This is a genomic window from Methylomonas defluvii (assembly GCF_033949435.1).
Taxonomy (GTDB): domain Bacteria; phylum Pseudomonadota; class Gammaproteobacteria; order Methylococcales; family Methylomonadaceae; genus Methylomonas; species Methylomonas defluvii.
In genome coordinates this window covers 1-82,895 of record NZ_JAXARY010000024.1, presented here as the reverse complement: position 1 = coordinate 82,895, position 82,895 = coordinate 1, and the positions used below count along the sequence as shown (strand labels likewise).

The window sequence follows — 82,895 nt, the reverse complement described above, 5'->3', positions numbered from 1 at the left end:
TATCGCGGGTTCGTAGCCAGTCACTTTTTCATCTTCCACGGTTCAAGTCGTTGTATTCTCCATTACAAATCCAGTTAGGGACAGTATCAATACAGGGAAGTTATTTTTGGCGAAATCCTTACCTCGGAGACCATCCGGAGGCATCAATCTAAAGGTTTACATAATGGGAAGGTCAAGCAAAATTAAGGCTTAACTATGATCGCTAGATGAATAATCTGCTCGGATCGTCGCCAGATCAACTACTGAACACCAGATTCAAAGCCTGGCGGGGGATTTAATCAGCGCTGCCCTAGGGAACAAGGCCGTAACGGCGCCAAGCAAAAGTATGGCAACAAGATTGACGTGTGTCATGTTCATTTGTTTGTTGCGCCACGTAGAGCAAAGCGAAGCTTTTTGCCCGTCCGTTTGACTGCCATGTTAGGCATCGTCTTTTCTCATCATGCGCTTTAGAATTGGTAGTCGGTAAGCCGACGTCCTCGATTTCGCTGACGCTGCATTGAGGCTGCAAGACTCTCGGTGCTATGTCTCCGATTTCCAAAAAGACAATGCGCTCCGCGAGCTCCCATTAAGCCAACGCCAATTCGACCAAGTTCACACAATTTCAGCTAGCCCTGCGATAATGGCCGGCCTGTCAATAACCCCTTTGTTTTCGTGTCCCCCAAACTCAACCCCCAACAACTCGCTGCCGTTAAAACCATCGATCATCCCTTGTTGGTGCTGGCCGGTGCCGGTAGCGGCAAGACGCGGGTGATTACCGAGAAGATCGCTTATCTGGTTCAACAGGGCACGCCGGCGCGGTATATCGCGGCGGTGACTTTTACCAACAAGGCGGCGCGGGAAATGAAGAGCCGGGTCGGCAGGCTGATTGATGACAAAGCCAGTCGCGGCTTGCGGGTATCGACTTTTCATTCCCTGGGCTTGGATATTCTGCGCAAGGAACACAAAGCCCTGGGCTACAAAGCGGCGATTACCTTGTTCGATGAACAAGACCGGCTGACCTTGCTGCGGAACTTGATCAGCCACGGGGTCGGCGGCTGCGACATTGATAATGTGGAGCAGTACAACTGGCAAATCGGCCAGTGGAAAAACGCCTTTGTCACGCCTATCCAGGCATTGAGCCAAGCCGATGCCAACAGCTTGCCGGCGGCGCTGCTTTACGAGGCCTTCACCCGCAGCTTAAAGGCCTATAACGCCACCGATTTTGACGATTTAATATTATTGCCGGTACTGCTGTTTCAACAACATCCCGACGTTTTGGAGAAATGGCAGAACAAGATTCGCTACCTGCTGGTGGACGAATACCAGGACACCAACATTACCCAATACCAATTGGTCAAGCTATTGGCGGGTAATCTGGGCCGCTTTACCGTGGTGGGTGACGACGACCAATCCATCTATGCCTGGCGCGGCGCGCAACCGGAAAATCTCAGCCAGTTGCAAAAAGATTACAGCCGCTTGCAAGTTATCAAGCTGGAACAAAATTACCGTTCCGCCGGGCGGATTTTGAAAGTAGCCAATCAGTTGATCGCCAATAATCCGCATGCGTTCGAGAAAAAACTCTGGAGCGAGTTGGGCTACGGCGACCCGCTCCGGGTGCTGAGCCATAAAAACGACGTGGCCGAAGCCAAGCAAGTCACGGCCGAAATTGTGCATCATCGCTTCAAGACCGGTGGCAGCTACGGCGATTACGCCATTCTGTATCGCGGCAATCACCAGTCACGCTTGTTCGAGAAGGAATTACGGGAGAACAACGTGCCCTATTTCATCAGCGGCAGTGCCTCGTTTTTTTCGTATGCCGAAATCAAGGATGTGTTGGCGTACCTGCGTTTGCTGGTTAATCGCGATGATGATGCGGCGTTTTTGCGGGTGATCAACACCCCGCGCCGGGAGATTGGACCGACCACGCTGGAAAAGCTGGGAGCTTACGCCAACGAGCGGCATATCAGTCTTTTTGCAGCCTGCAACGAGTTAGGCCTGCAACAACGGCTGCCGGAAAAGTCGGTACAACGCTTGAGCAAGTTTTGCGATTGGTTGAAAGAGACGGCGATCAAGGTCGAGCGTGAGGATACCTTTGTCGTGATCAACCGGATGATAGACGAGATCAACTATTCGGCTTGGTTACAGGAAAACAGCAAAACCCCCGCTTCGGCCGAGCGGAAACTGAAAAATGTGTATGAGTTAATCGAATGGCTGCAGCGTATCGCCACCAAGGAGCAAGGCAGTGAACAGTCGCTGGCCGATGTGATTGCCAAGGTGATGTTGCTGGATATTCTGGACCGCAATCAAGAAGACGAAGCCGGCGACCAGGTCAGCTTGATGACCTTGCATGCCGCCAAGGGGCTGGAGTTTCCGCATGTGTTTTTGATCGGCATGGAGGAAAACCTGCTGCCGCATCAGAACAGCATCGAAACTGACAATATCGAAGAAGAGCGGCGTTTGGCGTATGTGGGCATCACCCGCGCCCAGCAGACCTTGACTTTTAGCTATTGCACGCACCGCAAGCGTTTTGGTGACTTGACCGAGTGCGAACCCAGCCGGTTTTTAAACGAGTTGCCGGAAGAAGATTTGGAGTGGGCCAACAAAAAACAGTTGCCGCCGGAAGAAATTAAACAGCGCGGCAAGGCCAGCCTGGCCGCGCTGAAAACGATGCTGAATTGAGTTTATTGCAATACCACGAAAAAGCCTTCGCCGCCGCGTTGCAGATTGACTAACAGCGGTGCATTGGGATTGACCACCTGCTTGATCTCATCCAGATTTCTGACCCGGTAGCGGTTGGCGGTGACGATGATGTCACCGGGCCGCAAGCCGGTTTTCCAGGCTTTGGAGTTTTGTTCGACTTTTTCTATCATCACCCCTTCCACTTGATCCTTGGGGGTCACGCCCAGCACCGCGCCGCTTAAAGTCGGATGCAGTTTACTGCCGTCCAGCTCCGGCCGTTTCGGCTTGCCGATGGTGGCTTGCAGCGACTTGCGTTCCTCGCCGCGCATGATCTCCAGGTTTGCAGTGTCGCCGATTTGCAACAGACCCACCGCATTGCGAATTTGCGCGCTGCCGCCTTTTACGTCCTGGCCGTTGATAGCCAGAATAATATCCCCAGGCTCCAGGCCGGCCTTTTCGGCGGGCGATCCGGCCTCCACGCGGCTGACGACCGCGCCATGCTGGCTTTTCAGGGCAAAGGCTTTAACCAGTTCCGGCGTCAAGTCTTGCGTGGTCACACCCAGCAAACCGCGGCGCACTTCGCCGTGTTGCACCAAGGATTCCATCAAGCGAACCGCCATATTCGACGGAATCGCAAAACCGATGCCGACATTGCCACCGGTAGGCGCGAGGATTGCGGTGTTCATGCCGACAAATTCGCCGCGTAAATTCACCAAGGCACCGCCCGAGTTACCGGGGTTGATCGAGGCATCGGTCTGAATAAAATCTTCGTAACCTTCAATGCCCAAGCCGGAGCGGCCCAGCGCGCTGACGATGCCGGAGGTGACGGTCTGGCCCAAGCCGAACGGGTTGCCGATGGCAACCACGAAATCGCCGACTTTCAGTTGGTTGGAGTCGGCAATTTTCAAGGCACTCAGGTTGTCGGCGGGGATTTGGATCACCGCCACGTCGGCTTCCGGATCGGTGCCCAATAGTTTGGCGTTGAGCTGCCGGCCGTCGCTAAGGGTAACGGTGATTTTGTCCGCTTTGTCGATGACATGATTATTGGTCAACACATAGCCTTGATCTTTATCGATAATCACGCCGGAGCCCAAGCTGTTTTTTTGCTGTTGCCGCTGGTTTTTGGGGATGTTGAAAAAACGCCGAAACATCGGATCGTTCATTAACGGATTTTCCTGTACCCGCACATTGGTGGAGGTGGAGATATTCACTACGGCCGGCATACTTTGCTCCAGCATCGGCGCCAGGGACGGCAAAGGTGCGCCGTCGACTTGTCCGGGCAATTCTGCGCTGGCTCGCCAGCTGCTCAGGCCAAACAAGATAATCAGGAATAGTTTGTTCATGTTCGTCATGGTTTTTGCATTCCAGGCAGTTAAGTTGCCAGCATGGACTCGCTGGGCGGGAAAATGTTTCACTGAGAGTTTACTTAATAATCGACTATCATAGATTAAGTTTTCTTGTTGGTTTCCCTTCACTTTTTATTCGCGACGAATACGTGGCTGTCGACATCCATTCCGCTGAAGGCCGTGTGATTCGGCAATTAATTCCGCTATCCACCTTGCCCTTCAGTAAATTTGAGGCGCTGTGCGCACAAATCAAGGTCGAGGATGCGGAAGAAGGCCAATTTTTGTTCAAATGCGGGGATGAACCTAACGATCTGGTGTATTTGATCGATGGCAGCGTGACCTTACAGACCGATCTGTTAAAGATCGAAACGATCAAGTCCGATAGCCCCTCGGCGCGCTTTGCGCTGGCGCATCAAATCCCCAGGAAAGTGCATGCCGTTGCCAATAGCCGAATTCGTTTTTTGCGTTTGAATGCTGATATGATGAAATCGGTTCAAGATGTCCCGTATGAAGAAGCAGAGAGTTTTATGGTAGCTGAAGAGGTGGAGGATAATGACGACTGGATGACGACATTGTTGAAGTCGCCGGTATTTCGAGCGTTGCCTCCGGCTAATTTGCAAAAAATTTTGATGGGCATGGAGGAAGTGCGCGTGAATGCAGGCACTGTCATTGTCAATCAAGGTGAGCAGGGCGACTTTTACTACATCATCAAACGAGGGCAATGCTTGGTGAGCAGGAAACCTGCGCCCAACGCCAAGGAGATTAAGCTGGCGCAACTCAGCGATCAGGATACTTTTGGTGAGGATGCATTGATTTCAGGCGAGCCTCGCAACGTTACGGTCAGTGCGTTGACGGATGTTTGCCTGTTGCGATTGGGTAAGGAGCAGTTTCTGAACTTGATCAAACAGCCGACGCTTAAATATATCAGCTATAAAGACGCTCAAGACTTGGTGACCAAGGGTGCGGATTTGATCGATGTGCGCGAGCCCGATGAATACAAGCCAAAGCATTTGCCGTTCAGCATCAATCTGCCGTTTTTTTCCTTGCGCATGCAGCTAAAAACCTTGAATAGGCAGCATCCCATCGTCGTGGTTTGCCAGAACGGCAAGATTAGCGAAACGGCGGCTTTTATCCTGATGCGGCACAAATTCAATGCGCTGATTTTAAGCGGCGGTATCGACAGCATTAACCCGGACGAACTGAAAGCACCTTCATCGTTTCCGATCGACGACGGCATTGAGACCAGTAATTTTAGAGGGAGCAGCGGCGAGAGCGAGACGAGTCACTCGTTCACCGAGCAATCCTCAATACAAGATGATATGGAGCGTTTGCGGCGTTTTCTGCAGCAACTTAAAACCAAATATAATATTTTGGAAGCCGAGAAGAAAGCTTTGGAGATGAAATATTTGGCACTTGCCAAATTTACGGAATCGCTGAAAGCCGAGCTGGAAGCGATGAAGAAAGCCGGTGGCGGTGGCTAGTCGGAAAAAACCCTGCTACTAGCCCGCCAACGCCTGAAAGCGGATCAATAAAACGCTGTTTATTTGATCTTGGCTTCTTTGTACATCACATGCTTACGAACCACGGGATCAAATTTTTTGATCTCCATTTTTTCAGGCATGGTTTTTTTGTTTTTGGTGGTGGTGTAGAAATGGCCGGTGCCTTCGCTAGATACCAATTTGATTTTGTCGCGCATTGTCAGTCTCCTTAATATTGTTCGCCGCGTTTACGCATATCGGCCAGAACAGCATCGATGCCGTTTTTGTCGATGATACGCATACCTTTGGAAGATACTCTCAAACGAACCCAACGGTTTTCGCTTTCAACCCAAAATCTGTGGTGATGCAGATTAGGCGTAAAACGTCTTTTGGTTCTGTTCATCGCGTGTGAAACGTTGTGCCCTGTTACTGGGCGTTTACCTGTTACTTGGCATACTCTGGACATGACTACCTCAATGCGAGCTTTTAATTCAAAATAGCCGCGCTTTATAACAAAAAAACTTTTGTTGGTAAACAACAGCCTGCAAAATAAATTTGATAAAATCGGTTTTATTTCCCCTCGCTTCGGAATTTACAGGACTTTAATGGCTATTAAACTCGGCATGGTCATGGACCCCATCGGCCAGATCAATATTAAAAAGGACACCAGTTTCGCGATGTTGCTGGAAGCCCAGGCACGCGGCTGGGAATTACATTACATGGAACTGTCCGACCTTTACATGCGCAACGGCGACGCTTATGCCCGTTCCCGCGTGCTGGAAGTCGAACGCGATGACAAGCAGTGGCATAGGTTTCTCGGTGAGCAGCAAATAGCCTTGTCCGAATTGGACGCGATCATCATGCGTAAGGATCCGCCCTTTAATCAGGAATATATCTACGCCACGTATATGCTGGAACAGGCGGAGCGCCAGGGTGTTTACGTGGTCAACAAGCCGCAATCGCTACGCGATGCCAACGAAAAAATGTTCACCGCCTGGTTTCCGCAATGCTGCACCGATACCTTGGTCGCCAGGGATCCACAAAAAATTCGCGGCTTTCTGCAAGAGCACAAGGAAATCATCCTGAAGCCCTTGGACGGCATGGGCGGCGCTTCGATCTTTTACGTCAAAGAACACGACCCCAATCTCAGCGTGATCCTGGAAACCATGACCCAACACGGCAGCAGTTACATCATGGCGCAAAAATATCTGCCTGCCGTGAAAGACGGCGACAAACGGATCTTGGTGGTCAATGGCGAACCGGTGCCTTATTGTCTGGCACGGATTCCGGCCAGCGGCGAAAGCCGGGGCAATCTGGCAGCCGGCGGACGCGGCGAAGGCCGGCCATTGAGTGACCGTGATCGCTGGATTGCCGAACAGGTCGGGCCAACCCTGCGCGAAAAAGGCCTGATATTTGTCGGCCTGGATGTCATCGGCGACTATCTGACCGAAGTCAACGTCACCAGCCCAACCTGCGTGCAGGAGCTGGATAAACAGTTCGGCATTAATATCAGCGCTCAGTTAATGGACCACATCGCCGCTCAATGCCAGGCCTGATATGTACGCGCCGGACTTAACTCCCACGCCGTTGTCGCAAAGTGATTCGCTGCTAACGGCGTTGTTTGTAGCGGCGGTACTGCATGTGATCGTGTTGTTGGGCGTTAATTTCACCGCACCGCAGCCACCTAAGATCAACCGCTCGATTGAAATCACCGTGGCCCATGCTCCGGTGAAAAAGGCGCCCAAGGATGCGAAACATCTGGCAACGGAGCATCAAATAGGTGCCGGCGAGGAAACCCGCAAACCGGAGCCGCCGCAGCAAAAAATAGCCACTCAGGAACAATCGATCAGTCCGCCGGCAAAGAAAGTCTTGCCGCATCCGGTGGTTACACAAGTTAAACCGGTCGCCGAGAGACTGCTTACCCAAGCCAAAGCGCCGGTTAAGGTGGTGACGGAACCCGATCAACCGCTAGAATTACCGGAAGCTGTTGAAGTTCCGGAGTCCGCCCCCAAATTATCCCCGGAAGCGCTTCAGCAACAAATCGCCCAACTCGGCGAGCGCATCAGAAATACCCAACAAAGCGCGCAAGATACTAAGATTAAATTCGTCAACGCGGTTAGCACGCACAAGTATCTCGCGGCGCAATATGTCAAGGATTGGGAGGACAAGGTTGAGCGCACCGGCAATCTGAATTATCCTGAGGCGGCGCGCAAAAAAGGCGTTTCGCAATCCTTGACCATGGACGTGGGGATTAACGCCGACGGCAGCATTTACAGCATGCGGATTGTCCGGTCATCCGGCAATTCCGCACTGGACGACGCCGCGAAACGGATTGTGAAGATGAGTGCGCCCTTTGCCGCTTTACCCGATGATTTGTTGAGAGAAGTGAACGTTTTGGTGATTACCAGGGTCTGGAAATTCTCAGACGAAACCGGCATGACTGCCCGCTAGCCCATACAGCACTCCAATGACAGACGTTACTTATTTAAATAACCAGTTTTTGATTGCGATGCCCGGCTTAGCCGACCCGCATTTTTTTCACACGGTGACATACCTGTGCCAGCACAACGAAGAAGGTGCGCTCGGCATTGTCATCAACCGACCGACCGGCATGAAATTACGCGACATTTTCGAGCAAATGGGGATTAAAACCAAGCTGGAAAATGTATTGGAAACCCCGGTGTTTGCCGGCGGCCCGGTACAGCAGGAACGCGGCTTTGTCATTCACGATGCCTGTGAACAACGCTGGGATTCCAGTATCAGTACCGCCGAGAATATTACGCTGACCAGCTCTCGCGACATTCTCGAGGCCATTGCCGAAGGTAAAGGCCCCAACCACTATTTGATCGCCTTAGGTTACGCCGGCTGGGGTAGCGGCCAACTAGAAAAAGAAATGGTCGAAAACGCCTGGCTGAACACGCCATGCGGTGAAGAGATACTCTACGAAACGCCGATTAGCCAGCGCTGGAATGCGGCGGCGGGACAATTAGGTATCGACATTAATCGCCTGACCACGCCGGCAGGTCATGGTTAAGCTCGATCCGCTGGCGGCAAAATTCAGCAGCGATGCGTATTTAGGGTTTGATTTCGGCAACAAAAAAATTGGGGTCGCGGTGGGACATGCCGATACCGGCATTGCCAGTCCGCTGCAAACCATCCAATCGCTTAATCAAGTGCCGGACTGGCATAAAATCGGTCAGCTGATCGCCGAATGGCGGCCCATAGGTTTGGTGGTCGGCATTTCTCGACAGAACGATGGTTCGGATAATGTGATTACCCCGCGCATGCAAAAATTCTGTCGGCAGCTGAATGGTCGTTACAATCTACCGGTGCACCAAATCGACGAAACACTGACCACGTTCGCCGCTAAACAAATGCTGTACGACGACTTGAAGGTTAGCGCTACTAAATTATGGGCCGTGCAAGATCAACTGGCCGCACAGATCATTCTGCAAAGCTGGTTTGATCAGTAAAAAGACGAAAACGGTTTTACGCCCATGCAGCCTTATTATCCCGTCGCTTTCAGCTTTTTCCCGAATTTCATAACAATAACAAGATTCCCCCTGTAACCGTCATGCCCATCACCACGCTGAATATCGATAACCTGCTCGACACTCTGGAAGCCGCGATTCGCCGGCAGATTAGCGAGCGTAACTTGCATAATCCTTTGCTAATCGGCATACACAGCGGTGGCGCCTGGATCGCACGGCATATGCATCAGCGTTTGGGTTTGAGCGAACCCTTGGGCATGCTGGACATCACCTTTTATCGCGACGATTTTTCGCAAATCGGCATGCATCCCAAGGTCAAAACCAGCCAATTGCCGCCGCATCTGGAAGGCCGCGACATCATTCTGATCGATGATGTGTTTTACACCGGCCGCACCATCCGTGCCGCGTTGAACGAGATTTTCGATTACGGCCGCCCCAATCAAGTAGTACTGGCGGTATTGATAGAGCGCAACGGCCGGCAGATTCCCTTGCAACCGGACTGTTACGGTATCCGCATCGATCTGGCCGGCGATCAACGTATCAAACTGACCGGTCCTGATCCACTGGGCATCGAGATCCAATCCCCGCAAGTGGTGGCGGCATGACCCGACACATCCAGCTTACCGAACAAGGCAAGCTCAAGCATTTTCTGACGATCGAAGGCCTGGATAAGGAGCTGCTGACTGAAATTCTGGATACCGCCGAATCATTTGCCGGCATGTCGGAACATCAAGTCAAAAAAGTGCCGTTGCTGCGCGGCAAAACCATCGTCAACCTGTTTTTCGAAAACAGCACCCGCACCCGCACCACTTTCGAGCTGGCGGCCACCCGGCTGTCGGCGGACGTGCTGAGCATGAACATCGCCACGTCCGCCACTTCCAAGGGTGAGAGTCTGCTGGATACCATTCACAACCTGGAAGCGATGCACGTGGACATGTTCGTGGTTCGCCATGCCCTGAGCGGGGCGGCGCATTTTATCGCTCAACACACCGCCCCGCATATCAGCGTGATCAACGCCGGTGACGGCCAGCACGCCCATCCTACCCAGGCGATGCTGGATATGTTCACCATCCGCCAACATAAAAAACAATTCGAAGGCCTGAAAGTCGCCATCGTTGGCGACATCTTGCATTCGCGGGTGGCGCGTTCGCAAATCTTGGCTTTGAACACATTGGGCGTTGCCGAAGTGCGGGTAATAGCTCCCAAAACGCTGTTACCGGCGCAAGTCAAAACTATGGGCGTGATACCCATGCATGACATGGACGAGGGCCTGGATGATGTGGATGTGGTCATCATGCTGCGTTTGCAAAAAGAACGCATGAATTCGGCGTTTTTGCCTAGCGAAAGCGAGTTTTTCCGCTGTTTTGGTTTGACCGAAGCCAAGCTTAAACGCGCCAAAGCCGATGCCATTGTGATGCATCCCGGACCGATCAATCGGGGTGTGGAAATTGCCTCCAGCGTCGCCGACGGCCCGCAATCGGTGATCTTGCAGCAAGTCAGCAATGGCGTGGCTGTGCGGATGGCGATTATGTCGATGGCGATGCACAGTCAGGGAGGTGCGGCATGACAAAAATACAGGACAGGATTTTTGCACCGCCTACGGCGGCCCGTAAGGGTGACGCACAGGGAGGTGCGTCATGACCAAGATTTTGATTAATAACGGCCGCGTCATCGATCCGGCCAATAACGTCGATACCATCGGTCCAGTTTGTATTGCTGACGGCAAAATTGTCTCGGTGTTGGAGCAATCCGCCGATTTCATGCCCGAGCAAATAATCGACGCCAGCGGTCAGATCGTTTGCCCCGGCTTCGTCGACCTGAGCGTGCGCTTGCGCGAACCCGGTTATACCCAAAAAGGCAATATCCTCAGCGAAACCCGTGCGGCTCTGAGCGCCGGCGTAACCTCTCTTTGCCTGCCGCCAGATACCAAGCCCTGCATCGATAGCCCAGCGGTGGTCGAGTTCATCAAGGACAAAGCGGAAAAGGCCGACTACCCGCAAATCTATAGCATCGGTGCATTGACGCAGCGCTTGGCGGGCAGCGAACTCAGTGCGATGTTCGCGTTGAAACAGGCCGGCTGCATTGCCGTCAGCAACGCCAGCGAGCCGCTCGGCAATTTATTGATATTACGGCGGGCGATGGAATATGCCGCCACCCACGATTTATTATTGATGTATCGCGCCAATGAACCCGCCCTGTCCGGCAAGGGCTGCGCGCACGAGGGTGCGGTGGCCAGCTGCTACGGTTTACCTGGCATCCCGGAGGCGGCCGAATCGATTGCGTTGGCCCAATGCCTGGAGTTGGCGGAGTTGACCGGCTGTCGGGTGCATATTAGTCAAATCAGCTGCAAACAATCGGTGATCAAATTGCAGCAGGCCAAGAAATACGGCCTAAACGTCACGGCCGACGTGGCGATTCACCAACTGCATCTGACCGAAGACAATATCACCCCATTCGACAGCAACTACCATGTATTGCCGCCGCTACGTAGCGCCATCGACCGCCAATATCTGCGCGAGGGCCTGGTTAACGGCACCATAGACGCGATATGCTCGGATCACCAACCCCACGACCTGGATGCCAAACTCGGCGCCTTTCCGGAAACCGAAGCGGGCGTGGCTGCACTGGAAACCCTGTTGCCATTGACGCTGGCACTGACCCAACAACATCGCATCGGTTTGTCGCAAGCCATCGCCAATCTAACCTGCAAACCTGCACACATTTTAGGCCTGGCTAGCGGCACATTAACGCCGGGTTCTGCGGCCGATGTGTGTATTTTCGATCCGCAAGCCAATTGGCCGGTTAATCGCGACAACTGGCTTAGCGCCGGTTGCAATACGCCGTATTGGCAGCAGACCTTGACCGGGCGCGTGACCCATACTTTGCTGGCCGGTAAGCTGGCGTATCGCTTGGTTGAGCTGCCGTGAACAGGTTATTTCGTCCCATTGCCATTAGCACAGCGTGCTCATTTAAGGAATAAATCATGAGTTGCATCAAAAATCGCCGCACTGACGGCTCGACCTCGTCCAGCATCATCGACGACCTGAAAGGCGATCAATCCTGGCGGATTTTTCGCATCATCAGCGAGTTTACCGAGGGCTTCGACGAACTGTCCGGTTTGTGCGACGCGATTTCGATTTTCGGTTCCGCCCGCTTGCCGCCCGAGCATTTTTATTATCAAAAAACTGTGGAACTGGCGGAAATGCTCAGCAAGGAAGGCTTTGCCGTGATCAGCGGCGGTGGGCCCGGCGTGATGGAGGCCGCCAACAAAGGTGCGATTTTGCATGATCAACCGTCTATCGGCTTGAACATCGAATTGCCGATGGAGCAAACCCCCAACCCGTACCAGAATATTTCGCTGAATTTTCGTTATTTTTTCGTGCGCAAAGTGATGTTCGTGCGCTACTCGATCGGTTACGTGTGTATGCCGGGCGGTTTCGGCACGCTGGATGAGTTTTTCGAAGCCTTGACCTTGATGCAAACCCACAAGATTTATCCGATTCCATTGGTACTGTTCGGCAGCGATTTCTGGAGCGGCCTGATGGATTGGATGAAAGCCAAGATGATGGAATACGGCACCATTTCCGCGGAAGATTTAAAGCTGATTACCGTCACCGACGATCCGCAAGAAGTGGTCGACATTATGGTCGCGCATCGCGAGTGGAAAGATTTGCAGCGTAAAAATTAGACATAGCGCAACTTTCAGGACTCAACTCGGTCACAACCTCGTTAAACATAAGGATTTTTTATACACATGACTGCGACAAGTCTTAGCCCCAGCCAAGCCGCCTTACAAAATCTCAAAACTCACATCAATACGCAGATCATCGGCCAGGAAGTGCTGGTTGAAAGGATGTTGATTGCCCTGCTGGCCGATGGTCATTTGCTGGTGGAAGGCGCACCGGGTCTAGCGAAAACCCGCGCCATCAACGTACTCAGCCAAGGCATAGAAGCCGATTTCCATCGGGTGCAATTTACCCCGGACTTGTTACCGGCTGATTTGACCGGCACCGAGATTTACCGGCCGCAGCAAGGTAGTTTCGAATTCCAAAAAGGCCCGCTGTTTCATAACTTGATCCTGGCTGACGAAATCAACCGCGCACCGGCTAAAGTCCAGGCCGCCTTGCTGGAAGCCATGGCCGAGCGCCAGATCACGGTCGGCAAGGCCACTTATCCGCTGCCGCCCTTGTTCATGGTCATGGCCACGCAAAACCCGATCGAGCAGGAAGGCACCTACCCCTTGCCGGAAGCGCAACTCGACCGGTTTCTGCTACATGTCAAAATCGACTATCCCAATGCCGAACACGAGCAAGCCATACTGCATCTGGCTCGTGCCGAGGCCAAGGGCGCACTGCAAAACCAGGACAGCGCATCGCCTAAAGTGAGCCAGCAAGCCTTATTCGCCGCGCGCGGCGAAGTGTTGGATTTGTATCTCGCCGACAGCTTGGAGCAATATCTGCTGCAAATCGTGCTGGCGACCCGTAATCCCGGCGCTTATGGTCAGGATTTGGCCGGCTGGATTCAATACGGCGCCAGCCCGCGCGCCAGCATTGCCCTGGACCGCTGCGCGCGCGCCAAGGCCTGGCTGCAACAACGCGATTTTGTTGATCCCGGCGACATTCAAGATATGGCTTACGATGTGCTGCGCCACCGCCTGATTCTGTCCTACGAGGCTGAAGCCGAGGGCATTAGCAGCGATTATGTGATCAAAGAATTGATAGCCAGAATTGCCGTACCCTAATGATTAAATCGCCAGCGACCGACAATCCCCGGGTTACGGTCACTCTCAAAGCTTTGGTGGACCTGGCCAAGCCGGCCGGCATGCTTAGTCTGGGGCACGCCAATATCCGCGCCGCGCAAAGCGGTAATTATCTGTCGCATCTGAAGGGCCGCGGTATGGCCTTCGACGAAACCCGGCTCTACCAACCCGGCGATGACGTGCGGCGCATCGACTGGCGCGTGACGGCCCGCACCGATAAGCCCCACAGCAAGATTTACAAGGAAGAACGGGAAAGGCCCATGTTCATTGCTGTGGATTACCGCGCCACCATGGCTTTTGCCACGCGCGGCGTGTTCAAATCCGTGCAGGCTGCCCGCTTGGCCGGTTTGCTGGCTTGGGCTGCACTGAAGCAAGGCGACCGCATCGGCGGGCAGATTTTCAGTGATGACGGTTGCCAGGAAGTAAAACCGCAAACCGGCAAACCGGCGCTGTTACGCTTCTTAAACGCCCTGGTCAATCCGGATTACAACGGTGCGGCTGTCGTCAACCTGGCGCAGCCTCTGGCCAGATTGCTGCATCATGCCCGGCCCGGCAGCCGGGTGTATATTCTCAGCGATTTTCGCGGGATGAATAGCGCGGCCGAAAATCATCTGGCCAATCTGGCCCGGCATTGCGAGGTGGTGTTGGTACACATCGCCGATCCGCTGGAAAGCAGTTTACCGACCCAAGGCCGCTACCGCTTTACCGACGGCTGGCGCGAAGTGCTGTTCGATAGTGGTGACAAACAGCGCCTGCAAGCTTATCGGCAGCGCTTCCAGGACCGGCAGGCGTATCTGCAAAAGCTGGCCAATAAGCTGCGTCTCACCTTGATACCCTGCACGACTCAGCAAATGCCTTTGGACGCATTGAACGGCACCCGCGCGCGTCCGGCGGCCTAAGACCTTCTCAATCTGGCCATGCGCATCCCCAATTTGTCTCATTCAATAGATTTTCCGGTGCCGGATAACGAGACACAAAGTATCGCGCTCGTCAGCCCGTTGGTTTTACTGATACAAATCGGCGTACTGAGTTTGCTGATGTTTGCCGGCGGCTGGCTGGGCGGCAAAATGATCATTCCGCCCGGCTATGCCAGTCCGCTATGGCCGCCAGCCGGCATCGCACTGGCTGCGCTATTTATGGGTGGCCGCAGGCTTTGGCCCGGAATCTGGCTGGGTGCGGCGTTCAGCAATTTTCTGGTGACTATTGATTTTTCCGGTCAATTGACCGCGCAAACTGCGATGTCCTCCTTTGCCATTGGCGGCGGCAGCGCCTTGCAGGCGTTGGCGGCTCTGGCTTTATCCAAAGCCTACGTAGAACCGGGTTTGCCCAAATTGGATAGTCCGGCCGCCATCCTTAAGTTTTTTGTCCTGGCCGGGCCGGTAGCCTGTCTGATCGCGCCCAGCGTAGGCGCAGCCGTACTTTATTCATTGGACTTGATGAGCCAGGCGCAACTCTGGTCGTCCTGGCGAAACTGGTGGGTTGGCGACAGTTTGGGCGTGATGATAGTGACGCCGCTATTGTTTTGTTATTTCGGACGCCCCCGTGCGCTTTGGCAGGCGCGGCGCTTGAGTGTCGCGCTACCCTTACTGGGCACGCTGCTGGGTTTGGTGCTGGTATTTTTGCAAGCCTTTCAAGCGGAACGCGCACGCATTCAACAAGCTTTCGATAGTCGGGCTGCCGAGTTAGACCGGCTGCTGGCGGAATATGCAATCGATGTAATCGATAGTACGCTGGCGCTAAGAGATGTATTTCTGGCATCCGGGCAGGTAAGCAGAGCCGAATTTAGCGTGTTTTCCCAGGGCATCCTGCAACGCCATCCGGAAATCCAAGCCCTGGAATGGCTACCTCTGATCACTCAAGCCGATTTACCGGCCTTCGAACAAGCGGTACGCGCCGAAGGATTTCCTGATTTTCGCGTCATCGAACGGGATAGTGCCGGTCAATTGGTGCATGCAAGTGACCGGCAGGAGTATTTTCCGATCATGTTTGTGGAGCCGATGGCCGGCAACGAAAAAGCCTTTGGCTTCGATTCCATGACAAATCCTCTTAGCCGGCAAGCAAAAATCCTGGCCCGCGCCAGCGGTAAACCCACCGCCTCGCAAAAACTGACGCTAATGCAGCGTGACGATACCGATCCCGGTATTTTGGTGTCCATTCCGGTTCGCCGGCATAGCACCGGCGGCGACGTCTTGGATATTACCGGCTATGTCTCGGCAATCTTACTGCCGGCCAAAATGGTGGAAACAGTCACCAGGGGGCTCAACACCGATACGCTGGGTATCAGCATTGATGACCTCAGCGCGCCCGCCGGACAAACGGCTTTGTATGTAAAACCGGTACGCAAACCGGTGTCGCTAAACTACGACTTAAAAAAATGGCAGCATAATTTCGCGTTTGTGGATCGTAATTGGCAAATTACCGTCACGCCGGATAGCGATTTCGTCAACGAACAAGGTTCATCGCTACCTTTGATTACTTTGATCGGCGGGCTCTGTTTTACCAGCTTGCTGAGTATTTTATTGCTGATCATCAGCGGCAGAACCGCCTCCGTGCAAGCTTTGGTGGAAGAGCGCACCCAGGCATTGGCCGACGCGGTTGCGGAATTGGAAGCCGCCGCCAATATCGCCAAGGAATCGGAGTTAAAGCTGCGCACTATCGTCGATTCCGAACCGGAGTGCGTGAAACTGCTCGCGCGGGACGGCAGCCTATTGCAAATGAACCGCGCCGGTCTGGACATGATAGAGGCCGAGACGCTGGAGCAAGCCCAACAAGGACGCATGGAGGATCTGGTATTGCCCAGGTACCGGGCAGCCTTTAAAAAATTGACTCGGCGGGTGTTTGCCGGCGCATCAGGCACACTGGAATTTGAAATCGTCGGCCTGAAAGGCCGGCAACGCTGGTTCGATACCCACGCTGTGCCAATGCGCGATGCGGAAGGCAATATCGTAGCCTTGCTGGGTTTGACCCGCGACATAACCGAACGCAAGCAGGCCGAGGAACATCTGAAACTGGCTGCGCGAGTATTCAGCGAGGCGCACGAAGGTATTTTAATTACCGATCCTGGCGGGATCATCGTCGATGTGAATCCGACTTTTTCCGAGATTACCGGCTATAGCCGCGCTGAAGTGATAGGCCGAAACCCGAGCCTCTTGCAATCCGGTAAATACGGTGCGGATTTTTACCGGGATATGTGGCAAGCCTTGCATGAAGCGCAGCATTGGCAAGGCGAATTGTGGAACCGTAAAAAAAACGGCGAGTTGTATGCTGAGTGGCTAACGGTTTCTGCTTTGTGTGATGCCGACGGCAAGGTCACTCACTATATCGGGCTATTTTCCGATGTCACCCAGGCCAAGCAGCAGCAACAGATGCTGGAATTGTTTGCCCATTACGATCCGCTCACCCGCCTGCCGAACCGGATTTTATTCGCTGATCGCTTGAATCAAGCCATCGCCCATAGCAAGCGGGAGAACACTTTGCTGGCGATTTGCTTCCTGGACCTGGACGGCTTCAAGCCGGTCAACGACCAGTTCGGCCACGACATCGGCGACCGGGTGTTGGTGGAAGTGGCGGAAAGAATCAAAAGCGCGATTCGCGAGGAAGACAGCGTGTCGCGGCATGGCGGCGACGAATTCGCGCTACTACTGGGCGATATAGACTCGATTGAACAATGCGAGCAAACCATCATGCGCATTCACCGGGCGATTGCCCAGCCGTATGTCATCGACGATCAGCCGATTTCGGTCGGCGCCAGCAGCGGTTTTACCGTATATCCGCTGGATGATGCCGACGCCGACGCCTTATTGCGGCATGCCGACTACGCCATGTACCAGGCTAAATTGGCCGGCAAAAACCGTTGCCAGTTGTTCGATGCCAGCCACGACCAACAAATCATGCATCGCCACCAACAACTGCGCGACATCGAAGCGGCGTTTTTAAACAACGAGTTGTGCATGTATTACCAGCCCAAGGTGGATATTAAATCCGGCCAGGTTAAAGGCGTGGAGGCCTTGATCCGCTGGCTGCATCCGCAGCGCGGCATGGTACCGCCGTTGGAGTTTCTACCGGTGATTGCCTCCACCGATCTGGAAATCCGCATCGGCAATTGGGTCATTGCGCAAGCTTGCGAGCAGCTGGCGGGCTGGCATGCGCGCGGCTTGCCGTTGGAGGTCAGCGTCAACATCTCCTCCTATCATTTACTGTGGTCCGGGATTGGCGCTTATATCGAAGACACTTTACGCCTTCATCCGGAACTGGATGCCCGCTACCTGCAATTGGAAATTCTGGAAAGTACCGCATTGGATGATTTGTCGGCAGTAAACCGAATTATCACCAGCTGCCGCGAGCAACTGGGCATCAGCGTGGCCCTAGACGATTTCGGTACCGGCTACTCCTCGTTGACTCATTTGCGGCATCTGTCGGTAGATACCGTGAAAATCGATCAGACCTTTGTCCGTGACATGCTCGACGATCCCGACGACTACGCCATCATCGACAGCGTGATCGATCTCAGTCAGGCTTTTAGCCGGGAAGTCGTGGCGGAAGGCGTGGAAAGTCAGGAACAAGGTATCGTGCTGTTGCTGCTGGGCTGCCATCTGCTGCAAGGTTATGCGATTGCCCGGCCGATGCCGGCAGCGGCGATTGCCGACTGGGTGATTGCTTACCGGCCTTTCGACGACTGGCAAATTTATGCGGATGCCGAGCTGTCGGCGGAACAGGTTGACATAGCGATTCGCCGCTTCGACACCCGGCAGTGGTTGCAGCGGGTCCAGGCCTGCCTGTTCGCAGAGCCGCAAGCTGCCGTGAAAAGCTGGCCCATCATGGACCAGCGTCGTACCCATCTGGGCCGCTGGCTGAAGCAAGTACAACACGACCGACAGTATGCCCAGGATTGGCTGGAACATATCGAACAATTACAGCGGCAATTGCATGTCCTGGCCGAAAGTTTGCTGAAACGCTGCGAGGCCGGCCAGCGCGATGCCGCGCAGGCGGGTTTTAACGATCTGCGGGCTATTCAGCAGCAAATCGACGACATGTTGATTTTGTATACCCCACTCCCCAATTTGGACGCGATGTAGATATTCAATATGGAACCATTGCCCTTAAAAGATATTCATTTGCCCGATTCCGTGGCTTTTTGGCCGCCGGCGCCGGGCTGGTGGTTGTTAGCGGTATTGCTGCCGTTGTTGATTTTTTTGTGCCGGTATTTTTGCAAACGCATCCGCCGGCAGACAGCGGTGAAAACCGCCGGCAAATTGTTATTAGCGCTTCGCCGGGACGGCGGTGCCGACGCCAGACAGACCTTGGTGGCTTTATCGGCTCTGTTGCGGCGCGTAGCCATCAGTACTGCGCCGCGCAGCGATGCGGCCAGCTTACGCGGCGAGGCCTGGCTTAGCTATTTGGATCAGTCATTGCCGGATGCACCGTTTAGCCAAGGCCCCGGCCGTTGCCTGGCCGACGGCCATTACCGGCAAACGCCGCCCGCCGATACCGAACTGGAGGCCTTGTTTGAATTGTGCGAACGCTGGTTGAAACAACAGGCGAAAAAACGATGATCGAATTGTACTGGCCCTGGTTGCTATCTCTATTGCCACTACCGCTGCTATTGCGTTGGCTGTTGCCGGCGCGTGCCGTGGCCCAGCAGGCAGCATTGAAAGTACCGTTTCTGGACGATCTTGGCCCCAGCGAAACGCGGGTGGTCAGCAGCGAACGGCGTTGGCCTTTATGGCTGGCAGCTTTTGCCTGGGCCTGTTTACTGTTGGCCACCGCGCGTCCGCAATGGCTGGGCGAACCCATCGAGCAAGCGGTCAGCGGCCGTGATTTGATGCTGGCGGTGGATGTGTCCGGCAGTATGCAGGAGGAAGATTTCATCATCGGCAAACAGCGCGTGGACCGCTTAACCGCGATTAAACAAGTGGCCGGCGAGTTTATTCAGCGCCGGGTCGGCGACCGCCTGGGCTTAATCCTGTTCGGCACGCAAGCTTACTTGCACGTGCCGTTAACCTTTGATCGCAAGACCGTGCAAACCTTGTTGCACGAGGCGTTTATCGGCATCACCGAGGATGATCCGAAAACCTCCATCGGCGACGCCATCGGCTTGGCGATCAAGCGCCTGCAACAACAGCAAGATGCCAGCCGCGTGTTGATTTTATTGACCGACGGCGCCAATACCGCCGGCGAATTAACGCCGCTAAAAGCCGCCGAACTGGCGGCGGAGCATCACCTAAAAATTTACACAATAGGCATAGGTGCCGACGAAGTGTTGGTGCGCAGCCTGTTCGGCACCCGCCGCGTCAATCCGTCCGCCGATCTGGACGAAAAAACCCTGACTGCGATTGCCGATACGACCGGCGGCCATTATTTCCGGGCGCGTAATACCGAAGAACTGGAAAAAATCTACCGGATGCTGGATCAGCTGGAGCCGGTTGAAAAAGACAAACAATATTTTCGGCCGCGCAGCGAGTTGTTTTATTGGCCGCTGGGTCTGGCTTTGCTATTGACGGGATGCTTAACCTTGGCCCGCTTGAGGTGGTCATGAATTTTGCCGATTTTCATTTCCTGCGGCCCTGGTGGTTGCTGGCATTATTGCCGGCCGCGCTGTTTTTGATTTTGCTGGTGCGGCATCGACAAGGACGCGGCAACTGGAGCGAGGTGTGCGATGCCGAGTTGCTGCCCTTTATTTTGCAAGACAAACCGTTGCAAGCATCGCGTGGCCCTTTGTTCGGTGCCGGCTTTGCCGCGTTGCTAACCATAATCGCCCTGGCCGGCCCCACTTGGCAGCGCTTGCCCGGCCCGGCCTTTAGAAACGATGCCGCGCTGGTGATTGCGCTGGATTTGTCCAAGTCCATGGATGCCGCCGACATCAAACCCAGCCGTATCGCCAAGGCCCGTTACAAAATTGCCGATTTATTAAAACAGCGCAAAGACGGCCAAACTGCATTACTGGTCTACGGCGGCGATGCGTTTACCGTCACACCATTGACCAACGATACCGCGACCATTGATAGCCAGCTAAGCGCCCTGACCACCGACATCATGCCCAGTCCGGGCAGCAACACCAGTGCGGCATTGAATGCGGCGGTGGCATTGCTGCGCCAGGCCGGCTTGGTCAAGGGGCATATCCTGCTGGTCACCGACGGCGTTGATAGCGATGTCGCCGAGCAGGCCGAACACTGGTTGGGCGATTACCGGCTCTCGGTACTGGCGATGGGCACGCCGGAAGGTGCGCCTATCCAGCTACAAGGCGCAGGATTTTTAAAAGATAGCAATGGTGCCATCGTGGTCGCCAAGTTGGACGAAGCGGCCCTGAGCACGTTGGCGCAACACGGTCGCGGCATTTACCAGCCGGTGACGGCAAACGATGCGGATGTCGAGAATTTGGGGCGTTTATTCAATAGCGCCGAAACCGGTAAAGAAAACTTGGATAGCAATCTGTTGCTGCAACAATGGGATGAAAAGGGGCCCTGGCTGTTATTGCTTGTGTTACCGTGGGCGGCTTTGCAATTTAGAAAAGGTTTGTTATTGGCCTTGCTGTGCCTGTTGCCGTTGCCGAAAAACAGCTACGCGCTGGACTGGCAGAGCTTGTGGCAAACGCCGGATCAACGCGCCAAGCAGGCTTTCGAGCAACAGCAATATCAACAAGCCGCCGAGCAGTTCGACAATCCGGATTGGCGCGCCGCCGCCCAATACAAGGCCGGTAAATTCCAAGAAGCCGCCGAGACCTTGAAAAACACCCAAAGCGCGGAAGGCCATTACAACCGCGGCAATGCCTTGGCTCAGGCCGGCCAGTTGCAAGAAGCCGTGCAAGCCTATCAGCAGGCGCTGCAACTTGATCCTAAGCATCAGGATGCGAAATACAATAAGGAGCTGGTCGAGAAGAAGCTGAAAGAACAGGAACAGCAGCAGGAGAATCAACAGCAAGACCAGCAAAAGCAGGACAAACAGGATTCGTCCGAGCAACAGCAAGAACAGCAACAACAGGATGGCAAGTCCGATCAAGCCGACAAAGATGCGCAGCAGGAGCAAAAACCGCAAGACCAGCAAAAAGCCGACGCCAAGCAGGACGCGGAACAAAATAAGGCGAAAGAAGACCAACAATCCGAAGCCGAGGCCAAACAGCAAGCTGAGCCGCAGCCGCCCAAGCAAGAGCCGACAGACCATGAACAAGCCGCGCAAGCCACGGAAAAAAACGAAACCGAGCGCGCCAACGAGCAATTGTTGAAGCGCATACCCGACGAGCCGACGGGCTTACTAAAGCGTAAATTCAAATATCAATACGGTCAGCGCAATCGAGCTAACCCGACCGGTCCGGCCTGGTAAATTGACGGATCGGGAATCCGGAATGAATTAGCCTAAGACCGACACATTTTAATTTTGGACGCGATGAAACGATGGATATTGGCCTGATACTGATTTTAATCCTGATCAACGGTGTGTTTGCAATGTCGGAAATGTCGCTGGTCTCTTCCGGACTGGCGCGCTTGCAGAAATTGGCCGGCGAAAAACGCGGGGGGGCGCGCACCGCGCTGAAATTGCACCAGGATCCGTCGCGGTTTTTGTCTACCGTGCAGGTTGGCATTACCTCGGTCGGCATTCTCAGCGGCGCGCTGGGCGAGGATGCCTTGACCGAGCCGCTGTATCGGCAACTGCTGAACATTCCCCTGCTGGCGCCCTATGCCCAGAGCATTGCATTAATCGCCACGGTATTTCTGATTACTTATTGTTCGGTAGTCATAGGTGAACTGGTGCCTAAGCGACTGGCCTTGCTACATCCGGAGCGGATTGCGGTGTTTATCGCCCGGCCCATGCACACCCTGTCACTGGTTGCCAGCCCTATCGTCTGGCTGCTGTCTTCATCCAGTACGCTGATACTGCGGCTATTTGGCGCGCATCGGCCGCCGCAGACCAGTGTCACCAACGAAGAAATCAAACTGCTGATGGAAATCGGTGCGGAGTCCGGGGTATTTCATGCCAGCGAAAGCCATTTGGTCGGTAACGTCTTGCAACTGGATGAACAAATGCTGGGTGCGGCCATGACGCCCCGGCAACAAATATACGCTATTGATTTAAGCGATCCGGAAGCGACAGTGCGCGCCGAAATCGCCGACTGTCCTTACGCCCGGGCAGTAATTTGCCGGGACGGTCTGGAAAATGTGGTCGGAATCTTGCAAAGAAGCGATCTGCTGAAACTGGCGATGGCCGGCGAGACCTTGGATATAGCGCCGATCCTGCATACGCCGCTATACGTGCCGGAAGCCATGACGCTAAGGCAATTACTGGAGTTTTTCCAGGAAAAGCGAGCCGATCTGGCGCTGGTCGTCGACGAATATGGCGATATTGAAGGCTTGGTCACGCTGAGTGATGTCCTAAAAGCCATCGTCGGCCATCTGCCCAGCCGCACCAATCTGGACGTCGATGTGGTGCAACGTAGCGACGGCTCATGGTTGGTGGATGGCGGCTTATCGATTCAGCGTTTGAAGAGGGTGATCGGTATAGACGGCAATTTGCCCGGCGAAGCCGACAACGCCTATCACACCGTCGGCGGCTTTATTTTGTTTTACCTGGAAAAAATTCCCCAAGTAACGGACAACTTCGAATATCGGCAGTGGCGTTTCGAGATCGTCGACATCGACGGTACTCGTATTGACAAGGTGTTGGTCAGCGCCAAGCCGCCCGAGGCCGCAATTTAACGCTTTGCCAAATTGGGTTTGTCGGCCTAAAGCGCAATAGGCGACACCTGAGTTATACGCCAACATTGCTTGCATCGGCATTCGCTTTACATCGTTAGATTACCTGACGACCTAGAAAATCACCTGGCAACGTAGAAATAGCCCGTGATTTGTTAGTTGTTTGAAAAGATTTTTTGCTTAAAGGAAATACCATGAAAGCCAAGCTCCATACGCCATTCCGCTCTTCGCCGCTTATGGCAGCGCTGTTTTTGCTGAGTTTTGCCCTGCCCGCCCTTGGCGCGGATCATAAACCGTTACTGGAAGCCTCGCCCGCCTTGCTAAAGCTGCTGAGCATCGCCGAGGTTAAACCCGGCGAAGTCGCCGAGTCGCTGAATCTTTCGGCCAGGGTGGAATTGGATCAACACAGAGTCGCGCGCATCGGCGCCTCGGTTACCGGGCGGATTACCGAAATCGATGCCATGCTCGGTCAAGCCGTAAAAAAGGGCGAACGTCTGGCGCTACTGAACAGTACCGAACTGGGTAAAGCACAGTCCGACTATTTAAAAGCCGCGTCGCAAGTCAATTTACGGCGGATTACCGTCAAGCGCGCCGAGCGCCTGCTGGAAAGCGGCGTGATCTCGGAAGCCGAGTTTCAGGAGCGGCAGAGCGTGTTGACTGAAGCGGATGTGGATTTACGCGCCGCCGCCGACCAGTTGCGGGTCATGGGCATGAGGGATGCCGATTTGCAGCGTATAGACAAACAGCGCAGCATTCACTCCTTTTCGCCGGTTACCGCCAGCATAGACGGCGTCGTCATCGAACGAAACGTCGCCATCGGCCAGGTGGTGCAGCCGGCAGACGCCTTGTATACCGTTGCGGACTTGTCGCAGCTGTGGCTGGTGGCGGAAATTCCCGAGCAACAAGCGCATTGGGCGCGGCAAGGCGATCAAGCGTTCGCCGAAGTGCCTGCACTGCCGGGGCAGGAAGTTAGCGGCAAACTGATTTACGTCGCCGATATGGTCGATTCGGACACCCGCACGGTGACGGTGCGCATGGCCCTGGCCAATCCGCAGCGTCTGTTTAAGCCGCAGATGCTGGCAACACTGAAAATCAGCAAGCCCGGTTCGCAATCTTTGATCGTGCCCAGCCAGGCCGTGGTCAGGGAAAATGATAAGGATTTTGTGTTTGTGGAAACCGCTGCCGCACGTTTTGAGTTGCGCCCGGTACGTTTGGGCCGCGAAGAAGCGCAGAAACGGCCCTTACTGGAAGGTTTGAAAGCGGGTGAAAAAATTGTCGTGGGCGGCGCGTTTCATTTAAATAACGAACGCCTGCGCAGCACTTTGGAGTAGAGCATGATTAATAGCCTAATAGCAGCCGCTCTGCATCAACGTGTTCTGGTGGCGGTGCTGGCAGTGGCGGTCACGCTGTTCGGCGTGCGCGCCGTGCAGCAGTTGTCGGTGGATGCATTTCCGGATGTCACCAATATCCAGGTTCAAATTGCCACCGAAGCGACCGGCAAATCGCCGGACGAAGTGGAACGCCTGGTCACCGTGCCCTTGGAAATAGCGATGGCCGGCCTGCCGGGTCTGGAAGAAATGCGTTCGATGAATAAGAACGGCTTGTCTTTGATCACGTTAATTTTTACCGATAAGACCGAGGTTTACTTTGCCCGGCAGTTGGTGATGGAGCGGCTGATAGAGGTGAAGCAGCAGATGCCGCAAGGCATCAATCCGGTGCTGGGGCCGGTGTCCACCGGCTTGGGCGAGGTGTATCAATACACCTTGGAACGCGACGACGACGGTCAGCGGGCCTTGACCCAGGAGGAATTGCAACAGCGCCGCGAAGCCCAGGACTGGGTGGTACGGCCGTTGCTGCGCGGGATTCCCGGCGTGGCGGAAATCAACTCCCAGGGCGGCTATGTCAAGCAATACCAGGTGTTGGTTGACCCCAACCGCTTGCATCATTACCGGATTTCATTGACTGAAGTATTCGAGGCGCTGGCCAGAAATAACGCCAACAGCGGCGGCGGCGTACTGCCGCATTATGCCGAGCAATATCTGATTCGCGGCGTCGGCTTGATCAACGACGTCAAGGACATCGGCAATATCGTCTTGAAGGAAGAAGACTCCGTACCGGTGCATATGCATGATGTCGCCGAAGTCAAAATCGGCCACGAAGTCCGGGCGGGTGCAGTGCTCAAGGACGGCTACACCGAATCCGTGGGCGGCATTGTCATGATGCTGCGCGGCGGCAACGCCAAGGAAGTGGTCAGTCGTATTAAGGCGCGAGTGGCGGAAATCAACGCGAAAGGCATGCTGCCGCATGACCTGAAAATTGTTTCCTATTACGACCGTAGCGATTTGGTGGATGCGGCTTTGCATACCGTGACCAAAGTTCTGCTGGAAGGCATTGTGTTGGTGGTGATCGTGTTGTTCCTGTTTCTGGGCGATGTCCGCTCCAGTCTGATCGTGGTCAGCACCTTGATCGTCACGCCCTTGGTGACGTTTATCGCGATGAATCAGCTGGGTCTGTCCGCCAATTTGATGTCGCTGGGCGGCTTGGCGATTGCCATTGGTTTAATGGTCGACGGTTCGGTGGTCGTGGTGGAAAACGCTTTTCGTTTGCTCGGCGAACGCAAGGGCCGCGCTACCAGCCGGGTGCGCGTGGTGCAGACCGCGGCACAGGAAGTGGCCACGCCGGTATTGTTCGGTGTCGGCATCATCGTGCTGGTATTTTTGCCGCTGATGACGCTGCAAGGCATGGAAGGCAAGATGTTCGCGCCGCTGGCTTATACCATTGCGATTGCCTTGCTGATTTCGTTGATCGTGTCGTTGACCTTATCGCCGGTACTCTGTGCCTTTTTACTGGAAGGTCACGACGGCGAACATGACACCCGGCTGATCGCTTTCATCAAGCGGATTTATTTACGGATGCTGGATTGGGCGATGGCCAATCGGCTGAAGGTGGTGGGCGGTGCGGTCGGTGTGTTTGCCGCGACTTTAGCCTTACTGCCCTTGCTGGGCACATCGTTCATTCCGGAAATGAAGGAAGGCTCCATCGTGCCGGGCATTAACCGGATGCCGAACATTTCGCTTGAGGAAAGCATCAATGTGGAGATGCAGGCGATGAAAATGGTGATGGCAATCCCCGGCGTAAAAACTGTGGTTAGCGGTGTGGGGCGCGGCGAAAGTCCCGCCGATCCGCAAGCGCAAAACGAGTCCACGCCTATCGTTACATTAAAACCGCGGGAAGAATGGCCGAAAGGCTGGACTCAGGACGACATTGCCGATGCGATGAGCACGAAACTCACCGAAAACTTGCCCGGCATGCAGGTGGTGATGGCCCAGCCGATTTCCGACCGGGTGGATGAAATGGTCACCGGCGTGCGTTCCGACGTGGCGGTGAAAGTCTTCGGTGACGATCTGGCTGAACTGAAACGCCTGGCAGACGCCATTGCCGGGGTGGCGAACGACGTGAACGGTGCCCGCGATATTCGGGTCGAGCGTTTGACCGGCCAGCAATATTTGAATATTACCGTCGATAGGCAGGCCATTGCGCGCCACGGTTTGAATGCCTCGGACATTCACGATGTCATAGAAACCGCGATAGCCGGCAAGGTGGCTACCGAGATTTATCAAGGCGAACGGCGCTTTTCGGCGGCGGTGCGTTTGCCGGAGCGATTTCGTAACAATATCGGTGCCATCGATGCGTTGATGCTGACGTCTGCGAACGGTGCCCGCGTGCCGCTGGGCGATGTCAGCAATATCACCTTAAACGATGGTCCGGCCTTGATCAGCCGGGAAATGGGTAAGCGCCGGATTGTCGTGGGGATTAACGTGCGCGACCGGGATTTGGGCGGCTTCGTCGCCGAGCTGCAAAAAGCCGTGGCGGACAAAGTGCAATTGCCGGAAGGCTATTATCTGCAATGGGGCGGCCAATTTCAGAATATGGAACGGGCTTTGGGGCATTTGCAGATGATTATTCCGGTCACTATCGCGGCGATTTTCTTTTTGCTGTTTATGTTGTTTAAATCGCTGCGCTTTGCCGCGTTGATTATTCTAGTGCTGCCGTTTGCGTCGATTGGCGGCATCATCACGCTGTTTCTCAGCGGCGAATACCTTTCGGTACCGGCGTCGGTGGGATTCATCGCCTTATGGGGCATCGCGGTGCTGAACGGCGTGGTGTTGGTCTCGTATATTCGCTCCCAGCGCGAAAGCGGCCTGAGTCTGGAGTATGCGATACGCCGCGGTTGCGAACAACGTTTTCGGCCGGTGATGATGACCGCCACGGTGGCCTTGCTGGGTCTGGTGCCGTTTTTATTCGCCATCGGCCCAGGTTCGGAAGTGCAAAAACCCCTGGCTATCGTGGTGATCGGCGGCTTGATTAGTTCGACGCTGCTGACCTTGGTGGTATTGCCGGTGTTATACGGCTGGTTTGATGACCGTCCTGATGTTCATAAACCTTTTTCAATGAAGTAAATGATCCATTGTATGCATAGACATAGTTACTCGTGGCTGCTGTATGGCCTGTTAATGCTGCTCAGCGCCGCGATACAGGCGGCGGAGATTCAAGTAGCGGTTGACCGCAACCCGGTTGGCATTAACGAATCGTTTCAAATTACCTTTACCGCCAGCGAAGAGCCGGACGGCAATCCGGAGTTTGCGCCCTTGCAGGAGAATTTTGAAATTCTCAGTCAGCAGCGCAGCACCAGCTCCTCTTGGGTCAACGGCAAAAGTAGCCGGACTGAACAATGGATAGTCCGGGCGATGGCCAAACAAGCCGGCGAGTTGTTTATCCCGCCGATTGCCTTCGGTGCCGATAGCAGCAAGCCGTTAAAACTGGTCGTCAACGAAAATACCGCCGCTCCGCAAGGCAACGACGACATATTTCTGGACGTGACCGCCACGCCCGAGCAACCTTACGTGCAGTCGCAGGTGCTGTACACGCTGAAGTTGTTCCGCAAAGTACAGATTACCCAGGCCAGCCTTAGCGAGCCGGAAATTAAGGATGCGCTGGTCGAAAAGCTGGGCGAGGACAGCACCTACGCCACCCAAGTCAAGGGCGTGGATTACTGGGTGACCGAGCGCAAATATGCCATTTTTCCGCAACAGAGCGGGGTATTTACCATTGCGCCGCTGATTCTGAATGCCGAATACCTGAGCAATCAACGCCAACCGCGTTTCAACGGCTTCTTCAATCGGCCGGATACCGAAACTCGGCGGGTGGCTTCAAAAGCCATCACTTTAAACGTGCAAGCGGTGCCGGCCAGCTTTAAAGGCCCGAACTGGTTGAGCGCCGAGTCATTAACACTCAGCGAAGCTTGGTCCGACGCCGGCTTGCAAACCAAAGTGGGCGAACCCTTGACCCGCACGCTGACGCTGAGCGCGAAAGGCACCACGGTCGGCCAGTTGCCGGAGCTGCTCGATAAAACCGCTATCGACGGCATCAAAACCTATCCCGACCAACCGCTGCTGAAGGAAGATAAGGAAAGCGACGGCTTAACCGCGCTGCGCGAGGAAAAAATCGCCTTCATCCCTTCCAAACCCGGCGAATATACCTTGCCGGCGCTGGACATCGTTTGGTTCAACACCAAAACTCAGAAAACGGAAACCGCGCACCTGCCTAGCGTCAAGCTCACGGCCTTAGCCGGCAGCACGGATGCCCAAAATTCCGCACCGCCCGCTACATCAAGCACGCCGCAAGAGCCGGTAACTAATCCAATGATCACGTCGCCGATTACCGTGACCAACAGCAGCGACACCCGCTTTTGGCAAGCGGTATCGGCGACCTTGGCGCTGGGCTGGCTGCTGACTATTGTTGTGTTTTATCGCCGCCCTTCCGGCAAAGTATCAACGAACAAGCCTGTTGAACGGGTGCCGGAAACCGCTATGGAAAAGACCCTGAAACGTGCTTGTTGGGAAAATAACCCGCAGGCCGCCAAACAGGCCTTGCTGCAATGGGGGAAGGCCGAGTTCGGCGCGGAGAGTCTGGGTGCAATTGCGGCGCATTGTCCCGAGGCACTTCGTGAAGAGATTTTGGCGTTGAATCGCTTGCTATATTCTGGGCGGAATCAAGATTGGCAAGGCCGGAATCTTTGGCAGGCGTTTTCCGCTAAACCCGCAGCGGTCAACAGTAAAGGGAAAAACGACGACGGTTTGGAGCCCTTATTCAAGATTTGAAGTTCGAAGTCGTAGAGGCGCAGAATCTTGCGTCTCTGCGACGATGATTTATAGCTTAGCCGCGCCCGTTCAGATGCGCCAACGCCATATACAAGGCAGCAATCGAGCGGGCTTCACTGCATTCGCCGCTGGCTAGCAAGGTATCGATACTATTCAAGGGCCAAGGTACCACTTGCAGTTCTTCAGGTTCGTCGCCGACCAATTTTTCCGGATACAGGTCTTCAGCAAGAATAATATCTATCGTGTGTTCCAGATAGGCCGGCGCCAGCGATACCCGGTGCAAATGGTGTAATTTGGCCGCGCCGTAACCGATTTCTTCTTTTAACTCACGGTTGGCGGCGTCCAGCATATCCTCGCCGGCATCCAGCTTGCCTTTCGGTAAACCCAGCTCGTAACGATGGATGCCGGCGGCGTATTCCCGAACCAGCAGCACAGTATCTGCATCCAGCATCGGCACCACCAGTACCGCGCCGTGCGAGGCGCTGCGGGCCAGGCGCTCGTATTGGCGGCGCTCGCCGTTACTAAACTCCAGGTCCAGCGCTTCGATGCAGAATTGCCGGGTTTGGGCGATGACGGTTTGTTTGAGGATTTTCGGTCTGTTGGGCATCGGCTCAGCTTCTAAAGCTTGGTTGTTGGTTGGTTTGCTGACGTGGGTTTGCTTTCAATGCCAAGATCGGCGTGAAAGCACTTTCAACTGTTCGCTAACTTAAAAAAACCCACCACGCTTTGCAGTTGTTCGGCTTGGCCGTTCAATTCCTCGGCGGTTGCGGCCATTTCTTCCGAGGCGGCTGCGTTTTGTTGCGTCACTCTGTCCAACTGCCGCATGGCCTCGCTGATTTGTTTGATACCGCTGGCTTGTTCTGCTGACGCGGCATTGATCTCTTGGACCAGGTCCGCTGTTTTCACGATGTCCGGCAGCACATGGCCGATGAGCACCCCGGCTTTTTCCGCAATCGAGACGCTGTTGGACGCCAACTCGTTGATTTCTGCCGCCGTCGTGCGGCTGCTTTCCGCCAATTTACGGACTTCCGCCGCCACCACCGCAAAACCTTTACCGTGTTCGCCGGCCGAGGCGGCCTCGATTGCCGCGTTTAAGGACAATAAATTGGTTTTGTAGGCAATGTCTTCGATCAGCCCGATTTTTTTGGCGATATGTTTCATGGCATTGACGGTTTCGATTACCGCTTCGCCGCCTTGCTTGGCCTCGCTGGCGGATTTGCCGGCCATCTGTTCGGTGACATGAGCATTTTCGGTATTTTGTTGCACCGAGGCGCTGAGTTGTTCGATGGAACTGGTGGTTTCTTCGACACTGGCCGCCTGCTCGGTGGTGGCTTGGCTGATCGATTGCGCGGTTGCGCTGACTTCCTTGGAGGCCGAACTTAACACGTCGGCATTACCCAGAACTTGCTGGACGACGTTACTAAGCTGGTCGCGCATGCCTTTTAAATCGTACAACAAACTGTTGGTGTCGCCTTCCCGCAGCTCTATAGCCACGGAAAGGTCGCCGGCGGCCATGGTATTGACCGCTTCAGCGGCATAGCCGGGTTCTCCGCCAAGTTGCGTCATTAAGCTTTTGGTGATCAGATAGCCGGCAACGCCACCAATCAGCACTGAAATTAGCGCCAGCGTGGTAATCAAATTCACGCTTTGATTGACCGTTTCCTTGGCTTCTAATCCGGATTGTTTCATTAGCTTGGTTTGGAAATCAATTAGCGCGTCCACCGAATCTATATACTCGGTTTGCAACTTCCTGACTTGGGACAGCAGAAAATCCGCCGCTTCCGCTTGCTTGCCATCGCCGGCCAATTTGATGAACTGATCCTGGGCATTTACGTAAGGTGTCCGGGCATCCAACACTTTTTTGAGTGCGGCTTTGCCTTCCGCGCTGCTAATACTCTCGTCGAGTTTATCCAGGTTTTCCTTGATAGCTCGCCGTGCGTCTTGAATACGGGCCAGTTCCTTATCGATGGTGGCTCGGTCTTTGATAATCAGGGTATTGCGCATCGAGCGGGCAATCACATTGATGTTGCCGATGACGTCATTGGCCCAGACTGTTTTCGGAAATTTATCGTTGACCATGTTGTCGATGTTGGACAATAGGTCATTCATGCTGTTGATGCTGATGCCGGCAATCATGGCCAGCAGCAGCAAGACTCCGCTAAAACCCAAGCCTAAACGGGTTCTCACTTTCATGGTACTCATGAATTTAACTCCTTTCGACGGTTGATGCCGTGACAGAACAGATATAAAAGCTTTTAATCCTTTTTCTAGTAGACATCAAGCCTAGCTGAACTTAGGGATTTTCCGGTTAGAATAAAAAACTAATTTAGGCCGTGTTTGGGAATGACAAGCGCTATTGAATGATAGGGATAAACTAAAATGCTCGACTGGAAACAAATCGATACCGTACTGCTGGACATGGACGGCACTTTGCTGGATTTGAATTTCGATAATCATTTTTGGCAGGAATTTGTGCCCTTGCGCTTTGCCGAACTGCACAGCCTGACGCTTGAGGACGCCAAACAGCAGTTGGCGCCGCGTTTCAAGGCCATGGAGGGCAAGCTGGAATGGTATTGTCTGGATTATTGGACCCAGGAATTGGCTTTGAATATCGCCGGATTGAAGCAGGAGTTGGCCGGTTTGATTGCGGTGCATCCACATGTCACCGAGTTTTTGGATGCGGTGCGAGCCAGCGGCAAGCGGCTATTGCTGGTAACGAATGCGCATCGCGATAGCTTGAATCTGAAAATGGAAAAAACCTGTCTGCATGGGTTTTTCGACGAAATCGTCTCGTCGCACGATTTTGGTTTTGCCAAGGAGCAGCAAGGTTTTTGGCAGATCCTGCAAGACCAGCATTTGTTCACAAAGGATAGAACGCTGCTGGTAGACGATAGCGTTGCGGTGCTGACGTCCGCCCGGACGTTCGGCATTGCTCATCTGCTATCGATCAGCAAGCCGGATAGCCGACGGCCGGTTAAGCAGGTTGCTGAGTTTGTGGCGGTGGAGGATTTTCGGGCGTTGATGCCTGGTTTGTAGTGGGAGCGGGGCGGGGCGGCCGGTGCTCTCTGGGCTTGTGCTCCGAGCGCGGCGGGCGTTTGTCGCGCGGCATGACCCGTTCGCGCGGCTCGCGGCGTTGGGGCTTGATCACTTCTTCCACCATCAATTCCGGCGTGATGCTTTGCACCGGCACCTTCTCACCGATGTAATCCTCGATGTCCGGCATTGAGTAAGCGTATTCCTCGCAAATAAAACTGATCGCCTCGCCGCTGGCGCCGAAACGGGCAGTACGGCCAATCCGATGTACGTAATCCTCGACGTCTTGCGGCAAGTCGTAGTTGAACACGTGCGAGACGTCCGGAATGTGCAGGCCGCGGGCCGCCACGTCGGTCGCGATCAGCAGCGTGACCCGGTTTTCCTGGAAATCGTTAAGCAGGCGCTGACGCTTTTCCTGGGGCACGTCGCCGCTGAGCATGGCCACTTTATGGCCGTTGGCAGCCAGGTAATCGTCCAGTTGCTCGGCACAGCGTTTGGTGTTGACGAAGACGATGCTGCGCTGCGGTTGGTGATGTTTCAGCAAACCCAGTAATAGCGGGATTTTTTGCTCGTTGGCCGGGCAATACGCCACCTGATTGATGGCTTTGGAAGTCACTTCCTCGGATTCGATGCGTATCAGCACCGGATTGTTCATGTGCTCGTAAGCCAGTTCGGTGACTTTATAAGACAGTGTGGCCGAAAACAGCATGTTCAAACGTTTTTCCGCCGGCGGCATGCGGCGCAGCAGGAAGCGGATGTCTTTAATAAAGCCCAAATCGAACATGCGGTCGGCTTCGTCCATCACGGTGACCTGGATGTTATCCAAAGTGAAGGCGCCTTGCCGGTAAAAATCGATAATGCGGCCCGGTGTGCCGATAATAATGTCGACATTGCCTTTGATTTTATCCAACTGCTTTTGATAGTCGGTACCGCCGTAGATCAATGCAAATTTCAGATTCAGATACTTGCTGAGAGCCACCGCGTCTTTGTGAATCTGGATCGCCAGCTCGCGGGTTGGAGCGAGAATCAGCGCGCGCGGGTTCTTGATTTTTTCGCTTTCGTCGTTGATCAGGTGCTGAAAGGTCGCCAGCAAAAATGTGGCAGTTTTGCCGGTGCCGGTTTGGGCTTGGCCGGCAATGTCCTTGCCGCGTAAAGACAAGGGCAAGGATTTATCCTGAATGGGTGTGCAGTTGATGAATCCTGCTTCTTTCAGACCTTTAATGATGGAGTCGGACAGCTCCAAATTGCTAAAACGTGTTTCCGTCAAATGTGTTTTCTTCATAGCCCGATAGAATAAACTAAAAAGCCGCGCGGTTGAAATCGATTGACAATTAAAGCGCCGCGAAACTATAGTCTTGACTTTGTAAACTAATGGAGAATGGCGTGAGCGACCTAGTCCTTCATGTATCAGACGCTGATTTTAATGAAACTGTGTTGAAAGCCGGTGCGCCGGTGTTGGTCGATTATTGGGCAGAATGGTGTGGTCCATGCAAAATGATTGCCCCGGTTTTGGATGAAATTGCATCCGAATATCAAGGCAAACTCACCGTTGCCAAGCTGAATATCGACGAAAACCCCAAAACCCCGCAGCACTACGGTGTGCGCGGCATCCCGACCTTGATGCTTTTTAAAGGCGGTGAAGTGGAAGCGACTAAAGTTGGCGCCTTAACCAAATCCCAATTGGCTGCGTTTATCGATAGCAACATATAAATCAAGCCGAATCACCGGATTTATTAAAAATGTTTTTGATAAGTCCGGTTATTGCGCTAGAATTTTCCCCGCTTGCTTCTTCGCATTCTGAACGTCCTTAACAAATCCAACAACTACCTGCCGCTGTAAACAGCACTCTGCTGTTTTGCATTTCTTTCATTTCCCTTAATCAACATGAATCTTACCGAGTTAAAACTTAAACAAGCCACTGAAATTATTGCAATCGCTGAATCCTTGGGTCTCGAAAACATCGACAGAGCCCGAAAGCAGGAATTGATTTTTGCGATTTTGAAGAAACAGGCGAAGAGTGGGGAAGATATTTTTGGCGATGGGGTTTTGGAGATATTGGCGGACGGATTCGGTTTTTTAAGAACACCGGGTTGCTCCTATTTGGCGGGCCCCGACGACATTTATGTATCGCCCAGCCAGATCAGACGTTTCGGTTTACGCACCGGTGACACCGTTAGCGGCAAAATCCGCCCGCCGAAGGAAGGCGAACGCTACTTCGCGATGTTGAAGGTCGAAAGCATCAACTTCGAATCGCCAGAACAATCCAAAAACAAAATCTCCTTTTCCAACCTGACACCGCTGTTTGCCAATAAACGTTTCCGTTTGGAGCAAGGCAACGGCACCAGTGAAGATTTAACCGCCCGTATCATCGACTTGATTGCCCCTATCGGTAAAGGTCAGCGCGGCCTGATCGTCTCGCCGCCGAAAGCCGGTAAAACCATGATTATGCAAAGCATCGCCCATGCGATTGCCGAGAACAATCCCGAGTGTTATCTGATCGTACTACTGATCGACGAGCGCCCGGAAGAGGTGACTGAGATGGAGCGTTGCGTGCGCGGCGAAGTAGTGTCCAGTACCTTCGACGAACCCGCTACCCGCCACGTACAAGTGGCTGATATGGTCATCGAGAAAGCCCGGCGCATGGTTGAACACAAGCACGACGTGGTTATCCTGTTAGACTCGATTACCCGTCTGGCCCGTGCTTACAACATGGTAGTGCCGTCTTCCGGCAAATTGTTGTCCGGTGGTGTCGACGCCAATGCGCTGGAAAAACCCAAACGTTTTTTCGGTGCGGCGCGGAATATCGAAGAAGGCGGCAGCTTGACCATCATCGCAACCGCGCTGGTGGAAACCGGCTCGCGGATGGACGAGGTGATCTTTGAGGAATTCAAAGGCACCGGTAACATGGAGTTGCACCTTGAGCGGAAAATCGCTGAAAAACGTATCTATCCAGCGATTAACATCAACCGCTCCGGCACGCGCCGCGAAGAATATCTGGTCGATCCGGACGAACTGCAAAAAACCTGGATTTTGCGCAAAATCCTGCAGCCAATGGACGAATTGGCGGCATCCGAGTTTTTGCTGGGCAAACTCAAGGACTTTAAAACCAACGCCGCATTTTTCGATTCGATGAAGCGCTGAGCGCAAAACCTCTGTACCGACGAGCGCTACAGCGCTCGTCACAAACTCGTCAAACATCCCCACCGCTGTTTTTCTCTTTTTTGTCATAAAACACAGAAGCCTAGACTCATTCTGATGCGCAGCCAGCAGCGCGCCAGCACATTTGATGGTTGTCGATGCGATTAATTTTGTTATATTGCGCGACGACCTTAAACGAGGAGTATGGCCTTGCGAACAACCAGCAAATTTTTTATGCAATTCGTCCGATTAGCCGGCCCCTTCTGGTGCTCGGAAAATAAGACAACCATTCGGACCTTATCGGCGTTTTTGGTCGCGTTAACAGTGGCGCAAATTGCGGTGTCGGTCATTATTACCGAATGGAGCGCGGATTTATTCGATGCCTTGGAGCAGCGCTCTATGTCGAGGCTGTTTACCCAAGTTGGGTTGATCGTCTTGATTTTTATCGCGAATATGGCAATCACGGCGACCCATTTGGTCGTCAAACGTCGCTTGCAACTGAGCTGGCGGGGTTGGTTAACCGATAAATTGATCGGGCAATGGATGCGCGACGGCCGGCATTATCTGGTTACCCACTTACCGGGTCAGCACGATAATCCTGACGGACGCATCGCCGAAGATGTACGCATTTCCACTGAATACGCCATCGATCTGTTACACACTTTCTTTTACTGCGTGCTGTTGTTGACCAGTTTTACCGAGATCCTGTGGACCTTGTCTGGGACCGTTACGCTAAATCTAGGTTTGGTCGAAATCCCGGTTCAAGGCCATTTGGTCTGGTTGGCGCTGATTTACGCCGCTAGCGCATCCACGCTGGGTTGGTGGATAGGTAAGCCGCTCACCATGGCTACAGACAATAGACAGACCGTGGAAGCCAATTTCCGCTTCGCGCTGGTCAAAGCCCGGGAGAATGCGCAAGCCATTGCCTTGATCCACGGTGAGCGCCATGAGAATCCGCATTTTCATCATTTATTCGGAAACATTGTCGATGCCTGGAATCAACAAACCCATGCCTGGCAGCGGATCACCATGTTCAGCTCCGGTTATTCGATATTGTCCATGGCATTTCCTATCTTGGTTTCGGCGCCGCGCTTTATTCTGGGTACGATCAGCCTGGGAGCGTTGATGCAATCCGCACAGGCTTTCCAACAAATGGTCGCGGCTTTGTCCTGGCCGGTTGACAATATGGGTAAGGTTGCGGAATGGCGGGCCTCTGTCGAGCGAGTTTTGGGATTGAGCAAGGCCCTGGAGCAATTGGAACGCGAAATAGCCAAGCCCGACCCCTATCGGATTCGCTTGGTGAAAAGCGACAAATCCGTATTGGCGTTTCGCGATTTATGCATTTCGCGGTTGGACAGAATCGTCTGCGTGTCCACTCTCAATGAAGAAATCAAGGCCGGAGAGCGGGTGTTGATTGCCGGTAACGCCTTTTCCGGTAACAAGCTGTTCAAAGCCATAGCAGGTCTGTGGCCATGGGGCGAAGGCATAATTGAATTGCCGGATGATGAAACCATGTTTTTTATGCCGCCGCGTCCTTATCTGCCTACCGGCACCTTGCGCGCATCAATTTGCTACCCATCCAACCCCTCCACTTTCGATCAGCAGATACTTGAAAATGCCCTTCAACTGGCCGGAGTGAAAGAGTTGGAGGAACAGCTCGACCAGGTTGCGGATTGGGAAAAGAATCTTGAGCGCGAACAACAACAACGCTTGGGCTTGGTGCGGCTGTTGTTGCACAAACCCAAATGGATATTGATGCAGGAAGCCTTTGATTCGCTCGACCCTGAAAGCGAAGTGGACATGGTCAATTTAATCCATAAAAGGCTCACGGATTCCGCTGTCCTGACCATCACCAAGGTGCCCAATATACAGGCCTTGTACAAGCGGCGGATTACGCTCTGCTAACGGGAAGCGTGCTCTAAGGCGCTTTGTACCGGGGCTATCCGGATGTCTGCCAATAAACTGCGCGGGGTCAATCTGGGCGGATGGTTGGTTTTAGAAAAATGGATGACGCCCAGTTTGTTTGCCGGGTTGAATGCCAAGGACGAGACCAGTTGGTGCGTCGAATTGGGCCGCAAAGCCGAAACCCGTTTGCAGCAACATTGGCAAACCTTCATCACCCGCGCCGACTTTGCCTGGTTGGCGCAAGTCGGGATCAATGCGATACGCATCCCGGTTGGCTATTGGCTGTTCGCAGCCGATTATCCCTATCATCATAGTTTCGGCGCCGTGCGATTTCCTTTTGTCGGCGGCGGCATGGAGGTGCTTGACCGGGCTTTCGATTGGGCTGAAGAATTTGGCTTAAAGGTTGTTGTCGATCTCCATGCCGCGCCCGGCTGTCAGAACGGTTTCGATAATGGCGGCATCCAGGACGTTTGCGAGTGGCATACTCAAAACAGCTATATCGACTATTCCCTGGAGACCCTGGAGCGATTGGCCCAGCGTTACGGCAAACGCGCGGCATTGCACGGAATTGAGATCTTAAACGAGCCGCGCTGGGATGTGGATACTGAACTGTTGAAACGTTACACCGAAGCCGCTTATTGGCGCATTCGCCGCCATTGTCCGGCCGAACAGGTGGCGGTGATATTTCATGATGGTTTCCGGTCGTTTCGCGAATACGCCGGTTTTTTACAGCCGCCCAATTATGGCAATGTGATCTTCGGTATACATCGTTATCAATGTTTTGTGCAAGACGATATCGACAGGGATATTTATCGGCATCTGCAAAAAGTTGTTTGCGACTGGAAAACCGAAGCCGACGAGATCATCGGCGGCCTGAGTTTGCCGACCTACGTCGGCGAATGGAGTTTGGGGTTGGATGCAAAACTGGCGGCGCTTTGGGCCGAGGGGCTTTTCGATCATGTCCATACGGAAATGGACGACATGCAGTTCGATATCGCTTGTCGCGGCTACGCGGCCGCCCAACTGGCCGTGTTCGAAAAGTATCTGGGCTGGTTTTTCTGGAGTTATAAAACCGAGAATATGCCGCAATGGAATTTTCGGGAATGCGTCGAGCGTGGCTGGTTACCGGGTAAGTATGCTTGACGCTTGGGGCTATTGCTAAAATATTTGGTATTTTAAGTGGGGGATTTGCGTTCTGGAACGTCTTACTATTAACAGCATCATAGCAATCATGCCGCATGGGTATGCTTTAGCCGATAATGATGATTAGGTGTAATATGAAAACAAGACGATCTCGAACCAAATTGGACAAAATGTCGCCGGAAGCCTTGGATGCCTGCTTCCCGTCTGCGCGCTATTTTCAAGTTCACTTCGAATATCTGCATGAAACCATCAATGAACTGAAACAGCAGCTTACTCAATCCAACCAGCAAATTGCCGAACTGCAACAGCAGCTGCAAGCCCAGTCATTGGGCGAAATGCCAACGGTAAATTATGCTGCCGATACAAAGTCTACGGGTAATTTGCGCCAGTCTTGACAGCATCACGGTTGCTTTAGATAGCCGTTACTGTTCTTTTCGACCCAGCGTGTTTGTCCGGATTCCAAGGTTTCCCGTTTCCAGAACGGTGCCTGGCTTTTCAAGTTTTCCATAATGAAGCGGCTGGCGTCAAAAGCGTCGCCGCGATGCGCGGACCACACAGCCACCAGCACCAGCGTATCGTTGGGTGATACGTGGCCGATGCGGTGGATCAGCAACACATCCAACAATTGCCACTGACTTTGGGCTTGTTCGACAATACGCTGTAATTGTTTTTCGGTCATCCCTGGATAATGCTCCAGGTACATACCGCGTACCTCGTCGCCTTGATTAAAGTCACGCATGGTGCCGACGAAAACGCCGGTGGCGCCGTATTTGCCGGCCATGTCGACCGCCTGAGCTTGAAAATCGGCCAGTTCTTGCCAGGGGTCGAAAATCTCGGCGCTAAGTTTGATGGTACTCATTTCAACCTCCGGTCACCGGTGGAAAAAACGCCACGTCGTCGCCGTCGCTAACTTCGGCATCCAGACCGACATACTCCATATTGATCGACGCCAATACCGTGCCCGGCATGTCCATGTGCGGATTAGCGCGATGCCAGACCTCTAGCACTGTCAACGGCGCATCGATTGTCAGCTCGTCGTAGCTGCGGCCGACGCGATCCTTCAAGCTTGCAAAGTAAAGCACTTTAATCGACATCTTTATTCACCCGGTAATACAATGCTTGGCTGATTCCACTTGCCTAGTATGCCATGTCCCATTCGCCGCTCACTCATTTTAATGCCGCCGGAGAAGCCCATATGGTGGATGTCGGGGATAAGGCCATCACCCAACGTCAGGCGGTTTGCGAGGGGTACATAGAGATGCAGCCGGAAACCTTGGCGTTGATTGTGTCCGGCACCCACAAGAAGGGCGACGTACTGGGCATCGCCCGCATTGCCGGCATCATGGCCAGTAAAAAAACCGCCGACCTGATCCCCTTATGCCACCCATTGCCGATCAGCCATGTCGAGCTTAGCCTGCAAGCGCAAACCGACCTGCATCGCGTGTATTGTCAAACCACCGTGAAGACTACCGGCCAAACCGGCGTGGAAATGGAAGCCCTCACCGCGACGCAAATTGCTTTGCTGACTATTTACGATATGTGCAAAGCCGTGGACCGCGGCATGACGATTCAAGGAGTGCGCTTGCTGGAAAAAAGCGGCGGCAAATCCGGGCACTGGCGACGGGACGACGCTTAAATCAAGCCTTGCCGCTTACTCGTCGGCCTTCTTGTCAGGCGGGCGGTTGATGATTTTTTCGTTTATGGCTTTGTGTAGCAAACGAATCAGTTCCGCCGAGCCATCTTCGCCAAACTCCAAATCTTGCGGTTTTGTCAGGCTGACGTTGACGGTTAAGCCTCGCCGCTCTTCTTTCAACTTGATGGTGTATTCGGCTTCGTCGTAATCATTATTCAATAAAGCGCGCAACAAGCCGACATCTTTGCCGCTGGTGTCGGGGTCATAACGCACCTGAAAGCGTTGATCTTCCTGGCTTTTATCCAGCACTTCGATATTGCTGATTTTCAGCGCCGTGGCGACCATTTCCCAAGCCCGGTCGGGGCGGGTTTTCAAGGTAAGCACTGGCTTGCCCCCTTCGTCGGTAAACGCCATCAAATCGGCCAGAGCTGACTTGGGCTTTAAATCGTCGGCAGCCACAGCCGGTTGCGGATTGGTATGTTCTATCGGTAAAACCGGCGGCAGTTCCAGGTGGTGGGTGTCGCGGTATTTGTCCGGCGCATCCGCGCAAGCCGTCAGCAACAGGCAAGGCAGGCTGTAAGTCAGCGTTCTTAACAACATAAGGCTCACTCGCAAAAAAAGCGTCTATGTTCCAGCACCGGGAAAGACAGGCGGGTTTTTTCCAGGCGGCTTTTATCGACTTCGGCGCTGACAAAGCCCGGGCCGGTTTTGTAACAATCCAGTACCACGCCCCAAGGATCGATCACCATGCTGTGGCCGTAGGTTTGCCGGCCATTCATATGAAAGCCGCCTTGGTTTGGCGCGATGACGTAGCAGAGGTTTTCGATGGCGCGGGCCCGCAACAATACTTCCCAGTGCGCGGCGCCGGTTTTGGCGGTAAACGCGGAAGGGATCACCAATATATCCAGGCCTTGCCGGGTCATCGGCCGGAAAAATTCCGGAAAGCGTAAGTCGTAGCAAACCGCCACACCCAGCCGGCCGAACGGCGTATCGATCACGCAGGAGGCGTCGCCGGCTTCGACGGAGTCGGATTCGCGGTATTCCTCGGCGGTATCCGGTACGCTGACGTCGAATAAATGCACTTTGTCGTAACGGGCGACTCGCTCGCCCTGCTCGTTGTAGATCAAACAAGCCGCGCGGACTTTATTGGGAGCAGTGGCTTGCATGGGCATCGTGCCGCCTATCACCCATATGCCGTATTTTTTGGCGGTGGCGGCCAGAAAATCCTGAATCGGGCCGTTTCCATCCTGCTCGCTGACTTTAACCTTGTCGTATTCGTTCATACCCATGATGGCAAAGTTTTCCGGCAAGGCTACCAGTTTCGCGCCGGCTTTCACGGCTTCGGCGATCTGTTTCTCGGCTTCAAGCAAATTGGCGCTGACTTGCGGTCCGGAGGCCATCTGGATGGCGGCACATATGGTCATGAGGTGTCCCTGATTTTAATTGTTTTCGATAGTTTTAACTGTTGGGGAGCCGTTTATTCGGCAGAGCCGTTCATTTGCTCAGCGACTCCAGCCAGCCGCCGGTTAAGCCGCGCCAGGCTTTTTGCACCAAGCCGTCTTGATCGTGTAACGGCGTGACCTCGACATTGCCCCAGGGCCCGGCGAGTTTGTATTGCGAGCCGAAAAAATAACCTTCTTTGTAATCGTCAGTCACCACTTGGGTAATGACGGCAGCGATACCGCCCACGATTGTACCAGCAATCGGCACGGCCCCGGAACTCTTGGGCACGACGGCAACGCGGTGGTCCATGGTCTTTTTCACCAGGTCGGCGGTGCCGGCTATGCTGAGTTTCGCCGATACCGCGTCGATTAATAAATTGTCGGTATAGGCCAAGCCGTTGCTGATTTTGAAGTCGCCGGTAATTTGATCAAAGGCCAAGCCTTGCCGGTAGACGTCGGTAAAATCCAGGCTCAAGCGCTTGGCCCATTGTTCCATCGCGATCAAGCCCAGCAAGCGGCCAAAGCCGGGCTCTATGCTGGAAATACGGCCGTCGCTGAACTTCAACTGCATTTGCCCGGTCAGGTTGGCCGCTGAAAATTGCTGCGGGGCGCCGCGCCAGCCGCCGTTAAAATTGATTTCGGCGTGCGTGCCTCTTAAGTCGTCGGTAAAACCTAGCTGCGACAGGAATAAGCCGAAACCGTTCATGTTCAGCTTGCCGGTCAATTGCGTCGAACTGCCGCCGACCAGTTTGATCCAGTCCGCACTGAAATCTATCGTACCGGCCACGCTGGCCAGTTGCACGTGTTTGAAATGAATGCCGTTGATCAGCCGCTCGGTATTCAGCTTCAAGCTACCCAAATCCACGCCGCGCCATAGCAGTTGCTTGCTGTCGATGTCGATCAAGGGCAAGTCGGTAACGACTTCTTCCGCCGCGTCGAAATTCAGGCTATCCATCGCCGACAAATTCAGATAATCCATTTGCAGCTTGATGATGTTGGTGCCGCCGCGCTGGTCGGGGATCGTCAATTTGCCGCGTGCCATCGCGCTGTCCAACGTGGCTTGCCAAGCTTGATTGATATGCTGCAACCGGCATTTTAGTGCGCCGATGTTCTGGCCTTGCCAGATCAGTTGCTCGGTATCCAGAATAACTTCTTTTAACGCCGGCAAACGTTGCTGGGTTTCGTTGTCGGAGAATGCGGCAAGCGCGTCGGACAATTTGAATTGCGGCTGCTTGATTTCCAGCTTCAACCCCGCCGGTTCGTAAAAGTCCGCCGAGTTCCGGCCGAACACTATATGCCCGGAATGGAGTTGATTTTGTTTGCCGTCGATCAACAGCGCAGCGTTCAACTCCTTACCGTAAGTAATTTTTAGTGGCAAGTATGGGCTGTTGTTAAAAATAAAGCTTAGATTCAATGCTTGCTCTTGATCGGCCGATTTGGCCAGAGCATCCTGGGTGTTGATCGTTACGCCCTGTAAGTTGCTGTTAATGCTCAGGGTGGACGGCTTAGCCGCATCGTAAGGCAGCGTCAATACGGTTTGATAATTCAAGCTGCCGTCGGCAACCTGGTTTTTCAGGAAACTGAATTGCTTTTCCAGGCGCTGGATGTCGGTGGTACCGTCTATCAGGATTTGCGTGGCGCTGGCGTCGCTTTGCAGGATGGCATGTATCGGATAGCCCAGGGTATTGCCTTCCAGCCGGGTGCTGCTGACCCTGTCTTCAGTAAAGCGCAGCACGCCGCTGATGTCGTTGACGGCCAGATCGACGGGTTTGACCTGCAAGCGGGCCTTATCCAGATGCGCATCCACTTTAACGGTGGTCGGCAGCGTTTCGTAGTAAGCGATTTTCAGATCCAGGTCGACTTGGGTATTGCCATCCGGGGCCAACACTTTGGCCAGCGGATCGATTTTGGCGCGTAACGGGGTTTTTTGCAGATACTGCAAGCTTTGCGGCAGCTTGCTCTGCACCTGGCCCAACACGTAAACATAATCGCTATTGGCCAGATCAGGAATCGAGACCACGGCTTGATTGATGTCGACATTTTCGCTATGGCCGCCGTTAATCGCCACTTTCAGATCCGCGCCGAGGAATTGCACATCGGCATGCACCGCGCGCAAATGCGGCCACAGGGCGTTGAACTGAATTTCGCCGTCGTCTATCTCAAACACTACTTCAAATAGGCCGGGACCGTTAGTGAACGGGAAGTCCGCTAACCTTCCGTTCAAGCGCATTTCGCCCTTGTCGATATGCCCGCTGATAAAAGCATCGTCCAGCCAGGCGACCGCATCCTTACCCATGATTTTGGCCGGCAGGTATTGCGGTACATTACTGATGTCTTTGAAATTGTCGAAACGGGTGCGCATGTCAATGACAGCGCTGTCGTTATTCTTGGGGATGCTGAGTTGTAGGTAGGTTTGCGTGTGGAAGGCCGCGCTGTCCAGTTGCAGATTTTCGCTGGCGATTTGCCAGTCGCTGTCGGTTTGCCGCCAGTTGATTCGGCCTTGTAAACGTGGGACGTCCAGGCTACTCCTAAACATTTGCGGCGCATTGAATTTGGCGTTTGTACTGTCGAATATCAGTTGCCCGCCCTGGTCGCCGGCAATGATCGAGCCGCTTAGCTCTTGTAATTGCGGCACGTCGCCTTGCGCATCGTTGCCCAGTTGGCTGAAATGGCCGTTGAGCGCATAGCGTTGCTGATTGCTCTCAGCGTAAAACGACAGATCGCGCAAAGTGCCGCGTGGATTGAGTGACAGCCATTTAGCCCAATCGGTTTGCTCTGCCGGTAGAAACGGCGGTATCAGATGCATCAAGGCTTGCAAATTCAACTGTTTGATCACGCCGCTGAGGTTGCCTTGCGCATCTTGCTGTAGATAGAGCTCGGCATCCCGCCAGCGCTGATGATTGGCGAAAACGTTGACATCGTAGGCGCTCCAGCGTTGCCGGCCGTTTTGCTCGGTCCAGGCCAGATTGCCTTCGAAGGTGTCGAGTTGCAGCGGTTTGCCTTGCTGTCTGCCGAGTTTAATCTGTTGGCCTTGCAGATAACCGCTGACTTGGTAGGGCATCGAATCGCGCCATTGGCTCCAGATCCGCATATCGCCGGAGCCGGATTCCAAATGCAAACCCAGCGGTAAATCCTCGATCAGCCAAGCCGGCCCTTGCAGATTGCTGCCTTCCACATAAATTTGGCCGTTGATGCCATTGGCCTGAAAGATATTCCCGTCAAGTCGGGCGGAAATGCGCAAGCTGTCGCCGTATTGCTCCGGCAAACTGCTGACTAGATGGATCTCGTGGCTTTGATCCATATAGTGGTTTTTGATCAGCAAATCGAAGTGTTCGACCGTCACCGGCGGCCGATGCCGCTTCAGATCCTGCCAGGTCACCTGGCTTTGCAGAATCTCGTATTTGCCGCCCTGTAACAGCCACAGCGGTTGTTCGTCGCTGCTTTGCAGGCCTTTGATGCTGAGGCTGCCGTCCTCATTACGCAGAATATCCAGTTTGGCGCCCACCAGCGTCACCCAACTGGCGGCCATAGGGTCCTGGGTCAATAGCCATTCCAGTAAATCGATACCAATCCGAACTTCTTGCAAACGGATAGCCGGTTTCGCCCCGGCTTCGGCGCCTTCGATAGCGATTTCCCGCAACAATAATTCCGGGCTGAAGCCGCGCATATTCGCGCCCAGTTTGCCGATATGCAGCGGAATGCCGGTGGTCTCGCGGACTTTTTGTTCCAGCGTGATGCGGTAATCGGCAATGTCGATCAAAAAAACCCGTACCGCGCTCAAGAGGAGGGCAATCGTGATCAGCGACCAGAACAACAGGTGTCGGGTCGCCCGGGTAACGTGGTGAATAACCAAAATAGCCGCCTATAACAACACCACGTCGTAGTGCTCCTGGTTATATTCGGCCTCGGCGCGGATTTTAATGCCGACTTTCAAGAACATTTCCAGCTCTGCCAGCATATCGGCTTCTTCGTCGAGCAGCATTTCCACGACCTGTTCGGAAGCCAGTACCAGGATTTGCTGGACATTGTATTGCCTGACCACGCGAATGATTTCCCGAAAAATTTCCAGGCAGATCGATTCGGCGGTTTTCAAGACGCCGCGACCGCCGCAGGTCGAGCAAGGCTCGCAGAGGATATGTTCCAAACTCTCGCGGGTACGTTTGCGGGTCATTTCCACTAGACCCAACGCGGAGACTTCGGTGATCTTGGTCTTGGCGTGGTCCTTGTCCAGGTTGCGCTGCAAGGCCTGCAATACCTGCTTTTTATGGTCTTCGCTCTGCATATCGATGAAATCGATAATGATGATACCGCCCAAATTCCGCAGCCGTAATTGCCGGGAAATGGTTTGAGCCGCTTCCAGATTGGTCTTAAAGATGGTTTCTTCCAGATTGCGGCCGCCGACATAGCCGCCGGTATTGACGTCGACAGTAGTCATCGACTCGGTCTGGTCGAATACCAGATGGCCGCCGGATTTGAGTTTAACCTTGCGGTCCAGGGCCTTGCTGATTTCGTCTTCCACGTTGTAAATATCGAACACCGGCCGCTCGCCCGAATAATGCTCGATCACAGAAACGATTTCCGGCACGAAGGTTTCGGCGAATTCGACCAAGCGCAGAAAGGTTTCCTTGGAATCCACGCGGATTTTTTCGATACCGTCTTTGTACAAATCCCGCAAGGTGCGGATGCTGAGCGGCAGGTCTTCGTGGATCAGGGTTTTGACTTTGGCCTTGCTGCTTTTTTCCAGGATGGATTCCCAGAGTTTGTGCAAAAAAGTCATGTCGGAATACAAAATTACATCTTCCACGCATTCGGCGGCGGTGCGAGCAATAAAGCCGCCCGGTACCTGGTGCTTTAGCTGATAGGCTTCGATGCAAGCCCGCAAACGAGTGCGTTCGGATTCGCATTCTATGCGTTGCGACACGCCGGAGTTACCGGCATAGGGCATGTAAACTTGGTAGCGGGACGGGATGGAAATATCGGTGGTCAGTCGCGCGCCCTTGTTGCCGAGCGGATCTTTGGTGACTTGCACCACCAATTTTTGGCCTTCCTTTAAATAGTGTTCGATATTTTCCGAGGCTTTTTCGGCCAGTTCCTTGCTGCTGAAATCGGAGAGATGCAAAAACGCCGCCTTTTCCAAACCAATGTCCACAAAAGCCGCCTGCATGCCCGGCAGCACGCGGCACACCTCGCCTTTGTAGATGTTGCCAACCAAACCTTTTTGCCGGACCCGTTCGATAATCAGTTCTTGCAGCACACCGTTTTCGATCACTGCGACTCGGGTTTCCGGCGGCGTGACGTTGATTAATATTTCTTCGCTCATTGAATAATGTCTATGCCTGCTAGGCTTAATAATTGCGCGGTTTCGAACAGCGGTAAGCCCATCACGCCGGAAAAACTGCCGGTGATCGATTCGATAAATACGCTGGCCAAGCCTTGAATCGCATAGGCGCCAGCCTTGTCGTGCGGTTCCCCGGTTTGCCAGTAAGCGACGATTTCCTGGTGGCTCAAGGGCCTAAAGCGCACTTCGCTAACGCTAAGCGCCTGCCAGTGTTGCTCACCGCGTAAGGATACCGCGCTATACACTTGATGCTTGCGTCCCGACAAATGACTGAGCATTTCAATGGCGTGCTGCAAATCCTCGGGTTTACCGAGGATGCGGCCGTCGCAAATCACGCTGGTATCCGCAGCCAGTACCGGTAAATCGGTAGCGGCCGTTGCCAGACAGAGTGCGGATTTTTCCGCGGCTACCCGCTCGACGTAAGCAGCGGGCGCTTCGCCCGGCCACGGCGTTTCGTCGATGTCGACCGCCATGATACTGTGACGGATGCCGATTTGCTTGAGCAATTCGCTGCGGCGCGGCGAGGCGGACGCCAGGATCAGTTGTGGGTGCATGCGCTTAACGATGGTAAGGGTGGTTATTCAACAGACTCCAGGCCCGGTAGATTTGTTCAGCGACAATCACTCGAACCAAGGGATGCGGGAAGGTCAGCGGCGAAAGACTCCAGGATTCCTGAGCCAGATCGCGCACTTGCTGAGACAAGCCTTCCGGTCCGCCTATCATCAGCGCGACCGGCTGGCCGTTACCCAGCCAGCGTTGCAAGGCTTGCGCCAGATTCGGCGTGGTCCAGGGTTTGCCCGGTATGTCCAGCGTCACCACGTGCGCCCGGCTGGGCAATGCCGCTATCATGCGTTCTCCTTCGTCCTTGGTAATGCGGGCAATGTCGCCGCTGCGGCGTTTGTCCGGGGCAATTTCCTTTAGCAGCAACTCGCATTCGCGCGGCAGCCGCTTGGCATATTCATTATAACCTTGCTGTACCCAGTCCGGCATTTTGTTGCCGACGGCTATCATGTGGATTTGCATAGTTGTTACAGGCTATCAATTCGCGGGAAAACGGGGTAAAGAACGGGTGGCATTCATGCGCACAGCGTTTACAAACGTCGCCGAGCTATTGGCGCTAATCGCTAGCGTGACCATGTTTGGCATGCGCAGGATCCCCAAATCCCGATATTTTTTGCTGCGCTTAGGTTACACGAAGCGCCGGGCTTTGCGAAATCGGCTCTACCGTCCGATAGTGCAAGCCCTAAACGGCCATCTGGTTTATTTAAACCAATTCTTGGTCGGATTGGCTTTTTTCAACCAAATGTCGTTAGAATGTTTGCTGTATTGGACTTAGACGATAACAATGGTGATGCTAAGCGCGCTGTTATGGACCCCGGCGCTGGGGGCAATATTGCTGGTACTGGTCTCCGGCCGGAATAGCCGATTGATCAGAATTGTAGCTAATGTATTCAGCTTGGCGGCTTTGTTGCTGGCTGGTTTGCTATTGCTCCAGTTTGACGCCGACGACACCGCGCTGCAATTTAGCGAGTTCTATCCGCTTAACCCCAAACTGGGCAGTGCTTATGCTTTGGGTGTGGACGGCCTGTCCATGCCGATGCTGGTGCTGGCTGCGCTGTTGACTTGCATTGCCCTGCTGGCTTCCTTTTCTTTGGCCGATAGCATCAAGGGCTATCATATTTCCGTGCTGTTGTTGGAATTCGGCATGCTCGGCGTGTTTATGGCGCAAGACTGGGCGCTGTTTTACATCTTCTGGGAAGTGACCTTGATCCCACTGTTTTTCCTGATCGACCGCTGGGGCGGCAAACGCCGGCATGCCGCCAGTTTGAATTTCGTGCTGTATACCATGGGTGGCTCGGTGTTCATGTTGCTGAGTTTGCTGGCGATCAGTCAATACGATCTGGAAAACCAGGGCTCTTTGATGGCATCGATGGGCCAAGCCGCGCAAAACATGCCGGAGATCGAACAGGTGCTAGTTCTGTTGGGCTTCCTGATCGGCTTTGGCGTGAAAATGCCGATTTTTCCGCTGCATGGCTGGCTACCGTTGGCGCACGTCGAAGCGCCTAGTCCAATCAGCATTTTACTCTCGGGCATTCTCTTAAAAATGGGCGCCTACGGCTTGCTGCGCTGCGTGGTGATGCTGCCGGTCGCCGCCAAATTGATTCAACCGCTGCTGGTGTTTCTGGCCTTGTTCGGCATGCTTTACGGCGGTTTGCTGGCCTGGCGGCAGCGTGATCTGAAAGCCATGGTGGCTTACTCCTCTTTGAGTCATATGGGCGTGGTCCTGTTGGGCATTGCCGCGCTGAATCAAACAGGCTTCACCGGTGCAATTCTACAAATGACCGCGCACGGCCTGATCGCCGGCGCGTTGTTTTTATTGGTTGGTCTGCTTTACGAACGCACGCATACCCGTAACATTCAAGATTACAGTTCGCTGGTGCAGGTCATGCCGCGCTTCGCCACCTTAACCACCTTGACCTTGCTGGCGGCCATGGGCTTGCCCGGCTCCGTGGGTTTTATCGCGGAACTGCATACCCTAATCGGCGGCTTTCAAGAATGGGGAGGTTTGATGGTGTTTTTTAGCCTCAGTATTCTGATCAGCGCCGCCTATGCGATGCGCACCATCGGCTTGCTGTTTACCGGTCCGGTGAAACCGCAGATGCGGGACATCGCGGATTTGAAGTCGGTGGAGCTGATGGCATCGGGGGTGCTGGTTGGAGGGATTGTGTTGTTTGGCTTGTTGCCAGCGCCTTTGATTGATTTGTCTACCGCGACGGTGGGGAAGATGTTGTTGGTGATGGGGGAGAGGTTGCCTTAGGGTTTTATGCTTATGTCTGGGTTACTGAAACTTTGTGTCGCTAATGCGACGGCTTATTTGATGTCGGTGCTCGGACCGACAGCCGAGCTACTTTCTTTTGCTCCGCCAAAAGAAAGTAGCCAAAGAAAAGGCGGCCCGGATACCGCTCGTTTCCTGCGCTCCTCGCTTTTGGCAGCGGTTGCCGAAAGGGGCTTCCTGCCCCTTCGGCAACGCGATGCATCCCTGCATCGCCCCTTCGGGCTAATCCCGCCAAAAGCTCCGGTGCTCGGCGCGGTATACGGGGTAACCCCCCCGCCCAATTTCAAGATTTTTGCAGACACTAAAGCAGTAAGCTTTTTGCTCTGCGCGTCAATGAATATGGCGGCGATTTGATCATGCACGATTACGCAAATGGCAACGCCTCTGCCCAACAAATTATCCTCGACGCAATCCAGCACCTGGATCACGTATTACCGGGACAGGCGCCGATTCACGATTTCGTGCATCACAATACCTTGCATGGCTTTCAGCATTTGCCGTTCGAGCAAGCGCTGGAGGAATTTACCGAACTAACGGGTATCAGTTGTTATCTGCCCGCCGCTCAGTTCCGGGAGTTTTATGCACAGGGCCGGATAGCCGATCAAGATATTGATGGCGCATTGGCGCAGCAATTTGGAGAAGCGCTGGACACTGAGATTTGCAAGGTCAATGGCAAACCCATTACTCAGCAGATGCTTTACCGGCTGGCCTTGCTGCACGAGTTGCAGGCGCTGACACCCGGGCAATTCGATTGGCAGGTGCGCGAGCTCGGAGTGCTGGATAAGCCGGCCGCCGCTGGCGAAACGGCTCGTGAATTGTGGGATGCCTTGCTCGCCAAGCTTGAGCTGCAAACACCGAATTTGCATCCGGAAGATTTGCTGGATTTGTCCGCCGAGCAAATCCGGCAATGGCTGCCGGATGCGGCGAATGCCGGTGCGGAACAGCAGATGCGCCAATCTTGCATGGAGAGCATGGAAAGCCTTTTTGCACGGGTCGGCGACAGTTTGACCTTGCGCGGCTTGCTGTTGGCGTTGACCGGCGAGGATATTCTGGACTCGGTGCGTCCGCAATTGATTCGTTTATGCGCATCGTTATTGGACGAAGGCCTGGCGGCATGGCGATTGCCCAAGCGCCAAGAACTGGGTTTGTACGAAGCCTGGCGTGAGAGTTTGATCTACGATGCCCAGCCGGTTTTTCAGGAACTACATAATTGGCAAACGGTTACGGGAGCATTACCTGCCGAACCCATAGATGCGATTGCGCAAGAGCTGATAGCACTGAAAATCCCAGAATCCCGCTGGGTTGGCTATCTGCAAAGGCTAGCCCTCGAACTACCGGGTTGGTCGGGTTTGATCAACTGGCGGCAAACTCATCCCGATTATCAAGCGGATGACGCCACCCAGCCCCTATTGGCCGATTATCTGGCGATACGCTTGATTCTGGATCGGCTGTACGCAGAACAGTTATGCAGGCAGCAATGGGGTTGCGAGGCGCAACTGGACAAACTGCGCGGTTATTTTTCGAAAAACCTGGCCGAGTTTTCGGTCAGGCATTCTTTGTTTCAAGGCCAATTGCCGGAGTATCTGGCGCTTGCGTCGCAGGCTTTACTGAAAGATTCGGCGCGGGACAAACAGGTCTGGCAGACGGTGGCCGAACGGATTTGGACCTGGCAACTTAGTCCGTTGGCTCCCTCTGCCCTCAGTATTTATAACCAGGGTTGGCGCTTGTTTCGCCTTTGCCAATTGCTTGGATTAACCGCCAGCGACGTGCAGCGTTCAGAGCAGGCCCCGCTGTTGGATTGCTTGGCCGTCATCGACACTTTCAGCGAGGCGGATCGCAGCAATATTTGGCTGAACGCCTACGAACGCCACTATCAACAAGCGCTGCTGCAAGCCCTGCACGCCAATCATAATCGCGGGCGCTGGGCGCAACGAGACAACCGCCCCGCAGCACAAATCGTGTTTTGCATGGATGATCGCGAGGAAGGCATCCGCCGTCACTTGGAAGAACTCAATCCGGCTATCGAAACGCTGGGAGCCGCCGGTTTTTTTGGCGTACCGATGAATTATCAAGGCCTCGACGATAGCAAATTGACGGCCCTTTGTCCGGTGGTGGTCGTACCGGCACATAACGTTCAGGAATGCAGTCAACCCGGCCAGGAAAAAGCCTTGGCCCGGCGCCGGCAAGGCCGCAATCTAAAGCAACGGCTTGCCGATTTGCTTCAGCACGGTTTGCGCCGCGATGCGCTGCTTGCCTATCCGGTGATTAATACCATGGCGCCGTTTACTTTGCTCGGTTTGCTAGCGAAAAGTTTCATTCCCAAAACGCAGCAGCAGTTGCTGGCTGCGGTGGCGAAAGGCATCGCACCCGACGTGCCATCGCAATTGCATTTTACCGCTGGTAACCCTGAGACACCGGCCTCGCCCCAACAACCTAGATGGGGCTTTACCGACCAGGAGCAAGCCGACCGGATCGCCGGATTTTTGCGTAATACCGGTCTGACTTACGGCTTTGCCGAATTGGTCGTATTGATGGGCCATGGTTCGATGAGCCAAAACAATCCGCATTTGTCCGCATACGATTGCGGCGCCTGCAGCGGCCGGCACGGCGGACCCAATGCCCGGCTGTTCGCGGCGATGGCGAACCGACCTGAAGTGCGGCAATTGCTGGCCAAGCGAGGCATCGTCATTCCAGCCGACACGTGGTTCATCGGCGCCGAACACAATACCTGCGACGAAGACATCATTTGGTATGACAGCACCGCCGTGCCGCAGGAGCGCCAACCGACCCTCAACAAATTTATGCAGCAGATGCAACACGCGCAGCGCATGTCGGCGCATGAGCGCTGCCGGCGTTTGGCGTCCGCGCCGCGCCGGCCGCAGCCCCAGCAGGCATTACGGCATTTTCTAAACCGCGCCGCCGATTTTTCCCAGGCTCGGCCGGAGTTGGGCCATGCCACCAATGCGGCTGCGCTGGTCGGTAGACGCTCGTTAACGCAAGGGGCGTTTTTTGACCGCCGCCTGTTTTTGATTTCCTACGATCCGAGCCAAGACCCGGAAGGCACGGTGTTGGAAGGCATCCTGTTGGCGGTCGGTCCGGTCGGGGCCGGCATCAATCTGGAATATTATTTTTCCACCGTGAATAACGAACGGCTGGGTTGCGGCTCGAAAGTGCCGCACAATCTGACCGGCTTCTGTGCGGTGATGGAAGGTGCCAGCAGCGACTTGCGCACCGGCTTACCAAGGCAGATGATCGAGATTCACGAGGCCATGCGTTTGCAAATCGTCGTTGAAGCCAAAACCGTGGTGTTGGAGCAAATTTACGGCCGGCAGGAAAGCCTGCGAGAACTGATCGGCGGCGGCTGGGTGCATCTCAGTGCCAAAGACCCGGACAGCGGCGAGATATTTGTGTTTCAACGCGGTCTCGGCTTCGTGCGTTGGCAACCGGACAACAGCGAGCTGCCGCTACGGGACAATTCGCCGGATTGCTATCGCGATGAAACTCAGCCGGTGGCGCCTATGCTGATCAAGCAGCCCGATTTAATGGGAGTTGTCTGAGTATGGCGGCCTACGCAAACCTGATTCCTTTGTTTCCGTTGCTGGCGGCGCTGTTGATTGGCGGCCTGCACTTTTTCCGGATTATCGATGGCGAGACCGGCGAGAAAACAACGGCCCGGCTGGGCGTGACGGCTATCGGCCTATCGGTACTGACGGCTTTGGCTTTATTAGCCGGCGACTTGTCCGGCCAACTGGCCGACTCGGTGTCGTACGGCACCTGGCTGCGTAGCGGCTCGCTGAGCATAGACTACACACTCAGCACCGGCGGTTTTAATCTGGCCTTCGCCGGTTTGTTCTCGCTGTTACTGCTGGTCGTGATGCGCTTTTCGGTGAATTACCTGCACCGCGAGGCCGGCTTCCACCGCTTTTTTTTCATCCTGAATTTATTCGCGGCGGCCATGCTGCTGTTGGTGTTGTCCGGCAACGCGGTGTTTACCTTTATCGCCTGGGAAATCGCCGGGGTTTGTTCTTACTGGCTGATTGCTTATGCCTACGATAGACCCGTCGCCGCGCATAACGCCACCCGCGTATTTGTGACCAACCGCATCGGCGACGGCGGTTTTATTCTGGCAATCGGTCTGGCCCTGGCCTGGCTGGAAAATGCCGATTGGCAAACCATCAACAGTAGCGCGGCGGATCTGGAGGCGGGCGACGCTACCTTGCTGGCCCTGAGTTTTGCCATGGCGGCATGCGCCAAATCCGCGCAGATTCCGTTCACGCCTTGGCTGGCGAGAGCAATGGAAGGTCCAACGCCGTCCAGCGCTATTTTCTACGGCGGGGCGATGATTCATGCCGGCGTGTTTTTAGTGATTCAATTGCAGCCCCTGTTCATGCAGGCACCGCTGGCCATGCTGGTGCTGACGGTGGTCGGCGCACTGACGGCAATTTACAGTTATTGGGTAGGCTTGAGCCAGACCGACATCAAAAGCTCGCAAATCTTCGCCACCTCCGCGCAACTGGGTTTGATGTTTTTGGAATGCGGGCTGGGGTTTTGGACTTTAGCGGCTTGGCATCTGTGCGCACATGCGGTGGTGCGTTGCTATTTACTGCTAACTGCACCCTCCATCTTGCACAACACCCACGGACAACCGATTCGACCGGTGGCGCCGGCGCTGGCAAATTGCCGCTGGGCCTTTATCGCCTCTTTGCAGCGCGGTTGGCTAGAGCCGGCCATGGATTGGTTGCTGGTCAAACCGGTTTTGCGCTTGGCCAAGGATGCTCGCTTTATCGACGAACACATTGTCGATAAAGCCTTGGGCGCGCCGGCACCGGCTATCAAAGCGGTGTCGTCGTTCGCGCAATGGGAAGAGCAAAAAATGGGCGCCAACCTGGATAGCCAGGAAGACAGCTTCGCTCAAGGCAGCGGTCTGGCCGGCAAATTGGCGCAATGGACCGCAGCCTTGCTGAACTGGTTTGAATATCACTTCATTCTGCGCGGCATCGGCCGCGATTCGATTCGATTTGGCCGGCGCCTGGGCCAGGCTGCCAACCGTTTCGAACAATTATTGTTACAGCCGCGCTATCTGGCGTTGTTTGTGTTGATCACCTTGATGGTAGCGCTGGGATACCGATGAATACCCCTATTGTTTTCTGGCAGGCAGTGGCGGCGGTACCGCTATTGACCTTGATGACGCTGGTGCCTTTGCTGGCCATGTTAGCGGTGGTGTTTGCCAAGCCGATTTATAGCGTGCGGCTGGCTTTTGCCGGCGCATTGCTGAACGTATTGCTGAGTATTTATCTGTTGCTGATATTCGACTCGGAAACCCCCGGGCTACATCTTGCCGAACATTTTCAACTATTTGGCATGAACTATCGGGTCGGGGTGGACGGTACCAATATTCTGTTCATTCCACTGACGGCAATTTTAGGCTTGCTGGCACTGATCTATACCTTGATCACCCGGCATCGTAATGATCGCCTGTTTATCGCCTGCCTGCTGGCCTATCAAGGTATATTAATCGGCGCGTTTGCGGCATTGAATACCCTGCAATTCTGGTTTTGGTGTTTGCTGGAACTGGTGCCGGTGGTGTTATTAACTGTATTTGCCGGTACCGGTAAGCAGCGCAATCAGGTGGTAAAATCGGTCTTGCAATACTGGCTGTCCGGTTTGGCGATGAGTCTGGCCGGCTTTGTGTTGCTGAGCTATGGTTTGGCGCAAAATGGTTTGGATTTGAGCTTTGATTGGTTGACCTTAAAGCACCATAATCTGGCGATTCCCAACGAAACCCTGATCTTTATCCTGTTGTTTTTCGGCTTTGCCATCCGCATGCCGCTGTTTCCGTTCCATGCCTGGTTACCGTTGCTGGCGGAACATGGCACCGCCGCCAGCGCGGCGATTTTTCTCACCGGTTTGAAGCTGGGTATCTACGCCTTGATCCGCTTCATCCTACCGTTAGTGCCGGGTGCGGCCGAGCAATGGGTGCATTTTGTCGTCGATTTAGGCTTGATCGGGATTTTTTACGGCGCCCTGCTGGCACTGATGCAAATCAATATGCGCCGGCTGTTGGCGTTTGCGGTGATCAGTCACACCGGCATGTTGGCAATAGGCGTATTCTCCTTCAACGACTTTGCCTTGGAAGGCAGCATTCTGCTGTCGATAGCTTATGGGTTGGCGACAGCCGGCATGCTGTTCAGCATCGGCTTGATTTACGAACGTACCCGTACCTCGTTCCTGCCGCGCCTGGGCGGGTTGTTCGAGACTAATTCGACGATAGCCTTGCTGTTTTTGATTTCCGCGCTCAGCACCATGGTCATGCCCGGCACACCGGGTTTCGATGCCGCGCACTTATTAATCGAAGGCACCATAGAGGAACACGGCTGGTACATCGCCATCGCAATTTTGCTGGGTAACGTGCTGGGGGCAGCCTTTCTGTTGTGGGCGTTTCAGCGTCTGTTTATTGCTCATGCCAAACGCATTGTTCAGCCTTACGGCAGCGTCCACCATCCGGTGGTTAAGGAGCGGATTATCGCTGTGACCATCTGCGGCCTGCTGATCGGCACCGGTTTTTACACCACGCCCTGGCTGAAATATATCGATCAGGAAGCCAAGGAGATTGGCGAACATTATCCTGAACATCATAGTCATCACATGAACGGCCCGCACCATGACTGATAGTTTTCCTTTGCTGTCCCTCTGTCTGGTCTGGCCATTGTTGGGGGCCTTATCGCTGGCTTTCATTCAGGATACCCAGTTAGCCAAGCGCGGCGCTTTGTTAGTAGCCGTTGTGGAATTACTGTTTACCGTCGCGGCGGCTGGGGTTTTTGATAGCGCACGCGGCGATTTTCAGTTGCTGGAAGACTATGCCTGGATACCGGACCTGAATATTCACTATCAACTCGGTGTGGACGGCATCTCGATCCTGTTTTTGCCGATGACGGCCTTGCTGACCCTGATGGCTTTGTTGGCCGGCTGGAACAGCGTGCGGCAATTAAACCGCTTTCAGTTGGCGTTGATGTTGGCATTGGAAAGCGTGACTATCGGTGTGTTTACCGCATTGGACCTGGCCTTGTTCTTCCTGTTTTGGGAGCTGACCTTGCCGCCGATTTTTTTCTTGATCGGGTTATGGGGCGTAGGCGCAGAGCGACGGTACGCGGCGATGAAATATACCTTGTATATGTTATTCGGCGGCGTGCCCTTGTTGTTCGGGATTATTTTGCTGGCGATTAATCACGCGCAGGCTAACGGCGGGACCATTCCGCAGGATTTGGCTTTCAGTTTGCCGGTTTTACTCAACACGCCGATACCCGAGTCGGCGCAGGGTCTGATTTTTTTATTGCTATTTTTGGGGTTTGCGGTGAAAGCGCCGCTGCTGCCGTTTCATACCTGGCTGCCGACTACGGCCATTGAGGCGCCGACTTTTCTCAGCGCCCTGCTGGTCGGTTTGAAACTGGGCGTTTACGGCATCATTCGTTTTGCGATACCGCTGGCGCCGCAAGTCGCCTTGGAACATCGCTGGCTGTTGGCGATACTCGGTGCGGTGACGCTGATTTACGGCGCCTTGATCGCGTTGCAGCAAACCAATCTGCGCCGTTTGCTGGCTTATTCCAGTATTAGCCACGTCGGCCTGGTCATCGTCGGCATCGCCGCTTTTAATTTGCAAGGTTTACAAGGTGCGGTCATGCAGTTGCTGAATTTCGGTATAGTCGCCGGCAGCCTGATGTTGATCGCCGGCATGATTCAGCAACGCTTGGGTAGTAACGATCTGGTTCATCTCGGCGGCTTGGCTAAACCGCTGCCGCGCTTAACGACGCTATTTTTCGTGTTTGCGCTATCCAGTATCGGCGTGCCCGGCACCAATGGCTTCCCCGCGGAATTGCTGATGATACTCGGCGCATTGCAGGCTTATCCGGCACTGGCGATGGTGGCTTTGTTCGGTGCGGTATTGGGCGCGGCGTATCTGTTGGGTTTTGTCAGACGGGCATTCTTCGGCCCGGTTGTGCACGACAGCATAGCCAAAGTACAGGATCTGCGCCCACGCGAGTTGGCATTGCTGGTCGTGCCGGCGCTGCTGGTATTGGTGATAGGTCTGTATCCGCAATGGCTGTTGTCCTGGCAAGAAACCAGTGTGCAGTCCTGGTGGCAGCGGTTAAGTGTGGCGGCTCCGCAGGCGGCACCAACATCCATACTCACGCAGAGAACCACAATTTCAGGCGCGCTGAGCGATGGTTCAATATAACTTTTGATTTAGCCCAGATTTAGAGCCTAAAGCAATTGCTATATAGTTTCGATTCGATATAGTATTACCGGTAAAGACACATTCTTTTGAACAACCCGTTCCGGATCCGCTCCAGGACGCATAGTGATAGAAAATAAGGACACCCATTATGATTACACCCACGAAATTACTGCTGGAAAACAAAGCCTGGTCGGAAGAAGTCAGTAGGAAAGACCCGGAATTTTTCGTCCAGTTGGCCAAAGAACAAAAGCCCGACTTTTTGTGGATAGGCTGCTCGGATAGCCGGGTGCCCGCGGAGACAGTCGTCAACGCCAAGCCCGGCGAAATTTTTGTGCATCGCAATATTGCCAATCAGGTCATCGTCACCGATTTCAATTGCCTGAGCGTCTTGCAATACGCCATTTCGGTCTTAAAAGTTAAGCACGTTATCGTTTGCGGCCATTACGGCTGTGGCGGCGTGAGAGCGGCCTTGCAGCCGCAAAAATCGGATCTGGTTATCACCAATAAATGGTTGCTGCATATTAAAGATGTCTACCGTTTGCATCAGGAAGAGCTTGAGTCTATTGCGCCGGAGAAAAAAACCGATCGCCTGATCGAGCTGAATATCATCGAGCAAGTTTATCGTCTGGCGCATACCTCGATTATTCAGTCGGCTTGGAAACACGGGCACAAACCCACTTTACATGGCTGGGTATACGGCCTGAACGACGGCTTGATCAATGAATTGATCAAGCTCGACCATAACACGCAAATCAATCCGATTTACCGCTATGCCGACTAGCATCCGGATTTTCGCAACGACTGGGTAAACCAATGACATCGCAATTGAATTCTTATATGAAACATCTGCACCAGGACTTACCGGCCGGTATCGTGGTCTTTCTGGTGGCTTTACCGTTATGCCTGGGGGTTGCGCTAGCCTCCGGTGCGCCGTTGTTCTCCGGCATTATCGCCGGCTTGGTGGGCGGCATTCTGGTTTCCTGGGCCAGCGGCTCGCAATTAAGCGTTTCCGGACCGGCAGCCGGATTGACGGTTATCGTCTTCGAAGCCATCGAAACCTTGGGCGGCTTTGGTGGTTTTTTACTGAGCGTGGTGCTGGCCGGCGGCTTGCAAATAATTCTGGGCTATTTAAAAGCCGGGGTAATTGGCGCATTTTTTCCGGCTTCGGTGATTAAAGGCATGCTGGCGGCGATTGGCTTGATTTTGATTATCAAGCAAACGCCGCATGCCACCGGTTACGATACCAGCTTCGAAGGCGATGAAAGTTATATGCAGGAGAGCGCTGAATCCAGCTTCTTTGAATTGTCCGAAGCCTTGGAAGCGATTACCCCCGGCGTTACCATCGTCAGTGCCGTGGCACTATTGATTTTGGTGATCTGGGATTCCGGGTTTATCAAGCAGTTCAAGCTTTTAAAGTTAATTCCCGGTCCGTTGCTGGCGGTGATTTGGGGTGTCGGTTTCAACGCTCTGGCAGTGCGTTTTGCCCCGGAAATGATGATTGGCGAAAAGCACTTGGTGTCGCTTCCCGAGTTGGGCAGTGCCGCCAACTTTATCAACCAATTGCGTCTACCGGATTTCAGTGCTTTCAGCAATCCGAAAATTTACAGCGTGGCGGTAACCATTGCGATTATCGCCAGCCTGGAAACCTTGCTGAGCATAGAGGCGGTCGATAAATTGGACCCGCACAAACGGGTTGCGCCGACCAATCGGGAGCTGAAAGCGCAGGGCCTGGGCAACATGGTCAGCGGCTTGATGGGTGGCCTGCCGATTACCGCCGTGATCGTACGTAGTTCGGCCAATATCAATGCCGGCGGCCAGACCAGAATCGCGTCATTCTTACACGGCGTTTTGTTATTGGTCAGTGTGCTGTTTTTTGCGAGATATTTGAATATGATCCCGTTGGCCTGTTTGGCGGCAATTCTGCTGCAAACCGGCTACAAACTGGCGAAGCCGGCACTGTTCGTGGAGTTTTATCGGAAGGGCTGGAATCAGTTCGCGCCTTTTGCGATTACCGTGGTGGCGATTTTATTCACTGACCTGTTGTTGGGTATCGCGATTGGTATGGCGGCTGGATTCTACTTCGTCTTGAAAGCCAACTTCCACGCGGCGATTACCTTGACTCAGCACGGCGATCATTATTTGTTGCGCTTACATAAAGATGTCTCCTTCTTGAATAAAGCCTTGCTACGTAAGCATCTATCTGCCGTAACCGATGACTGCGAATTGCTGATTGACGGCTCCAAAGCGTTGTTCATCGATCAAGACATCATTGAAACCATCGCGGATTTTCTGCTGGCCGCGCCGGACCGCGGTATTAATGTGGAAATCCAGGGCTTTAGCGTCTCTTGTGACGTGTCTTCGTCCGCTCACTGATGCAAAGTCAATTTCTTTAAGCTACTACCAATCGAAAGTTGTTAATCGGTTTCGGAAAACGCCGTGCCGAAACCGATTTTTTGACGCATGAATTTCGAATATTTTTGCTAGCGGAGTCTAATTGCTAAACTCCGCTTTGCTAAAAATCCGCTCAATCACCTTTTGAAATCTTAGCCCTATAATAGCCGGGGCAGTTGGCGACTTTCTCCGCGCCAATTTTTCCAATCTCCCCGAGGCTATATCAACCATGTCCAAAATGCGCGTTGCCTCCCTGTCGATTGCCGGTGTTATTGTCGGTGGAATTGCTTTGGTAATAGGGCTGTTGCTGGCATCGCTACCCGCCGAAAATGGCAAAGTAGTTTTACCCGGCCTTTCCAGTCAAGCCCGCGTCAAAAGCGATGCCTTCGGCGTGCCGGACATCGAAGCAACCCAGCGGGAAGACGCTTATCGCGTGCTGGGCTACCTGCATGCCCGCGACCGATTGTTTCAGATGGAATTGATGCGCCGCAAAAGCGCCGGACGCCTGGCCGAATTGTTCGGCGCCAAGGCACTGGACGCGGACCGCAAGCAACGTGTCTATCAAATGGATCGCGCCGCGCAACGCATCGTTGCCGATTTGCCCCCGGCTCAGCGTTTGACGCTGCAAGCTTATGTCGACGGCGTGAATCAATTCATCGGCACTGCCCGTGTTCTACCGCCGGAATTTCTGGCGCTGCGCCACCGTCCCGAGCCTTGGCGCCCTGAAGACAGCATCCTCGTCGAGTTGGCAATGTTTCAAACCCTGAACGGCCAGGAACAGGACGAGCGCATGGTCAGCGTCATGACTCGCGCGCTGCCTCAGGAGTTGGTGACTTTCTTGACGCCGGATACCGATCCCTACGCCAAGGAATTGGTCGGCGGCAACCTACCGCGCCGCTTTAATCCATCAATTCCGCTTGAGGCACTGGCCAGCCTACCCGGCACCGATTCAACGCTGGCGCTTAACCAAGCAGTGGATGCCGAAAACGTGGTGTCCGGGTCCAACAACTGGGTGGTTGCCGGCAGCAAAACCCGCGATGGCCGGGCGATGATCGCCAGCGATATGCACTTGGCGCTAAATGTGCCCAACATCTGGTACCGCGCCGATCTGAGTTATGGCAATCGCCATATTTACGGCGTGACCTTACCTGGTGCTCCTGCCGTAATCCTGGGTGGCAACGATGATGTGGCCTGGGGCTTTACCAATGTCACCGGCGATTTTCTGGATTTGATCCGCCTGGACGTCGATTCGGTCCATCCCGGCCAATATCGCACACCGCAAGGCTGGCAAGCGTTTACCGAGCACCAGGAAACCATTCGGGTTAAAGGCGAACCTGACGTGACGCTGACCTTACGCGACAGCGAGTGGGGGCCGGTATCCGACCAGGATTTACTGGGTCAACCCGTGGCCATCAAATGGATTGCGCTGGAGCCGCACTTTGTGGACCTGGGCCTGATGGATATGGACCAAGCCCGCAATACCCAACAAGCCGTGGCAGTGATGAATCGCTTCGGCGGGCCGCCGCAGAACGTGGTGATTGCTGATCGTGACGGCCATATCGCCTGGACTTACATGGGCCGCTTCCCCAAACGCCGCGGATTCGACGGCCTAATCAGCCAGTCATGGGCCGACGGCAACCTCGCTTGGGACGGCTCTATCCCTCCCGATGAATTGCCGCGCCTGTTCGATCCGGCGGACGGTTTTATCGTCACAGCCAACAATCGTACTCTGGGGCGGGATTACCCGTATGTGATCGGCCATAACTGGTCCTTGAGCTATCGGGCGCACCGCATTGAAGAGTTGCTGAAAAATCGCAGCGGCTTGACCGAGCAGGACTTGCTGGCAATTCAGTTGGATACCTGCAGTGAAATTCTGGCGTTTTACCAGCAATTGGCGCTGGACGCTCTGAGCAATCCGAGCGCGGCGGACGACAGTTTGCAAAAAGCCCGCAACGCCATCGCCGCCTGGGACGGCTACATGCAAACCGGCAGCATAGGCGCGCCAATCTTGAGTGAATTCCGCACCCGCCTGGCCGGCGCAGTGTTTGAAAAAGTGGTGGCGGCCGGCCAAACCCTGGACCCGCAGTTTCGTTACGCCTGGCGGGAAATGGAAACGCCGCTGCGGCAATTGCTAACGCAACGGCCCAAAGGCGTGCTGAACCCGCGTTATCAAGACGATTGGCAGGCCATGATCGTGGCGACCTTGCGGCAAACCGTGCAAGCGTTGCGCGAGAAATATCCCAATGTCGAGCCCGATCAATTGACTTGGGGCATGACCCACCCGGTTAATTTACGCCACCCGTTCAGCAAAGTGGCGTCTGCTCTGAGCGGCGTGCTGGACATGCCCGCCTTCGACAGCGACGGCTGCGCCAACGTTTGCGTCAAGGTCATGGACAACGCCCATGGCGCCAGCGAACGGCTGGTCTTGTCGCCGTCGCACCCGGAAAACGCCCTGTTCCACATGCCGGGCGGCCAGTCCGGCCATCCTTTATCGGCACACTACCGCGACCAGCAGAATTTTTGGCGGGATGGCGTGGCCTTGCCGTTGCTGTCGGCGGAGGCTGGGGATGTGTTGCATTTTGTGCCGAGGTGACGGTAGCCACGCATCGCGTTTCATCGAAAGTTTGAATATGAAATGACAGAAAAGGGCCAACAACCTTGTCGGTGCGATTCGCTTGCGTAATCGCACATTTTGAGGCCAGCATATCCTCCGCTATCGGAGCAGGCTCAATTTGATTCAATCACTTTAACTTCACTGGTCATACCTAGCTCTTACCAGAGACATGCAGATGAAAAAATTCGATGCTAGTCGATAAGTTAATATGTCACAGTTCGTTTCAAGGTCGATGGGCAGTTTATCTAGCTCATTGTTGGACGAACAGAAAGACGAGGATTGCAGAGGAATGAGATCGCACCGCTACTACCACTGGCTTGTTGTAGGGGCACTCGCGTTGTTACTGGCGATCTTGTTGCTGGACCGAGTTGTTTCCGCATCGATCTGCATGCAACTTCTTGGTTGGGACCTACAGGCGAAGCAGATACAAACTCGTGCCCTTTGGTCTTGGGTTATCGCGGTGGGCATTATTATCCCCAAGCGCCGGAACGATTCCCGGTGGGCAGTCTGCCGGCTACTGGGCAAAATACCAGTGTTTTTTCGCCTCACTATCGTGTGGTTGATTGTGCTTGTTCCATTCTACAATTCGGAGCGCCGCTTCTGGGAGACAGCGGCCTACGTCAAATTACACGACGAGAGCAGAATAGTAAGGCCAGGAGAGCTCGATGTGGATTTCGTCATTATCACACCCTCGCGATTTCCAGGGCGCATCTACTACGATGCCCGAGTGACCGCTAATCGAGAGGCCCTTTTACTCGCGCTTAAGAAGAAGGGCTTGGAGGCAATCCAACAAGTGGATGCGCCGGATGGTCCTTGAGCCATGTAAGCCATGATAAGCAAGAGGGTTTCCGGCAAACTTTAAATCCCCAGGAATGCCTATCGGCTTGTTTTAGATTTTGGCTAAATTGGAAATCAGCCTGGATACGCGGTGAGTACCCTACAACTACAAATGTTCTGATGGGACAATCGGCGTTCGGTATTTCCGAAATTCAAAAAAGCCAGACTATCCGTGTTTACACCCGGCAATCAATCCCTCCAACAAATCCTTCTGCCGCTCGATACTCCCGCATAAGGCGAATAGCGCCTGCGCCCTTTCCAGGTTTTGCCGCGGTGCGTTGACCTTGAAGTACTGGTTGCCGTCCAGGTAATCGCTGAAAAAGCGCAGGCCCAGCTCGAAGGGAATCAGCCAGATGGCGGGATAGAGATAGTCGTAGTCGTCGGCGGTGAAAAACTCGCCGGCTTCTTGCAGGTAGCTTTCCAGTATGGTCTGGCAACGGGCCAGGTCGAATTCGTTGTTGCTGGGGTTGTGGCAGCAGGAGCGCAGGCAGTCGCCGATGTCGTAGTGCACTAGGCCGGGTTTGACGGTGTCCAGATCGATCAGGCTGACGATGCGGTCGCTGCCGGGTTCGAATAGAAAGTTGTTCAGTTTCGGGTCGCCGTGGATCACCCGTTCGCGCAGTTCGCCGCGCTGCTTGGCCTGTTCCAGGACGGGGATTTGTTGCTGCATCCGGTCGATAAAATCCCGGCATTGGTTAAATGCCGCATCGACGGTGACTTGCAACGGCTGCGCCAGCCGTTGCCGATAAGTTTCAAAATAGCTTGGCGTGATATGAAAGCCCGGCAGAGTGTCGTGTAGTTCAGCGGCGGGCAGATTGGCGCATAGCTTGTGGAAGTGCGCCAGGGCAAAACCGACTTGGCTGGCTTCCGCCGGATTGCTGATGTGCTCGCGGCTCTCGGCGGGCTCGATTAACTGCAAGGCTCGCCAGACTTGGCCGCTGTCGTCTTGATAACTCGCTGCTCCAGCCACGGTGGAAAGCATGGCCGGGATTTGCAGATGCACATCGGCGGTACGCTGAGAGCCGATGTGCCGATTCAGTCGTTGCAGGTTGGCGATGATCTGTTCCGGTTGCGGAAATACCCGGCCGTTCAAACCTTGCAGCACAAAGCGGCTACCGTTGCTTGGGGTAACGAGATAAGTATCGTTGATCAGGCCGTTGCCGAGCGGGTTGATCCGCGGCTCGCTGCCGAGGCCGGTAAATTGTTCGGCTATCTGCTGTAGCCGACTCACAGCCCGGCAAGTTGTTGACTAAGCTCCCGCAAAGCTTGGCCGCGATGGCTGAGGGCGTTTTTTAATTCCGGAGCTAGTTGTGCCGACGAGCATTGATATTGTTCGACCCAGAACACCGGATCGTAGCCAAAGCCGTTTTCACCCACCGCCTGCCGCAGAATCCGGCCTTCCCAGACGCCTTGGGCGATGATGGGCGTCGGGTCCAACGCATGGCGCAGATAAACCATCACGCAGATGAATCGCGCGTTACGTTCTGCGTCCGGCACGTCGCGCATTTCTGCCAGCAACTTGTCCAGATTCGCTTGGTCCGAAGCGCCGATGCCGGCATAACGCGCCGAAATCACCCCCGGCGCGCCGCCCAACGCATCGACGGCCAGCCCGGAGTCGTCGGCGATGGCCGGCAAGTTGCAGTGCAATGCAGCGTTGCGGGCCTTGATGATGGCATTTTCGATGAAGGTCGCGCCGGTTTCTTCCGGCTCGACCACGTTGAATTGCGATTGCGGCAGGATTTTATCGTTTTGCAGGATGGCCTGAATTTCCCGAATCTTGCCGGCATTACCGCTGGCTAAAATGATCGAACTCATCCGCTTACAGCACGACCCGCAGCGGCGCGGGCTTTTTGGCTTCGCGCAACGCGGCTTGTTGCTTTTCGATCAATTGGTTGATGCCCAGTTCGGCCAATTCCAGCATCGCGTTTAATTCATCTTTTCTAAAGGCATGGCCTTCGGCGGTACCTTGCACTTCGATGAAGTGGCCGGCTTCGTTCATCACTACATTCATATCGGTTTCGGCTTGATGGTCTTCGGCGTAATCCAGATCCAGCACCGGCACGCCGTTGTAAATACCTACCGATACTGACGCGACCTGGCCGTGCAGCGGGTTTTTCTTGATTTTGTGGGTTTTTAACAGGTGCTCAATCGCAATCGACAAGGCGACAAAACCGCCGGTGATGGATGCGGTGCGGGTGCCGCCGTCGGCCTGGATCACGTCGCAATCAATGGTGATGGTGTTTTCGCCGAGGGCTTTTAAGTCGATGGCGGCGCGTAAGGAGCGGCCGATCAGGCGTTGAATTTCCAGCGTGCGGCCGCCTTGTTTGCCGCGGCCGGCTTCGCGGTCCATCCGGCTGTGAGTGGACCGCGGCAGCATGCCGTATTCAGCGGTGACCCAACCTTCGCCTTTGCCTTTTAGAAAACGCGGGACACTATTGTCAACGCTGGCGGTGCACAGAACCCGAGTATCGCCAAATTCCACTAACACCGAACCTTCGGCGTGTTTGGTGTAATTGCAGGTGAAGCGTATTTCGCGCAGTTGATCGGGGTTGCGTCCGCTTGGTCTCATATTCATCTCGCTGGTCTATAAATTGCCGGCATTATACCGGCTTTACCGGGCGGATTTTTAACTATTGCCGGGACTGAGAGCCTGCTGTAACTCCGCCACGCTTTGCGGCCGATTCTCCGGAAAAACCGCCATGGCCCAATCGATGGCTTTCAGTAAATACTCGGGAAAATGCCGTTTATGCGCCTTCACGGCCGGCGCTAAATCGTCCTGTTTGATGCGATCCGGCGAGGGCTGGGGGATTTTATAATCCAGACAGGCGCGCATACTGGCGCCCACCGCATAAATATCGGACCAAGGCCCAAGATTGCCATTGTTGTCGTATTGCTCGATAGGCGAATAACCGTTGGTCAGCACCTTGGCACGATTGCGCTGCGGGTCCAGGGTGATTTTGCGGATGGCGCCGAAATCCAGCAGCAAGGGGTCGTTTTCACTGCGGATCAGAATATTGGCGGGTTTGATGTCCAGATGCACCAGGCCTTTTTGATGCACCGCTTCCACGCCGGTCAGCAACAGCTTGAATACGGTCAGCAGAAAGGCTTCGTTGATCGGTAGGCTGCGTTTATGCAGGATTTTGTCCAGCGTGATGCCATAATCGTAAGTCATCACCATATACACGGTGTCGTTGGCCTGGAAGAAATTAATCACATCGACGATATTGCGGTGCTTCAGCATCGCCAGCACTTTGGCTTCTTCAAAGAATAGCGAGCGGCCGCGCATGAACAGCGTCTTGGCCTCCTCATTATTGGGTACGACCAGATTATTCCAGGTGCGGTGCGCCAGCTTACGCGGTAGATATTCCTTAATCGCCACCTGAATTTGATCGGCCAGCTGTCTGGCCAGATACACCGAGCTGAAGCCGCCGTGCGCCAATTCCCGCTCGATCATGTACTGATCTATAATGGTTCCCGATTGAAGGTAATTCCATTCCTTGGGATAAGTTTCTGGATCGTAGTATTCGGCCATGTGCAAGCTGCGCGGGTTAAGCGTAACGATTATAGGTGAAAAATGATAAGAAGCATGACCGCTTTCGCGGACGGCGAAATAAGCGCCGACAATCTGACCATCCTTTGCGAATTACGTTCGGTCAACCATCGTTACAGCGATGTTAGCGTCAAGTTGCCGGAGCGACTGCGTTTTGTCGAAGCCGACGCCCGCCGCCTGATCAGCGACAAACTCAAGCGCGGCAAAATCGAATGCGCCTTGAGCTACAAAAAACAAGCCAGCGACAACAGCTTCAATATCAATCGGGAAATAGTCGAAAAACTGTTGTCCGCTACTGCCGGTATCGAAGCGTTGATGAACAACCCGCAGCCGTTTTCCGCGCTGGAGGTGTTGGGGTTCCCGGGGGTGCAACAAGAAACCGAAACCGACAAGGAAGCGCTACGCGATAAAATCGTCCGGTTGCTGGACTCAACCCTGGACAAAATGCTGGAAACCCGCGCCCGCGAAGGTGCACAACTGGCGCAACTTCTGGAAGACCGCTGTCAGAAGATTAATTTGCTGGTCGACGCGGCGCACAAACGTATGCCGGATGTGCTGCATAACCTGCGTAGCAAACTTACCAGCCGAGTGCTGGAGATGGTCGCCGAACCCAATTTTGATCGCTTGGAGCAGGAGTTGGTGTTGCTGGCGCAAAAGCTGGACGTAGCGGAAGAACTGGATCGCCTGGAAACCCATGTCGCCGAAGTACTGCGCACCCTAAAACAACCGGAACCCACCGGCCGCCGCCTGGATTTTTTAATGCAGGAAATGAACCGCGAGGCTAACACCCTGGGCTCCAAGTCCGCTGACCGGGAAATGACGCAGATTTCTATCGATTTAAAAGTGCTTATCGAACAGATGCGTGAGCAGATACAAAATATTGAATGAAGTCTCAACCAAGACAGGCGCTTAGACTTTTATCTTACTTCCCGTACCGCATATATTTTGTGATCCCTCTAATTTAAAGTTCAAACTGAGCTTGTCGGCGTTAGCAGCTCACTATTATCCGACAAGCTCAAGACCCATAATAAAGCTAAACAACACAGATAGCGTAAATTAAAGCGCTACTTATCAGCGCGCTGACAAAACAATATTGCGTCTCGCCAATCCAAACCTTTTCCCGTGGCATTTTGGAAGCACTCTACTGTGTTTTTGGCATTATTGGTGCCGGCGCAGAGATTAATAATATTTTGCCAATCCCAACTGATACCCTTGCCCCAGTTCACTCGGCCGTCCAGTACGCTTAGAAAGCATGCGCCAGGCTCTGCGGGTTTGGTGGTTCCGGCGCAGAGTTGCTTGACGTTTTTGGGCTCCCAATTCATATTTTTCTCGTCATTCCAGGGGATTTTGCCTTGCACCGAGTTAAAGCATTCTGACTCGTGATCGGAGGCTTGAACTGTCACAGGATTAAAAAACAATGCAATTGAGCCGATGGCAATTGAGGTGCGGATAAAACGGTAAATACTATTTGATGTTTTCATGAGTAAATCCCCACTATTTAATATTGATGTTTAATATAATTTAATCACTAAAACTATATTTTTGGTTCGCTAATAAATTACTCGGAGGTTAGAGTATTTAGTTACCAGCTTACGCTCACTCACTATTCCATGAAAAATAGGTTTGTCGAATATTTACAAATCAACTGAAAATATATAAAAACTCAATAAAAATAATCGGCAAAATAAGACCCGTCTCTGGATTAACTCCTCTATTAATAATAACTAGAATTTACAAGCTGTTTTTCTTCAGTGCATTGGACTGCCAATACTGGGATATATCGTTATTCGAAAACCTATCTATGGAAAACTCTGCAATATCAATAGACTTTGCAGTCACATTGCCTTCAATAATTAAGTCGGCAATGATCTCTCCGAAAATTGGCGCATATTTCAAAGCCTGGCCGGCGCCCAAACAGTGGTAGAGATTAGTCAACTGGGTGTCCGGACCTAAGATAAATTTCAAATCGGGGGTAATATCGAAAAACGAATGATAGCCGCCGGCATAAACAGGCTTACCAATTTTGGGGAAACGATTAATCACTTTACCCAGATAATTGTCGAGCTGTTGATGGGTAACATTGAAACTCAGCGCGTCATAAATAACGTTGGCGCCCTCCGGATTCATCACGGCCCGGCTAAACGAGCGGGCAATATCTTTGGCGTTGCGGCTGCGAGGTTGATGCATGTGCAAAATGCTGCCGCGCCAGCGCCGAAAATAGGCTTGATTGACGTAATCGGCGATGATGGGCATCCCTTCGGGAATGTCATCGACGCTTACTAAAAAGTTGGCGGCATACACGGGTTCCAACGCCACCGGTATGCTTAGGCCGATACCAGCAAATAATTCCGCGCTCCAAGCCCCGGCGGCGTTGATCACATGTTCGGCAAAAATTTTGCCCTGGCTAGTATTGATGGCGCTGATGCCTTGCTCGGCATGTGCAAAGTCTATGACTTCGCAATGCTCCAGCACATCAATGCGGTTCTTTTTAGCCGCCGTTTGCATGGCATTTAATATCTGCGGCGAGTCCAACTGCAGAACGTCCGGTTCGTAGTAATAAATTTCGTCCGGCACGGTTTTTAGGGCTTGGCGGCTCAGATCCATCACGTCGCGATGAGCAAGCATCGCAAAGCCTATGCCTTCCTGTTGCAGCATATGCTCCAGCGCCGTCCAACTTTCGGCACGGCTGTCGGGGGTATTTTCTGCAATCCAGATTGCGCCCGGTTGCTCGTAGGGGATGTTAACGCCCCAAAGGGGTTTGAGATTTTTCCAGTATTGGGTGGCCATTTTAGCCATCCTGGTCGCCATCGGCGACGCATTGGCGGAGCGGACGATGGCGCTATGCCGGGAGCTCAGACCGGCACCCAAAACTTTTTTCTCGATAATGGCGACTTTATGTCTGTTATTGCCCAGCCGGCGTTGTACCGAAAAAGCGCATGCCGCGCCGAGGCAGCCACCACCAATCACCACGGTATGATAGAGCTTATTCATCAAGTCTCCACGCAGCCTGGCGCTGCAAAGCAGTTTTCAGCGGCTATCAAGTCTTGATAGCAGACATTCCCCCATCGACATGCATGACTTGCCCGGTAATCCAGGCAGCATTTTCAGACAGTAAAAACCAGGCCATCTGGGCAATATCCTCTGCTTTGCCTAGACGTTTCAAAGGGTGCCGCGCTGCCGCAGCCTGTTTTTTGCTGTCTTCGCGCAAGAGACTTTCCGCTAATGGCGTGTCGGTCAATGACGGCGCGATAGCGTTTACCCGGATTTTTGGCGCCCATTCCGCCGCCAAGGCGCGGGTCAAACCCTCTATCGCACCCTTGGATGCAGAGACCGTGGCATGGAAAGGAAACCCGGTTTGCACGGCCACCGTGCTGAACAGCACCACCGAAGCACCCTCTGCCGCTTGTAGATTGCGCTGATAGTGCTGCAGGCAGCGCACGGCACCGATCAAATTAAGTTGAAAATCCGCAATAAACTCCTCGGGTTTGATCCTGGCGAAAGGCTTTAAATTGATAGTGCCGGGGCAATACACCAAACCTTGCAAGGGTTCATCAATGGCCGGCAATGCGTCGCTTGCTACATCGCAACTAAAATGTTTGAACACGTTCGGCACCGCAGCAGAACGGCTTAACGAGTAAATTTGACAGTGCGGCTGAGCCAAACCGGCAAGTGCCGCCCCAATCCCGCTACTGGCTCCTACAATCAAAACATTACCCATGTTGTCCTCTGTCAGCCGATCAATCCAAACAAAATCTGTCGTTTGCGGTGGGGGTGCTAATGATTTCTTCTTGTATGCGCCGTAACAGACTGAGTTTTGCACCACTAGCCCCCCGTGGTCTGAAGGCTACCTTGCGGATGCAGTTAGTCAATGCACTACGCACGGCTAAGCTGGACGGGATAAACTAGTGCTTTTACGTGACGAGATTTGCGGATGAATCCAGGCCGATTTGGCATCTTTAGCGGCATCGCGGCACCGGTCATATGGCTGTCGCTGATTGGTTTGGCCGGTGCCATGCGCCCGGAGTTCAGCCACAGCTACCAGTACATCAGCGAGTTGGGCGAACGCGGCAGTATTACGGAAATACCGATGCGCTATATCGGCTTCGGATTCGCCGGATTATTGTATGTGTGCTTTGCATTAGCAGTCCCGGCCACTTTGCGCGAAGGTTGGCGTTCGGCGCTGCTCGCCATGCTGATTGGTCTGGACGGCATTGGGCGGATTGGGGCCGGCGTATTCGCCTGCGACCCTGGCTGCGATGGTTTGTCGTCCAGCCAAGAATTACATCGGCTGTTTGCGATGACCGGGTTTTCCGCGGCTATTCTGGCAACGCTTGTTTGCGGTGTGGTATTCCGACGCCATGCGTGGCTGGGCATACTTAGCGCTTACTCGATTGGTAGCGGCTTGCTGGCGACGACTTTGCTGCTGCTGATGACTTGGGAGGCCAATCCTATCCAAACCCCCGGCCTGTTCGAACACTGGGCAACCGGCGTGCTTTCCATCTGGACATTGGTGTTGGCGTTGCGTTTACGGCGCACTCCCGTAGCGACGGATGAATAGCGCTGTTGCTAAAAACTTTAGTTATATTGCCCGGCCCTTGTAACGACACTTCGGCACAGGCAAGTGTGGAGTGCAGTGGAGTATGAAATTTAAGGGTCTGCTTGATGGCAGGAACTTTCCAGGATTTCAATCACCGAAATTTCAACACCAAAACCGCGGGAGAATAATGTGATCAGTGCCGTATATGCCGCTTTGGCGGCCTTGCTAATAGCCGGGTTGTCACAGAGAGTTATCAAATTGCGCCGGGCAAAAAAAGTGATTTTCGGCGATGGCGGCGAGACCGATTTGCAAATCGCCATCCGCGCCCAAGGCAACGCTACGGAATACATACCGATATTGTTGATTTTATTGGCGCTGCTGGAATTAAGCGGCGGACATGCCGCGCTGCTGCATATCGGCGGTTTTGCGATCATCCTGGGTCGAATAGTCCACGCCCGGGGTTTGCTGCGCGCGAATCTGGATCAACGAGTGCTTGGCATGCAAATCACTATTTTTACTCTGATCGGCCTGGCCGTCGCCAATCTGGGCTACGCCGTTTATGCCGCATTCGGTTAGCTGAATCTGCGGAATGGCTGGATAGCTTAAGGCCGTTTGAGCAGGGCTAAAATGCCCGTTGCCAAGATGATTTCTCTAAGAAAACACAAAAGACCGGCTATCAGCGCCAGCATTGATGCCACAAACAAAAGAGAGACGGCATCCGAGAGATCGATGGCCAATTCCACGCCGACAAACATGACGACGATGGACAGGCAAACCAGTAAGGCACAACTGGTACAGAGGATGATGGACCATTGATTCCAGCGTGCCCGCCGCGTCAAGATTTGCAACTCCGGATGATGTTGCTCGGCTTGCGCGCCATCAAGCTCACTGAGCAAACGAAACCGGTCCACGGTGCGTCCCAGGCGGTTGGTCAATACCGCCAAAATACCGGCAACGCCGGACAGCAGAAAAACCGGAGCGACCGCTTGTTGAATCACATGAGCAACTGTCGGTATGTTGGCTATGGCATCCATAATGACTATCCGCAAAATTAAAATTAACGCATTTATCCACCCAAGCTTTAAATGCCCCGGATTCCTGATTCCCGCGACATTCAAACGCCGGGTTTAATCGGACAAGTTAAACTCGCACCTTGCCCACTGTCGAAAAATTTTACAATGAGTGTTGCATTTAATGTGTGTCCGGTTAAAGTGACCGATCCGATAAATTCGACCGCCAACCTCACGGAGTAACGTGTGTCTCCCGTTAAGTCATGCAAATTTGCCCTGCTCGGGCTTATCCTCAGCCAGCTGCTTTGCTCGCCCACATTGGCCGCCCCGGTCTCGCCGATGTACCGGCCTTCCTCGGCGCTGACCGGCCAAGATCTGGCCGTCATCGTCAACGACGCCGATCCCTCGAGCGTCCAAATCGCCGATTATTACCAAAAGCAGCGGCAAATTCCGGCTGATCAGATGATACATGTGCGTTTTGCACCGAATCAGGCCGTGTTGTCCAAACAACAATTTGAGCAAGTGAAGCAGGAAGTCGATCAAAAAACGCCGGCACATGTGCAGGCCTACGCGCTGACCTGGCTGCAACCGTTTCGCGTCGATTGCATGTCCATCACCACAGCCTTCGCAGCGGGTTTTAGCGAATCCTTTTGTGCCAGAGGCTGCGTACAAACCCATAACAGCCCTTATTTCACCTCCGAAACCGATAAACCGTTTAAAACCCACGGCTGGCGGCCCACCATGGCCGTGGCCGGCAAGACCTTTGCGGAAGCGAAAAAACTGATCGATACCGGTGTCGCCTCGGATTATTCGCATCCGCAAGGCTCGGCATATTTGTTGAAAACCTCGGACCAGGCCCGCAGCTCCCGAGCCGCGCTGTTTCCGAAAGTGGCCGAATCGCTGACCAGCTTTTGGCCTGTGCATTATCTGGAGCAAGAGTATATTGAGGGACGACAGGATGTGATGTTTTATTTCACCGGACTGACCAAAGTGCCGCATCTGGCGGATAACCGCTATTTACCGGGCGCTGTTGCCGACCATCTCACCTCTTCGGGTGGCGTGATGTCGGGTAGCGACCAAATGAATATCATCGAATGGCTGCGTGCCGGCGCTACCGCCAGTTATGGCGCGGTGGTGGAACCGTGTAATTTTCCGGCCAAGTTTCCCAATCCGGGCGTATTGATGTATTTCTACTTGCGCGGCAGCACTGTGATTGAAGCTTACTGGAAAAGCGTCGCCCAACCTGGCCAGGGGATTTTTGTCGGCGAACCGTTGGCAAAACCGTTTGCCTATCAGCCGCACCAAGCGCCGGCGCCTTAGTAGGCATCCATAAAATCCCTGCTCACCCAAGAAGATGGGATTTTAGACGTCACCCCGGATCCGCTTCTTCGTCCGCGACGACAAGCCGATTGCGGCCGGCTTCCTTGGCGACGTAAAGCGCTTGGTCGGCACGAGTTAACAGATCGAGCCGATTGCCGCCATGGACCGGATAAATCGCCACACCTATCGATACCGTCACCTGCGGCAACTGATGATTACCGAATTTCAGCGATAAGCTTTCGATAGCCACGCGCAAAGCGTCCAGACGTTGCAAGATTTTGTCCGGCTGGATTTCCGTGGTGACCACCACGAATTCTTCGCCGCCGAAACGGCAAACCATATCGCTGCCTTCCCGAAAGCCATTCATCAATTGCGCGGTTTTTTTCAAAACTTCGTCACCGGCATCGTGGCCGTAGTTATCGTTAAAAATTTTAAAATGATCGATGTCTACCATCGCTACAGCCAGCATTTTGCCGCAGCGGCTCATCCGCAATAATTCCCGGTCCAACACTTCTTCCAGAAAACGCCGATTGAACAAACCGGTGAGCGGATCGCGTATCGATAACTCGTGCAATTCCTCGCGCAAGCTCAAATTCGCCAAGGCCAGCCGGGCGCTATCCGCGGCGGCTTCAGCTATCGATAGCTCGCGTTGAATATCTTCCGGGTGGCCACTAGTAAACCGATGCTCGATGTAAATCAAACCCAAAGCGCGCGAATGTGCTAACAGCGGAATGCACAGATAAGGGCTGGTTCCCGGTTTTACGTGGCTGCAAACCGGATTGATACTCTGGCCGACGCGCGCCATATGAATGCAGCCGCGCCGCATGCCCCAGCATTCGTCCGGGGTAAACACGGCTTCCAGTTCGCTTTCGCCACAGCCCCAAGCATCGGCCAGTACCAGCGAATTACTGGCGGCGTCCAGCATATACAGACCGCCGACGGAATCGGCAAACAAACGTACCAATGCCGCTTTGATAATCGGATAAGCTTCGTCCATTTTTTGGCAGCTCTGTAAAAGATCAGTCATCTCGCGGATTAATTGCATATGCAAAATCGCCGCTTCCAATTCGGTTTGGGCTTTTTTTAACGCGGTAACGTCCCGCGCCGCAGCAAAAATCCCGGCGACGTCGCCTTTGTCATCCCGATAAACCGAGGCGTTGTACATCACCTCGGTGATCTGGCCGGAGGTATGGCAGATAGCCAGCGGATAATCCGTGACTTTGCCTTGCGAAAACGCCAGGCGATAACCGTCGCGGGCTTTTTGCGGATCGGTAAAGTAAGTGGAAAAATCGCTGCCGATCAATTGCTGGCGCGGTACGCCGGTGACTTTTTCGGTAGCGCTGTTTACGTCCATGATCTTACCTTCCGCGCTGATAGTCACCAGCGGATCGAGACTGGCCTCGATCAGGCTGCGCGCATAGGAGGTTTTAAGATTTTTCATCGGCGCGACTCAAGGCAATCGCAGTTCATGAATATCGGCGACGCTTATTTAAATGCCTCGCCCCATTGTCCGAGATAAAACCGTTGCTCCAGGGCCGCACGGCTGCGTTCCGCCTGCTCGCCGGCTTGAAACTCTTCGGCTAAGTTATCCGCCTCGGCTTGATAGCCTAACGCCAACATCGCCATCGGCGTACAGTCGTCCGGTAAATTCAGCACTTGCCGGGCTTTATCGGCATCGAAACCGCCCATTTGATGGGTAATCAAGCCTAAGGCGTTGGCTTGCAAGCATAAGCTCAGCGTGGCGGCGCCGGTGTCGTAAGCGGCAAAGCGGTTGGTTTTGCCGTTGTGATTGAAATTCTGCATCGCCACCGTCAAGATCAACACTGGGGCGTTTTTGGCCCACAGCTGATTTTTTTCGACAATCACCGATAGCGCGGTTTCCCAGGCTGCGAGATTGCTGGATTTGTCGCAAACCACAAAGCGCCAAGGCTGGTCGTTAAAACAAGACGGCGCCCAGCGCGCCGCTTCCAGACACGCGGTTAAATCCGGGTGGCTGACCATTTTATCCACGGCAAAAGCCCGCGGGCTCCAACGGCTGGCGATCAAGTCGTGAATCTGAACCTGGGTGGTGGCGCGTTTATGTTGCATGGTTGAGCCCCTTGTGTGTGCTTAAGTAATTTTTAGTGCATGCCGGACCAGTAGTTTGCCGACCCTGTGCCACGCATAAACCCGCCGGTAAATTTCCTAAATCAGCAAACCGGATACGCTAACCGATGGTAACTCGCCGACGCCGTCCCGTCTATTTTTAGCACGGTTCAAGGTCCAGCGCCGAGTAGGCTTTATGCCACTTGGCACTTGGTGCTAAAATCGCGCGTTTACTATCATCCTTAGACTCATTCGGCTAATCGGCGCAACCGTTATTTTCAGCGGCCTAAGTCCGCACCCAGCCGCTGGAATGCAACGCAGACAACATCATGACCATGGATTACAAACAAACCCTGAACCTCCCCAAGACCGAGTTTGCGATGAAAGCCAATCTGGCGCAACGCGAACCGGAGATGCTGAAAAAATGGAACGAAAATCAGCTGTACCAAAAAATTCGCGAGGTTTGCGCCGGCCGACCTAAATTTGTGCTGCATGACGGCCCTCCCTACGCCAACGGTGCGATTCACATCGGCCACGCCGTCAACAAAGTGTTGAAGGACATCATCGTCAAATCCAAAACCCTCAGCGGTTTCGATGCGCCTTATGTGCCGGGCTGGGATTGCCACGGCTTGCCGATTGAGTTGATGGTGGAAAAATCGGTCGGCAAGGCCGGCGTCAAAGTCACTCCGGCCGAATTCCGTAAAGAGTGCCGAGCCTACGCCAAGAAACAAGTCAATATCCAGAAAGAAGAATTCATCCGCCTGGGTGTCTTGGGCGATTGGGACAACCCTTACTTAACCATGGATTTTGCCTTCGAAGCCGACATCGTCCGCGCTTTGGGCAAAATCGCCGCCAACGGCCATCTTAGCAAGGGCGCCAAACCGGTGCATTGGTGTACCGATTGCGGCTCGGCGCTCGCCGAGGCGGAAGTGGAATATGAAGACAAACATTCGCCGGCCATTGATGTGCGCTTCGCCGTCGTTGATGAACACGCTTTCATGGCCAAGTGCCATCACGCCGGTGACCGCGAAGGCAAAGGACCGCTGTCGGTGGTGATCTGGACCACCACGCCCTGGACACTGCCAGCCAACCAGGCCGTGGCTTTGAATCCGGATCTGGAATACGCGGTCGTGCAATGCGAGATCGACGGCCAAACCGAGCGCTTGGTCATCGCCGAAGCGTTGTTGAAAGACGCGGTACTCCGTTACGGTATCGGCGAGCATCACATCGTTGGCTACTGCAAAGGCGCAGCATTGGAAAATCAACTGCTGCAACACCCGTTTTACGACCGGCAAGTGCCCGTCATCTTGGGCGACCACGTCACCACCGATGCCGGTACCGGCGCGGTCCACACCGCTCCCGGCCACGGTCAGGAAGACTATGTGGTAGGGATGAAATACGGCTTGCCGGTGGACAATCCGGTCGGCAGCAACGGCGTGTTTTTGCCTAGCACCGAATTGTTCGCCGGCCTGCATGTGTTTACCGCCAACGAAAAAGTGCTGGAAGTGTTGCGCGAACGCGGCAAACTGCTGCATCACCACGCCTTGCTGCACAGCTATCCGCATTGCTGGCGCCACAAAACCCCGATCATTTTCCGCGCCACCCCGCAATGGTTCATCTCCATGGAGAAAAACGGCCTGCGCGATACCGCCTTGAATGAAGTGAAGCGGGTAGAGTGGATACCGGATTGGGGCCAGGCCCGTATCGAAGCCATGCTGAATAACCGTCCGGACTGGTGTATCTCTCGCCAGCGTACCTGGGGCGTGCCAATTGCCTTTTTCGTGCATAAAGAAACCGGCGAACTGCATCCACGTACCGGCGAATTGATCGAACAAGTGGCCAAACGCATCGAACAACAAGGCATAGACGCCTGGTTTGAACTGGACGCGGCGGAACTGATCGGCGCCGATGCCGAGCATTACCAAAAAATGACCGACACCCTGGATGTCTGGTTTGATTCCGGTGTGACCCATGCCGCCGTGTTGGAGCGCCGCGAGCAACTGCGCTTCCCGGCTGACCTGTATCTGGAAGGCTCGGATCAGCATCGCGGCTGGTTCCAATCTTCCTTATTGGCGTCGGTAGCGATGAACGACGTCGCGCCTTACAAACAAGTCTTGACCCACGGCTTTACTGTCGATGCCGAGGGCAAGAAAATGTCCAAATCCAAAGGCAACGTGGTGCTGCCGCAAACCGTGATGAAATCGCTGGGCGCGGATGTGTTGCGCTTGTGGGTGGCCGGCACCGATTATCGCGGCGAAATGTCGGTGTCGGACGAGATTCTGAAGCGCACTTCCGACGGTTACCGCCGCTTGCGCAATACCGCCCGCTTTCTGCTCTCCAACCTGGACGGCTTCGACCCCGCACAACATCTGGTCGCCAAGGACGATTTGCTGGCGCTGGACCGCTGGGCCGTCGATAAAGCCTGGCAATTGCAGGAAGAGATCAAAGCCGCTTACAGCGCCTATCAATTCCAAAGCATCTACCAAAAAGTGCTGACCTTCTGCAGCATCGATTTGGGTGGCTTTTACCTGGACATCATCAAAGACCGCCAATACACCGCCAAGGAAGATTGCCTGGCCCGGCGTTCCGCGCAAACCGCGATGTACCATGTCATCGAAGCGCTGACCCGCTGGCTGGCACCTATCACCAGCTACACCGCCGACGAATTATGGCAATTCATTCCCGGTGAGCGTGGCGAATCGGTGTTTCTGGAAACCTGGTACGAAGGTTTGTTCCCGCTAGACGCCAACGCCGCTATCAGTCGCGACACCTGGGACAAAGTCATGGCAGTGCGCACCGTGGTCTCCAAGGAACTGGAGCAACTACGCGGCAAGGGCGCCATCGGCGCGTCTTTGAATGCGGAAGTGGAATTGTATTGTGATGACGCTTACGGCGCGGAATTGAACAAACTGGCCAGCGAGCTGCATTTCGTGTTCATCACTTCCAACGCCGGCGTCGCCGACATGCAATTCTGCCCGGACGATGCGGTAGCGACCGAATTGGACGGCGTGAAATTGAAAGTGACGGTATCCGAGCATCCAAAATGCGTGCGCTGCTGGCACCAACGTTACGACATCGGCGAAAACCCTGAGCATCCGGAATTGTGCGGCCGCTGTGTAGAAAACGTCGCCGGCAATGGCGAGACCCGTCGTTATGCTTAAGTGGTTGTGGATTTCCGCCGTAACGCTGGTGCTGGATCAGGCCAGCAAGTTGGCGGTCGACGGTTCGATGCAGCTATTTGAGTCGATCCCCTTGCTTCCGTATTTCAACCTGACCTACGTACATAATACCGGCGCGGCCTTCAGCTTCCTGGCCCAGGCCGGCGGCTGGCAGCGCTGGCTATTCGCCGGTTTGGCGGTGGTGATGAGCAGCATCATCGCCGTCTGGCTATATCGTTTAAAAAAACACGAGACTTTGATGGCCGTGGCTTTATCGTTGGTATTGGGCGGTGCCATCGGCAATCTGATTGATCGGGTGGCTTACGGCTATGTCATCGACTTTTTAGATGTCTATTACCGAAACTGGCATTGGCCGGCGTTCAATATTGCTGATTCGGCGATTTGCGTGGGCGTGGGGTTGATGTTGTTGGAGAGTTTTGGGGTTGGGCGCAAAACCGTGGACGTTTTGGAATAGTCCATCGTTTTCTCCTGAGCTAGTGCTTAGTTGCGTTATTAAGCGCTAATAATGTAATCTTGGAGGGATGTCACGAGTAGCCCCAAAAATTGAGTGTTCCGCGGAAGTGCGGGCAGAGTTAGAGCGGCGCGCAGCGAGCCGAACGGAAGAAGCTCGAATGGTCGAGCGAGCCCGAATGATTCTGGGCTGCCTGGATGGCGCGCAAGTCCAAGCGGTTGCAGCGCAATGCCAAACGCGGGCCAATACGGTCATCAAGTGGCGAAACCGCTTTATGGCTCAGGGGCTTTTGGGGCTGTCAGACGAACCTCGGCCGGGCGCACCGAAGACGTATGATGAGCATTTTCGACAGCGTGTCTTGGCAATCCTTGAGCTACCACCGCCAAAGGGACAAGCCGTCTGGGATGGTCCCGCTGTAGCTAGGGCCCTGGATAGTTCGGTTTACGCGGTTTGGCGCGTGCTCCGCAAGGAAGGGATTTGTCTGCAACGACAACGCTCCTGGTGCGTCAGTACCGACAAAGAATTTGCGGCAAAGGCGGCGGACATTGTTGGCTTGTATTTGAGTCCGCCCGAGAATGCCTTAGTCATCAGTGTCGACGAAAAACCCAGTATCCAAGCGCTGGAACGAATGACCGGGTACGTTGAAACCGACAGTGGCAAGATTGCGCGCGGATTCCAGAGCACCTATAAGCGTCATGGAACACTGAATTTGTTTGCGGCCCTGCAGGTTGCGACCGGTAACATCATCGCCCAGATAACCAAAACGAAGCGGCGTGAAGATTTTCTCGGGTTCATGGACACGATTGTTGCCGAGACGCCGGTGGGCAAAGAGTTGCATGTGATTCTGGACAATTACTGTACCCACAAAAAATGCGACGCCTGGCTGGCTCAGCATCCAAATGTCCATTTCCACTTTACGCCCACCTCAGCCAGTTGGCTGAATCAGGTGGAAATCTGGTTTGGCATCCTGTCGCGCAAAGCTTTACGCGGCGCCAGTTTCCAAAACATCGCAGCCCTGCGGCAAGCGATTGAAGACTTTATTGCCGCTTACAATCCAACGGCTACACCTTTTCGATGGCGGAAACGCGAGGTCCGCGGTGCGCAATTACGAAATACTATCGCTAACTTACGGAATTAAGCACTAGCTTTGCGGGCTTAAATTTGTGTCGCTATCGCGACGGCTGGTTTTTAATGTCGGGTCTCGGCCCGACAGCCGAGTAACTTTTCTTTATTTGGCCAAAGAAAAGTCACCAAAAGAAACGCCACCCGGATACCGCTTATTCCCTGCGCTCCTCGCTTTTGAACGGGGTCGCCGAAAGGGGCTTCCTGCCCCTTCGGCAACGCGATGCATCCTTGCATCGCCCCTGCGGGCTGATCCCTTCAAAAGCTCCGGTGCTCGGCGCGGCATACGGGAAAACCCCGCGCCAAATCCGCGGCTTATTGTTTACGACCCTTTGTAGGGTGCATTAGCGATAGCGTAATGCGCCGAATGATTTAAGACCAACATACGGCGCAATACGGTTACGCCTATTGACGCCCTACCAATTGCGCCTTATCGGGTTGACAGAGGAGAAAAAAATTGGAATTACCGAAGTTCAATGACACATTCCTTCCAATAATTGACATTCTGCGTGATGGTAGGATCGTTCCAGGACGGGAGTTGTTACGGCTTGTCGAAGAGAAATACTACTCAAAGCTTCCGCCAGAATTGCTGAATCAGACAACAAAGAGTGGTGATCGACTTCTGGAAAACAGAATCGCCTGGGGAAAGTCCTATCTCAAGAAAGGTGGTCTAGTCCACTATCCTCAACGCGGTTATGTCCAGATTACCGAGAAAGGTAAGTCCGCAAAGGTCGAAACGATTTCAATAGATCAACTGGCGTCTGACGTTATCGGCTTCTACAAACCGGAGGGAGCGATTTCTGAAAAGCAAGAAATTGCCAACTCAAGTCCACAGGACCTTATTGATTCTGGCATTGAACAGATTGAAGACAATGTCAAAATTGAGCTTTTACAGAAACTGAAGCTGATTGATCCATTCGCTTTCGAAAGAGTTATTCTTATCTTGCTGAATCGAATGGGCTATGGCGAATTCATTGAAACTTCCAAATCCCGTGATGGCGGAATTGACGGAATCATAAATGAAGATCAACTTGGTTTGGAGAAGATCTACATTCAGGCCAAACGGTATACTGACAACAAGGTCCGTGAACCCGATATTCGAAATTTCATCGGGGCCATGAGTGGTGACACAGCCAAGGGAATTTTTGTCACAACCTCCGATTTTGACGAAAATGCAAAGAAGAAGGCTAAGGCAGCCCATCACACAATCGTTCTAGTTAACGGACTGCGATTGGTTGAGTTGATGTACAAATTCGGGGTAGGGGTTCAAGTGAAAAACTCATATGAGGTCAAAGCGTTAGATAATGATTTCTTTGAAAATGAGGATATCTAACATCTAGTTAAATCTGAAAATTGCGTACCGAAATCACATGTTCTCAGCGTGGGAACGAGATAAAGCGCAGTAGATACTGTTATCCAAGTCAAGCCAAATGAATAGCCGAATCGAAGGGTTTGGCGGATTTTAAGACGCCGAACGCCACATGAATCAATTTTCGCATCATGGCGCCGATAATGAGTTTAT

At 53.9% G+C, this 82,895-nt stretch carries 69 protein-coding genes and 1 pseudogene; 45 read left to right on the top strand and 25 right to left on the bottom strand.

The annotated features are described in order from the left end of the window. Nucleotides 1-651 precede the first annotated feature (651 nt). On the top strand, nucleotides 652-2,658 hold the full coding sequence (gene rep / locus QLH52_RS20635; RefSeq protein ID WP_319962795.1) for a DNA helicase Rep: 2,007 nt from the start codon (nucleotides 652-654) through the stop codon (nucleotides 2,656-2,658). 2 nt (nucleotides 2,659-2,660) lie between these two features. On the opposite strand, the gene QLH52_RS20630 is transcribed toward rep, so the two are convergent. Next, nucleotides 2,661-4,001: a DegQ family serine endoprotease gene (locus QLH52_RS20630; protein ID WP_319962794.1), complete on the bottom strand. Its 1,341-nt coding sequence runs from the start codon at nucleotides 3,999-4,001 to the stop codon at nucleotides 2,661-2,663. Between the two features lie 152 nt (nucleotides 4,002-4,153). On the opposite strand from QLH52_RS20630, the gene QLH52_RS20625 reads away from it, so the two are divergent. Continuing rightward, the gene (locus QLH52_RS20625; protein WP_171697047.1) at nucleotides 4,154-5,485 is read left to right on the top strand and encodes a cyclic nucleotide-binding domain-containing protein; all 1,332 of its coding nucleotides are present in this window, start codon (nucleotides 4,154-4,156) and stop codon (nucleotides 5,483-5,485) included. A 59-nt stretch (nucleotides 5,486-5,544) separates the two neighbouring features. Here QLH52_RS20625 and rpmG read toward each other — a convergent pair whose 3' ends face one another. Then, nucleotides 5,545-5,700, bottom strand: coding sequence for a 50S ribosomal protein L33 (gene rpmG, locus QLH52_RS20620; RefSeq protein WP_013816853.1), 156 nt, complete (start codon nucleotides 5,698-5,700; stop codon nucleotides 5,545-5,547). Between the two features lie 11 nt (nucleotides 5,701-5,711). Further along, on the bottom strand, nucleotides 5,712-5,948 hold the full coding sequence (rpmB, locus tag QLH52_RS20615) for a 50S ribosomal protein L28 (protein ID WP_033157675.1): 237 nt from the start codon (nucleotides 5,946-5,948) through the stop codon (nucleotides 5,712-5,714). A gap of 139 nt (nucleotides 5,949-6,087) precedes the next feature. Between rpmB and gshB the strand changes: the two genes are divergently transcribed. The 18 genes from gshB to QLH52_RS20525 all read left to right on the top strand — a co-directional run bounded on the left by gshB (nucleotide 6,088) and on the right by QLH52_RS20525 (nucleotide 29,576). Next, nucleotides 6,088-7,038, top strand: coding sequence for a glutathione synthase (gene gshB / locus QLH52_RS20610; RefSeq protein WP_319962793.1), 951 nt, complete (start codon nucleotides 6,088-6,090; stop codon nucleotides 7,036-7,038). A 1-nt stretch (nucleotide 7,039) separates the two neighbouring features. Further along, nucleotides 7,040-7,933 carry an energy transducer TonB gene (locus QLH52_RS20605; protein WP_319962792.1) on the top strand — a complete coding sequence of 298 codons (894 nt, stop codon included), beginning with the start codon at nucleotides 7,040-7,042 and terminating at the stop codon, nucleotides 7,931-7,933. A 16-nt stretch (nucleotides 7,934-7,949) separates the two neighbouring features. Further along, a complete protein-coding gene (locus tag QLH52_RS20600) occupies nucleotides 7,950-8,516 on the top strand; it encodes a YqgE/AlgH family protein (protein ID WP_033157602.1) in 567 nt (188 codons plus the stop codon). Beyond that, the gene (ruvX, locus tag QLH52_RS20595) at nucleotides 8,509-8,955 is read left to right on the top strand and encodes a Holliday junction resolvase RuvX (protein ID WP_051670127.1); all 447 of its coding nucleotides are present in this window, start codon (nucleotides 8,509-8,511) and stop codon (nucleotides 8,953-8,955) included. Before QLH52_RS20600 ends, ruvX begins: the two co-directional genes overlap by 8 nt. A 101-nt stretch (nucleotides 8,956-9,056) precedes the next feature. After that, the gene (gene pyrR, locus QLH52_RS20590; protein ID WP_033157601.1) at nucleotides 9,057-9,578 is read left to right on the top strand and encodes a bifunctional pyr operon transcriptional regulator/uracil phosphoribosyltransferase PyrR; all 522 of its coding nucleotides are present in this window, start codon (nucleotides 9,057-9,059) and stop codon (nucleotides 9,576-9,578) included. After that, nucleotides 9,575-10,540, top strand: a complete 966-nt coding sequence (locus tag QLH52_RS20585) for an aspartate carbamoyltransferase catalytic subunit (RefSeq protein ID WP_033157600.1) — start codon at nucleotides 9,575-9,577, stop codon at nucleotides 10,538-10,540. Before pyrR ends, QLH52_RS20585 begins: the two co-directional genes overlap by 4 nt. A gap of 70 nt (nucleotides 10,541-10,610) precedes the next feature. After that, complete coding sequence (locus QLH52_RS20580; RefSeq protein ID WP_319962791.1) at nucleotides 10,611-11,900, top strand: dihydroorotase; 1,290 nt, start codon at nucleotides 10,611-10,613, stop codon at nucleotides 11,898-11,900. 56 nt (nucleotides 11,901-11,956) lie between these two features. Beyond that, entirely contained in the window at nucleotides 11,957-12,661 is a 705-nt protein-coding gene (locus QLH52_RS20575; RefSeq protein WP_171697055.1) for an LOG family protein, read from the top strand. Nucleotides 12,662-12,727: 66 nt separating this feature from the next. Continuing rightward, nucleotides 12,728-13,714 (top strand): AAA family ATPase, encoded by a 987-nt coding sequence (locus tag QLH52_RS20570; RefSeq protein ID WP_319962790.1) that lies wholly within the window; start codon nucleotides 12,728-12,730, stop codon nucleotides 13,712-13,714. Next, complete coding sequence (locus tag QLH52_RS20565) at nucleotides 13,714-14,631, top strand: DUF58 domain-containing protein (RefSeq protein ID WP_319962789.1); 918 nt, start codon at nucleotides 13,714-13,716, stop codon at nucleotides 14,629-14,631. Before QLH52_RS20570 ends, QLH52_RS20565 begins: the two co-directional genes overlap by 1 nt. Before the next feature lie 33 nt (nucleotides 14,632-14,664). Next, a complete protein-coding gene (locus QLH52_RS20560; protein ID WP_319962788.1) occupies nucleotides 14,665-18,807 on the top strand; it encodes an EAL domain-containing protein in 4,143 nt (1,380 codons plus the stop codon). Between the two features lie 9 nt (nucleotides 18,808-18,816). Beyond that, nucleotides 18,817-19,284 (top strand): DUF4381 domain-containing protein, encoded by a 468-nt coding sequence (locus QLH52_RS20555; RefSeq protein WP_319962787.1) that lies wholly within the window; start codon nucleotides 18,817-18,819, stop codon nucleotides 19,282-19,284. Beyond that, the gene (locus QLH52_RS20550) at nucleotides 19,281-20,267 is read left to right on the top strand and encodes a vWA domain-containing protein (protein ID WP_319962786.1); all 987 of its coding nucleotides are present in this window, start codon (nucleotides 19,281-19,283) and stop codon (nucleotides 20,265-20,267) included. Before QLH52_RS20555 ends, QLH52_RS20550 begins: the two co-directional genes overlap by 4 nt. Further along, nucleotides 20,264-22,048 carry a vWA domain-containing protein gene (locus QLH52_RS20545; RefSeq protein ID WP_319962785.1) on the top strand — a complete coding sequence of 595 codons (1,785 nt, stop codon included), beginning with the start codon at nucleotides 20,264-20,266 and terminating at the stop codon, nucleotides 22,046-22,048. The genes QLH52_RS20550 and QLH52_RS20545 overlap by 4 nt, the downstream gene beginning before the upstream one ends. 71 nt (nucleotides 22,049-22,119) lie before the next feature. Then, nucleotides 22,120-23,418, top strand: coding sequence for a hemolysin family protein (locus QLH52_RS20540; RefSeq protein ID WP_319962784.1), 1,299 nt, complete (start codon nucleotides 22,120-22,122; stop codon nucleotides 23,416-23,418). A 191-nt stretch (nucleotides 23,419-23,609) separates the two neighbouring features. Beyond that, entirely contained in the window at nucleotides 23,610-24,746 is a 1,137-nt protein-coding gene (locus QLH52_RS20535; protein ID WP_240348139.1) for an efflux RND transporter periplasmic adaptor subunit, read from the top strand. Nucleotides 24,747-24,749: 3 nt separating this feature from the next. Next, nucleotides 24,750-27,875, top strand: a complete 3,126-nt coding sequence (locus tag QLH52_RS20530) for an efflux RND transporter permease subunit (protein WP_319962783.1) — start codon at nucleotides 24,750-24,752, stop codon at nucleotides 27,873-27,875. 12 nt (nucleotides 27,876-27,887) lie between these two features. Beyond that, nucleotides 27,888-29,576 (top strand): BatD family protein, encoded by a 1,689-nt coding sequence (locus tag QLH52_RS20525; RefSeq protein ID WP_319962782.1) that lies wholly within the window; start codon nucleotides 27,888-27,890, stop codon nucleotides 29,574-29,576. 55 nt (nucleotides 29,577-29,631) lie between these two features. On the opposite strand, the gene nudE is transcribed toward QLH52_RS20525, so the two are convergent. Continuing rightward, nucleotides 29,632-30,183, bottom strand: a complete 552-nt coding sequence (gene nudE / locus QLH52_RS20520; protein WP_033157587.1) for an ADP compounds hydrolase NudE — start codon at nucleotides 30,181-30,183, stop codon at nucleotides 29,632-29,634. An 83-nt stretch (nucleotides 30,184-30,266) separates the two neighbouring features. Then, nucleotides 30,267-31,778: a methyl-accepting chemotaxis protein gene (locus tag QLH52_RS20515; RefSeq protein ID WP_319962781.1), complete on the bottom strand. Its 1,512-nt coding sequence runs from the start codon at nucleotides 31,776-31,778 to the stop codon at nucleotides 30,267-30,269. A gap of 177 nt (nucleotides 31,779-31,955) precedes the next feature. Between QLH52_RS20515 and yrfG the strand changes: the two genes are divergently transcribed. Further along, on the top strand, nucleotides 31,956-32,612 hold the full coding sequence (yrfG, locus tag QLH52_RS20510; protein ID WP_319962780.1) for a GMP/IMP nucleotidase: 657 nt from the start codon (nucleotides 31,956-31,958) through the stop codon (nucleotides 32,610-32,612). On the opposite strand, the gene rhlB is transcribed toward yrfG, so the two are convergent. Beyond that, nucleotides 32,551-33,891 (bottom strand): ATP-dependent RNA helicase RhlB, encoded by a 1,341-nt coding sequence (gene rhlB / locus QLH52_RS20505; protein WP_033157584.1) that lies wholly within the window; start codon nucleotides 33,889-33,891, stop codon nucleotides 32,551-32,553. The two genes, yrfG and rhlB, sit on opposite strands and share 62 nt — an antisense overlap. Nucleotides 33,892-33,992: 101 nt before the next feature. Here rhlB and trxA point away from each other — a divergent pair, with 101 nt between their 5' ends. The 5 genes from trxA to QLH52_RS20480 all read left to right on the top strand — a co-directional run bounded on the left by trxA (nucleotide 33,993) and on the right by QLH52_RS20480 (nucleotide 39,190). Beyond that, on the top strand, nucleotides 33,993-34,319 hold the full coding sequence (trxA, locus tag QLH52_RS20500) for a thioredoxin TrxA (protein WP_033157672.1): 327 nt from the start codon (nucleotides 33,993-33,995) through the stop codon (nucleotides 34,317-34,319). Between the two features lie 174 nt (nucleotides 34,320-34,493). After that, nucleotides 34,494-35,750, top strand: a complete 1,257-nt coding sequence (gene rho, locus QLH52_RS20495) for a transcription termination factor Rho (RefSeq protein ID WP_033157583.1) — start codon at nucleotides 34,494-34,496, stop codon at nucleotides 35,748-35,750. Nucleotides 35,751-35,981: 231 nt separating this feature from the next. Continuing rightward, on the top strand, nucleotides 35,982-37,652 hold the full coding sequence (locus QLH52_RS20490) for an ABC transporter ATP-binding protein/permease (protein WP_319962779.1): 1,671 nt from the start codon (nucleotides 35,982-35,984) through the stop codon (nucleotides 37,650-37,652). A gap of 42 nt (nucleotides 37,653-37,694) precedes the next feature. Continuing rightward, nucleotides 37,695-38,795, top strand: coding sequence for a glycoside hydrolase family 5 protein (locus QLH52_RS20485; protein WP_319962778.1), 1,101 nt, complete (start codon nucleotides 37,695-37,697; stop codon nucleotides 38,793-38,795). 134 nt (nucleotides 38,796-38,929) lie between these two features. Continuing rightward, entirely contained in the window at nucleotides 38,930-39,190 is a 261-nt protein-coding gene (locus tag QLH52_RS20480) for a hypothetical protein (RefSeq protein WP_026602785.1), read from the top strand. A 5-nt stretch (nucleotides 39,191-39,195) separates the two neighbouring features. Here the strand turns inward: QLH52_RS20480 and QLH52_RS20475 are convergent, their stop codons facing one another. Together QLH52_RS20475 and QLH52_RS20470 are read right to left on the bottom strand one after the other, a co-directional pair. After that, nucleotides 39,196-39,654 (bottom strand): molybdenum cofactor biosynthesis protein MoaE, encoded by a 459-nt coding sequence (locus QLH52_RS20475; RefSeq protein ID WP_319962777.1) that lies wholly within the window; start codon nucleotides 39,652-39,654, stop codon nucleotides 39,196-39,198. A gap of 1 nt (nucleotide 39,655) precedes the next feature. Further along, nucleotides 39,656-39,889, bottom strand: coding sequence for a MoaD/ThiS family protein (locus tag QLH52_RS20470; RefSeq protein ID WP_033157578.1), 234 nt, complete (start codon nucleotides 39,887-39,889; stop codon nucleotides 39,656-39,658). Nucleotides 39,890-39,942: 53 nt separating this feature from the next. On the opposite strand from QLH52_RS20470, the gene moaC reads away from it, so the two are divergent. Then, complete coding sequence (gene moaC / locus QLH52_RS20465) at nucleotides 39,943-40,431, top strand: cyclic pyranopterin monophosphate synthase MoaC (protein ID WP_319962776.1); 489 nt, start codon at nucleotides 39,943-39,945, stop codon at nucleotides 40,429-40,431. A 15-nt stretch (nucleotides 40,432-40,446) separates the two neighbouring features. On the opposite strand, the gene QLH52_RS20460 is transcribed toward moaC, so the two are convergent. The 6 genes from QLH52_RS20460 to rlmH all read right to left on the bottom strand — a co-directional run bounded on the left by QLH52_RS20460 (nucleotide 40,447) and on the right by rlmH (nucleotide 48,231). Then, a complete protein-coding gene (locus tag QLH52_RS20460; RefSeq protein ID WP_319962775.1) occupies nucleotides 40,447-41,028 on the bottom strand; it encodes an outer membrane protein assembly factor BamC in 582 nt (193 codons plus the stop codon). 5 nt (nucleotides 41,029-41,033) lie between these two features. Then, nucleotides 41,034-41,852 (bottom strand): carbon-nitrogen hydrolase family protein, encoded by an 819-nt coding sequence (locus QLH52_RS20455; protein WP_171697075.1) that lies wholly within the window; start codon nucleotides 41,850-41,852, stop codon nucleotides 41,034-41,036. Between the two features lie 70 nt (nucleotides 41,853-41,922). Then, entirely contained in the window at nucleotides 41,923-45,723 is a 3,801-nt protein-coding gene (locus QLH52_RS20450) for a YhdP family protein (RefSeq protein WP_319962774.1), read from the bottom strand. Between the two features lie 9 nt (nucleotides 45,724-45,732). Beyond that, entirely contained in the window at nucleotides 45,733-47,190 is a 1,458-nt protein-coding gene (gene rng, locus QLH52_RS20445; protein ID WP_319962773.1) for a ribonuclease G, read from the bottom strand. Next, nucleotides 47,187-47,762, bottom strand: a complete 576-nt coding sequence (locus tag QLH52_RS20440; RefSeq protein ID WP_319962772.1) for a Maf family protein — start codon at nucleotides 47,760-47,762, stop codon at nucleotides 47,187-47,189. The genes rng and QLH52_RS20440 overlap by 4 nt, the downstream gene beginning before the upstream one ends. A gap of 4 nt (nucleotides 47,763-47,766) precedes the next feature. Continuing rightward, nucleotides 47,767-48,231 carry a 23S rRNA (pseudouridine(1915)-N(3))-methyltransferase RlmH gene (gene rlmH / locus QLH52_RS20435; protein WP_033157571.1) on the bottom strand — a complete coding sequence of 155 codons (465 nt, stop codon included), beginning with the start codon at nucleotides 48,229-48,231 and terminating at the stop codon, nucleotides 47,767-47,769. A 322-nt stretch (nucleotides 48,232-48,553) separates the two neighbouring features. Between rlmH and QLH52_RS20430 the strand changes: the two genes are divergently transcribed. From QLH52_RS20430 to QLH52_RS20385, 10 genes are all read left to right on the top strand, one after another. Continuing rightward, on the top strand, nucleotides 48,554-50,026 hold the full coding sequence (locus QLH52_RS20430) for a complex I subunit 4 family protein (RefSeq protein ID WP_319962771.1): 1,473 nt from the start codon (nucleotides 48,554-48,556) through the stop codon (nucleotides 50,024-50,026). A gap of 12 nt (nucleotides 50,027-50,038) precedes the next feature. Beyond that, a complete protein-coding gene (locus QLH52_RS20425; protein WP_205452122.1) occupies nucleotides 50,039-50,398 on the top strand; it encodes a hypothetical protein in 360 nt (119 codons plus the stop codon). A 2-nt stretch (nucleotides 50,399-50,400) separates the two neighbouring features. Next, nucleotides 50,401-53,601 (top strand): DUF2309 domain-containing protein, encoded by a 3,201-nt coding sequence (locus tag QLH52_RS20420; RefSeq protein WP_319962770.1) that lies wholly within the window; start codon nucleotides 50,401-50,403, stop codon nucleotides 53,599-53,601. Nucleotides 53,602-53,603: 2 nt separating this feature from the next. Continuing rightward, nucleotides 53,604-55,175, top strand: coding sequence for an NADH-quinone oxidoreductase subunit 5 family protein (locus QLH52_RS20415; RefSeq protein ID WP_319962769.1), 1,572 nt, complete (start codon nucleotides 53,604-53,606; stop codon nucleotides 55,173-55,175). Then, entirely contained in the window at nucleotides 55,172-56,713 is a 1,542-nt protein-coding gene (locus QLH52_RS20410; protein ID WP_319962768.1) for a complex I subunit 4 family protein, read from the top strand. The genes QLH52_RS20415 and QLH52_RS20410 overlap by 4 nt, the downstream gene beginning before the upstream one ends. Continuing rightward, complete coding sequence (locus tag QLH52_RS20405; RefSeq protein ID WP_205452113.1) at nucleotides 56,706-58,277, top strand: complex I subunit 4 family protein; 1,572 nt, start codon at nucleotides 56,706-56,708, stop codon at nucleotides 58,275-58,277. The genes QLH52_RS20410 and QLH52_RS20405 overlap by 8 nt, the downstream gene beginning before the upstream one ends. Nucleotides 58,278-58,425: 148 nt before the next feature. Further along, the gene (gene can / locus QLH52_RS20400) at nucleotides 58,426-59,058 is read left to right on the top strand and encodes a carbonate dehydratase (protein ID WP_319962767.1); all 633 of its coding nucleotides are present in this window, start codon (nucleotides 58,426-58,428) and stop codon (nucleotides 59,056-59,058) included. 32 nt (nucleotides 59,059-59,090) lie between these two features. Continuing rightward, nucleotides 59,091-60,650, top strand: coding sequence for a SulP family inorganic anion transporter (locus tag QLH52_RS20395; RefSeq protein ID WP_319962766.1), 1,560 nt, complete (start codon nucleotides 59,091-59,093; stop codon nucleotides 60,648-60,650). A 247-nt stretch (nucleotides 60,651-60,897) separates the two neighbouring features. Continuing rightward, complete coding sequence (locus QLH52_RS20390) at nucleotides 60,898-63,261, top strand: penicillin acylase family protein (protein WP_319962765.1); 2,364 nt, start codon at nucleotides 60,898-60,900, stop codon at nucleotides 63,259-63,261. Between the two features lie 310 nt (nucleotides 63,262-63,571). Next, nucleotides 63,572-64,099, top strand: coding sequence for a hypothetical protein (locus QLH52_RS20385; protein WP_319962764.1), 528 nt, complete (start codon nucleotides 63,572-63,574; stop codon nucleotides 64,097-64,099). A gap of 186 nt (nucleotides 64,100-64,285) precedes the next feature. On the opposite strand, the gene QLH52_RS20380 is transcribed toward QLH52_RS20385, so the two are convergent. From QLH52_RS20380 to QLH52_RS20365, 4 genes are read right to left on the bottom strand one after another with little or no spacing between them, the layout of a single operon-like run. After that, nucleotides 64,286-65,350 carry a phosphotransferase enzyme family protein gene (locus QLH52_RS20380; RefSeq protein ID WP_319962763.1) on the bottom strand — a complete coding sequence of 355 codons (1,065 nt, stop codon included), beginning with the start codon at nucleotides 65,348-65,350 and terminating at the stop codon, nucleotides 64,286-64,288. After that, nucleotides 65,347-65,934 (bottom strand): RdgB/HAM1 family non-canonical purine NTP pyrophosphatase, encoded by a 588-nt coding sequence (gene rdgB / locus QLH52_RS20375; RefSeq protein ID WP_319962762.1) that lies wholly within the window; start codon nucleotides 65,932-65,934, stop codon nucleotides 65,347-65,349. Before rdgB ends, QLH52_RS20380 begins: the two co-directional genes overlap by 4 nt. Nucleotides 65,935-65,938: 4 nt before the next feature. After that, a complete protein-coding gene (gene rph / locus QLH52_RS20370; protein WP_171697841.1) occupies nucleotides 65,939-66,688 on the bottom strand; it encodes a ribonuclease PH in 750 nt (249 codons plus the stop codon). A gap of 57 nt (nucleotides 66,689-66,745) precedes the next feature. Next, nucleotides 66,746-67,651 carry a serine/threonine protein kinase gene (locus QLH52_RS20365; RefSeq protein ID WP_319962761.1) on the bottom strand — a complete coding sequence of 302 codons (906 nt, stop codon included), beginning with the start codon at nucleotides 67,649-67,651 and terminating at the stop codon, nucleotides 66,746-66,748. A 54-nt stretch (nucleotides 67,652-67,705) separates the two neighbouring features. On the opposite strand from QLH52_RS20365, the gene QLH52_RS20360 reads away from it, so the two are divergent. Further along, nucleotides 67,706-68,557, top strand: coding sequence for a YicC/YloC family endoribonuclease (locus QLH52_RS20360; protein ID WP_319962760.1), 852 nt, complete (start codon nucleotides 67,706-67,708; stop codon nucleotides 68,555-68,557). Nucleotides 68,558-68,733: 176 nt separating this feature from the next. On the opposite strand, the gene QLH52_RS20355 is transcribed toward QLH52_RS20360, so the two are convergent. From QLH52_RS20355 to QLH52_RS20345, 3 genes are all read right to left on the bottom strand, one after another. Beyond that, entirely contained in the window at nucleotides 68,734-69,150 is a 417-nt protein-coding gene (locus tag QLH52_RS20355; RefSeq protein WP_319962759.1) for a hypothetical protein, read from the bottom strand. Between the two features lie 250 nt (nucleotides 69,151-69,400). Beyond that, on the bottom strand, nucleotides 69,401-70,660 hold the full coding sequence (locus tag QLH52_RS20350) for an NAD(P)/FAD-dependent oxidoreductase (RefSeq protein WP_319962758.1): 1,260 nt from the start codon (nucleotides 70,658-70,660) through the stop codon (nucleotides 69,401-69,403). A 46-nt stretch (nucleotides 70,661-70,706) separates the two neighbouring features. Further along, nucleotides 70,707-71,387, bottom strand: a complete 681-nt coding sequence (locus QLH52_RS20345; protein ID WP_319962757.1) for an SDR family NAD(P)-dependent oxidoreductase — start codon at nucleotides 71,385-71,387, stop codon at nucleotides 70,707-70,709. Nucleotides 71,388-71,600: 213 nt separating this feature from the next. Here QLH52_RS20345 and QLH52_RS20340 point away from each other — a divergent pair, with 213 nt between their 5' ends. Then, nucleotides 71,601-72,227 carry a DUF998 domain-containing protein gene (locus tag QLH52_RS20340; protein WP_319962756.1) on the top strand — a complete coding sequence of 209 codons (627 nt, stop codon included), beginning with the start codon at nucleotides 71,601-71,603 and terminating at the stop codon, nucleotides 72,225-72,227. 168 nt (nucleotides 72,228-72,395) lie between these two features. Further along, on the top strand, nucleotides 72,396-72,782 hold the full coding sequence (locus QLH52_RS20335; protein WP_205452037.1) for an MAPEG family protein: 387 nt from the start codon (nucleotides 72,396-72,398) through the stop codon (nucleotides 72,780-72,782). Between the two features lie 26 nt (nucleotides 72,783-72,808). Here QLH52_RS20335 and QLH52_RS20330 read toward each other — a convergent pair whose 3' ends face one another. Further along, the gene (locus tag QLH52_RS20330) at nucleotides 72,809-73,240 is read right to left on the bottom strand and encodes a DUF2721 domain-containing protein (RefSeq protein ID WP_205452035.1); all 432 of its coding nucleotides are present in this window, start codon (nucleotides 73,238-73,240) and stop codon (nucleotides 72,809-72,811) included. A gap of 222 nt (nucleotides 73,241-73,462) precedes the next feature. Here QLH52_RS20330 and QLH52_RS20325 point away from each other — a divergent pair, with 222 nt between their 5' ends. Continuing rightward, a complete protein-coding gene (locus QLH52_RS20325) occupies nucleotides 73,463-74,536 on the top strand; it encodes a TIGR03790 family protein (RefSeq protein ID WP_319962755.1) in 1,074 nt (357 codons plus the stop codon). Between the two features lie 49 nt (nucleotides 74,537-74,585). On the opposite strand, the gene QLH52_RS20320 is transcribed toward QLH52_RS20325, so the two are convergent. Both QLH52_RS20320 and QLH52_RS20315 read right to left on the bottom strand, forming a co-directional pair. Beyond that, nucleotides 74,586-75,977, bottom strand: a complete 1,392-nt coding sequence (locus tag QLH52_RS20320; RefSeq protein WP_319962754.1) for a sensor domain-containing diguanylate cyclase — start codon at nucleotides 75,975-75,977, stop codon at nucleotides 74,586-74,588. A gap of 44 nt (nucleotides 75,978-76,021) precedes the next feature. Then, complete coding sequence (locus tag QLH52_RS20315) at nucleotides 76,022-76,624, bottom strand: nitroreductase family protein (protein ID WP_319962753.1); 603 nt, start codon at nucleotides 76,622-76,624, stop codon at nucleotides 76,022-76,024. A 326-nt stretch (nucleotides 76,625-76,950) separates the two neighbouring features. On the opposite strand from QLH52_RS20315, the gene ileS reads away from it, so the two are divergent. The 4 genes from ileS (at nucleotide 76,951) to QLH52_RS20295 (ending at nucleotide 82,706) form a co-directional block, all read left to right on the top strand. Further along, nucleotides 76,951-79,782 (top strand): isoleucine--tRNA ligase, encoded by a 2,832-nt coding sequence (gene ileS / locus QLH52_RS20310; protein WP_319962752.1) that lies wholly within the window; start codon nucleotides 76,951-76,953, stop codon nucleotides 79,780-79,782. Next, nucleotides 79,775-80,254 (top strand): signal peptidase II, encoded by a 480-nt coding sequence (lspA, locus tag QLH52_RS20305; protein ID WP_319962751.1) that lies wholly within the window; start codon nucleotides 79,775-79,777, stop codon nucleotides 80,252-80,254. The genes ileS and lspA overlap by 8 nt, the downstream gene beginning before the upstream one ends. A gap of 67 nt (nucleotides 80,255-80,321) precedes the next feature. Next, nucleotides 80,322-81,389: an IS630 family transposase gene (locus QLH52_RS20300; protein ID WP_319962750.1), complete on the top strand. Its 1,068-nt coding sequence runs from the start codon at nucleotides 80,322-80,324 to the stop codon at nucleotides 81,387-81,389. A gap of 441 nt (nucleotides 81,390-81,830) precedes the next feature. Further along, nucleotides 81,831-82,706 (top strand): restriction endonuclease, encoded by an 876-nt coding sequence (locus QLH52_RS20295; protein WP_319962749.1) that lies wholly within the window; start codon nucleotides 81,831-81,833, stop codon nucleotides 82,704-82,706. Nucleotides 82,707-82,794: 88 nt separating this feature from the next. Here QLH52_RS20295 and QLH52_RS20290 read toward each other — a convergent pair. Then, nucleotides 82,795-82,895: pseudogene (locus QLH52_RS20290) on the bottom strand (IS110 family transposase); the annotation flags it as partial.

Bases quoted from the DNA above. Each gene is read 5' to 3' on its own strand.
- QLH52_RS20490 (WP_319962779.1), top strand. From the start codon at position 35,982: ATGCAATTCGTCCGATTAGCCGGCCCCTTCTGGTGCTCGGAAAATAAG.
- QLH52_RS20405 (WP_205452113.1), top strand. From the start codon at position 56,706: ATGACTGATAGTTTTCCTTTGCTGTCCCTCTGTCTGGTCTGGCCATTG.
- rpmB (WP_033157675.1), bottom strand. From the start codon at position 5,948: ATGTCCAGAGTATGCCAAGTAACAGGTAAACGCCCAGTAACAGGGCAC.
- QLH52_RS20430 (WP_319962771.1), top strand. From the start codon at position 48,554: ATGGTGATGCTAAGCGCGCTGTTATGGACCCCGGCGCTGGGGGCAATA.
- nudE (WP_033157587.1), bottom strand. From the start codon at position 30,183: ATGCCCAACAGACCGAAAATCCTCAAACAAACCGTCATCGCCCAAACC.
- QLH52_RS20535 (WP_240348139.1), top strand. From the start codon at position 23,610: ATGAAAGCCAAGCTCCATACGCCATTCCGCTCTTCGCCGCTTATGGCA.
- QLH52_RS20540 (WP_319962784.1), top strand. From the start codon at position 22,120: ATGGATATTGGCCTGATACTGATTTTAATCCTGATCAACGGTGTGTTT.
- yrfG (WP_319962780.1), top strand. From the start codon at position 31,956: ATGCTCGACTGGAAACAAATCGATACCGTACTGCTGGACATGGACGGC.
- QLH52_RS20585 (WP_033157600.1), top strand. From the start codon at position 9,575: ATGACCCGACACATCCAGCTTACCGAACAAGGCAAGCTCAAGCATTTT.
- QLH52_RS20530 (WP_319962783.1), top strand. From the start codon at position 24,750: ATGATTAATAGCCTAATAGCAGCCGCTCTGCATCAACGTGTTCTGGTG.
- QLH52_RS20545 (WP_319962785.1), top strand. From the start codon at position 20,264: ATGAATTTTGCCGATTTTCATTTCCTGCGGCCCTGGTGGTTGCTGGCA.
- QLH52_RS20350 (WP_319962758.1), bottom strand. From the start codon at position 70,660: ATGAATAAGCTCTATCATACCGTGGTGATTGGTGGTGGCTGCCTCGGC.
- QLH52_RS20425 (WP_205452122.1), top strand. From the start codon at position 50,039: ATGTCTGGGTTACTGAAACTTTGTGTCGCTAATGCGACGGCTTATTTG.
- ruvX (WP_051670127.1), top strand. From the start codon at position 8,509: ATGGTTAAGCTCGATCCGCTGGCGGCAAAATTCAGCAGCGATGCGTAT.
- QLH52_RS20415 (WP_319962769.1), top strand. From the start codon at position 53,604: ATGGCGGCCTACGCAAACCTGATTCCTTTGTTTCCGTTGCTGGCGGCG.
- QLH52_RS20360 (WP_319962760.1), top strand. From the start codon at position 67,706: ATGACCGCTTTCGCGGACGGCGAAATAAGCGCCGACAATCTGACCATC.
- QLH52_RS20385 (WP_319962764.1), top strand. From the start codon at position 63,572: ATGAGATCGCACCGCTACTACCACTGGCTTGTTGTAGGGGCACTCGCG.
- QLH52_RS20315 (WP_319962753.1), bottom strand. From the start codon at position 76,624: ATGCAACATAAACGCGCCACCACCCAGGTTCAGATTCACGACTTGATC.
- QLH52_RS20440 (WP_319962772.1), bottom strand. From the start codon at position 47,762: ATGCACCCACAACTGATCCTGGCGTCCGCCTCGCCGCGCCGCAGCGAA.
- rph (WP_171697841.1), bottom strand. From the start codon at position 66,688: ATGAGACCAAGCGGACGCAACCCCGATCAACTGCGCGAAATACGCTTC.
- QLH52_RS20605 (WP_319962792.1), top strand. From the start codon at position 7,040: ATGTACGCGCCGGACTTAACTCCCACGCCGTTGTCGCAAAGTGATTCG.
- QLH52_RS20630 (WP_319962794.1), bottom strand. From the start codon at position 4,001: ATGAACAAACTATTCCTGATTATCTTGTTTGGCCTGAGCAGCTGGCGA.
- QLH52_RS20460 (WP_319962775.1), bottom strand. From the start codon at position 41,028: ATGTTGTTAAGAACGCTGACTTACAGCCTGCCTTGCCTGTTGCTGACG.
- lspA (WP_319962751.1), top strand. From the start codon at position 79,775: ATGCTTAAGTGGTTGTGGATTTCCGCCGTAACGCTGGTGCTGGATCAG.
- QLH52_RS20345 (WP_319962757.1), bottom strand. From the start codon at position 71,387: ATGGGTAATGTTTTGATTGTAGGAGCCAGTAGCGGGATTGGGGCGGCA.
- QLH52_RS20455 (WP_171697075.1), bottom strand. From the start codon at position 41,852: ATGACCATATGTGCCGCCATCCAGATGGCCTCCGGACCGCAAGTCAGC.
- QLH52_RS20330 (WP_205452035.1), bottom strand. From the start codon at position 73,240: ATGGATGCCATAGCCAACATACCGACAGTTGCTCATGTGATTCAACAA.
- QLH52_RS20575 (WP_171697055.1), top strand. From the start codon at position 11,957: ATGAGTTGCATCAAAAATCGCCGCACTGACGGCTCGACCTCGTCCAGC.
- QLH52_RS20395 (WP_319962766.1), top strand. From the start codon at position 59,091: ATGACATCGCAATTGAATTCTTATATGAAACATCTGCACCAGGACTTA.
- QLH52_RS20320 (WP_319962754.1), bottom strand. From the start codon at position 75,977: ATGAAAAATCTTAAAACCTCCTATGCGCGCAGCCTGATCGAGGCCAGT.
- gshB (WP_319962793.1), top strand. From the start codon at position 6,088: ATGGCTATTAAACTCGGCATGGTCATGGACCCCATCGGCCAGATCAAT.
- QLH52_RS20555 (WP_319962787.1), top strand. From the start codon at position 18,817: ATGGAACCATTGCCCTTAAAAGATATTCATTTGCCCGATTCCGTGGCT.
- QLH52_RS20470 (WP_033157578.1), bottom strand. From the start codon at position 39,889: ATGTCGATTAAAGTGCTTTACTTTGCAAGCTTGAAGGATCGCGTCGGC.
- can (WP_319962767.1), top strand. From the start codon at position 58,426: ATGATTACACCCACGAAATTACTGCTGGAAAACAAAGCCTGGTCGGAA.
- pyrR (WP_033157601.1), top strand. From the start codon at position 9,057: ATGCCCATCACCACGCTGAATATCGATAACCTGCTCGACACTCTGGAA.
- QLH52_RS20475 (WP_319962777.1), bottom strand. From the start codon at position 39,654: ATGAGTACCATCAAACTTAGCGCCGAGATTTTCGACCCCTGGCAAGAA.
- QLH52_RS20355 (WP_319962759.1), bottom strand. From the start codon at position 69,150: ATGAAAACATCAAATAGTATTTACCGTTTTATCCGCACCTCAATTGCC.
- QLH52_RS20300 (WP_319962750.1), top strand. From the start codon at position 80,322: ATGTCACGAGTAGCCCCAAAAATTGAGTGTTCCGCGGAAGTGCGGGCA.
- QLH52_RS20565 (WP_319962789.1), top strand. From the start codon at position 13,714: ATGATTAAATCGCCAGCGACCGACAATCCCCGGGTTACGGTCACTCTC.
- QLH52_RS20550 (WP_319962786.1), top strand. From the start codon at position 19,281: ATGATCGAATTGTACTGGCCCTGGTTGCTATCTCTATTGCCACTACCG.
- QLH52_RS20390 (WP_319962765.1), top strand. From the start codon at position 60,898: ATGTCCAAAATGCGCGTTGCCTCCCTGTCGATTGCCGGTGTTATTGTC.
- QLH52_RS20600 (WP_033157602.1), top strand. From the start codon at position 7,950: ATGACAGACGTTACTTATTTAAATAACCAGTTTTTGATTGCGATGCCC.
- QLH52_RS20525 (WP_319962782.1), top strand. From the start codon at position 27,888: ATGCATAGACATAGTTACTCGTGGCTGCTGTATGGCCTGTTAATGCTG.
- QLH52_RS20420 (WP_319962770.1), top strand. From the start codon at position 50,401: ATGCACGATTACGCAAATGGCAACGCCTCTGCCCAACAAATTATCCTC.
- moaC (WP_319962776.1), top strand. From the start codon at position 39,943: ATGTCCCATTCGCCGCTCACTCATTTTAATGCCGCCGGAGAAGCCCAT.
- rlmH (WP_033157571.1), bottom strand. From the start codon at position 48,231: ATGCAAATCCACATGATAGCCGTCGGCAACAAAATGCCGGACTGGGTA.
- QLH52_RS20485 (WP_319962778.1), top strand. From the start codon at position 37,695: ATGTCTGCCAATAAACTGCGCGGGGTCAATCTGGGCGGATGGTTGGTT.
- rdgB (WP_319962762.1), bottom strand. From the start codon at position 65,934: ATGAGTTCGATCATTTTAGCCAGCGGTAATGCCGGCAAGATTCGGGAA.
- QLH52_RS20340 (WP_319962756.1), top strand. From the start codon at position 71,601: ATGAATCCAGGCCGATTTGGCATCTTTAGCGGCATCGCGGCACCGGTC.
- QLH52_RS20580 (WP_319962791.1), top strand. From the start codon at position 10,611: ATGACCAAGATTTTGATTAATAACGGCCGCGTCATCGATCCGGCCAAT.
- QLH52_RS20515 (WP_319962781.1), bottom strand. From the start codon at position 31,778: ATGAGTACCATGAAAGTGAGAACCCGTTTAGGCTTGGGTTTTAGCGGA.
- ileS (WP_319962752.1), top strand. From the start codon at position 76,951: ATGACCATGGATTACAAACAAACCCTGAACCTCCCCAAGACCGAGTTT.
- QLH52_RS20570 (WP_319962790.1), top strand. From the start codon at position 12,728: ATGACTGCGACAAGTCTTAGCCCCAGCCAAGCCGCCTTACAAAATCTC.
- rng (WP_319962773.1), bottom strand. From the start codon at position 47,190: ATGAGCGAAGAAATATTAATCAACGTCACGCCGCCGGAAACCCGAGTC.
- QLH52_RS20480 (WP_026602785.1), top strand. From the start codon at position 38,930: ATGAAAACAAGACGATCTCGAACCAAATTGGACAAAATGTCGCCGGAA.
- QLH52_RS20410 (WP_319962768.1), top strand. From the start codon at position 55,172: ATGAATACCCCTATTGTTTTCTGGCAGGCAGTGGCGGCGGTACCGCTA.
- QLH52_RS20365 (WP_319962761.1), bottom strand. From the start codon at position 67,651: ATGGCCGAATACTACGATCCAGAAACTTATCCCAAGGAATGGAATTAC.
- rpmG (WP_013816853.1), bottom strand. From the start codon at position 5,700: ATGCGCGACAAAATCAAATTGGTATCTAGCGAAGGCACCGGCCATTTC.
- rhlB (WP_033157584.1), bottom strand. From the start codon at position 33,891: ATGAAGAAAACACATTTGACGGAAACACGTTTTAGCAATTTGGAGCTG.
- rho (WP_033157583.1), top strand. From the start codon at position 34,494: ATGAATCTTACCGAGTTAAAACTTAAACAAGCCACTGAAATTATTGCA.